The organism is Aeromonas sp. 102P, assembly GCF_051920345.1.
Lineage (GTDB): Bacteria > Pseudomonadota > Gammaproteobacteria > Enterobacterales > Aeromonadaceae > Aeromonas > Aeromonas veronii.
The window spans coordinates 1,075,001-1,188,419 of record NZ_JBQBCZ010000001.1 but is presented as its reverse complement, the minus strand read 5'-3'; the positions used below and the strand labels follow the sequence as shown (position 1 = coordinate 1,188,419).

Below are 113,419 nucleotides of genomic sequence, written 5' to 3'. Positions count from 1 at the left end.
GTGGAGAGGGAATGGACAATATCGTGGCCAGAATGAAAAGGCTTTCTGCCAGTGGCCACGCTTTGCTGACAAGATGAACAGAAAATGAAGAATCGCCTCAGAACTACTTCAGATTGAGCTTGGCATGATGGCTCCATACTTGAATGGCACGGCTCATTCGCTGATTCAAGTAGCACCCATGTGACGCTTCCAATCTGTCTTTTTCCCCGCGCCTCCTCTGAGGCGCTTTTTTTGTGCCGACACAACAGGCCACCACCCAAGCTGAATGGCCTGAACGCCACAAAATCTGCACCCGCCCAAAAACCAAGAGGCGAAGGATCATCCTTCGCCTCTGACGTAACAGCTGGCTACTCGCTCTGGGGCAGGAACTGCAGTTCAGGCGCCGAGGAGGTCAGCACATCGGCGCAATAATCCCAGGTCGAGATGCGATAGTGCTGCAGATCTTCATCCAGATGCAGGCCGTCCGACTCCTGATGGAACCAGCTGGCAAAACGGGATGGGGTGATGAGCTGGATCTGCTCTTCGATGGCGTGACTATCCTTCCCCTCGGCCAGATCGCAATCTTCGATAACCCGCAGGGCGTAGATATGGCGAAAATAGACCCGGCAGAGGATTTGCGGGGGTAGATCGATGCTGCGTGCCCGCCCCAGCATGATGGTCAGAGAGTCGCTCCAGAGATCCTGATGCAGCTCGGCAACGACCAGCCCGGGTGGGAGCTGGCGGGACGGAGCCCAAGGTACGGCAACCTGCCGAATGGCATTTTTCTGTTCCATATTCACCTCACGACGACTCGCTCCCTGTCTTGAGTCTATCTGAACCACATAGTCCCGGCGAAGGCAATCGATGGACAATAAAAACGGCAATAAAAAAGCCGACGTATCAAACGTCGGCGAATAAAAAGTGCTTACAACAGAGGATTCACATATTCAGACCCGTGGGTCGAAAGATTGGTTCCCTCTTTTTGTAATTAATTTTCGGCGCGTTTAAACATCAGGGTATTGGCGTCCGACTCTTCCGGTACGAAGTAGTAGCCCTCGGCGTTGAAACCGGTCAGCTGCTCCACCTCGGTCAGACGGTGCTTGATGATGTGGCGAGCCATCATGCCGCGCGCCTTCTTGGCGTAGAAGCTGATGATCTTGAACTGGCCGTTCTTCTCATCCTTGAACACCGGTGTGACAATCCGCCCTTTCAGGCTCTTGGGTCGTACCGACTTGAAATACTCGTCGGAGGCCAGATTGATCAACACCTCATCCCCCTGCGCTGCCAGCGCGTCGTTGAGATGGTGAGTGATCACCTCCCCCCAGAACTGGTAGAGATCCTTGCCGCGACTATTGTCGAGCCTGGTCCCCATCTCCAGTCGATAGGGCATCATCAGGTCGAGGGGACGCAACACGCCATAGAGGCCTGAGAGCATCCGCAGGTGTGCCTGAGCGAAGTCAAAATCGGCCTCGCTAAAATCCTCTACCGCCAAACCGGTGTAGACATCCCCCTTGAAAGCCAGCAGTGCCTGACGGGCATTGGCAGGAGTAAAGTCTGGCTGCCACTCGGCAAAACGGGCGGCATTGAGACCGGCCAGCTTGTCGCTGATCTTCATCAGAGTGGCGATCTGGTCCGGGCTCAGTTGGCGGGCCCGGCTAATCAGTTCGGCGGAGTGATCCAGCAGCTCGGGTTGAGTGAAACGGGGTGTCACCAGCGGTGACTCGTAATCCAGCGTCTTGGCCGGGGAAACCACAATCAGCATAACGTTCCTTTATGGCGAGGGGCCGAACGGCAGAGCGGCCCCATGATTCATTCATCCAGCGTCACATTGTCCAGCGTACCGGTGCCGAGCCGTTCGCGACCGGAGAGCTTGATCAGCAGTCGCAGGTCGTTGGCCGAGTCGGCGTGGGCGAGTGCCTCACTGTAGCCAATCTGGCCAGCGCAGAACAGGCTGAAGAGCGCCTGATCGAAGGTCTGCATACCCAGCTCGGTGGATTTGGTCATCACCTCCTTGAGGCGATGCATCTCTCCCTTGCGGATGATGTCGGTGATGAGCGGGGTATTGAGCAGGATCTCGAACGCGGCGCAGCGCCGCTTGCCATCCATACTCGGCACCAACTGCTGGGCGACGATGGCCTTGAGGTTGAAAGAGAGATCGAACAGGAACTGGCGGTGTTTGTCTTGCGGCACCAGATGGAGGATGCGATCCAGCGCCTGGTTGGCATTGTTGGCATGCAAAGTGGCGAGACAAAGGTGTCCCGTCTCGGCGAACTGCAGGGCAAACTCCATGGTCTCCTGACTGCGGATCTCGCCGATCAGGATCACGTCCGGCGCCTGACGCAGCGAACTTTTCAGCGCCACATCGAACGACTCGGTATCGATCCCCACCTCCCGCTGGGTGATCAGGCTGCGGCCATGCTGATGGACAAACTCCACCGGGTCTTCCACCGTCAGAATATGGCCGTCGGCATGCTGGTTGCGATAGCCGATCATCGCCGCCTGGGTAGTCGATTTGCCCGCCCCGGTGGCGCCGACAAACAGCACCAGTCCCCGCTTGGCCATCGCCACCTCTTGCAGGATCTTGGGTAGCTGCAGATCTTCAAAGGTGGGAATGCGGGTCTCGATACGCCGCACCACCATGCCGGGCAGCTCCTGCTGCCAGAAGGCGCTGACCCGAAAACGACCAAGAGCCTCGCGATAGATCGCGTAGTTGGCCTCCTTGGTGCGGATATAGCGCTCGAAGTGATCGCTACTGAGGGTATCCCTGACCAGCGTCAGCGCCCCCTTCTTGTCGAGCGCCTCACCCCCCAGCGACACCAGATGGCCATTCACCTTGAGGGTGGGCTGCGAGCCCACCGTCACAAACAGATCCGATCCCTTTCGCTCAACCAGCTCGCTCAGCAGATCATCCAGATTCATCATCTATCCCTCCCTGGGTGCGAGTCGCTTAAATGCTGTTGGGATCAACGGCCTTGGCCTTGGCATCGAGGGATGCCACTACGCCGCGACTCACCAGCTGCTTGAGACTCTGATCCATGGTCTGCATGCCGTGGGTCATCCCGGTCTGGATCACCGAGTAGAGCTGGGCAATCTTGTCCTCCCGGATCAGGTTACGCACCGCCGGAATGCCCATCATGATCTCGTGGGCCGCCACCCGACCGCCACCAATGCGCTTGAGCAGGGTCTGGGAGATGACCGCCCGCAGGGATTCGGAGAGCATAGAACGCACCATGTCCTTCTCCGCGCCGGGGAAGACGTCAATGATACGGTCGATGGTCTTGGCCGCCGACGAGGTGTGCAGGGTGCCAAACACCAGGTGCCCGGTTTCGGCGGCGGTCATGGCAAGACGAATGGTCTCAAGGTCGCGCATCTCGCCCACCAGAATGATGTCCGGGTCTTCCCGCAGTGCCGAGCGCAGGGCGTTGCTAAAGCTCTTGGTATCCCGGTGCACTTCCCGCTGGTTCACCAGACAGCGCTTGTTCTCGTGGACGAATTCGATGGGATCTTCGATGGTGAGAATGTGGTGATGGAAGTTCTCGTTGATGTAGTTGACCATGGCCGCCAAGGTGGTCGACTTACCGGAACCGGTCGGGCCGGTCACCAGCACCAGACCCCGCGGGAACTCGGCGATCTTGCGGAAGATCTCCGGCGCATCGAGATCCTCGAGGCTCAGCACAGTGCTGGGGATGGTACGAAATACCGCGCCCGAGCCGCGCGCCTGCTGGAAGGCGTTAACCCGGAAACGGGCCAGATTGGGAACCTCGAACGAGAAGTCGACCTCGAAGTTCTCCTCCAGCTCCTTGCGCTGGTGATCGTTCATGATGTCGTAAATGAGGGCATGCACTTCCCGGTGTTCCAGGGCGGGCAAATTGATCTTGCGAACCTCACCATCAACCCTGATCATCGGGGGAACCCCGGCGGACAGGTGTAGATCCGAGGCTTTATGCTTTACACTGAAAGCCAATAACTCTGTGATATCCATAGACTTGTCATTCTCCCATCACAAGATCACTAACGAAATATGAACCAGATTGCCCAGCACCTGTTTCAGGTAAAGGAACGTATTGCCCAGGCCGCCGAACGGGCGAGCCGCAACCTGCAGCAGATCCGCCTGCTGGCCGTGAGCAAGACCAAACCTGTCGAGGCCATCATGGCCGCCCATGCCGCAGGTCAGCGCTGCTTTGGCGAATCCTACGCTCAGGAAGCAGCGGCCAAGATCGATACCTTGCGCCAGCAGCCGGAATATAGCGACATAGAGTGGCACTTTATCGGCCCTTTGCAATCGAACAAATCCAAACTGGTCGCCGAACGGTTTGACTGGGTGCAGAGCGTGGATCGGGACAAGCTGATCGACCGCCTCAACAACCAGCGCCCAACTACAATGGCACCGCTAAATGTTTGTCTGCAAATCAATATTAGCGGAGAGAGCAGCAAATCCGGAACGTCGGAACAAGAGATTTTCCGCCTTGCCGAGCTGGTCTCTCAAAGTGAGCGACTGGTGCTGCGGGGGCTGATGGCCATTCCCGAGCACACCAATGACGAGAGCGTACTGGCCGCCCAAATGACCCGTATGCAGACTCTGTTCACCGAGCTTGCGCGACAATACCCCACGGTGGATACCCTCTCGATGGGGATGACCGAGGATCTCGAACTGGCGATCGCCCACGGCAGCACCATGGTGCGGGTCGGCACCGCCATCTTCGGCGCCCGTGAGTACTCATAGGCAAGGCCAGCGGATAACCCATACGTCCGCCTCTTGCCGCGACTTCATCAACAGGAGCGTTTGATGGAACACCGAATTCTGGCGTCAGGTGGTGCAGGCAGCGCCAACCCCGCCGCGACCCCATGTGCTACAGGAGCATCTGATGCAGCATAGAACGCTGGCCTTTATCGGCGCGGGCAACATGAGCCGCAGCATCATCGCCGGACTTGTCAAGGCGGGTTATCCCGCCGGGCAGATCACTGCTGCCAACCCCAGTCTGCCCAAGCTGGAGGCGCTGGCCAGGGAACATGGCATTCGCATCACCCAGAGTAATGCCGAGGCGGCCCGCGACGCCGAGGTGATCGTGCTGGCGGTCAAACCGCAGCTGATGGCCAGCATGCTGGCAGCACTGGTTGAAGAGCTGGGATCCCTTGAGGGCAAGCTGCTCATCTCCATCGCGGCTGGCATCAAGGTGGCGCGCCTTGGCGAGATGGCCGGTGGCCATGACCGCATCATACGCACCATGCCCAATACCCCTGCCCTGCTGGGTCTGGGCATGACCGGTCTCTACGCGCCCGTACATATTGGAGCCAGTGATCGCGACTTTGCCGAGCAGATGATGCAGGCGGTCGGCAAGACCCTCTGGGTGGAGCAGGAGTCTGGCATCAACGGCGTCATCGCCGCAGCGGGCAGTGCTCCGGCCTACTTCTTCCTCTTTATGCAGGCGATCGCCGAAGAGGCGGAGGCGATGGGTTTCTCGCCCGAGCAAGCACGCCTACTGGTGCAGCAGACCGCGCTGGGCGCAGCCGCCATGGTGGAGCAAAACCCGGAGCTGGCGCTGCAGACCCTGCGTGAGCAGGTGACCAGCAAGGGCGGCACCACAGCCGAAGCCATCAAGACATTCCAGCAGCAGGGGCTGATGCCGCTGACTGCGCAAGCCATGCAGGCGGCCGTTGCTCGCGCCACCGAAATGGAAACCCTCTTCTAACAGGAGCCCAGATGAACACAGCTTACTTTCTGATTAACACCGTTTTCGATCTCTACCTGATGGTGATCCTGCTGCGCGTCTGGCTGCAGTGGGCCCGTGCCGACTTCTACAACCCGATGAGCCAGATGGTGGTCAAGCTGACCAATCCGCTGGTGATCCCGCTGCGCCGCGTTATCCCGGGCTTGGGCGGCATCGATCTCGCCTCCGTGGTGCTGGCGCTGGCTGTCGCCTTCCTCAAGCTGGCCCTGCTCAAGAGCATGAACGTACTGCTGGCGGACTGGCTCAGCATCAGCCTGTTTGCCGCGCTGACCGTGCTGAAGAAAGCGGGCTCGATGATCTTCTGGGTACTGCTGATCCGCGCCATCCTGAGCTGGGTCAGCCAGGGCCGCAACCCCATCGAATACGTGATGCATCAGCTGACCGAGCCGTTCCTCGCTCCTATCCGCCGCGTACTGCCGGCACTGGGCGGGCTGGATCTCTCGGTGCTGGTCGCCTTTATCGGCCTGCAAGCCATCAACTACCTGCTGGGTGACCTGTTCGGCCAGCTGTGGTGGATGATTTGATGCCAGCCGTCCTGCAACAAGGGGATGAACTGGTACTGCATCTGGTGATCCAGCCCAAGGCGAGTCGGGATCAGATCATCGGATTGCATGGTGAAGAGCTGAAAGTGGCCATCACGGCGCCGCCCGTCGATGGCCAGGCCAACAGCCATCTGATCAAGTTTCTGGCCAAGCAGTTCAAGGTGGCCAAGGGCCAGGTAACCATAGTGCGGGGCGAGCTGGGGCGACACAAAACCGTCGCCATCGACAGCCCCAAACAGTTGCCGCAAGAAGTGAGTACACTGCTGAATGACACGCAAGGCTGAATGAATCGGCCTGCGCCAACCGTAGATATGAGAGGGATGACAGATGAAAACAGCCTGGATGAGTGGCCTGCTGGCACTGCTGATGACCCTGCCGCTCAAGGCAGAACAGATGAAGGAGCTAGGGCCATGGCTGGTGCACTACAACGCCTTCAACTCCAGCTTCCTCACCCCCGAGGTCGCCAAGGCGTATGGACTGGAGCGCAGCCGCTACAACGCCATCATCAATATCGCGGTACAGGACAAGCAGAAAGTGGCGCAAGCCGTGGGGATCACCGGTGAGGCCAAGAACCTGACCGGCACCATCCGCACCCTGAACTTTCAGGAGGTAAAAGAGGGCGATGCCATCTACTATCTGGCGACCCTACCCTACCGCAACGAAGATACCTATCAGTTCACCCTGAAGATCATGGGCGGTGGGCAGCAACAGAACCTCAGCTTCCAGCAGACCTTCTACGTCGACTAAGTACCAAAATGAAGCCACGACCAAGGCCGGTGCTTCATTTTATCCATATGACAAGGGCGCCATCAGGGCGCCCTTGTTACATCTATTCCGTACCGCGACTGTTACAGGGCGAGGAACAGACCGGCCAGACAGGCGCTCATCAGGTTCGCCAGCACGCCGGAGAGAATGGCGCGCATGCCGTAACGGGCGATGAAGGATTTGCGCTCCGGCACCATGGAGCCCAGACCGCCGATCAGGATCGCCATGGAGGAGATGTTGGCAAAACCACACAGGGCGAAGGTCACGATGGCCTTGCTCGACTCGCTCAGGGTCTGATCCTGCACCAGACCGATAAAGGCGACGAACTCGTTGACCACGATCTTGGTACCGATCAGGGCTCCAGCGGCTTGCGCCTGATCCCAGGGCACACCGATCAGCCAGGAGACGGGGGCAAACAGCCAGCCCAGAATGATCTGGAAGCTCAGATCCAGCCCCACCAGACCACCAGCCCAGCCGAGCAGGCCATTGAGCATGGCGATCACGCCAACGAAAGCCAGCAGGGTGGCACCGACCGCCACCGCGATATTGAGGCCGGACATGGCGCCATCGGCCGCCGCTTCAATCACGTTAGTGGCGCGGGGGATCTCAACATCCTGATGGTGATCGACCTCTTCAGCTCCCGGCGGCACCAAGATTTTGGCCATCGCCAGACCGGCAGGGGCCGACATGAAGGCGGCAGCGATCAGGTATTTCAGCTCAACCCCGAGGCTGGCATAACCCACCAGAGTGCCACCGGCGACGGAGGCGAGACCACAGCTCATCACGGCGAAGAACTGGGAATCAGACATCTTGGAAAGGTAGGGTTTGACCACCAGCGGCGCTTCTACCATGCCGACGAAGATGTTGGCGGTCGCGGAGAGGCTCTCGGCACGGCCGGTGCCCAGCAGCTTCTGCAAGCCACCCCCCAGCAGGGCGATCACCCGCGGCATGATACCGATGTGGTAGAGGATGGCGATCACCGCGGAGAAGAAGATGATGACCGGCAACACGTTGAAGGCAAAGATGAAGCCCAGCTTGAACTTGGCCAGATCGCCGAACAGGAAGGCGATCCCCTCCTGACCATAACCGATCACGCTGCTTACGCTCTCGCTGACCCCGTTCAGCACGTGCTGACCGGCAGGCAGCCAAAGCACCAGACCGGCAAACATGACTTGCAGACAGAGGGCAAGGCCAACTGTTCGCAACGGGATACGACGACGATTATCAGAGCAGATGACGGCAAGCGCCAGGATACTCAGGATGCCGAGCAGGGCAATCATAGGGACTCCATCAGGTGGGGCAAAAGATGGGCGCGGATTCTGCGCCTCTCCCCACGTCACTGCAAGTCCGCTTGGTTACAACCCTGTTAGAAAAAACGTTTGCACGATATCGGTTGCGCCAACTGGCTGATTTGGTTCGGTTTTAGTATCAGGAGAAATCGAGAGTTCTTAAATGGAAACAATCATTCCTCACCGCCGGACAATTTACCCCCGAGCCAGGGGGCCAGTCGCTGCTCCCAATAGGGGTCGGGGCCAAAGCGGGCCTTGAGGAAATCGATGAAGAGACGGATCTTGGGATCCAGATGTTCGCGCCGGGCATAAACGGCGTGTACCGCCATCTGCTGGTTCGGTCGCCACCCTGGCAACACCGGGATCAGCTTGCCGCTCTGTAACTCCTTGTCCAGCAAGTAGTTGGCGATATAGGCGATGCCGAGCCCGGCCAGTGCCGCATCCCGCACCGCCTCCGCCATATCCACCCGATAGTTGCCCGCCACCTGCACCGTCTGGCGCTCCTTGCCCTGGCGAAACGACCACTGGTGATAGCGCCGCTCCCGACTCTGGTAAGTGATGCAGTTGTGCTGGGCCAGATCCTTGGGATGAAGCGGCGTGCCGTGGCTCAGCAGGTAATCCGGCGAAGCCGCCACCACGAAGCCAATGTCGGCCAGCCGCTGTCCCACCAGCCCTTCCGGCTTGTCCTCATAGGTGGTGAGCCAGAGATCCAGCCCCTCATCCACCAGATTGGTTCTGTGGTCGAACAGCGAGACTTCCAGCTCCAGCTCGGGATAGCGATCCTGAAACGCCTTGAGATGAGGAATGACGTGCAAGCGGCCGAAGGATTGGCCCACACCGAGATGGAGCACGCCGCTCACCTTGCCGCGCCGCTCGGCGATCATGGAGTCCGCCTCCTGCGCCACCGCCACCAGCGCATGGCAGTGACGGGCATACTCCTGACCCAGCTCGGTCAGGACGAAACGGCGGGTGGTGCGCTGCACCAGCTGGGCACCGAGGGTGGTCTCCAGCAGCGCCAGCTGCTTGCTGATATGAGATTTGGAGACCCCGAGACGACGGGCGGCGGCAGAGATCCCCTGCTCGCGCACCAGCGCATCGAAGATCACCATTTGAGGAAGACGTTGCAGCACAGGATAACCGGATTGAGTGGCGGGAGCCCATTATTCCAGAGCCGCCCGCCAAGGGGTAGGGTCAGAGCCCCAGCGCCCGGGTGATCTGCAGTTTGAGGGGGTCGTCAGCCGGATTCTGGTTGGCACCGTAGCTGGCGATCAACTTGCCATCGCGCCCCACCAGATACTTGTGGAAGTTCCAGTTCGGCTCATCCCCATCAGCGGCCGCCGCCAGCCCCTTGAACAGTGGCACTGCATCGGAGCCCCGCACCGCTACCCGATTGAACATCGGGAAGGTGACGCCATAGTCGCGGCGGCATACCTCGGCGGTCTTGGTCTCGTTGCCCGCCTCCTGCCAGAAATCGTTGGAGGGGAAACCCAGAATAATCAGCCCCTTATCCTTGTAGCTTTGGTAGAGCTGCTCCAGATCGCGGAACTGGCCGCTGTAGCCGCAGTAGGAGGCGGTATTGACCACCAGCACCACCTTGCCCTCGGTCAGCTGACAGAGGTTGTGGCGCTGGGCATTGTTGAGTTCCCGCATCTCCACATTGAAATAATCTGGGCACGCCGCAGAGGCCGCGCCGGCTCCCAATAACAGCAACAGAGTGAACCATTTCATCGCCAAGACTCCTTTTTTGTTTTGTCCATCATACGCGGTTACCAGAGCCGCAGTTCACTCTCAATGCAATGGAATGCCGGTCAGCCAGCCGTGGCCCCAGAACACCAGCAGCGCAGTGGCAGCCAGGCCCGCCCCGACGCTGATGCCGGTGCCAGTCCAGTTGGCCTCGGGGCGCGGATATTTCTGCCAGTCCCGCACCGAAATCCAGACCATGCTCACCAGCGCCCACAGCCCAATGCCGCCAAACAGCACCAAAGATCGCGCCTCGCTGTTGACCAGCAGATGGGCCACCGCCCAGAGCAGGGTACCGAGCAGTTGGGGATGCACCAGCCAGCGGCGCAGATGGTTGGACCCCTGGCCGGAGAAGAACAGGATCAGCGCAAAGGGCATCATCACCGTCATGGTCATCGGCCCCCACTCCGGCAGGAAGTAGAGCGGCAGCGAGCTGGCCGAGCGCCAACCGGCAATAATGCAGGCGATGGCGACAAACACCAGCAATGAGAAGAGTCCCTTGTAGCGATTCTCACCCAGCCGCTCGCGCAGTCGCGCCCGATTGGCAACTGCAAAACAGGGGTAGAGATGGATCAGGGTAAACAGCGCAACCCCCAGGGTCAGCAGGAACATGAGTCTCTCCTTGTACTTGGTACGACCACTATGCCGTAAAGGGAGATGTGCGCCTATCAAAACCGCGCTGCCTCATGGAGTCAAAAGTGTGGCAAGACAAAGGAGCAGAAAGAAAAGAGCCGATCACGATGGATCGGCAAATAAGTGCCAGGGCAGTCAGACATCTCGCGGGATGGGAGATGCCCCAAACGGGGATATTGAGTGGCCGATAGCGCCCATCGGCCGAACCGGATCAGCCCTTGAGCTGATAGAGCGCCGCTACGTTGCGCGCGGTGAGTTGAATGTTGGTGCTCGCGCTCTCCAGCGCCTCCGGCAGAGACATGGCGCGGTTGACCACGGCGAATACCGCGTCCAGCCCGTGATCATGTACCACACCGCAATCGTCGGTCAGGCAACCGGAGATACCGATCACCGGCTTGCCGAACCGCTTGGCGCAACGTGCGACACCGATTGGCGTCTTGCCATGGATGGTCTGGCTGTCGATGCGCCCTTCGCCGGTGATGACCAGATCCGCATCGGCCACTTCCTCGGCCAGTTTCAGCGCTTCGATGACGATCTGGATACCGGGCTTGAGCTCGGCACCGAGCAGACCGACCAGTGCGGCCCCCATGCCACCGGCGGCACCCGCCCCCGGAATATCCTTCACCTGCTTGCCAAGGGCCTGCTCGATGCAGTCGGCATAACGGGAGAGGTTGGCATCGAGTTGCACCACCATCTCGGGGGTCGCCCCCTTTTGCGGGCCAAACACCGCGGAGGCGCCTTTCGGGCCGCAGAGCGGGTTGTTCACATCGCACGCTACCTCGATAACCAGATCGCTCAGACGCGGATCCAGACCGCTCAGATCGATGGTTGCGAGCTCACAGAGACCCGCGCCACCCAGCTCGATGGCAGAGCCATCGGCTTTGAGCAACTTGCCACCGAGCGCCTGGATCATACCGGCACCGCCGTCATTGGTGGCGCTGCCACCGATACCGAGGATCAGGTGCTTCACCCCCATCTCCAGCGCGGCCAGGATCAGCTCGCCGGTGCCGAAGCTGGAGGTGAGCAGCGGATTGCGCTGCTCGGGCGCCACCAGATGGATGCCGGAGGCGGCGGCCATCTCGATGACGGCGCGCTCGCCATCACCCAGCAGGCCGACGAAGCCCTGCACCTTGTTGCCAAGAGGCGCGGTCACTTCGACTGGGAGGATGCGGCCACCGGTGGCATCCACCAGCGATTGCACCGTGCCTTCGCCGCCATCGGCCATCGGCAATTTGACGTAGGTGGCGTTCGGCAGCACCTGCTTGAAACCGGCCTCGATGGCATCAGCCACCGCCATGGCGCTCAGACTCTCCTTGAATGAATCGGGGGCAATAACAATTTTCATATCAATTCCTTAGGCGAGGCCAAACACGCCAAACATCAGGGTGGAGACAGTGGCAATGGTCAGACCGACTGCAGTTTCGTAAGGGATAAGTTTCAGGCGCTCACCCACCCCCATGTGGACGCTGCCACCGGTGGCATGGAAGAAAGAGCCGTGGGGCATGTGGTCAAACACGGTGGCACCGGCATGGATCATCGCCGCTCCGGCCAAACTGCTGATCCCCAGTTCAATCAGGGTGGAGCTGAATACGTTGGAGGCCACCACGGTACCGGCGGTGGTCGAGGCGGTCGCCAGCGACATCAAAGCACCGGAGATAGGCGCCAGCAGGTAAGAAGGCAGACCGGAGGCGGTCAGGCCGCTGATCAGCACATCTTTCAGGCCGGAGTTGGCGATGATGCCTGCAAGGGTACCGGTACCCAGCAGCATGATGGCGACCGGCGCCATGCGGGCGAGGCCGGAGACTGCAAACTGGTTCACCTTGCTGAATTTACCCATCATCAGGGCTCCGACCAGACCACCGAGGGGCAGTGCAATCAGCGGATCCACCACGATACCGGCGACCGGCCGCAGGGCCAGCAGCAGGATGGCGACCAGTGGTGCACTGATGGCGGCGGCAAAGCCCGGCAACTTGGCACCGGCAAAGCTCACCACTTCATCAGCAGCAACCTTGCTGCCCTTGTTGTTCAACCTCTTGGCCAGCCAGTAGGCCATCACCAGACCGAATAGACCCGGGATGATGCCCGCCGCCATCACAGAGGTGAGGGGCAGATGGAAGGCATCAGCCGCGGCAATGGCGTTAGGGTTGGGGGACATGACGTTACCCGCCTTGCCGCCACCGATCATCGCCAGCAGGATGGCCGCCTTGGAGAGGTCGGCACGGCGGGCGATGGCCAGCGCAATGGGCGCCACCGTGATGACGGCCACATCCACGAATACGCCAACCGCAGTCAGGATCAGAGTCGCCAGCGCCAGCGCCAGCAGGGCGCGGGTTTCACCGAGCTTTTTGACGATGGTCTCGGCGATAGTGGTGGCTGCACCCGATTCGATCAGTACGCCCGCCAGTACACCGGCCGCCAGGATCCGCATCACCGCAGTGGTGATCCCCTGGGCACCGCCGATCATCAGAGCGACGGTCTGGGTCAGATCGGCACCGCCAATCAGGCCACCGGCCAAAGCCCCCACGATCATGCCGTAAGCGGGCGGCACCTTCTTCAAAATGAGGATGATGGCGATGGAGAGCGCCGCGATGGCGCCAAGGGCTGTAACCGGGATCATGACGGACACCTTCAATGGGAGTGAATGGCCGTCATTATGGAGATCTGCAATCAGAATGCTTTGGCTTAATAGCCAAAAATTGCGTCATGGAAAAGTGTTTTTTTTGTCTAAATTTACAATCACAAGTCGAGGTTAAGGCCGAGATAGAGCAAAAATTTGTCGTCTAACTTGTTGAAATTCAACCCAGTTATCTGCTCTATTCGCCCCAGCCGATAGCGCAGGGTATTGGGGTGAATGAACAGGGCTTCGGCACAGCGATGCAGATCACAATCCTGCAAGAAATAGTGGCGCAGGGTCTTCTGCAGCGCCCCCTTGCCATCTTCCCGGGCCAGTTTCTGCAGCGGTGTGCGCAGCTGATCCGCCTGCCAAGAGTCCGCCAGACTGCCCAGCAGCACCGGCAAACGGTAGTCCTCAAAGAAGTAGACCTGCTTGCGCGGTGCCTGCCGCATGCCACGGCGCAGGGTATCTCGCGCCGTCTGGTAAGAGCGCGCCAGCCCGTCGATCCCGGCGAAGTAATCGCCCACCGCGATATGCACCTTGAAGTGGGGAATACGCGCCAGCAACTGCTTGATCCGGCTGCGCTCCTGCGCCGATTGCCAGACCCCCTCACTCAACTGCGCCGGTTTGAGCACCACTATCTCGTCGAGCCCGTTGATGGCAACCAGATTGTCCCGCTCCGGATTTTCCAGCTGATGGACCAGCTCCCGCAGACGCGCTGGATCGGCCTCCTCCAGCGCCAGCACGGCCACCACCCGAGGCTGGGCCAACTCCAGCCCGAGAAAACGGGCCGCCTGCTGCAATTGATCGACTCGTCCCTCACCACGAATGAGCTGTAACACCAGCTCCTCCTTGTGGCGCTTGTCCCACTGCAACTGCTCGGTGAGCGCCGCCTGCTCCAGGATCAGTTCGGCGGTCATTCGCACCAGCTCGGCGTAAGCACGCACTTCCTCCGGATCGCCGGAGATACCGATCACCCCGATCAGCTCCCCCTGATAGGAGATGGGCAGATTGATGCCGGGGCGCACCCCTTTGAGCTGCAGGGCAGTCGCTTCGCTTATCTCCACCACCCGGTTTTCGGTCAGCGCCAGCACGGCCCCTTCGTGGCGCTGATGGATCCGTTCCGGATTGCCGGACGCAATGATGAGACCATGTTCGTCCATCACGTTGACCGAGAACGACAGGATCTTCATCGCCCGTGCGACGATCTGGCGGGCAAGGTTATCGTTTAGCTGCATAACATCTCCGGACAAGGGGCTGATCTGGCGGCGCCACCATGGGGCGATTCAGAGCACATGGGCGCAAAGATGCCACATCATCAAGACAAGCGAGAGGGGGATCGCTAGAATAGGCCACTTTACCCGATGTGCGCCCCGCCATGGAGCAGGAATTGCGTGCTTGCACCCGCCTGCCCGTGATGGCCCATCCCTCCGATCTGGACTGTGCTATGGATTATGAATTTCGCCGCGACCCGTTTGGTGGCTATCGCGCCCGGTTCTCCATGGGCCATGAAGCCATCGGTCAGTGGCTGATCGACGAGGTTGGCAAGGATGAAGAGAAGCTCGACGAGCTCTTCTCCATCATTGATCAGCTCTCCAACCGCACCCGAGTCGAATACCGGCTCAACGGCGGTGACTACTCCCTGCTGCTGACCCATGAAGAGGCGGAGGTGAAAGCCAACGCCCTCAATATCGAGCTGGGTGAGGATCTTGACGATCTCGCCTACTACGATGATGAACAGCTAGCCATGTGCGGGCTGGAAGATTTTGCCCAGGTGCTCACCTCCTGGCGCGCCTTTATCCGTAACGAGGATATGGGCTGATTGACCCAATGTCGGGCAAACGTGCCCTTTTGCCTAACTCAACAGGATTGACTATGTCTATTTACGATTTTGATGACGAACTGCCGGAAGATGAAGAACAGGAATCCACCAAGAAAGCGGCTGCACCTGCCAAGAAGAAAGGCAAGCAGGTGATGAACACTCAGGTCAACCTGAGCCCGCGCGATGCCAGCCGTCTGAACGGCATGCACGTTGAAGCGATCGCCACGCTGGACGACGTCAGCCTGCCGAAGAACGTCATCTTCAAGGCTGGCCTGATCGCCCTGGGCGAACTGGAAGCTGGCAAGCGCGCCGATATCATCGCCCGCGTGATTGCCGAATCAGGCCGCTAAGCGTCCCTGAAGGCAAATAGAAAGCCGGAGCCACTGCTCCGGCTTTTTGTTTTCCGCCTAGGCACTCTCAACGGCAATCGATCCCCTTTCCGGCTCGGGAGATCAGTTGGTCATAGCGACCATCGGCACGGGCGGCAGCCAGGGCATGATTGAAGCGCTCAAGCAGGCTGGCGGCCTCCGGGTACTGCCGTGAAATGATCAGGTAAAAGGTGTCGCTCTGACGAAAGTGGGGCAATGCCTGCAGATGGCAGGGGTCGCCAAACAGCTGACGGCTGGCATCCCGGGTCACCGTCTCGTTCATCGGCAGCAGATCGATCCGTTTGCGATCCAGCAATTGCAGACACTGTGCCAGGGTCTTGGGGCGCTGCAGATCCAGCCCGAAACGCTTGATCACCCCGTCGGCATGGCTGGTACTCCACCCCAGCGGAATACAGACACGCAACCCTTGCCAGCGGCCAGCCTGAATAGCCTCGCTCCCCCTATAGGTGAACCAGGAGAGGCGATCTATATGAATGGGAGCGCTGTAGTGGAAGAGCTTGGCCCGCTCGGCAGTCCAGGCGTAGGGGAAGGTGGCCGCGACCAACCCATTGCGGGTCAACTGATAGCCGCGGGGCCAAGGCAGGTAGTCGACCTGGAGCTCTCGATACCCGGCCTCTTGCAGCAGGGTCGTCACCAGCCGGGTGCTCTCGCCGCCTTCAGGCAGTGCCTTGCCGGTATAAGGGGTGAACTCACCGGTCACCAGCAGCAAGGGTGCGGCCTGCAGCCAGACACACCAACAACACAACAACCACAGACAGTGCTTCATCAGCTGCTCTCCCTTTACCCTGTTGATGAGTATAGAGAAGGGATCCGACCACCTCCTGCGCGGTTGTCCTGCTGACGCCCTCTTGTTAAGGTTGCCGCCTGCCTCGATCAAGGAGATCCAATGTTACCCCTTCCCGACTCATTTATCTGGGGCGCGCTGGCGCTGGCCGTGCTGCTTGCCCTCTTCCGCCAACGTCTTCCCGCCTTTGCCCTGCTGGGACTCTCCCTGCTGCTGGCACAGTGGCTTGACCGAATGACGCTACCCGCCCTGCTGGTCTCGGTCGCAGGATTACTGCTTGCGTGGCGTACGCCAACCCTCCCCGCCCGCTGGGCGATGGCGGCCAGAGTGGTGCTGATCCTCTGGGCGATTGCGCTGACCCTGCACCTGATCCCCGGCTTCAACAATCTCAAGGTGCTGGATCAGGCACTGGCAGGCCCCGCCAGCGTGCCGTTCAACATGTATCTGAACCTCGACAAACCGCTGCTGCTCTTTGGCTTGCTGCTGGCCTGCCCGATGCTACTGGGCAAGGGGGGCACAATCCGCTGGCGCCCGCTGGCCCTGTTACTGCTGCCGCTGGGAGCCCTGCTGGTCATCGCCTGGCAGTTGGGAGCACTGAAACCGGAAGTGGGTCTGCCCCACTGGTGGTGGCTGTTTGCACTCAACAATCTGCTGTTCACCTGCGTGGCGGAAGAGGCGCTGTTTCGCGGCGCGATCCAGCAGGGGCTGACCGAGCGTTACCGCCCCTGGATTGGCATCGTCGTGGCCGCGCTACTGTTCGGAGCCATCCACCTGCCCGGTGGCCCACTGCTGGCGCTGTTTGCGACCCTGGCAGGCTGCTGCTATGGCCTGGCATTCCAGCTCAGCGGGCGACTCTCCATGGCCATCCTGATCCACTTCGCCTTCAACTTCGCCCATCTGGCGCTCTTCACCTACCCGCTGGCCCACCGCTAACTCCTGAAGGCGCCTGACACGGGCGCCTTCCCTCGCTCTTCCCTCTCTCTTTAAGCGTGCTGCCTCGCTCGCTTTACACCTCCACAAAGCTCCAAACAAAACCAATTTATTTACTTGTAACCAAAATGTAAACAAACTGACCTCTGCATTCGCCATAACAGTCACTTTCCATTGCCCTGCAACCAAAAGGATCCTGTGATGCAGAAAACCCTCAGTTATGCCGCCCTGCTGCTGGTCAGCCAGTTCCCGCAACTGGCACTGGCCGATACCGATGTCTACCTCACCAACAACAGTCCTGAACCGCTCCAGATCGACATCCGCCAAAGCGGCAGCGGCCAGCTGCAACCCGGCAGTCAGTGGAGCCAGCACCGCACCGAGCTGGGCCCATGGGAGAGTGCCATGGTGCTCAGCTTCAATCGCTATGAGGGGGTCAAGGCGGGCAAGAGCTATCTGTTCGAAACCCGCGTGACCACAGCGGGTGGCGACGTCTATCGGCTCAACCAGCTGATGGAGGGAACCTGGTGGAACACCACCTTGCAGCACGGTGGCGAAACGCCAACCGGCGTATCCGGTTGGCAAAACGATCGGGCGATCCATCGCGTTGCAGGGCCACAAGAGCTGGCATTTGCCGCCAAGTTCACCGGCCGCTACGACGATCTGCACTATATGATCACGCCCCCCCAAAAACGGGAGCAGCCGGAACCGGCAGAACACAGGCTCAAGGTGGCCAGCTACAACGTCTGGGCGCTGCCTGTGATCGCCTCCAGCATCGGCGAGCGGTTGACCTTGCTGCCTGATTATCTCAAGGGTTATGACGCCCTGCTGCTACAAGAGGTATTCGATGGCCGCCGCGAGGGCTTTTTACAGGCGCTGGCGAAAGAGTACCCCTACCAGACCAAAGTACTCGACAAGCCCGGGGTCAACATTCATGACGGCGGCGTGGTGATCGTCAGCCGCTATCCCATAGTGCGGGAGGCCCAGCTGGTCTATCCCCAATGCACCGGCACCGACTGCTTCGCCGACAAGGGGGTGATGTACGCCGAGGTGATCAAGGGGGGCAAGGCGTGGCACCTGTTCGCCACCCACACCGCCAGCTTCGACACCGATGAGGCGCGCAAGCTGCGCCAGATCCAGTTCGGTCAGATCCGCTCTCTGGCAGCCAGCCTCAAGATCCCTGCCACGGACACCGTCATCTACGGCGGCGACTTCAACGTCAACAAACGCAAGTTTGCCGATGACTACGCCAATATGCTGGCCAATCTGAACGCCCATGAACCCGCCTATGGCGGCTATACCGAAGCCACCTTCGATCCCAGGATCAACCCCTATGCCGGTGGCCCGCTCTCCGGTGGCGCCAACGTCGAGTATCTGGACTACCTGGTAGTGAGCTGGGAATACGGCAGCGCCAGCCACAACCTCAACACGGTCTGGATCCCGCGCAGCAGCGATGGCCGCCTCTGGCCCGCCAGCAACCTCTCAGACCACTTCCCGGTCAAGGGAGAGATCAGCCGATGACTCGCCGTTACGGGATACTGGCGCTGGCTATCCTGACCCTTTTGCTGGTGAATCTGGGCTGGCAGGAAGAGCAGTCCCCGATATCGCCAGGACGGTCGGCGACGCCCTCTCTGGCCAATCCACAGTTGCCAGCAGAACCGGGGAGCCCGCCTCCCCACATGCCAAACGCTGAGGGGATGGATGGCAAAAGCAAAGAAGTGCCCAGCAGCTGGCAGGCGATGCCGGATGAACTGATCACCCAGCTTGCCAGCGAGATCAGCGACAGCGAGTTGCCGCTGGCGCAGCGCGTGAGCAATCTGGAGGCAACAGAGGCCGGGTGGCTGAGCGAGGGGGAGAGCCTGATCCGGCTACAGGGGCGCTATGTCCTGGCGCTGGATCAGTTGGCGCAAGAGAGCGAGCAGTTGCCGCTGGCCGAGCGGCTGGACGCCCTCAGCCGCTTGCAGGACCGGTGGGCAGCGGATCATCCAGATCTGGCAGGCGAGCTGTTCAACCCGGATGCCCGCCTGCAGCAAGCTCGTCAGCTTTGGGGAGATGAGGAGCTGGCCACCTTGGCCCGCCACTTCCTGCCCGCAGAGAAAGTCGAAGCCACGCTGGCGTTTGCCGGGGCACGTCAGCAGCAGCTCGATCAACGCAGCCGCTACCAGCGAGAGCTGGCCGAGCTGGAGCAGCAACTGGCGATCAGCCAACAGCAGATGGATCCTGCGCTGTGGCAACAGCACAAGGAGGAGGTATTGAGCCAGTGGCGTCGTGACTTCTTCGCGCGGGAACAAGGTAAACCCTGAGGTCAGCGCTTGCCCTTGAACTGCTTGACGCTGCGTTTGGCCTGAGTGCGGCGATTGGCCTGCTTGTCACGAGGGGGGCGCTTGCCCTCCCCGCTGGCAGGCTGGTCGGTGACCGGGAATCCCGCCAGATCGCCCAACGGCAGATCGCGGCAGGTCAGGGTGCGAATGGCTTGCAGCATGTCACTCTCGCCATGGCAGACCAGCGAAATGGCCAACCCTTCGCGGCCAGCCCGGGCGGTACGACCGATGCGGTGTACGTAAACAGGGGCGCTGGCGGGCAAGTCCAGATTGATCACCACCGGCAGCGCCTCCACATGGATGCCACGCGCCATCAGGTCGGTGGCCACCAGCACCCGAATTTTGCCCTCTTTGAAATCGCTGAGCGCCTGCTCGCGCACCGCCTGTTCTTTTTCGCCATGGAGGGCAGCCACAGCGATACCTGCCTTGGCCAGCTTTCTGGCCACACCGTCGGCATCATCCCGCGCACTGATAAAGACCAGCACCTGCGGCCACGCCTGCTCCTTTAGCAAGCTGATAAGCGCCGGGACCTTGCTGCTCTTGTTGACCAAATAGAGCCGCTCTTCGATCTCGTTCACCACGCTGTTAAGGGGGTTTGCCTCGATACGGTTAGGCTCGCGCAGCAGGCCGTTGGCCAGCGCCTCCAGCTCGGCAGGCAAGGTGGCGGAGAAGAGCAGGGTTTGGCGATCCGCCGGAATAAAGCCGAGCAGCGCCTTGATGTCGGGAGCAAAGCCCATCTCCAGCAAGCGATCCGCTTCATCCAGCACCAGCAGTTGCAAACCATCCAGCCCCAGCAGTTGCTGGGTCAGCAGATCCCGCAGCCGCCCCGGCGTGGCGACCAGCAGCTGTGGCCCCTGCACCAGTTCGGCCTGTTGCCGCTCCTGCGCAACGCCCCCACACAACGTCACGATGCGCAGCCCCAGCGCCTCGGCACCCTCTTTTATCGCGGCAGTGACCTGAATCGCCAGCTCGCGGGTCGGCACCAGCACCAGACCCTGCACCTGGCTGGAGGCCGGCTCCAACCGTTGCAGCAGCGGCAAGCCAAACGCCAGCGTCTTGCCGCTGCCGGTCTGGGCCAGCGCCAGCAGATCCTGCCCCGCCAGCGCCGCCGGAATGGCCAGCTGCTGGATGCGGGTCGGCGTCTGCAAGGTGGCGGGCAAAGAGGCAAGCAGAGCGGGATGAAGGGCAAGTTCGCTAAAGGTCATGGCGCTACGTCAACAAAGAAGTGGGAGGCGAAGTCTAGTGAGCGGGGGCCGAGAAGTAAAACCCTATCCATGATGGCCTGGCCGAGGGGGCTGGCGACCGGCTGACTACACTTTAGCTGACCCATCACCAAGAGAGACTCGCCATGACCAGACACATCTCCCTTCTGCTGCTCGTGGTCACCCTGCTCGGCAGCGCCACCCTCGGCCTGTCGCAGAATCCGGAAAACGACGCCACCCCCGAGCCGCCGAAACCGGGGCGCATCCTCAATGCCCACCTTGGCGAGCTACCGGGGCTGGTCAATGCCGACAAGACAGGCCCCTTTGTCGACCTGGTACACGCCATCGATGACCTCTACCCCGATGTGACCATCAAGATCACCATCTACCCCATCGCCCGTGCCATGGCTGGGGTGATCTCCGGCAAGGCTGACCTGGGGCTGCCCGCCATCCGCAACCTCAAGGATATCGATATGCTGGCTTATCGCTTCAGTACCCGCAGCTTTGGCAAGGTAGCCCATGTGATTTACAGCAATACCGCCTATCCGGTCACCACGGATATGGCCTACGGCATAGTGCCCACCAAACGGGATCTGCTGATCGAGGCCGTATCGACGCCTTTGTCTGGGCGCAAGAGGAGGCCGACCTGATGCTCAAGCAGCTGGGGCTGACCAATATCAGGCGAGAATTTTTCGGAGATTTCGAGGATGTCTTCATCATCCAGAAAGGGGCTGCAGGTGATGAGATGGACGAATTTCTCCGGCAAGCCATCGATCAGCTGGCCGCCACCGGCAAACTGGCCGAGATTTACGAGAAGATCCACCGCCTCTATGTGGAGTGGCAACCCTCCCCACCCGCCAAGGCTGAACCGGCAACCACCCTGCCCGCTACGCCCTGAACGGACAATTCCCGCATAAAAAAATCCCGCCGAAGCGGGATTTTTTTATGGCTTGCAGCCTTACAGCACGGCCAGCGCCGCAGCGTAGTTCGGCTCGTCGGCCACTTCGGCGACCAGCTCGCTGTGCAGCACCTTGTTGTTACCATCCAGCACCACGATGGCGCGAGCGGTCAGACCGACCAGCGGGCCGGAAGAGAAGGCAACGCCATAATCTTCCATAAAGGCCGCACCGCGCAGGGTAGAGAGGGTTACTACCTTGTCCAGACCTTCAGCGCCGCAGAAGCGGGACTGGGCGAACGGCAGATCGGCGGAGATGCACAGCACGACAGTGTTCTCCAGCGCGCTGGCCTGCTCGTTGAACTTGCGCACAGAGGTCGCGCAGGTCGGGGTATCGACGCTCGGGAAGATGTTCAGGATTTTGCGCTGACCGGCAAAGCTTGCCAGGGTCACGTCGGAGAGATCCTTGGCCACCAGAGAGAAGGGCTTGGCTTGCTCACCGGCGACCGGGAAGTGACCAGCGACGGAAACCGGGTTGCCTTGCAGAGTGACTGAGTTGCTCATGTGTTATGTCCTTTATTGGTGTAGTAAAAATCCGGGTGATCAGTATAGGGGCGGCGGGACCAGACAAACACCCGCGAAGACAAGGGATATAAAGGGGTTGACCTTGGACTTAACACCAAGGTTTAGACTCCTTCTCGGTAATCAGGGATCTCGCAGGGGCGGGATCCATCAAGAGGGACTCATCATGAGCAAATCCTGCTGCAATCATCAGCACGCCGCCCCCATCAAGGCCGTCAGCAAGGCGGCCTCCGGCCAGAGTGAACATCACCACGATAGCCACTGCTGCGACAACACCACGCCCGTCAGTTGCTGTTCAACCCAGACGCCTCATGAGCACGCATCCCGTGACGGCAATGAATCCCCCGGGGATGAAGAGCCTCCCCGAGGAAGTTGCCACGATAAAGCGTGCTGCAGCGCCCCCTTATCGCCAGCTCACGATCATAAGCATGAGCATGAGCACGATATGCCCCCTGCCGACCCTCTGGTTGCGCCGGAGCAAGGTAACAGTCGCCACAGCTGGCAGGTGTTGGGGATGGATTGCCCCAGCTGCGCCCGCAAGATCGAGACCGCCGTCAGCCGGGTGAGCGGCGTGCAACAGGCGCGCGTGTTGTTTGCCACCGAGAAGCTGGTAGTGGATCTGGCCCCCGGCCTCTCCCCCGATCCCGTCACCGCCGCCGTGCTGGCCGCCGGTTTCCAGCTCAAAGGGGAAAGCGCTGAAAAGCAGGCAGCTGGCCGCAAGCAAGCTTCACAACAGCCCCTGCAAGGCAATCTATTCGGTAACTTTTTGGGCAAATATTGGCAGCCCCTGTCACTGGCCGGCCTGATGTTGGTCGCCGCCCTGCTGCCGAAAGAGCTCGGTCAGCCACTCTTTACCCTGGCGACCCTCTGGGGTCTGTGGCCCATCTCCCGCAAGGCGTGGGCGCTGACCAAAAGCGGCTCCCCCTTCGCCATCGAAACCCTGATGACGGTGGCAGCGCTGGGCGCCCTGTTCCTCGGTGAAACCGCCGAAGCGGCCATGGTGCTGCTGCTCTTTATGCTGGGGGAACATCTGGAGGCCTACGCCGCCGGACGCGCCCGAGCCGGGGTGACCGCTCTGATGGCGCTGGTACCCGACAAGGCGCTGCGGATCCGTACCACTGCCGAGGGAGAGGTGCGGGAAGAAGTCGGTGCCGATGAGCTGCGTCCCGGCGATATCATCGAAATCGCCCCGGGTGCCCGTCTACCTGCCGACGCCCGCCTGCTCGATGAACTCGGTGCGTTTGACGAAAGCGCCCTGACCGGTGAATCCATTCCAGTGGAACGTCGTCAGGGTGACAAGGTGCCTGCCGGCAGTCTGGCGGCGGATCGGGTGCTGCGTCTTGAAGTCGTCTCCGAGCCCGGCAACAACGCCATCGACCGCATCCTGCACCTCATTGAAGAGGCCGAGAGCCAGCGCGCACCCATCGAGCGCTTTATCGACCGCTTCAGCCGCTGGTACACCCCGGCCATGATGCTGATCGCCCTGCTGGTCGTCATTATTCCACCGCTCGCCTTTGGCCAGAGCTGGGATGAGTGGATCTATCGTGGCCTAGCACTGCTGCTCATTGGTTGCCCCTGCGCGCTGGTCATCTCCACCCCGGCAGCGGTTACCTCGGCACTGGCCGCCGCCACCCGTCAGGGGGCGCTGATCAAAGGGGGGGCCGCGCTGGAACGATTGGCCCATATCGATACCGTGGCGTTTGACAAGACCGGCACCCTGACGCTGGGCAAGCCGCAACTGACCGAGCTGGTGAGCCTCAATGGCCAACCGGAGACCGAGTTGCTGGCACTGGCGGCTGCCATCGAGCAGGGCTCCCACCACCCGCTGGCCCGCGCCGTGGTCGCCAACGCGACCGAACAGGGGATGACGCTGGCGGAGGCTCGCGACCTGCGAGCCCTGCCGGGCATGGGCGTTGAGGGGCGCATCAACGGCGAACTGTGGCAACTGCTGGCACCGAGCCGGGTGGCGACCCTGAATGTGGCACAGCAGACCCGGATTGCTTCGCTGGAGCGGCAGGGCAAGACCGTCGTGGTGCTCTGCCAGAGCAGCGGCGACCAGGCGCTGCCGGTCGCCCTGCTGGCGCTGCGGGATCAGATCCGGCCTGAAGCCGCCACCGCGCTGCAAGAGCTCAACCGACTCGGGCTCAACAGCATCATGTTAACCGGGGATAACCCCCGTGCCGCCGAGGCGATCGCCACCGAGCTGGGCATGGGCTGGCGTGCTGGTCTGCTGCCGGAGAACAAGGTAGAAGAGATCGCCAAGCTGGCCAGCACCCGGAAGGTTGCCATGATCGGCGATGGCATCAACGATGCCCCGGCCATGAAGCGGGCCAGTATCGGCATCGCCATGGGTGGCGGCACCGATGTGGCGCTGGAGACCGCCGATGCGGCGCTGACCCACAACCAGCTCAGCGGTATTGCCGCGATGATCCGGCTGTCGCGGGCGGCACTGGCCAATATTCACCAGAATATCGCGCTGGCGCTGGGGCTGAAGGCCATCTTTCTGGTCACCAGTCTGCTCGGCATCACCGGCCTGTGGATTGCGGTGCTGGCCGATACCGGCGCCACCGCGCTGGTGACCGCCAACGCCCTGCGCCTGCTGCGCAAGCGTTAAGCCAGCCAATGGCATCCCAGCCAAAAGCCGTCCCCCAACCGGGACGGCTTTTCTTTTTCCTCTCACGGCACCCCGTAAAAGAAAAAGCGCGCCTGCCGGTCGGCAGTCGCGCTTTGCTTACTCTCTCGGAGTTATCCCACCCTTGGCGAGGTGGAATCAACCCAGGGGCGCCGAGCCATCCCCAGACTCAATGAATATCAGTTCCCATTTCCAGCGCACAATTCTAATCAGCGGTAATCGATTCAAATGTGAGCGGAATGGCAAAAAACCATCCAGCTTCAACAAGATAACGTTTTCATACTGAAACTTCGATCAGGCTCACAGACCTCGCGGCCATTTGGCCTCATATCAGGAAAACGGCAGTCACGGGGTCAGAAAAGCAATGTCTGATCAAGTGGATAGACAAGGAGTAAACAATGAAACGGATTGAAGAGCAGGCAAGACGACTCGATCAGGAGTATCAGGCGATCGGGCAGCTATTCGACCAGTTTTGCCAGCAGGCTGGCACCCTGGCCGAGCAGTATCACTTCTTCAACTGGCCCGATTATGAAGACTCGCCCCCTCTGAGCCGCGCCTTCACCCTGCTGGGGGAGCCCCGCGAACTGCGGCTGCGCTGTCAGCCCGGTGAGCGCTCCGCCCTCAATGGCCTGATCCAGGTGGTCTCGGAGGATGGCACCATAGATGCCAGCCTCGGATTTCGCGCCGATGGCCAGCTGCTGCTGGAGTCCGGCAAGCTGCTGGACAACCCGCCCGGACTGCTGCTCAAGCTGCTGCTCGGCGCTGTGTGGCAACACAAGCCCCAGGATGAGATCACCGGGCAGCCGCACTGAACCATCAGTGATGTAGAGATAGTCCTTTTCAATTCATCTGCGATATCCGTCAGGCGGCGTGGCTGTGGCCCAGCTTGCTGTCCAGTTCGGCCAGCTTGGCCTCCATCCGGGCGCGGCAGGTGTCGGAGAGATCGCGAATGCCGCTGGCACCATGCTCCTTGCTGCAGACCGGCGCCATCACTTCCACCAGCACTTCGCCGTTGTCCCAGCGATTGAGGTCGACCTGACCGAAGTAGCTGGAGCAGACGATGGGCACCACGGGCACTTCAGCCTGTACCGCAGTGTGGAAAGCGCCCGCCTTGAACGGCAGCAGGCCACGTCCCTGGGAGCGGGTCCCTTCCGGGAACATCCAGATGGAGGTGCCACGGTTCTTGATGCGATCCACCACCTGACCTATGGTGCCGATGGCACGGGAGCGGTTGGAGCGGTCGATCAGCACGTTGCCGGAGAGCCAGAAGATAAGGCCGAACAACGGCAGCCAGAGCAGGCTCTTTTTGCCCACGGCCACCACGCCAGGCTGCACCGCACCGGTCACGGTGAAGATGTCGAAGTTGCTCTGGTGGTTGCAGACATAGACCGCCGGGCCGACCGATTTGACCTCGTCGGCCACCGTCACCTTGACTCGCAGCCCGATCAGCGGGCAGACCGCGTGATACATGCGGGCGAAGACATAGACGTTGTTGGGATGGCGCGGACGAACCAGACAGAGCAGCAGGCCGAACAGGAACCAGAAAATGAGCAGCAGACCAAGCAGCAGCACACGGGCAATTTTGAGCATCGAACACCTCGAGTTTTAACTCGGCGCAGTATACTGATCCCCCTTTTAGCGAACAAGCGTTCGCCAAACAGAACCGACCACCCTCCCCATCGCGCCACCCACAGTGCTGCTCATCAATACGCCGCCGACTTGCCCCACCCGCCATTGGTCGTTAGGATGGCCCCATCTTGATGGACGGGGCGAACATGATGTTGCAACAACGGGTAGCGAAACATCTCCTGCTGCTGGTCTGCCTGCTGGTGCTCAATTGTGCGGCCCAGCCGCTGGCCCGGCTTGCCCTGCTCGATCACGCCCTCAGCTGTCAGGCACTGCCTGTTCCAGGCTCGGCAACGGCTCAAGAGGATGCCAAACCGGCCAGCCCGCAGCCCACCAGCTGCCAGCTCAACGGCAAGTGGCTGAGCGCCGCCACCCTGCTCTGCGTCGAACAGCTCTTCTTTGCCGTGGCCGAACTGATCGCCCTGCTGGCCCCCCTTTGGCGCTACACACCGCCACTGCCCCCTCCCAGAGTCATCTCGCCGCCCGAGCGGCGTTTGCACCTCACCCTCTGCGTCTGGCGGGAATGAGTTCGGCAGCGTTCTTTCGTTAGCTGTCACTCAATTTTTGCGAGACCAAAAAGATGTCGAATCTCTTCAAGGCGGCCCTGCTACTGGGCGGTCTGCTGTGGCAATCCATGGGATTGGCCAGCGACACGGGCTGGCTCACCAGCCCACAGAATGATCACGCCCGGGTACGGCTGCAGGCCGACCGCAGCACGGCAGATCAGACCCGCATCCTGCTCGATGTGGAGCTGGAGTCGGGCTGGAAGACCTACTGGCACAGTCCGGGAGAAGGGGGGATTGCTCCCCAGATCCTGTGGGACGAACCGGTCGGTGACTTTCAGTGGCGCTGGCCGGTGCCACGCCACTTCGAGGTAGCCGGGCTCAGCACCCAGGGTTATCAGGGAGATGTGACCTTCCCCCTCAGCCTCAACTATCCCGCAGGGCAACCGCTCAAGGGAACTCTACGCCTCTCCACCTGCAGCAATGTCTGCATCCTGACCGACTTTCCCTTCACCCTGGCGGTGGATGGGCGAGCGCCAGCCGGTTTCGACTTCGGCTGGGCCAAGGCCATCAGCAACCTGCCCCAACCGCTGCCTGCCGAAGCCCGGGTCGAGCTCGGTTATCAGCACAACCAGCTGCAACTGCGCGCCGAGCGGGCAGAGGGCTGGCAATCACCAGCGCTCTTCATCGACGCTCTGGAGGGGGCCGAGTTTGGCAAACCGGCGCTTGAGGTCGAGGGCAACACCCTGATCGCCCGGGTGCCGGTGAGCGATGGCTGGCAGGGGGATGCGCCGGATCTGCGCGGCCAATCCCTCGGCCTGCTGCTTACCAGTGGCGAACAGGCGTGGCAGGGCAAGGGGACGATCGGCGCGCCGCTCGCGCTGCCCAACCAGAGCCATCCGCTGTTCTGGCTGCTGGGGGCAGCGCTGCTCGGCGGCCTGATCCTCAACCTGATGCCCTGCGTGCTGCCGGTGCTGGCGCTCAAGCTGGGCTCTGTGTTGCAACATCAGGAGCGTGAACAGGGAGCGGTGCGCAAGCAGTTCCTCGCCGCCAGCGCCGGGATCATCGCCTCCTTCTGGGTACTGGCGGCCATGAGCAGCCTGCTACGCGCCACGCAAGGGGCCGTCGGCTGGGGCATCCAGTTCCAGAGCGCCGGTTTTATCGGCTTGATGGTGCTGGTCACCCTGCTGTTTTGCGCCAACCTGCTGGGGCTGTTCGAGATCCGCCTACCCAGCGCCCTCAGCACCCGCCTCGCCACCAGCGGCGGCAACGGCCTCGGCGGTCACTTCCTGCAGGGGAGTTTTGCCACTCTGCTGGCGACCCCCTGCTCGGCCCCCTTCCTCGGTACCGCGGTGGCCTTTGCGCTGGCGGCGCCGCTCGGCCAGCTGTGGCTCATCTTCACGGCATTGGGGATTGGCATGAGCCTGCCCTGGCTACTGGTGGCGGCCCTGCCAAAACTCGCCATCTGGCTGCCGAAACCGGGGCGCTGGATGAACCATCTGCGCATCCTGCTCGGCCTGATGATGCTGGGCTCCAGCCTCTGGCTCACCAGCCTGCTCGACAACCATCTCGGCAGCTATGCCACCGGCTGGCTGATGGTTGCCATGCTGCTGGCACTGCTGGCTGGCATCATCTGGCGTTACGGCATCCGCGGCTTCACGCTGGCGATCGCCCTTACCGCCCTGATTGGCAGCCCCCTGCTGCTGAGCGGTGCCTTTAGCGTGCAGGGCTCGGCCAGCGTTGACAAGGTGGTCTGGCAGCCGCTCTCTGAACGCGCCATCACAGATGCGCTGGCCCAGAACAAGCGGGTCTTTATCGATGTCACCGCCGACTGGTGCGTTACCTGCAAGGCCAATAAATACAACGTGTTGCTGCGCGATGAGGTACAACAGGCCCTCTCGGCCCCCGATGTGGTGGCCCTGCGCGGCGACTGGAGCAAACCAAGCGACGCCATCGCCGCCTTCCTGCGTAAGCGGGGTGCGGCGGCCGTCCCCTTCAACCAGATTTACGGCCCGGAGTTGCCGCAGGGGGTCACACTGTCACCCCTGCTCGACAAGGACGATCTGCTGACCACATTGCACAAGGCTGGCCTGCTTCAGGCTGGCACCACCCGATTTTAAGGAGCAACCATGAAACCGACTCTGAGCGCCCTGACCCTGCTGGCCTCCCTTTCCGCAACCCTGCTGGCTCCGACCCTGCACGCCGCCCCCTTCACCCCGGAGCAGGAGGCCCGCATCAAGGAGCTGATCCGCGAGACCCTGATCGCCAACCCCAAGATCCTCGACGAGGCCGCCGAATCCTGGGAGAAACAGAATGCGGCAGCCCAGGAGGCGCAGCTTGGCAACTTCATCAAGGGCAACAAGGATGTGCTGTTCAACAGCGCCACCAGCCCGCGCCTCGGCGCCAAGAATCCCAAGCTGACGCTGGTGCTGTTCACCGACTACAACTGCCCCTACTGCAAGCAGTTCGATCCCCGGCTGACCAAGCTGCTCAAGGCCTATCCGGACGATCTGGGACTGGTGATCAAACTGCTGCCGTTCAAGGGGCAGACCTCCGCCAAGGCGGCCCAATACAGCCTGACCCTGTGGCAGCAAGATCCCGCCCGCTTCCTCACCCTGCACGACAAGCTGATGAGCAAGCAGGGGATGCTGACCGAGGCGGACATCAACAAGGCGCTGGCCGCCACCGGCAACACCGCGCTCAAACCGGCCGCCAAGGCGACCGAGGAGCTGCGCAACAGCTTGCGCATCGGCACCATTCTGGGGGTGCAGGGCACACCGGCAACCCTGATTGGCAACCAGCTGGTGCCGGGCGCCATCCCCTATGAGGAGCTGGAGCAGCTGGTGAAGGCCGAACTGGCCAAGCAGGGGTAAGGGATGACTACCAATCCTCAACCCCGCTGGCGCCGCTGGGGCAAGGAGGCGCTCTGGCTGCTGCTGATGGCGCTGGTCATCTCGACCCTGCTGGATCTGTGGCGCAGCCCGACCCTGCCAGAGGGGGCGATGAGCGCCCCCGTCACCCTGCAGGATGGCAGCAGCACGGATCTCGCTACCTTAAGCCAGGGCAAGCCGCTGCTGGTCTACTACTGGGCCAGCTGGTGCGGGGTGTGTCGTTTCACCACCCCGGCCGTGCAACAGCTCTGGCAGGAGGGGGAAAACGTGCTGACGGTGGCGCTGCGCTCCGGCAATTCCGAGCAGCTTGGCAAGGGGATGAGCAAGAAGGGGCTCACCTTCCCGACCCACAACGACGAGTCGGGAGCGTTGGCTGCCCAGTGGCAGGTAGGGGTCACACCCACTTTCCTCGTCATCAAGGATGGGACGCTTGTGAGCAGCACCACCGGCTGGAGCTCGAAGTGGGGCTTGCAGCTGCGGCTCTGGTGGGCGTCGCTCTAGCCACGCAACTTCGTTGCCTGCAACAGGGCCATCCCACCGGATGGCCCTTTTTTATGCCGACATTTTTATCCCGACATCAGACGGGGAGCTGCATCCCGCGCACCTGCTCAAGTAGAGCGGTCACCGCCGCCGAGCGCAACGCATCGGGGGCGTAGCAGAGCCCCACCCGCCGCTTGAAGGAAGAGGCCGCCAGCTCGGCGACTGTACAGCCGGGCGGACAAAGCGAACGGGGAAGCCAGGCGATCCCCGCCCCGGCAGCCACCATAGTCGCCGCCAGTCGCAGCGACCCCGCCCGCCGTGGATAGAGCGGCGCCTGATTACCGAGGATGGCGATCAGCCGCAGGTGGGAGTCGTGGCGCGAGCAAGTGACCCAGGGCTCGTCCGCCAGCTCAGCCGGCGTTAGCGCCCCCTTGCCCGCTAGCGGATGATCCGGCGGCAGCACCAGCACAAACTCCTCCTCCAGCAGAGGGATAAAGAGCTCGTCGCCACAGCGCAGGGATTCGCACCCCAGCCGCACATCGCCACAACAGCCCTCCTCCAGAGTCAGCAGGATCTCCTCGTGGGCGAGCGCCCCTTGCACCAGCGCCCCCACCACGCCATCACCCAGATCCGCCTCAATTCCCACCGTCAGCTCGAGGCAGGGGGAGGTTTCACGAAACTCGCGGGCGAGGGAGTCGGTATCGGCGATCAGCCGCTTGGCGCGGGGATAGAGCCGGTGCGCCGCTTCAGTCCCCTCCACCCCGCGCGCCTGCCGCACAAACAGGGTCACCCCCAGCTCATCCTCCAGCGTCTTGATGGTGGTGGAGAGGGTGGGTTGGGTAATGAAGAGGCGGGTGGCCGCCGCCGTGATGTTGCGCTCCTCGAAGACAGCCACAAACGCACGCAGGGTTCGCACATCCATAGAATTCACCTATACCAGACAGTCATAAAAGCCATTTTTCACGGCGACACTGGGCAAATATAGTGGCTTACCTGCCACAAGGCATCCCAATTTTCTATATCAGCGTCTATCAACACCGTCAGGAGCCATCATGCGCCATCTCTCTGTCATCGGCCTCGGAGCCATGGGCTCCGCCCTCGCCACCACCCTGATCAAGGCGGGCCATCCGGTCACCGTCTGGAATCGCAGCGCCGCCAAGGCGGCCCCGCTGCAGGCGCTGGGGGCGACACTCGCCCCCTCGGTTGGCGCAGCCATCGCCGCAAGCGATATCACCCTTGTCTGCGTCGATAACTACGCCGTCAGCCAGCAGTTGCTGGACGAGGCGAGCGATGCGGTGGCGGGCAAGCTGCTGGTGCAGCTCTCTACCGGCAGCCCGCAGGGGGCCAGAGCGCTGGAGATCTGGAGCCACACCCACGGCGCCCGTTATCTCGATGGCGCCATCCTCTGCTTCCCGGATCAGATCGGCACCAGCGATGCCAGCATCATCTGCTCGGGGGCCAGCGCTGCCTTTAGCGACGCCGAGCCGGTGCTGCGCCTGCTCGCCCCCACCCTCGACCATGTGGCCGAGGCGGTGGGCGCCGCCGCGGCGCAAGATTGTGCCGTCGCCGCCTACTTTGCCGGTGGTCTGCTCGGAGCCCTGCACGGCGCGCTGATCTGCGAGGCGGAAGGGCTACCGGTGGCCAAGGTGTGCGCCCAGTTCAGCGAGCTCTCCCCCATTCTCGGTGGCGATGTGGCCCACCTTGGCAAGACGCTGGCGAGCGGCGATTTCGATCACCCCTACGCCAGCCTGAAAACCTGGAGCGCCGCCATCAGCCGCCTCGCCGGTCATGCCACCGATGCCGGGATCGACAGCCGCTTCCCGCGTTTTGCCGCCGATCTGTTTGAGGAAGGGGTGGCGCAAGGGTTTGGTCAGCAGGAGGTGTCAGCCCTCATCAAGGTGCTGCGGGCACGCAATGGAGCGGCACTATGAACGGTAAACAAATCGCACTGGTCACCGGCGCCGCTGGTGGGATTGGCCGCCAGCTCTGCATCGGGCTGGCCGAGGCGGGTTATCGGGTGATCGCCACCGATCTGGCTCCTCACGCTTTCGACCATCCCGAGATCCACTTTCATCCGCTCGATCTGCGGGATGAGCAGGCCATCGAACGCCTCTTTGCCGAGGTTCGCGCACAACATGGCGGCATCCATCTGCTGATCAACAACGGCGCCATCAGCAAGTTCCACACCCGCTTCGAGGATCTGAGCGCAGCCCAGTTCGATCAGGTGATGACGGTCAATGTGCGCGGCGCCATGCTCTGCGCCCGTGCCTTTGTGCAGGCCAACCGCGGGTTGCCCTATGGCCGCATCATCAATATTGCCTCCACCCGCTGGCAGCAGAACGAACCGGGTTGGGATGCCTATGGCGCCTCCAAGGGGGCGCTGGTCGCCCTCACCCAGTCCCTCGCCAACTCGCTGGCCGACCATCCCATCACGGTCAATGCCATCAGTCCGGGCTGGATCCAGGCGGAGGATTACCACACCCTGACCGAGGCGGATCACCGCCAGCACCCGAGCGGCCGGGTCGGTCGCCCCGACGACATCACCCGCGCCTGCCTCTTTCTGGCGGATCCTCGCAACGACTTTATCAACGGCGCCAATCTGGTGGTCGATGGCGGGATGAGCAAGAAGATGATCTACCACACCTCCGCCTCCTTCTGGGAGGAGTAACCCCTGCGGCGGCAGCCTTACCCCGGCCTGCCGCCCGCCCCTTTCCTGCCCGTTTTTTCATCGCTTTTGCCCCGCCGCCCTTGCACTGGCCAGACCGACTGGCAACAATAGACGCTCAACTGACACCTCTTCATCTCGCCCGTTAATTGATCGCCCAACTCATCGCGTTGGCGGGCTGTTTCCGTTAAAATGACGGGTTTTTGCCGTGCCTGGTTTGCCAATCCCCACCATCAGGCACTCGCAGCGTGAATCCTATGATGCCAGTGATGCAGGATCTGCCATGAACAACTACTTTCGGGTGCTGGGCGTCAAGTCCAACGCCAGCGAAAACGACATCAAGAAAGCCTATCGTCGGCTGTCGAACCAGTACCACCCCGACAAGCTGCACGGGGCCAGTGAAGAAGAGAAAGAGCAGGCAGCCATCAAGCTGCACCAGGTAAAGCAGGCCTATGAAGTGCTGTCCGATCCGAAGCAGCGGGCCGCCTTTATCAAGGATTTCAACAACGTCATCGTGACCGACCCCGCCTCCGCCATGCAGGAGATGTGGGATCAGTTCTACCCCTGAAACAGCAGGCAGAAAGAGCAACTATGCAAAAGAGATGGGACCAGGCGCGGCTCAAGTCGCTGCAAAGCGATGCCAGCGAAAACATCGAATCCTACCGGGATCAGGACGACCCCAAGGGGCTGGAACAGTTCACCGACCAGATGAAGAGCCTGCTGCTGGCCGATATGAGCATGCTGGAGTTTATGCCCGAGTATCTGCCGCTGGCCCTCTATGGCCGAGTGCAGTTCCCGGCCAAGGCCAAGTCGCAGTGGAACAAGTGGCTCGCCAGCGGCGAGCAGCCGAGCTGGGACGAGTTCAAGGTGAGCGTCGGCTTCAACAACGCCGCCCTGCCGCTGGTCAAGGCGGTGCGTGCCCAGAGCGAAGATCAGCTGATGGAAGCCTGCGCCGTGCTGTTTCTGCTCGACAACCCGCTGCCGCGCGGCAGCCACCGCGGCGATGACGACTATGAGCTGCGCGACGAAGAAGATGAAGACGGGGAAGATGCCGACGCCGACTATCATGGCGGCAGTGACCGCTATGGTGATGACGACGGCGATCAGGATATGTACGACGAAGTCCGTTTCTAATTGGGGCAAGGCATGAGCAACAGTCTGATAGAAATTACCGCCATCGAGATCAAAGAGCTGGCCGTTATCGAGCCGAAGCAGGCCAGCGAGAAGTTCGAGCTGATCGCCAAGACCATGTCTGACGACCAGCTGGCAGAAGTGATTGAAAACATTGATATCGTTACCCTGACCCAGATTAACGGCCAGCACGATATCTCCTTTCCCTCCATCATCTCCGAGCTGATGACCCCGGAGCGGATCCGCGACATCGTCTGCCAGCAGCCGCTCTACTGGGAAGAGGCGATCAAGAACAACGCCGACGAGCTGCAACAGCACACCTTCGACTTCCTCAACTACCTGATCCGTACCCAGGATAGCGAAGCCAAGCAGCGCGAGATCCTCGAGTGCGTGGCCGAAGATCCGGCCGGTCTCTTCTACCTCGCCATCCCCTTTATCGAGTTCTATCGCGGCGATCGCTATGAAGAGGACGAAGGCTATCGCGACGTGCTGCACGCCGAAGAGGAAGATCTCGAAGAGTCCCTGCGCTACAGCGAGCGCCAGCAGAGCGAGGATGTCCACGACTACGCGCTGGATGACCCGCGCAGCCTCTTGATGCTCATTCGCGAGCTGGCCCCCGAGGTGGAGAAAGCCATCAAGGCGCTGCTGCGCAACGAGCACTCCAGCTGGGATGGCATCATCAACAAGTTTGCCGCCGAGCTGGTGATGCAGGCCAAAGAGAAGAACAAGGTCGAGGAAGACGAGTACGGCGACGTCGACGACATGTTCAGCTTTCTGGATTAAGGAGCCCATTCATGCAGTTAGTCATTCGCGATGCCAACCAGGGCCCCTTTCTGACCCAGGTGCTGCGCTTTGGCCGCGACAATGAACGTTTGAGCGAACAACAGCTGGCCGCCATCAAGGGCAAGGCGGTGCTGATGAGCCTCAAATTCGCCGACAAATACTACAACAAGTACAAGATGCACCTGCTGGAGCAGGCGGCCCACGACGTCATCGGCGTGGTGAGCCTCGGCCTGCAGGAGCTCTCGGCGCGGGATCCTGCCAAAGCGCTGGCGCTGCTGCAGGCGCCGGAAGGCCCCATCAAGCCGTTCCAGAAGGGCTGGTCAATGCTCATCACCGTCAGCCCCAAGCAGGCTGGCAACAGCCTCTACGGTGATGTGGATGCCCGCCTGCTGGACAAGATCTCGAGCCCGCCCGATGTGGAGGAGTGGCAAGGGTGGCAGGAGTACGAGAAGGCGCTGACCGAGCACAACAAGAGCCGCCTGATGGAGCTCATCGACCAGCACTTTTTCGCCTGCGAAAGCGACCACCCCACTATGGAGGACAAGCTGGCCGAAGCACTGCTCTACCGCATCCTCTGCGGCAAGGGCAATGGCGCCGCCCCGCTCAAGGTGAAGCAGGATCTCAAGCGCAAACTGGCGCGGGAGATTGAGCTCGACGAGAGCTGGTATGACACCGACTACCTCGCCGCCCAGCTCGCCCTGATGCTGAATGCGCTGCCCGCCGACATGGCCGCCGCCTTGCGGCAGGAGCTGAGCCCGGGCTTTGTGCCCAACCTGCTCCACACCCTCGGCTTTGTGCGCCAGTACCAGCTGCTGCAAAAAGAGAACGCCTCGCCGGAGAAGCTCGACAACGTCGAGATGCGCGCCGGTCTCAAGCACCCGCTGCTCGGCTGGCCGCTCTACCACGACTTCTAAGGCCGCTTTCACCGCCCATCAGTCGCACCACAACGCCCGGCCCGCCGGGCGTTGTTATATCCTCCCCTCACCCTCTCGACAGCAAAGAGAGAACACGCGCAAGTCCCCCTGAGGCTACCCCTTCTCTTACCGATATTTATTCACTCAATGCCCAAGGATGAATAAACAACCTGCAATACAACAACTTGGCGCCAGCTGCGTTTCGGGACAACAAAGCGGGACACAGATCCCGTTACAGCGCCATAATCGGCACCAAATAGCCGACTGGATCACATCAACTGTGCCGCAATCGCGTGGTAAGCCGAGCTACAACCACGGCTCAATCACGCATAAAAAGGCGGAATAGATCAATAAAAAGCAATTAATCGCGCCGGATTAAATTTCAGGTATGGCTATTTGCACCGCTTGGCCGCTAAATGACAGACCGGCCTTCAGACCAGCATGGAAGCGCACAAGGCTAGCCGGCAGCAGACCGGTACGCTCTCAGGACGAGTAATGACTTTCTTCTCTCACAGGAGACAGACCGTGAGCGCTTCGAATCAACACCCCACCATTCCCCCCGGCTCCGGGGCGCTGTTCTTTATCCAGACCTTCTCGACCCTGGGGTTTGCCGTGCTCTACTCCACGCTGGTGCTCTACGCCACCAAGCGACTCGGCTTCAGTGAATCCCAGGCCAACGCCATGATGGGGGTCTTCGGGGCCTTCAACTATGGCCTGCACCTGTTTGGCGGTTATCTCGGCGGGCGCTACCTCAGCAACCGCAACCTGTTCGTGATGGGGATGGTGCTGCAGGTGATCGGCTGCTACTTCATCGCCGAGATGGGGATCACCGGCCTCTACTGGGGGCTCGCCATGTTCCTTACCGGCAGCGGCCTCAACGTCACCTGCCTCAACATGATGCTGACCCAGCGCTTCGCCCCGGACGATCACCGCCGCGAGAGCGCCTTCCTGTGGAACTACGCCGGGATGAATCTGGGCTTCTTTATCGGCTTCACGGTGGCGGGCTACTTCCAGCTCACCGAGGATTACCGCACCCTGTTCCTGTTTGCGACGCTGGGCAACATCATCGCCATCATCGCTACCTTCGCCTGCTGGCCGATTCTGGCGGATATCAGCACCCCGCTGCGCCATATCAAGGGGAGCGGTTTCTACCGCCGCATGCTGGCCGGCCTCGCCATTCTGGCCATGCTGGTGCCGGCGCTGCGGCTGCTGCTGACCCACGCCAGTTTCAGCGGCAGCTTCGTGCTGATCCTGGGGGCCGTGGTGCTGCTACTGCTCTGTGTGATGACCGCCCGCCACCCGGACGCCGCCGAGCGCAGCCGCATGGTGGCCTACCTGATCCTCGCCCTCGGCTCCCTCATCTTCTGGTCGCTCTACCAGCTGGCGCCCATGGGGCTGATGCTCTTCTCCGAGCACAACATCAACCTCAATGTGTTCGGGCTGCGGGTCGCCCCCCAGTGGATCCAGAACATCAACACCCTCGTCATCGTCATCGGTGGCCCCCTGATGGCGCTGCTGTTCAAGCGGCTGCGCGAACAGGGCTGGAATATCGACATCCCCTCCCAGTTTGCCGCCTCCCTGTTCTGCATGGGGCTCGGCATGCTGGTGCTGCCGATCGGCATCCATCTGGCGGGTGCCAACGGACTGGTCGCTTTCAAGTGGATCGCCATCAGCTATGTGCTGCAGAGTTTTGGCGAGCTGCTGATCTCCCCCATCGGTTACGCCATGATTGGCAAGCTGGCCCCCGCCAGCCTGCAAGGCTTGATGATGGGCTGCTGGATGATGGTGACCGGCGTTGCCTCGGTGCTGGCGGGCTATGTCTCCGGCGCCATGCCGCAAAATATCGGCAGCACCCCGGTCGCCACCAACCCGGGTTACAGCTCGGTATTCAATATGCTCGGCTGGGGCTCACTGGCGGGCGGCGTGGTGTTGCTGCTGCTGGTGCCCCGCCTGCGCCAGCTGATCGCCTCCAAGATCACCCCGCCTCCGGCGGCCACTGCCATTCCTGTCTAATCGGGTTCGGGCCAACCATTTCAGTGGCACCTGCCAGCGCGAACGATTGAATCAGAGGCACTGCTGTTAATGTAAAGGGCCCCGCCATCATGGATGGCGGGGCCCTCGCTTTTGGCGGGATAGGTGGATCTTTTGCAGGCTGGCAACCTGGCGCCCATTGTGATGTTTGCCCCTATCGTCAGCTTTCCCTCACCCTAACCCTCTCCCAAGGGGAGAGGGGATCAGCACCTGCCACTCTGTAGCCGAAGCTGTCAGGCTTAGCTATCACGCCATACCACGGTCACTATCAATGACTGCGATCTCTGCTCCCTTCTCCCGCTCTTTGCCATAGATAAGGGGAGAAAGGTCGGTGAGGAGAGAGAGCAAACCACCGACAAGCAGCAGAGCGTTAAATCAAGCAGGAACGCGTAGGGTCGATTAGCGAAGCGTAATCGTCCGCACCGCAATCTCGGTGGCGATGGACATAGAGAAGAGATCAGCTGGAACACCGGCAAAATTGTGGCAACTCGTTTTCGCGAACGTCTGATTACGCTTCGCTAATCAGACCTACAGCTCTGAATTAACATACAAAGCATTTTCTATAAAAAACAAATCGTATATAATGTATACTCTCAAAAATATGCAACGGACGCTGTGATGGATATTCAAGCTTTACACGATTCATATATAAACATCAATCCTAAAGCGAATAGGCTTCGCGATGCATTAGTATCAGAATTAGGTCATCTTCTCATTCAAAGTGGTATTACCCTAGGTGTACCAATAGAAGCTAGAGTTAAAGAGTGGCCGTCTATTTCAGAAAAAATAACTCGAAAATCATTATCTCTAAAAAACATTATTGAACTTGATGATTTGGTAGGCATTAGATTAATTTTGCTATTTCGACAAGATCTTGAAAAAATTGATGCATTGCTTAAGGAAAGCCTATCAATTCAAAGTGCGGAAGATACATCCCATCGTCTAGCCGAAGCCCAATTTGGATATCAATCACGTCATTACATCGTTCAGATCCCTGATACTTGGAAAAAAATACCCAGCTTCATGGATCTCGGCGAGATCCGTGTAGAATTACAAGTCAGAACGCTTGCACAGCATATTTGGGCCGCAGTATCTCATAAACTACAGTATAAACATGAAGCAAGTGTACCACTTCCCCTTAGGCGCTCTATATATAGAGCTTCGGCATTACTTGAAACAGTAGACCTTGAATTTGACCGACTTCTCCAAGACCGTACAACATACGTAAAAGAACAACTTAAAAATGAATCTCCTGATACGTTATTAAACGTGGAAATTATTGGTGCGGCACTATCAGAATTCTTGCCAAATCAATATAGACATGCTGAAGAGTATTATGATGAACTGCTCGAAGACCTCAATAACTTTGGTATTTCAACAAAAGGAAAACTGAAGGATCTATTGACATCACACTGGAGTGAAATATTTAAATCCGATGCAGAACAATGTGAAAAACACCAAACTCAACAATATTTCTCAGATGTTGGGCTAGTTAGAGAGGGACTAAGAGCTGCATTTGGCAATGAAGCAGTAGATAGTTTCTTAATAGATAGAGCAACGCGAAAAAGCAATTAGACACTTAGTTACATATACGTATTCTTGATCAGATGATAAATATAAAAGGGCGCTTTCGCGCCCTTCTTTATTAATTACCCTTCCTGATTTTCCGCGGCTACCGGTTCGGTTCCAGTGGCGGGTTCAATCTCGATACGATCGACCCGCTGCAAACCGCGGGGCAGCTTGGCGCCGCGACGGCCGCGCTCGCCGCGATAGTAGTCGAGATCAGAGGGTTTGAGGGTCAGCTTGCGCTTGCCGGCAAACAGGGTGACCGACTGACCCTGCGGGATCACGGCGGCCATTACCACAAACTCCTCACGCGCCTTGACGCGAGCCGACGGAATGCTGATCAGCTTGTTGCCCTTGCCCTTGCCGAGCACCGGCAGGGTGTTGAGCGGGAACAGCAGCATGCGCCCTTCGTTGGAGATGGCCATGCAGAGATCGGTCTCCGGCGAGCCGATCTTCTGGGGTGCCATCACCTGCCCCCCTTCCGGCACGGTGAGCAGCGCCTTGCCGTTCTTGTTCTTACCGATCAGGTCGTCATAGGTGCAGACAAAGCCGTAACCGGCGTCGCTGGCGATCAGATACGGCTCGCCCTCGTTGCCCATCACCAGATGGCGCACCTCTTCCCCAGCCCCCAGCGCAAAGCGGCCGGTGAGCGGTTCGCCCTGACTGCGCGCCGATGGCAGGGTGTGGGATTCGAGGGCGTAGGTGCGGCCCAGCGTGGAGAGGAACACCGCCTGCTGGTTGCTGCGGCCACAGGCGTGGGCCAGATAGCTGTCCCCTGCCTTATAGGAGAGCCCTTCCACATCGACATCGTGACCCTTGGCGGCGCGCACCCACCCCTTGTCGGAGAGGATGACGGTGACCGGTTCGCTCGGCACCAGCTCCTTCTCGGTCAGCGCCACGGCGGTAGCACGCTCCACCAGCGGGGTGCGGCGATCGTCGCCGTACTTCTCGGCATCGGCCAGCAGCTCTTTCTTGAGCAGGGTGTTGAGACGGCGCTCGGAGCCCAGGATCAGCTCCAGCTTGTCACGCTCTTCGGCCAGTTCGTTCTGTTCGGCGCGCAGCTTGAACTCTTCGAGCTTGGCCAAATGGCGCAGTTTCAGCTCGAGGATCGCTTCGGCCTGGGTCTCGGTAATGTTGAAGCGCTCCACCATCACCTTGCCCGGCTCATCCTCGGTACGGATGATCTCGATCACCTCGTCGATGTTGAGATAGGCGATCAGCAAGCCTTCGAGGATGTGCAGGCGAGCCAGCACCTTGTCGAGGCGGAATTGCAGGCGGCGACGCACCGTCTCGCGACGGAACTGGATCCACTCGCTGAGGATGGTCTTGAGGCACTTCACCTGCGGCCGGTTGTCGAGGCCGAGGATGTTGAGGTTGACCCGGTAGTTCTTCTCCAGATCCGTGGTGGCGAACAGGTGGGCCATCAGCCCCTCTACATCCACCCGGTTGGAGCGCGGCACGATCACCAGACGGGTCGGGTTCTCGTGGTCAGATTCATCGCGCAGGTCGGTGACCATCGGCAGCTTTTTCGCCACCATCTGGGCGGCGATCTGCTCCATGATCTTGGCGCCGGAGGCCTGATGAGGCAGCGCTGTGATGACGATGTCGCCATCCTCCTCGCTCCAGACCGCCCGCTGCTTGATGGAGCCCTTGCCGGTCTCGTAGATTTTGCGGATATCGTCGCGCGGGGTGATGATCTCGGCGTTGGTCGGGTAGTCCGGCCCCTGAATGTGCTGCATCAATGCATCCAGCCCCGCATTGGGGTTGTCGAGCAGCTCGGCACAGGCGTAGGCCACTTCCCGCGCGTTGTGGGGCGGGATATCGGTCGCCATCCCCACCGCGATACCGGTCACCCCGTTGAGCAGGATGTGCGGCAGACGGGCGGGCAGCACCACCGGCTCCTTCATGGTGCCGTCGAAGTTCGGCGTCCACTCCACCGTGCCTTGGCCGAGCTCTGAGAGCAGCAGCTCGGAGAAGCGCGACAAGCGCGCTTCGGTATATCGCATGGCCGCGAAGGATTTGGGATCGTCCGGCGCACCCCAGTTACCCTGACCGTCCACCAGCGGGTAGCGGTAGGAGAAGGGCTGGGCCATCAGCACCATGGCTTCATAACAGGCGATGTCGCCATGGGGGTGATATTTACCCAGCACGTCACCCACGGTACGGGCGGACTTCTTGTGCTTGGAGAGGGCAGACAGACCCAGCTCGCTCATGGCGTAGATGATGCGCCGCTGCACCGGTTTGAGGCCATCGCCGATATGCGGCAGGGCCCGATCCATGATGACGTACATGGAGTAGTTCAAGTAAGCCTGTTCGGTAAAGGTGCGCATTGGCTGGCGCTCTACCCCGTCCAGACTGAGCTCGATAGCATCACTCATGTGATTTTCTCTTTCGGTTCGGGAGCCGCCACAGGGCGACTCCGGCTAAATGCTTGCTGGCCCTGTGCGGGCCAGCCGACGGCTTAAATGATGGCGAGGTTGCCCTTCTCTTCCAGCCATTCGCGGCGATCGCTCGCCCGCTTCTTGGCCAGCAGCATGTCCATCAGCTGCAGGGTCTCGTCAGCTGCATCCCCTTCACTCTCCCCTGCCGGATCCATGGTGAGCTGCACCAGACGGCGGGTGTTGGGATCCATGGTGGTTTCCCGCAGCTGTTTCGGGTTCATCTCACCCAGACCCTTGAATCGGGTCACCATCACCTTGCCCTTCTTCTTCTCGGCCTCAACCCGCTGCAGCACGCCGTTCTTCTCGTCCTCGTCGAGGGCGTAGTAGACCTCTTTACCGATATCGATCCGGTAGAGGGGCGGCATGGCCACATAGACGTGCCCCTTCTCCACCAGCGTGCGGAAGTGCTTCACAAACAGGGCGCAGAGCAGGGTGGCGATATGCAGACCGTCCGAGTCCGCATCCGCGAGGATGCACACCTTGCCGTAGCGCAGGCCGCTGAGATCCTCGGAGTCGGGGTCGAGCCCGATAGCGACCGAGATATCATGAACTTCTTGCGAGGCGAGCACCTGACCGGCCTCCACCTCCCAGGTGTTCAGGATCTTGCCGCGCAGCGGCATGATGGCCTGAAACTCGCGATCCCGCGCCTGCTTGGCACTGCCGCCCGCGGAGTCACCCTCCACCAGGAACAGCTCCCCCTGCATGGGGTCGGCGCAGTTACAGTCGGTCAACTTGCCGGGCAGCGCCGGGCCCTGGGTAATCTTCTTTCGCACCACCGTCTTGGCGGCGCGCATCCGGCGCTGGGCGCTGCTGATACAGATCTCGGCGATCTGCTCTGCCAGCTCGGTGTTGCTGTTCAGGTAGAGGCTGAAGGCATCCTTCACCACGCCAGAGACGAACGCCGAGCTCTGGCGGGAGGAGAGGCGCTCCTTGGTCTGACCGGCGAACTGCGGATCCTGCATCTTGATGGAGAGGATGTAGGCGCAGCGATCCCAGATATCTTCCGGAGTCAGCTTGACCCCGCGCGGTAGCAGGTTGCGGAACTCGCAGAACTCGCGCATGGCGTCGAGCAGGCCCTGACGCAGACCGTTGACGTGGGTGCCGCCCTGCGCGGTGGGAATGAGGTTCACATAGGATTCGGCGAGGCATTCGCCCCCTTCCGGCAACCAGCAGAGCGCCCAGTCCACCGCCGATTGTTCGGAGCTGAACGAGCCGATAAAAGGCTGCTCCGGCAGGCAGGTGAACTGCTTGACCGCGTCGACCAGATAATCCTTGAGGCCATCTTCGTAGCACCACTCCAGCTTGATGCCGGTGTTCTTGTCGAGGAACTTGATGGTGAGGCCGGGGCAGAGTACGGCCTTGGCTTTGAGCAGGTGTTCCAGCTTGGTGACCGAGAATTTGGGCGAATCAAAGTAGCTCGCCTGCGGCCAGAAGCGCACCCGGGTGCCGGTGTTGCGACGACCGCAGGTGCCGGTGATGGTCAGCTCCTGCACCTTCTCGCCACGCTCGAAGGCGATGTCGTAGACCTGACCGTCGCGACGCACCGTCACCTCGACCCGATCGGAGAGGGCGTTTACGACCGAAATACCCACCCCGTGCAGACCGCCGGAGAACTGGTAGTTCTTGTTGGAGAATTTGCCGCCCGCGTGCAGCTTGCAGAGGATCAGCTCCACCCCGCTGACCCCCTCTTCCGGGTGGATATCGACCGGCATGCCGCGGCCGTCGTCGATCACTTCGAGGGACTGGTCTTCATGCAGGATCACCTCCAGACTGCGGGCGTGACCTGCCAGCGCTTCATCGACGCTGTTGTCGATGACCTCCTGGCCGAGGTGGTTGGGCCGGGTGGTGTCGGTATACATGCCGGGGCGGCGACGCACCGGCTCAAGGCCATTGAGGACCTCAATGGCATCCGCATTGTATTGAGTAGACATGGAGGGCCTTGCGAATTGACGTTTGGAGGGAATCTTAACTGCTAGGCGGGGGTAGAACAAACTCCCCGCACCGAAAGCTTGATCTGGAGAAGAACAAGCAGGGCGAGACCGCCCTTATTGACTCAAACCTGACTATAACCCGAGGAAACGGATGATCTGGGCGGGGTAGCGCTCGAACGCCACAAAGGCGTGGTTGCCGCCGCACTCCAGCGAGAGGCGGGCAAAGCGGTATTCATCCAGCGCCTTGCGATAGTCGAGCACCTCATCCCCCTGCTGTTGCAGGATCCAGAGTCGCTCCGGCACCGTCACCGGTACCGCCAGTGCCCGCAGCTCATCCATATGTTCAGGCCGCAGTTCGTACTGCTCACCCGTATAGGGATTGGTCTGGGGGCCGAGGTAGTCACAGAGCAGCTCGTGCGGGCGCACCGCCGGATTGATCAGCGCAGCGCGGCAGCCGTACCGCTCGCTCACCCGGGTCGCCATAAAGCCGCCGAGGGAACTACCCACGGCGCCAAGCTTGAATTCACTACCATAACGACCCTGCAGATCGGCAATGGTCTGCTCGATGGCCGCCCAGGCCGCCGCTGGCGTATTGGGCTGGGCCGGAATGATCACTTCGATGTCGGGCCGGTTGGCGGCCACCCAAGCAGCCATCTGCTGCGCCTTGGCGGAGCCCGGTGAGGAGTTGAAACCGTGCAGATAAAGGAGAACCGACTTCATGGAATGCTCTCCTCAATAACCGGTGGCGTTGGGGTCGGGCACAAACTGTCCCACCGGCAGGCGCCACACCTCGCTGGCCACCCGCCCATCAGGATAGAGGGTGAGATAGCGCCAGCCCGGGCCGGATTCATCCAGCGCGAAGCCGTCGGATAGCGGTTTGAACTGAATGCAGGTGGAGGGGCTGGCAATCAGCCGCACCCCGCGGTGCACCTCGTCAAACTCCTGATGGACGTGACCGAACAGGATGGTCTTCTGCTGTGGATGACGGGCCAGCACGGCGAACAGGTCATCGGCATTCTTGAGATTGTGCTGATCCAGCCAGGCGCAGCCCACCGGCACCGCCTGATGGTGCAGGGTGATAAGGGCGTGGCGATCAGGATATTGACGCAGGGCACGGTCGAGGGCGGCCAGCTGGTGATCGCCAATCATGCCGTGGGGTTTGCCGCGCACCTGGGTGTCGAGCAGGATCACCTGCCAGTGGTCGCCCACCAGCTGTTTGGATTCGCTGATCCCGGCGGCATGGAGATATTCGGTCATCAGCGGGCTGTCATCGTGATTGCCCGGCAGCCAGTAGATGGGGCGGCCAAGGGGCGCCATCATGGAGGCGAAACGCTGATAGGATTCCGGACTGTGATCCTGCGACAGATCGCCGGTCGCCAGAATCACCTCGTAGGGGTGTTCATTGGCCTGCACCTGTTCCAGCACGGCGGCCAGACTCTCTGCGGTGCGCACAGCCAACAGCCGCCCTTCGGCACTCGCGAAGAGGTGGGTGTCGGTAATTTGCAACAGGCGCACACTGCCGTCCTGCGCCTGGGGGAGCTCTGTTTCCAAAATCACGCTTCTTTTTATTTGTTCAACTGGAGATATTGATCGGGCTGGTACCATGTCTGAGACAAAATTTTAGCCATTCGGCCAGAAACAGATTTACCTGCTCCTTTTCGTCCCGCTGGTGCATCTTTTTATTGGGATAATCATAACGTGGTTGCAAACGGGAAATCTGTTGCGCTGCACACACTTCCGCCATCCGCACATCATGATACAAACGAATCTCTATCTGAGCTTGTAAATATTCGGGCAATTCGGGGTTGTGCTGGCTCAGGATCACCTGATTGGTGAAGCGACTCTCGCCAATGATGGTGAGTTGGAACTGCAGATCGTTGCCGACCCGATAGCGGCGCTCGGCGCCGACTCCCCCATCAGGCGGCAGCAGCTTCATCAATGCCATATAGTTGACCTCGCAGGTACGCTGCAAGGACATCAGGTCAGGCACATAGCGCCTGCTCTGTTGCAGGGTCAGCGCCACCTCAGCGATCCGCCAGCCAGCGGGCGCGCAGCTCGCCATGGTTGAGGGCCAGCCACTGCAGGGCTATGACCGAGGCGGCGTTGTCGATACGTCCCTCTTTAAGCCAGGCGTAGGCCTGTTCGCGGCTCACCACGTGCACCCGGATATCCTCGCCCTCATCAGCCAGACCGTGCAGCCCCTCGGCCTTGCTGGCATCCACCTCGCCCACAAAGACCTCGATCCGCTCGGTGCTGCCACCCGGGCTCACCAGATAGCTGATGGCATGCTCGCAGCGGGCCACCTCGATCCCGGCTTCTTCCACCGCTTCGCGACGCACCACTGCCTCGGCTGTCTCCCCTTCGTCAATGATGCCGGCCACCAGCTCCAGCAGCCAGGGGGTCGGACTGGTCTCCATGGCGCCGATGCGGAACTGCTCCACCAGCACGATCTGGTCGCGTACCGGATCATAGGGCAGCAGCGCGGCAGCATGGCCCCGCTCGAACAGCTCGCGCACGATGGGCTGGTTCCAGCCGCCCGCAAATAACCGATGCTGCAGACGATAGACATTCACCTTGAAGAAGCCGTTATATCCAGCTGATTTTTCAATGATTTTCACATCATCGGCGGCGTAATGCCGATCTTGCGGCAAGGGTTGCTGCGACATCCGGGGCTCCCGTCAGCTTGACTTGTATCAGTTTGACCATAAAATCCGAGGAACATGAATGAACGTTCATTCACTCGGTGTGCCATGGTAATGAGGGGTGGATTTTAGCAGCCACAGACCATTTGGCTAGGCGCGCGGGGAGAAAACTGCGTCCGGTTCTTGACGTTCCCGTCACCGGACCTGAGACTCTTAGCATTAAATTTTGCTTATAGTAGAGTGATTAAGCTGCAATCAAGCTTGGTCGGTGACAATATTTGCCTCTCCAGCAACCAGTTTGGGTTACTACATAAGGTTAAAACGATCTATGAAAAGAACACTTTTGTCAGTCATGGTGTTGCTGGGCGTCAGTGCCGGTGCCCATGCCGAAAACCTGCTCGACATCTACCAGCAAGCCCAGATCAAAGACCCGCAGTTGCTGCAGTCCAAAGCCGTTCGCGACCAGGCCTTCGAGAAGATCAACGAATCCCGTGCCCCTCTGCTGCCCCAGATCGATCTGGGTGCCGGGCTCAATTATCTGCAAAACAAGAACGATACCCAGAGCAATACCAACGCCAAGGGTGAAGTGACGCTGTCGCAATCCCTCTATCGTCGCAGTAACTGGGTCAATCTGGATATCAGCGAGAAGCAGGCCACCCAGTCAGATGTTGCCTACAACCTCGAGATCCAGAACCTGATGGTGCGCACCGCCAAAGCCTACTTTGATGTGCTCAAGGCGATGGATACCCTGGAGTTCGTCCGTGCCAACAAGGTTGCGGTAGAGCGTCAGCTGGAGCAAACCCAGCAGCGTTTCGAAGTGGGCCTGACCGCCATCACCGACGTCCATGAAGCAGAAGCCTCCCGTGACCAGGCGCTGGCTGACGAGATCAATGCCGAAAACTCTCTGGACAACAGCTACGAGACCCTGCGCGAGCTGACCGGTATCGATCACCGCAATCTGGACGTGCTGAACACCGATCGTTTCAGCCCGCAGAAGACCGCCTTCGGTTCCGACAAGTGGCTGGAGCTGGCGCTGGACAAGAACCTGCAACTGCACAGTGCCCGCATCAGCAAGGACATTGCCAAGGAACAGATCGATCTGGCCAAGACCGGCCATGAGCCGACGCTGGATCTGGGTGCCGGACTGCAAACCAGCAATACCGATTACAAGCTGGATAGTATTCAGAGCGGCGGCAATGACAATCAGGCCAATATCGGTCTGACCTTCAAGCTGCCCATCTACAGCGGTGGCGCCACCAGTTCCAAGGTGAAGCAGGCTCAGTACAACTACGTGGCGGCCAGCGAACTGCTGGAGAAGAACTTCCGCTCGGTACAGAGCACAGTGCGCTCCTCCTACAACAACGTGAACGCCAGCATCGGCTCGGTTCGCGCCTACAGCCAGTCTGTGGTCTCCGCCGACAGCGCCCTGAAGGCGACCGAGGCCGGTTACGAAGTGGGTACCCGTACCATCGTCGACGTGCTGGACTCTACTCGCAAGCTATATGAAGCCAAGCAGAAACTCTCCGAAGCCCGTTACAACTACATCCTCAATATCCTGAGCCTGAAACAGGCTGCCGGTATTCTGGAAGCGCAGGACCTGGTGGAAGTGAACCAGGGTCTGATGCCTGCCACGGCAAAAGCCAAAGGCTGATAGCCGTTATCGGACATGAAAAAGGCGACCGCAAGGTCGCCTTTTTGTTATCCGTATTTCTGCCGGCTTGCAGCCGCCGATAGCGAGCCCCGCCAGATTGCGGGGCCAGCAGAACGTTAGCCGCGCTCGCGGATCGTCTTGATAATGTCGGTGGTGGAGCAGCCATCCTCGAAGTTGAGAACGCGCACCTCGCCGCCATTGGCGGTCACCTCGGCGTAACCGGCGATATCTTCCGGCTTGTAGTCGCCGCCCTTGACCAACAGATCCGGCAGGATCTCGGCGATCAGGCGCTGCGGGGTATCTTCACCAAATGGCACAACCCAATCCACCGCGCCCAGCGCAGCCAGCACCGCCATGCGGCGCTCGGTCGGGTTGACCGGACGACCCGGCCCTTTCAGACGGCGAACCGACTCGTCAGTGTTGACCGCCACGATCAGGCGATCCCCCAGCTTGCCGGCGTTGGCCAGATAGGAGACATGGCCGGCGTGCAGGATGTCGAAGCAGCCGTTGGTCATCACCACCTTCTCGCCGCGCAGACGGGCGGCACGAACCGCCACTTTCAGCTGGGCTTCAGACATGACGCCAAAGCCGGTCTCCTGCTCGGTGTAGAGGGCGTTGGCCAACTCGACCGGACTGACGGTAGAGGTACCCAGCTTGCCGACCACGATACCGGCGGCGGTATTGGCCAGCGCACAGGCTTCGTCCAGGCTCTTGCCTGCGGCCAGCGAGGTGGCCAGGGTAGAGATCACGGTATCACCGGCACCGGTCACATCATAAACCTCGTGAGCCTGAGCCGGCAGATGCAGCTCCGGCTGACCTTCGCGGATCAGGGTCATGCCGTTCTCGGAACGGGTGACCAGCAGGGCATCCAGCTCGAAGCGTTTGACCAGATCCAGCCCCTTGGCGACCAGCTCCTCTTCGCTCTTCACCTTGCCCACCACGGCCTCGAATTCGGACATGTTGGGGGTCAGCAGAGTGGCACCGCGATACTTCTCGAAGTCGGTCCCCTTGGGGTCGACCAGCACCGGAATACCGGCGGCTCGGGCGCGCTGGATCATGCCTGGCACGTCGTTGAGAGCACCCTTGCCATAGTCGGAGAGGATCATCACGTCGCTATTAGGCAGCGCCTGCTCGACCTTGCTCATCAGCAGGGTGGCATCGACGGAGTGGAAGGGCTCTTCAAAGTCCAGACGCAGCAGCTGCTGGTTGCGGGACAGCACCCGCAGCTTGGTAATAGTCGGGAAGTCGGCCAGACGAACGAAATCACAGGCCACCTTGACGCCAGCCATCTGACTGGCCAGCGCATCGGCCGCTTCATCCTGACCGGTCAGGCCAAGCAGCACGGCGTGGGCGCCCAGCGCAGCGGAGTTGAGAGCCACGTTGGCCGCGCCACCGGGACGCTCCTCAATGTGTTCAACCTTGACCACGGGCACCGGTGCCTCGGGGGAGATCCGACCGGTAGGGCCATGCCAGTAACGGTCCAACATGACATCGCCAACGACCAGAACGCGGGCTTTTTCAAAATCGGGCAGGGTGATCTTCATCTGTATCGACTCTCAAAACCTGAAAAATCAGCGGGCGATTTTATCACACTCTTTTATCCGGTGTAGAAAAAGCCGACCGCAGTTGCCGCCGCTGTCACGCTAACCGGACGCAGGCTACCCCTCTGACCAGCACACAGCCATTCGCCCCCGCCCCCCCTTTTCGGCTAGAATCCCCCGATTGTGTTTGCGAACAAGAGATTAGCCATGGCCCATGACAACGCTCCCCGCCTGGAGCCCCGCCTGTTTCATCCCCGTTACTGGGCCAGCTGGTTCGGCCTCGGCCTGCTCTGGCTGCTGACCTTGCTGCCGTGGCGTAGCCAGATGTGGCTGGGCCGTCAGCTCGGTCGTCTCGCCGCCAGGATATTGAAGTCCCGGGTCAAGATTGCCCGTCGCAATCTGGAGCTGGCGATGCCCGAGCTGACCCGGGATGAGCGGGAGAAACTGCTTAAGGCAAACTTCGAGAGCGTGGGCTGCGCCGTGTTCGAGGTGGGGATCGCCTGGTTCTGGCCAGACTGGCGGATGCGCAACCTGATGAAGGTGGAAGGGGAAGAGCACGTCATCGCCGCCATGGAAAAAGGTCAGGGCATGCTGCTGCTCTCCTGCCATTTCCTGACGCTGGAACTCAACGCCCGCTGTTTCGGGCTGGTGCGCCCCGGGGTCGGGGTCTATCGCCCCAACACCAACCCGGTGCTGGAGTATGCCCAGTACCACGGGCGCTGCGCCTCCAACAAATATCTGGTGGACCGGATGGATGTGAAGGGGATGATCAAGGCGCTGCGCAACGGTGACGCCCTCTGGTATGCACCGGATCACGACTACGGCTCCCACGCCAGCGTGTTCGTGCCTTACTTCGCGGTAGAGCAGGCCGCCACCATCACCGGCACCGCCACCCTGGCGCGGGTGAAGAACACCGTCACTCTGCCCTGCTACAACATCCGCACCAGCGAGGGTTACACCCTGCATATCGGCGCGCCGCTCGCCGACTACCCGAGCGGGGATGACATGGTCGATGCGGCTCGCGCCAACCGAGAGATTGAAGCAGCCGTGCGCAAGGCGCCAGAGCAGTACATGTGGCTCCATCGCCGCTTCAAGACCCGCCCCTCCCCCGAGGATGCCGGCTTCTACTAAACCGCAGCCCCCGACAGGGGATAGCTCGTAAAAACCGACAAACCGCCTGCTGGCGGTTTGTTTTTATCTGCAATCTGGCCTGCGTGGAAAACAAGCGCCCCGAACACTGCCGCTCGATAGCATCCTGCATGTTGGCGCCCATTCCCATCAATCAGCCGCAAAAGAGCCCTCATCACCAACCGTAAAAACTGAAAGCGGGTTACAAATTTATTGATTCATTGATAATCAATGGAGTGTTGCGATAGATCCATCGTCAATACCCGCTGATGAGTAATTGAGTGATTTGTCCCATTCGAATACAAAAACTGAATTTGTGATGCTAGTCACCTTTGCGCGAAGGAGCGGCAAAGCTGAACTAGTGATATAAATCACAAAAAATGGTCATTCAAAACAGAAAAGATCGAAATGTAGTCGAATTACAGCTCTCGAACGTGATCAGGATCACTGGTTTGGGAGGGGGTATCGCTGGGTATCTGAGAGCTGGATCACAAGACACCCCGTTTTCAGCCTAATTTGATATCAAGCTGGTAGATTGAAGTTGCTTAGACGACCGGGATGGAGGTTCGGCAAAACCAGCCATCCCGACTACCACTTTTAATCAAACAGGCTTAAAACGGGGTCCCGACATGTTATCACCGGATACCAAAGTCAAGATACAGAATTTTGGACGCTTCCTGTCCAATATGGTCATGCCCAACATAGGCGCCTTTATCGCCTGGGGCTTTATTACCGCCCTCTTTATCCCCACCGGCTGGCTGCCCAATGAAACCTTGGCCAAGCTGGTCGGCCCCATGATCACCTACTTGCTGCCGCTGCTGATTGGCTACACCGGCGGCAAGCTGATGGGCGGTGATCGTGGCGGCGTGGTCGGTGCCATCACCACCATGGGCGTCATCGTGGGGACCGACATCCCGATGTTCATGGGCGCCATGATGGTCGGCCCGCTCGGTGGCTGGGCCATCAAGCGCTTCGACAAGGCGATGGACGGTCGCGTCAAGAGCGGCTTCGAGATGCTGGTCAACAACTTCTCCGCCGGCCTTATCGGCATGCTGCTGGCAATCCTCGCCTTCTTCGTGATCGGCCCCTTCGTCAAGGTGCTCTCCGGCGTGCTGGCCGGTGGCGTCGGCTTCCTGGTGGATAACCACATGCTGCCGCTCACCTCCATCTTTGTCGAACCGGCCAAGATCCTGTTCCTCAACAACGCCATCAACCACGGCATCTTCTCGCCGCTGGGGATCCAGCAGGCGACCGAGCACGGCAGCTCTATATTCTTCCTGATTGAAGCAAACCCGGGCCCGGGCATGGGCGTACTGCTGGCCTACATGGTGTTCGGTCGTGGCGCCGCCAAGCAGTCCGCTGCAGGTGCCTCCATCATTCACTTCTTCGGCGGCATCCACGAGATCTACTTCCCGTACGTGCTGATGAACCCGCGTCTCATTCTGGCGGTGATCGCCGGCGGCATGACCGGGGTCTTTACCCTGACCCTGTTCAACGCAGGTCTGGTCTCCCCTGCCTCACCGGGCTCCATCTTCGCCGTGCTGCTGATGACGCCGAAGGCCTCCCTGATCGGGGTGCTGCTCTCCATCACAGCCGCCACTCTGGTCTCCTTCCTGGTCGCTGCCGTGTTCGTCCGCGCCCAGCAGCCGGAAGCCGACGAGGCCGATGCCCTCGGTGAAGCCACCCGCAAGATGAAAGCCATGAAGGGCGGCAAGCCCGAAACCGCAGCGGCCAAGAAGCCGGGCGGCGAACTGATGGCGGTGCGCAATATTGTGGTCGCCTGCGATGCGGGCATGGGTTCCAGCGCCATGGGTGCCGGCCTGCTGCGCAAGCGGGTGCAGGCCGCCGGCCTCGATATCAGCGTCACCAACCGCGCCATCGATCAGCTCGACGATCAGGTGGACTGGGTCATCACTCACAAGGATCTGACCGAGCGGGCCCGTCGCCATGCGCCGAATGCTCACCATATCTCGCTCACCAACTTCCTCGACAACGGTCTCTATCAGGAGCTGGTACAGAGCCTGACTCAGGCCGCCAACGATGACGTCGCCAGCCCGCAGCTGCTGGTGGCGGCCAACGACGACAGCTACGAGCCGCAGGCAGCCGAAGTCTTTACCCTGAGCCGTCATGACGTGCATCTGGGACTGAAAGCGGACAACAAGGAGGCCGCCATCCTGACCGCTGGCCGACTTCTGGCAGAGCGCGGCTACGTGGCGCCCGACTACGTCAACGCCATGCTGGAGCGGGAACAGCTGGTCTCCACCTACCTCGGCGAATCCATCGCCGTGCCGCACGGCACCATCGCCGCCAAGGAGTTTGTGAAGCGTACCGGCATCGTCATCTGCCAGTACCCGGCCGGGGTCGCCTTTGGCGAGGCTGCCGATGAGGTAGCGCGGCTGGTGATCGGCATCGCCGCCCGCAACGACGAACACATGCAGGTGATAACCCGCCTGACCAATGCACTGGATGAACCCGGTCTCATCGACCGGCTGGCCAGCACCACGGATCCCCAGGCCTTCCTGGATCTGCTGGGTGCCGAACAGGCTGCGTAATCATCTTTCATCGTCTTTGGTTCAAGAGGTTAATATCATGAAAACATTGCATTTTGGTGCTGGTAACATCGGTCGCGGCTTTATCGGCAAAGTGCTGGCGGATGCCAGCCATCAGGTCACTTTCGCCGACGTCAACGACACCCTGATCGACCAGCTCAACCACCGTCAGGAGTACAAGGTCCATGTGGTGGGTGCGGATCAGAAGCTGGACGTGGTGCGCAACGTGGCAGCGGTCAGTTCCGCCGGTCACGAGGTGATCGCCCGCATCATCACCGCCGATCTGGTCACCACGGCAGTGGGCCCCAACATTCTGGACAAGATTGCCAGCACTCTGGCCAAGGGGCTGCAAGCCCGCTTCGATGCCGGCAACCTGACTCCGCTGAACGTCATCGCCTGTGAAAACATGGTGCGCGGCACCAGCCACCTCAAGCGGGAGGTACTCAAGTACCTGCCGGTCGCGTATCATGCCACGCTCGAATCCTGTATCGGCTTCGTCGACTCGGCGGTGGATCGCATCGTGCCGCCCGCCGCGGCTGCCAACGATGATCCGCTGGAAGTGACGGTAGAGAGCTTCAGCGAGTGGATCGTCGACCAGACCCAGTTCAAGGGGGAGCTGCCACAGGTGGCGGGCATGGAACCCACCGACAACCTGATGGCCTTCGTCGAGCGCAAGCTGTTCACCCTCAACACCGGCCACATCGTCACCGCCTACCTCGGCAAACTGCGGGGCTACCACACAGTGCGCGAGGCGATCGAAGATCCGGTGATCCGCAGCAAGGTGCGCCGCGCCATGGAGGAGAGCGGTGCCGTGCTGGTAAAACGCTACGGCTTCGACCCGCGCCTGCACGCCGCCTACATCGAGAAGATCCTGGCCCGCTTCGCCAACCCCTATCTGGTGGACGAGATTGACCGGGTCGGTCGTCAGCCGCTGCGCAAGCTGGCGGCGGGGGATCGGCTGGTGAAGCCGCTGCTGGGCACCCTGGAGTACGGCCTGCCCAACGAGCAGTTGCAGGAGGGGATCGCCGCGGCGCTGCACTATCGCAATGCCGATGATCCACAGGCGGTCGAGCTGCAACAGCTGCTGGCGGAGCTTGGCCCGGCCAAAGCGTTGGCCCGCGTCACCGGACTGGATGCTGAGAGCGAAATCGTCCGCACCATAGTGGCTCGTTACGAGACCTTGTAATACCCTGCTTGCGGCGCATTCAGCCACCACTGATAGCGCGCCAAGCGCTTGAATGGCAAGGGAATGTGCCCCATATGATAAAAACCGGGAGAGAGGCCCACTCTCTCCCTGTCAGCTGGACCCAATGCACCTATGACCACACACCAGGAAGATGAAGTACTGGAACGACTGAACGAGCAGGATGGCCCCCGCGGCTTCTTTCTCGAAGCCGTGACCATCCTGGAAGAGGCGGTCGACTCCCTGATGCGACGCGCGTTCCGTCAGGAGGAGTATGCCGTCAAATACGCCATCGAACCCCTGCTCAACCAGAGCGGCCCCCTCGGCCAGCTGGAGGTGCGCCTCAAGCTCATCTTCGCCCTCGGCCTCATCTCACTCGAGCGCTATCAGGATATCGAAGCCTATATCAAGATCCGCGACTTTCTGGTGCGCGACCCCAAGGATTACCGCTTCAGCGACAAGCCGATCCGCGATCTGCTCGACCGCCTGCACGGGGTCAATCAGGGCGGCATGATGAAGCTGGAGCCCCCCGCCAGCGAAGAGGATTGGGCCTTCTACCAGATGCAGCTCAACCGGCTCGATCAGATGGTGCGCTCCGCACTGGTACTGGCGCTGGCCGACTGTGTCGGCGAGCTCCGCAAGGAGAGCCCCATCTAATCCGGCCACATGAAATGACATGACCGCCTGCTGGCGGTCTTTTTCTGCGCCGCCCTTGCCACCGCGTCTTGCCCCGCCCTCTGGCAGATGTCACTCTGGCTCATCGCCCCCTCGCCTGTACGGTGGTCCCAGCTGTCACCACAGATCTCATCCGGAGGAATCGCACCCCATGAGCGACCAGAACGCCAACCCGCTGATCGCCCCTCTGCTGGTGCTATTGCAACAGGCGGCGGGCAGCTACAAGGTGCATGAACTGATGGCGGCTCTGCGCCAGCAGGGAGCGATCCCCCGGCTGGCCGATGACGAGCAGCTGCAGCTGTTTCGGGTCAACTTCCTGATCATGAACGCCCTCTACCAGCTGCAGGCCGAGCTTTATGAAGAGGGTTGGTGGCTGGTGATCAGCACCCTGGATATCCGGCTCGAACCACTGGTCGGGAGCTCGGAGGCTAGCCACGGCTTTGCCCTTGGCGAAAATCTGCGTAGCTACTATCTCGACTGGCGGGTGTTCTGGCAGACCGATCGTGCCGAAGTTGAGGCCCTGCTCAACCGCTTCTGGCGCGCTTATGACGGGAAGGGACACAAAGCCGAGGCGCTAGCCCTGTTCGAGTTGAATGAAGGGGCGAGTCAGGAGGCGATCCGCCGCCGCTGGCGGGAGCTGGCACTGCAGCACCATCCGGATCGGGGCGGCAATGCCGAGACCTTTGTCCGCATCCGCTGGGCATGGGAGGTCCTGCGGGGATGATCCCGTTGCCGCATATAAAGGGCAGGCATAGACTGGAGCTGGATATTCCCCACAGGAGAGCATCATGACAGTCAGTGAACTTCGTAAGCTCTATCAGCAACAGATCCTGCAAGAGGCCGAAATACTCCACGACGTGGCCATTCCCGGCTGGCTCATCGAATTCAGAGGCAAGGATGGCGCCCTCTACGAGCTGACCGACACCCTCGGCTGCCCGGTCAGTTTCGGCACGGTCGAGCAGGCCCGCGAACATCTGCATCAGGTGGCCGACTGCCCGGTTCAGGTGGAGCACCTCTACCGATTCTTCGAACGCTAGCGCCACCCACCGCACAGTAAAAAGGCTCCCGAGGGAGCCTTTTGTTATTCCGGTTGCTTTCTACTCCGGTTGCAGCGGTTCCACCACCTTGCCCTCCAGCTTTCTGACCGGCTTTTGCAGGATCAGGTTGGCCGGATAGGTGACCAGATCGCCGTTGTCATCACGCACCCGCACGTAGAAGAGGCCGATCTCGGTGATGACGCCGGTGACCGAATCATCCTTGTCGAGGATGCGGATCCGGTCGCCAATCTTGTAGGGGAAGGCGAAGAAGATGGTGATGCTGGCGGTGATGTTGGAGAGGATCGACCACTGGGCCACCATGGCGACCCCCAATACCGCAAAGAAGGAGGACGCGAGCACCACCAATCGGGAGAAGTCGAGCCCCCACACCCCGGCCAGCACCAGCAAGGTGGCGCAGCCGAGCAGGAAGTGGAACACATGGGCCACGTAGAGCACCCGGTTCTCGCTCACCTGCCTGCTCTGACCGAGCGCCAGCAGACTCTTGTGAATAAGCCGCCGGATCAGGGTATGCCCAAGCAACAGCAGCAGGGTCAGGCCAATTGATTGCCACATGGGTTATGCCTCCTTACCACCAGCGCCGATGTTTGAGCCAGATAGCCAGCCCGCTGGCCAGCGCCACCAGCGAACCGCAGAAGACCCAGAAAGCGGTCGGATTCTCGGCACCGGGGATACCGCCGAGGTTGATGCCAAACAGACCGGTCAGGAAGCTGGCGGGCAAAAAGAGCAGCGCCATCACCGACATCTGGTAGGCGCGGCGGTTGGTCGCCTCCGCCATCAGATTGTTGATCTCGTCTGCCAGCACAGCGGTGCGCGCCACCCCGGCATCGAGGTCATCGAGCCAGCGCCGCAGCCGGTCGGCGATATCGAGCAGACGACGGCGGTCATCCTCATCCAGCCAGCTGATCTTCTCGTTGGCCAGCCGCGCCACCAGATCCCGCTGGGGGGAGAGGTAGCGGCGGATCATGATGAGCTGCTTGCGGATCAGCGCCAAGCGGCCATTGGCGGGCATGTCGCGCATCAGCACCATCTCCTCCAGATCGAGGATCTTGTCGTGCAGCTCCTCGACAAACTCCCCCGCCCGGTCGGTCAGGGCATCACAGATCTCTACCAGCCAGTCGGCCGGGGTATCGGCGCCGCCCCCCAGCTTGAGCTGGTTGAAGACATCCTGTTCTGAGAGCAGCGGACGACGACGGCTGCTGATAATGAGATCCGGGGTAATGAAGATGCGCAGCGCCACCATCTCTTCGGGCCTGTGATCCTTGTTGTGGTTGATGCCGCGCAGGATCAGCAGCACCGTCTCCCCCATCCGCACCAGCTTGGGACGATTGCTCTGGCCGAGCAGCGACTCCCTGGCCGCCTCGCTGAGCAAGGGAGTCTGCAACAGCCAGCGCGCCGAATCGGGATTGCCGTAATCCAGATGCAGCCAGCCGGGATGTGCCGCCGGGACTTCGCTTCCCGCCGTCAGCGGCGCCATGCCACCCTTGCCATCCAGGGTCAGGGCATAAATCACTTCACCGGGCACCCGATCCATCTCGTCTCCTTCTCGTTTCATGTGCTGGCCCCAGCTTACACCAAAGGCAGGGCCGACTCAGCCCCGCGCCGGGAAGGGGAGGCCTGTGTTAACATGGCCGCTCTCGTTTTCCATCCGCTTTCACTACAGGAAACCATGCCATGCCCATCTGGGTTGATGCCGATGCCTGCCCCATTCCGGTCAAGGAGATCCTCTACCGCGCCGCCCACCGCGCCCAGGTCGTCACCACTCTGGTGGCCAATCAGGGGTTGCGGGTGCCCCCCTCGCCCTTCATCAAAACCCAGCAGGTGGAGAAGGGATTCGATGTGGCAGATCATGTCATCGCCCAGCAGGTTCAGCCCGGCGATCTGGTGATCACCGGCGACATCCCCCTCGCCTCCTGGGTGATCGATGCCGGTGGCGAGGCGCTCAATCCCCGCGGCGAGATCTACACCCGCGAGACCATCAAGGCACGGCTCGGCATGCGCAACTTTATGGAAGAGCTGCGCTCGGCTGGCGTGCAGACCGGCGGCCCGGCCCCCTTCAATGCCGCCGACAAACAGCGCTTCGCCAACGCCCTCGACAAGTGGCTGGTCAAAGGCAAGCTGTAAAGAGACCCTAAAGGCGCCCTGCTTGGGCGCTTTTTCGCCGTAACATCCTGATTTTTAAAATAAGAGCTGACCACAACCGTCAGGCTGGTAAGATGCGCCGCCATCTTGTCCACGCCGTAATCATCATGACCGCCCAAGGGCACCTGCTCTTCTCCGTTACCTGCACCCTGATCGCCCATAAACTGCAGCTCACTCCGGCACTGGCCGATGCCAGCCTGTGGCAGACCATCCCTGCCGCGCTGGCCAGCGCCCTGTTGCCCGACCTCGACCACCCCAAATCGGTGCTGGGGCAGCGCCTGCCGTGGATCTCGAAACCTCTGTCGCGACTGTTCGGCCATCGCGGCTTCACCCACAGTCTGCTGGCGGTCGCCGCCGCTGTCTGGGGGCTGAACCAGAGCCTGCCGCCGGGCACCCTGCCCATGGGGGTCAAGGATGCGCTTATCGTCGGCTACCTCAGCCATCTGCTGGGGGACTGGCTCACCCCGGCGGGCATTCCGCTCTTCTGGCCCATCAAACGCCGTTACCGCCTGCCGGGCTGGCCGCTGCGCAGCGGCGGCGCCATCGAAACCGGCTTTTGCACTCTCACCTTGCTGGTCGCTGGCTGGTGGTGCGGCTGGCGGCTGTAAGCCAGAAACAAAAAGCCCCTGACGAGGTCAGGGGCCCAAACCGTGGCGGGTGCCGCCAGGGGATCAGATCATGAAACCGGCTTTTGCACTCTCACCTTGCTGGTCGCTGGCTGGTGGTGCGGCTGGCGGCTGTAAGCCAGAAACAAAAAGCCCCTGACGAGGTCAGGGGCCCAAACCGTGGCGGGTGCCGCCAGGGGATCAGATCATGATGCCTGCGATAACAGCAGAGAGCAGGCTGACCAGGGTGGAACCGTAGACCAGCTTCAGACCGAAGCGGGAAACCATGTTGCCCTTCTCTTCGTTCAGCGCTTTTACCGCACCGGCGATGATGCCGATGGAACTGAAGTTGGCGAAGGAGACCATGAAGATGGAGAGGATGCCGACGGTGCGCGGAGAGAGCTCGGCAGCCACCTTGCCCAGATCCATCATCGCCACGAACTCGTTGGTCACCAGCTTGGTCGCCATAATGGAGCCGGCTTGCAGCGCTTCACCACTCGGGATACCCAGGATCCAGGCGATCGGGTAGAAGAGGTAGCCCATGACGAACTGGAAGTTCACGCCAAATGCCATCTCGAACAGGTAGTTGATGAGGGCGATCAGGGCGATGAAGCCCACCAGCATGGCACCCACGATAACGGCAACGGTGAAACCGGCCATGATGTACTCACCCAGCATCTCGAAGAAGTTCTCTTTCTTCGGGGTGTGGTGCTCGTCACCTTCGGCAATGGCCTTGATGTCGGTCACGGAGTTATCCGGCTCGTAGGGGTTGATCAGCGACAGCACGACGAAGGTACTGAACATGTTGAGCACCAGCGCGGCAACCACGTAGCGCGGCTCGATCAGCTGCATGTAGGCACCGACGATGGACATGGAGACGGTAGACATGGCCGTCGCCGCCAGGGTGTACATCTGCTTCTCGTTCAGGTGCGGCAGGATGTTCTTGAGGGCGATGAAGTTCTCGGACTGGCCGACGATCATGGAGCTGATGGCGTTGAAAGACTCCAGCTTGCCCATGCCGTTGATCTTGGCCAGCACGGTACCGATACCGCGGATCACCAGCGGCAGCAGACGGATGTACTGCAGAATACCGATCAGCACGGAGATGAAGACGATGGGCATCAGCACCATCAGGAAGAAGGAGAAAGCCCCTTCGTTGACCAGGCCACCGAACACGAAGTCGGTACCCTGTTTGGCAAACTCCATCAGCTTGGTGAAGCCGGCCGCGAAGCCCCCCACCACCGCCAGACCCACTTCGGAGTTCAGCATGAACCAGGCCAGCGCCAGTTCGACCACCAGCAGTTGGCCGATATAACGCAGCTTGATCTGTTTCCAGTTGTGGCGGTTAGCCAGCAGAGAGAGAGCGAGGACCATCACCAGTCCGAGCACAAAGTGAACGTATTCCATACCTGTAGCACCTGAGTAAATTGTAATTTTTGACCGGCGCCATCATAGACATTTGCACATTTAAAAATCAGATAGCCATCACAATCCCGCGCAATATTATGGAGGCAAGATAATACAAACGTTTTTAAATTAATTGTGCAATGAACTGATATTAATCGCGCAACATGGAAATATAAATCCCTTTAAAAACATCGCACTGGGTAAGGTTGGTGCCGTTTTCATGTTCTTTGAAAATATTTAATCAGCATTTTAGTAACATTCCCTGTGGCGCAGTAACCGTTCGTGAAATATTTCCAAATCATTATATTAAAACACTGAAAATAGAAAACGTTTATCCGCGATAAATAATTAGATGAGTGTTTGAAAAATGGTCCTTATCGCATTGTCGGTGCTCGTCCGCGATCGGTTTGGCAACAAATGAACCTTTCATGGCCCCTCGTGGCCAGCCGTTCAAAAATCCGCCACATCCGGTGCCACATTCTGGTATGATGCGCGGCCTTAGCGCTCGCGCATCCCCGTTTTCTCCGAAATAGAGTCCTTTTGTGAACAACAGCGAATTTAGCAGCCTCAATCTCTCCCCCGCCCTGCAAGAGAACCTCACCAGCCTGGGTTACCTGCAGATGACCCCGATCCAGGCCCAGAGCCTGCCCCTGGTGCTCGATGGCAAAGACCTGATCGCCAAGGCAAAAACCGGCAGCGGCAAAACCGCCGCCTTCGGCCTCGGCCTGCTGGCCAAGCTCAACGTCAACCGCCTCGAAGTGCAGGCGCTGGTACTCTGCCCGACCCGCGAACTGGCGGATCAGGTGGCCACCGAGATCCGTCGTCTGGCGCGTGCCCTGCCCAACGTCAAGCTGGTCACCCTGTGCGGCGGCACCCCGACCGCACCTCAGTCCGCCACCCTGAGCTTTGGTGCCCACATCGCCGTCGGCACCCCGGGTCGTATTCTCAAGCATCTGGAGCAAGGCACGCTGGAGCTCTCCGGCCTCAAGACGCTGGTGCTGGATGAAGCGGATCGCATGCTGGACATGGGCTTTGGCGAAGATATCAACCGGGTCATCAGCTATGCCCCCCAGCAGCGTCAGACCCTGCTCTTCTCCGCGACCTATCCGGAAGGGATCGCCCAGATGAGCCGCGGCGTGCAGCGCAATCCGGTCGAGGTGAGCGTGGAGTCCCTGCACGAGGGGAGCGCCATCGAACAGAAGCTCTACGAAGTGCCTGCCGGTCAGCGCCTCGACGCCCTCACCTGGCTGCTGAGCCACTACCAGCCCAGCTCCTGCGTGGTGTTCTGCAACACCAAGCGCGCCTGCAACGACGTGGCCGACCATCTGGCCGCCAAGGGCTTCTCGGCGCTGGCGCTGAACGGCGATCTGGAACAGCGCGAGCGGGATCAGGTGCTGGTGCGCTTTGCCAACGGCAGCGCCACCATTCTGGTGGCCACCGATGTGGCGGCCCGCGGCCTCGACATCAAAGAGTTGGGCGCCGTCATCAACTACGAGCTGACCTATGATCCCGAAGTGCACGTGCATCGCATCGGTCGTACCGGTCGTGCCGGCCAGCAGGGTCTGGCCCTGAGCCTCTATCAGCCGAACGAGGCCCAGCGCGTCAACTTTATCGAAGAGTACCAGCAGGCTCCGATGCCGCTGGGTGATCTCGACAGCATCGGCCGCGACATCAAGCCGATCGCCCCGCAGATGGTGACCCTCTCCATCGATGCAGGCCGCAAGACCAAGGTGCGGGCCGGTGACATTCTGGGTGCCCTGACCGGTGAAGGCGGCATTGCCGGCGCCGACGTCGGCAAGATCCAGATCTCCGAGCAGTACTCCTACGTCGCGGTGAAGCGCAGCGTGGCGAGCGCCGCCCTCAAGCGGTTGCAGGAAGGCAAGATCAAGGGTCGCAGCTACCGCGCCCGCAAACTGGGCTAAGGTTTTTTGCAAGCCGTTAGCCAGACCACAGGCGCCTGACAGGCGCCTGTTTCATATCTCCGATGCCGCCATGCGGCAAGACAGGCACCATGACCCAAGCAATCCAAACCGATGTGAGTTGCCAGAACTGCGAAGCCTGCTGCTGCCGCCTCGAAGTGATGCTCTTTACCGATACCGGCGTGCCGGACCGTTATGTACTGGAACGGGATGGCGAGATACCGGTCATGCGCCGGCTGGACGACGGCTGGTGCGCCGCCCTCGACCGCAACACCATGATGTGCCGTATCTACGAGGTGCGGCCGCTGATCTGCCGTGAATTCGAAATGGGTGAACCCGACTGCGTTGACGAGCGGGACAAGTGGTTTATCAAGCTGGATTAACCAGGCTCCTCGAATACACTCACCACGATGATGTGCCCCATCCATGTACGAGGTGCGGCCGTTGATCTGCCGCGAATTCGAAATGGGTGAACCCGACTGTGTTGACGAGCGGGACAAGTGGTTTATCAAGCTGGAGTAAACCCGAGCCAACCAGAATGCGGGGTCGTCAAGCGCTCGCAGGTTCACAGGGAGCTGTGTTGAGCTGCTCCCCCAGCCACTGGATGGCCGCTGCCTCCTGCTCGAAGTAACGCACCGCCCGAAACTGCAGATCCTTGAAGATGTTATCCGCCAGATAGCGCTTGAAGCCCCCCACGAAGACCACCGCCAGAAACTGACAGCCGCTCTCGGCACACCAGCCAAACTGGCGACGAAAACGGGCCAGCACCTCGGGCCCGGCCGCTTCAAACTCGGTCGCGACCTCGACAATCCCCCAGGGGCCATCCATCAATCCGGCCAGTTCGTGACGAAAGCGCGCCTCATAGGCCATGGCACCAGCCAGATTGAAGGGGCCACTCGGGCGGCAGATCAGCATCTGGCCCCTGCGCTCCATGTCGAATTGCCCATGTGGCTGCATGACTGCACCCATTCCGTTACCACCACCATCGCCTGCAAATTGTTACCACAAGGTAATAATTTATAAGGAAAAGTCCAGCAGCAAACAGGCTTTCCCCAAAGCGTGATCATCCTATCCTGCAAACCGTCTACACCTCATGTTACCGACATCCCGCACTGAATCGATATCAAGATGTGCGATTGCAGTTAACGAAACGTTACTGCTATTATCCGCGCCGCCACAAACATTCCACCAACCGAAAGGTTTAGCGCCCCAACAAGGATGTGCAATGAAAAACAGGGACTCGAGTCATTACCAACGGATCTGGCGCTGGCACTTCTACGCCGGTCTCTTTGTCGCCCCTTTCCTGATCCTGCTGTCACTGACCGGGATCGTCTATCTGTTCAAACCCCTGCTCGACAACCTGATGTACCCCGAGCTGATGAAGGTCGCTACCGCCAGCCAGACCCTGAGTGCCGACCAGCTGCTGGCCAAGGCGATGATGACCATGCCCGATGCCAGCCTGCGTAAATACCTGCCGCCTGCCGCACCCGACCAGAGCGCCCAGTTCATCGTCAATCAGGGGGATCGCGAGCTGACCCTGTTTATGGACCCCGCCAGCGGCGCCCTGCTCGGCACCATGGACAACAAGTGGAATCTGCAAGCGGTAGCCCGCGCCCTGCACGCCGACCTGCTGCTCGGCACCACGGGGGATCGGCTGATCGAACTGGCTGCAGGCTGGGGGCTGGTACTGCTGCTGAGCGGCCTCTACCTCTGGTGGCCACGCAAGGGGCCTGGGGTGGGCGGCATCCTCTGGCCCAGGGTGAGCCAGCGCGGCCGTCTCTGGTGGCGGGATCTGCACGCCGTGGTCGGCTTCTGGGGCGCTGGTTTCCTGCTGCTGTTGCTGTTGAGCGGCATGACCTGGACCGGTTTCTGGGGCGATCAGTTTGCCGCGGTCTGGAACCGCTTCCCGGCCGCCATGTGGAATGAGGTGCCCAAATCGGCGCCACTGGCCCGCACCCTCAATCAGGCTCACGAGCAGACCGTCCCCTGGGCGGTGGAGAATACCCCCATGCCCAGCTCGCAGCCGATCGATGAAGCGCACGATCACGGCGCCATGAACCACGGCGAGCACGAGGGAGTGGTGATGGCCAGCCAGCGGATCCCGCTGCAACAGGTGGTCGAGATCGCCCATGAGCGGGGAGTCCAACCGGGTTACAGCATCACCCCGCCGGTCGGCGCCACCGGCGTCTACACCATCGCCCTGTTTGCCGACGATCCGCGCAACGACGCCACCCTGCATATCGATCAATACAGCGGCAATGTGCTGGCCGATGTGCGCTGGCAGGATTACGGCACGGTCGCCAAGACGGTGGAGAGCGGCGTCATGCTGCACATGGGCAAGCTCTACGGCTGGCCCCATCAGCTCGCCATGCTGCTTATCTGCCTGATGGTGCTGGCCAGCGCCGTGAGTGGTCTGTGGATCTGGTGGTGCCGTCGTCCGCAGGGCCGTCTCGCCGCGCCGCCATTGCCCGCCAAATTGCCGCCGATGCGTGGAGCCATCGCCCTGCTTATCCTGCTGGGGATCGCCTTCCCGCTGGTGGGCGCCTCCATGGTCACCATCTGGCTGCTGGATACCCTGATTTTCTCCCGTCACCCGCTCAGGGCGGCGCGCGCCAGCTAAACCGGCCAAAACCAAAAAGGGCTCCCATCTCGGGAGCCCTTTTCATTATTCGCCTTGGCGAGCTGCGACCAGCTGTCAGGAGAGCGCCAACCCGATGGAGAGCAGCAGACTGAACAGAAAGGCGCTGATGGCGGTCTTCTTGAGGGCACCGGTCAGCACCTCGCCATCGTAGCTTTCGCGAAGGGTCTTGGCCGCATCGCTGAGAGGCTTCATGGCGGGCAGGAAGATCCACGGCCAGAAACTGGCGGGCTGGATCAGGATAAAGGCGATGGTTGCCAGCAACGCCGCCCCCAACAGTACCCAGTGATAGGCGATGGCGCGGTTGCGGCCAAGGCGCACCGCCAGGGTGATCTTGCCGCTGGCGGCGTCGGTCTCGATGTCGCGCACATTGTTGATATTGAGCACGGCGGTTGCCAGCAGACCACAGGCTGTCGCAGGGAGCAGCAGATCCCACTCCAGCGTCTTGGTGAAGAGGTAGTAGGAGCCGAGCACCCCGAGCAGACCGAAGAAGAGGAACACCGAGATATCGCCAAACCCGCGATAGCCGTAGGGAGTCTTGCCGACGGTGTAGGTCACCGCCGCGACAATGGCCGCGCCACCCAGCACCACAAATGCCAAAATCTGCAGCCACTGGCCGCCAAAGGCACAGCCCAGCAACAGCAGGCCACTGGCCACCGCCGCCAGCGCAGTCAGCCCCATCGCCACGCACATCTGCTTTTTGGTGATAAGGCCGGAGACCACCGCCCGCTGCGGGCCGATCCGCTCGCCGTTATCGGCGCCGGAGACCGCATCGCCGTAATCGTTGGCCAGATTGGAGAGGATCTGCAGCAGGATGGCGGTCAGCAGCGAGAGCGCCATGATGGAGCCATCGAAGGCACCACGACTGGCAGCCAGCCCCGAGCCCAGCAGGATGGAAGAGCAGGCGAGCGGCAATGTTCGCAAACGCGCCGCCAGCAACCAAACAGAGAAGGTATTTGTCATTTTGTGATGGCCAAACAATCGGATATTGATCGTGTTAAGGGTTATCGAACCGGATTTGGGTATACTTGGCCCCGGAGAGTGAAGCTCCCGCGGGCGATTTACATGGACGAATGGGCAGATAATATATAGGAAATCATCGCCCTTTGGCATAAACCTACGGCATCCAGCTACCGGATCGCTCGTTACTACCCGGCTCAGAAAAGAATCCATGTTGGCTCAGACCCATATCAAGCAACAACTGGACGCCCTGCGTCACAGCAACGTCAGCGGCTTCGTACGGTTGCGAGTGGCGATCGAAATCCGCTCCTTTCTGGGCTGGCTCGCGGCGCAAACCCTCTATCCCCGCATCTACTGGCAGGCCCGTGGAGAAGCTCGTCCCGAGTATGTCGCGCTGGGCGCCATCCATGAACTGACCGAGCCGCACGCCATCAAGCAGGTGTGCACTAACACTGCCAACCAGCATCATGACGACAGCCCTCGCTACTATGGCGGACTGGCGTTTGATCCGGCCCAATCAGGCTGGCAAGGGTTTGGCCCCTGCCGTTTCGTGCTGCCCCGCATCGAGCTGGTGCGCCGTGGCGAGTGCGTCAGCCTCTGCCTCAACCTCTGGCTGGATGAAAACAATCTCGAGGCCGAACTGCAGGCGGCCGACGCCGCCCTCGATGCCCTGCGCCCGGAAGCCCCGCTGCCCGCCCTGCAAAAGCAGCCCTGGCAGCGACAGGATTGCCCCGGCCCCGCCCAGTGGCAGACGCTGGTGGAGCGCGTCACCGCCCCCGATTTTCAGGCCCACACTCCCAAGGTGGTGCTGTCGCGGGAGAGCGTGCTGACCAGTCCGAACCATGATGCAGACATCAATCCCTGGGCCATGCTCGACCAGTGGGCCCGCCACGCCCAGGACTGTTTCCACTTCGGTTTTCAATTCTCCCCCGAGCAGGCCTTTATCGCCTGCTCCCCCGAGCGGCTCTATCGCCGGGAAGATCGCCACCTCTTTACCGAGGCGCTGGCGGGCACCATTCGCCGCTCCGGCGATGAAGAGGTCGATGCCCAACTGGCCGCCGAGCTGCTGGCCGACAGCAAGAACCGGCTGGAGAACCGGCTGGTACACGCCGACATCCTGAGCCGTCTGGCACCACTGACCCACGATGCCACCCTGACCGAGCCGCGCATTCTCAAACTGCGGCTGCTGCAACATCTCAAGTGCGATATCGAAGCCGAGCTCAAGCCCGGGGTCTGCGACTGGCAGTTGCTCGACGCCCTCCACCCGACGCCGGCGGTGGGCGGCGCTCCGCGCGAGGCTGCACTCGCCTTTATCCGCGAGTTCGAGCCCTACGATCGGGGCTGGTACGCCGGTGCTTGCGGCATGCTGAGCCGGGAGACCTCCGAGTTCTCGGTCGCTATTCGCAGCGCCCGCATTCAGCCGAGCAGCGTAACCCTGTTTGCCGGTGCCGGCATTGTCGCCGGTTCCGAGCCTGTCGCCGAGTGGGCCGAACTCGACAACAAGATCGCCAATGTGCTCTCCCTGCTGGGATAGTCATTCACCCTTTTCACGCTACGAGAGCCCCTATGCCCACCCGTAAAGAGCCTGCCAGCGAAGAGTTTGCCTGCACACCGTTTTCGAGCCAGCACGCCACCTTCAACCACGTCTGGTCCTCCCTCTTGCTGGAGGAGCTCTTTCGCCTCGGGGTACGCGACATCGCGCTGGCCCCCGGCTCCCGCTCTGCGCCGCTGACCATGGCCGCCGCGGCACATCAGGGCTTTCGTCGTCACCTGCACTTTGACGAGCGCGGTCTCGGCTTTATGGCGCTGGGGCTGGCCAAGGGGAGCAACCGGCCGGTGGCGGTGATCATGACCTCGGGCACCGCAGTGGCCAACCTCTGGCCCGCCGTGGCAGAAGCCCAGCTCACCGGCGTGCCGCTGATTATTCTATCCGCCGATCGCCCCCACGAGCTTATCGACAACGGCGCCAATCAGGCGATCGACCAGCAAGGGATCTTCGGCCGCTACCCCGTCTATCAGCAGAACCTGCCAAGCCCCACCCCGACCATTCCGGCGGCGTTTGTGCTGAGTTCGGTGGACCAAGCCTTGGCCAAGCAGGTGCTCACCCCCGGAGTGGTGCACTTCAACTGCATGTACCCCGAGCCCCTCTACCCGGGCGAGCACTATCAGGATTTCTCCGACTATCTGGCCCCCCTCGGTGACTGGCTCGGCTCGCAGAGGCCATGGAGCCCGTGGCAACAGGGCGAGGCGACCTGCCAGCCGCAACCCGAGTGGCGCGAGTGGCAGCACAAGCGCGGGGTGATTGTGGCCGGACGGATCACCGAGCCTAAGCAGGCACAGACGGTCGCCGCGCTGGCGGAGCAACTTGGCTGGCCGCTGCTGGCGGATCTGCAGAGCCAGATCCGCTTCGATAGCCGCAACCTCATCCACATGGATCTGGCGCTCAACGACCCTGAATTCGTCGCCGAGCTGGGCCGCGCCGAGGTGCTGCTGCAATTTGGCGCGCGGCTTGTCTCCAAGCGGCTTGGCCAGTTCATCAAGCACCATTCATGGCAGGATTACTGGCTGGTGGATCCGCAACCGGCGCGGCTCGATCCCGACTACCGGCTGCGCAACCGGCTGCTCTGCAGTGCCAGCGCCTTTGCTGCGGCCCATCCGGTCACCACACAAGCCCCTTGGCACACATTGGCCGAGCTGCAACACAACGCCAGCCAGCAGATCGCCGCTGCCTGTGAGCACTTCTCCGAGCTTGGGGTCTGCCATCGCCTCAACCGCCTGATCGAAGGCCAACTGTTTGTCGGCAACAGCATGCCAGCCCGACTGATGGATATGCTCGGCGAAACGGGCAAGGGGCCGAGCCGGGTGATGACCAACCGTGGCGCCTCCGGCATCGATGGTCTGATCGCCACCGCCTACGGGTTTGCCCAATCGGCCCGGCCGGGCAGTGATGAGCCCACCACCCTGCTGCTTGGGGATCTCAGCGCCCTGCACGATCTCAACAGCCTCGCCCTGCTCAGCAAGGCGAGCCGACCGCTGGTGGTGATCCTGCTCAACAACGATGGCGGCAGCATCTTTCGTATGTTGCCGGTGCCCACCGAAGGGGAGCTGCTGGAGAGCTACTACCGGCTGCCCCACGGTCTCAGCTTTGAACATGCCGCCGCCATGTTTGGCCTCGCCTATCGGGCTCCGACCACCCTGCCCGAGTTCGAGCACGATTACCGCGCCGCCCTCCAACATGGCGTTACCTTGATCGAGATCCGGGTACCGAGCGAGCAGGTAGCCGATGATCTCAAGGCGCTGGGGGCCGCCATCCGTGGCAAATAAAGATGCCAATGTACCGCTGGTGCTGCTGCACGGCCTGCTGGGGGATAGCGGCGACTGGCAACCGGTGATCGACCGGCTGCCCGCCATCCGCTGCATCGCCCTCGACCTGCCGGGTCACGGCCAGCATAGTGCTCTCACCGTCAGCGACTTTGAACAGAGCCACCAGTGGCTGGTTGCCGAGCTGGCCAGCCGCAATATTGAACGCTATCTGCTGGCGGGTTACTCGCTTGGTGGGCGACTGGCCCTCTATCACGCCAGCCGCGAGCCCGCCGGGCTGCGGGGGCTGCTGCTGGAGAACTGCAACCCGGGGCTACCAGACAATGAGCGGGCCGCCCGTATCCAGCACGATGAACAGTGGGCGCAGCGCTTTGAGCGTGAGCCCCTGGCTGACGTGCTGGCAGACTGGTACCGGCAAGGGGTGTTTGCCGATCTTGACGATGCGGCCCGGGCCCGCCAGATCGCCCACCGCCTTGGCAACGACGGCCTGGGCATCGCCACCATGCTGCGCGCCACTTCGCTCGGCAAGCAGCCGGATCTCGCCCCCTGGCTCATGGCGAGCCAGCTGCCGGTTACTTATGTGAGTGGCAAGCGGGATCACAAATTCCATCAGCTGGCTTGCCAGCTGGCGAACCAAAATCGCAGAATCAACCACTTGGTGCTGGATGGCGGCCATAATCTGCACGCCCATCAGCCTGATAACTTCGCCCGACTCCTCGCGGAGTGGGTCAACCAACAAGAAGAGACGAGTCATGATTGAAGCAATGACGGAAGCTGAACTGTATGCACCTGTTCAACATGCCGGGATTGCTCAACTCAGAGTTCAACTCGGTGCTCAACTGCACTCTCCCAGATCAGAAGGAAAAAACCATGATTGAAGCAATGACGGAAGCGGAACTGTACGCTCCGGTTGAGTGGCAGGATTGCTCCGCCGGTTACGAGGACATCCTCTATCACAAGTCCAACGATGGCATTGCCAAGATCACCATCAACCGTCCCCAGGTGCGCAACGCCTTCCGCCCCCGCACCGTCAAAGAGATGCTGCAGGCGCTGGCCGATGCCCGTTATGACGATCAGATCGGCACCATCATCCTGACCGGTTTTGGCGAGAAAGCCTTCTGCGCCGGCGGCGACCAGAAGATCCGTGGCGACTACGGTGGATACCGGGATGACGAGGGGACTCACCACCTCAATGTGCTCGACTTCCAGCGCGACATCCGCACCTGCCCGAAACCTGTGGTTGCCATGGTGGCCGGTTACGCAGTCGGTGGCGGCCACGTGCTGCACATGATGTGTGACCTGACCATCGCCGCCGACAACGCCCAGTTTGGCCAGACCGGCCCGAAAGTCGGCTCCTTCGATGGCGGTTGGGGTGCTTCCTACATGGCTCGTATCGTCGGCCAGAAGAAGGCCCGCGAAATCTGGTTCCTCTGCCGCATGTACGATGCCCAGCAAGCCCTCGACATGGGTCTGGTCAACACTGTTGTGCCGCTGGCGGAACTGGAGCGCGAAACCGTGCGCTGGTGCCGTGAAATGCTGCAAAACAGCCCGATGGCGCTGCGTTGCCTGAAAGCCGCCCTCAACGCTGACTGTGATGGTCAGGCGGGCTTGCAGGAGCTGGCGGGCAATGCCACCATGCTGTTCTACATGACCGAAGAGGGTCAGGAAGGCCGCAACGCCTTCAACGAAAAGCGTCGCCCCGACTTCTCCAAATACAAGCGGAACCCCTGATGACACTAGCCCTGTATCGCTATCAACTGCCTTTTACCCAGCCCCTGACCTTTCACGGCAAGGTGGAGGTGGCGCGAGAGGGGCTGTTGGTGCGCATCAACGACGGCTGGGGGGAAATCGCCCCCCTGCCCGGCTTCTCGAAAGAGAGCCTGCAACAGGCAGAGGCAGAAGCCCTTGCCACGCTGGCAGCCCTGGCCGCTGGCGACACCCCGAACCCCGTGCTGCCGTCGGTGCAATTTGGCCTCGACTGCGCGCGCCGGACATGGCCCGAGCAGCGCAACCCGCTGCCGGAGCCCTATCCCCTCATTCAAGGCTCCCCCAGGAGCTGCTGCGCAACTGGAAAGAGTGGCTGCACCGCACGCCCGGCAAGGCCAAGCTGAAGGTGGCACGCTACCCGATGCGTGACGAGCTGGCGCTGATCCGCCTGCTGTGCGACCGCCTTCCCTCCATCAAGCTGGTGCTGGATGCAAACCAAGGCTGGACTCGCGAGGAGGCCTGGACCTTCTGCGGCCACCTCGACCCGAATCGCATCGAGTATCTGGAAGACCCCTGCGCCGACTTTGCCGACATCGCCTTTGTCGCCAACCGCACCGGCATGCCGGTGGCGCTGGACGAACTGCTGGCACAAGGCAAGCCGTGGGAGCCGATCCCGCAACTGCGCGCGCTGGTGCTCAAGCCTACCCTGCTCGGTTCACTCGCCAACTGCGAAGCGCTGATCGCCCGCGCCCGCGAACTGCGGCTCAAGGTGATCATCTCCTCCTGCTTCGAATCGGATCTGGGCCTGAACCAGCTGTTTCATCTGGCTGGCGAATGGGCTCCCGAACAGGCGCCGGGTCTGGATACCCGCCGCTGGATGGCAGGCAACCTGCTGGGGAAAGATGGCAAACCGGATCTGAGTCGACTGGAGCAACTGTATTACCGTGATTGACCCCTCCCGTTCACCCGAACAGACACCTTGCCCGGTACGCCACCGGGCAATCTCAGCCCCGAACCGCATTGCCATCCACACCGCCTCGCCTCTCAGTTACCGCAAACTCGATGCCCGCCTCAACAGCCTGTGCCAACAGCTGGAAAAAGCCGGAGTGCGTCGTGGCGATCATCTGACAGCAGTGGTGCGCGGTGCGCTGGAAGATGTGCTGCTGGCGTGGGCCTGCGTGCGCAGCGGCGTGGTGTTCTGCCCGCTCAATCCCGCCTTTCCTCTCGAAAAGCAGCGTGAGCTGGCGGTGCAACTCGATGCCGATGCCTTCTGGTCGGCAGGGGAGATCCCGGCAGGCAACTGGCAGCCCTTGCAGCTCGACTTCACACGCGAACTGCCGGCAAGAGAGGAAGCGTGGCCGCTGGAATCGACCCAACTCAACAATATGATCCTCACCTCCGGCTCCAGCGGTACGCCGAAAGCTGTGGTGCACCGGCTCTGCAACCACCTTGCCTCGGCGCGCGGCTCTGCCACCCTCATTCCCCTCGATGATGCCTGCGGCTGGCTGCTCTCCCTGCCGCTGTTCCATGTCGGCGGCTACGCCATCCTGTTTCGGGTCTTTCTGGCGGGCGCCACGCTGGTGCTGGACGATCGCAGTCAGCCGCTCAAGGCGCGGCTTGAACAGCAACCCATTACCCATCTCTCGCTGGTGCCGACCCAGCTCTGGCGCCTGCTGGCAGAGGGTTTTGATCCCGCCCGTACCCGCCTGCGCGAATTGCTGCTCGGTGGCGCCGCCATCCCGCAGCCGCTGGTAAGTCGCCTCTGCGCCATGGGGCTCGAACCCAAGGTGAGTTATGGTCTCTCCGAGATGGGCAGTCAGGTCTGCACCGCTATCCCCGGCGATGCTGGCGTAGTTGGCAAACCGCTACCGGGACGGGAGGTGTGCATCCGGGAGCAGGAGATCTGCGTGCGCGGCACCACCCTATTCGCCGGTTACTACCGAGATGGCGAGCTGGAACGACCCCTCGATGACGAGGGCTGGTTTCATACCCGCGACAAGGGAAGGTTCACTACGGCAGGGGAACTGCTGGTAGAGGGACGGCTCGATAACCTCTTTATCTCGGGTGGCGAAAACATCCAGCCCGAAACCATCGAGCAGCGACTGGTAGATCATCCCTCTGTCGCCCAGGCGCTGGTGGTGCCGGTACCGAGCGACGAGTGGGGGCAACGCCCCGCCGCCTTTATCGACTGGCACGGCGAGCCGGTTCCCGACTCCGAACTGGCAGCCTGGATCCGTAGCGCCCTGCCCGGCTTTATGGTGCCCGACCACTGGCTCCCCTGGCCCGACCTTGGCGGCAATCTCAAACCCTCCCGCCAACTGCTGGGCAAGGTAGCCCGACAACAAACCACTCGGGCACGACAAGCTGAATGAGATCGGACTCACAATTTACCGATCTTCTTTGAAAACAAAAAAGAAACATGTGAGTCCTTACTGCGGCACCAACCCACGATAATTCGATCAGACTCAAAAAGTCACCATCTTATTGATTTATCTGATTTTTAATTGGCAATTGATATCCCTTTGGAACTGTTTAAATTGCCTTGCGATTACTCGCAAGACAATACACAAACAAGAACAAAGGGATAAAAATGAACCGTTCAGGTACCGGGTGGCTGCTGCTGGCAGGCCCCCTGCTTTTGGCTACATCCTCGGCGCAAGCCAACTACTCCCCCAATGACTGGCGACAGTATCAGCTGACTGGCGAATCGAGCCGGCAACTGGCCGCTCGCATCACCGAGATCACTTACGAGCTCAAGGCGCGCAGCAGCAACGCCCCCTATCAGCAGCTCAGGGTCTACCGTCGCTTCGACTGGCAGAGCAGCGATCTCGCTGCACTGGCCGAACAGCAGTGTGGCGAGCCGCAGCTCAAGGTAGATGCGGGCTGGCAGATCCGCTTCGTGCGCTGTGAAGATCGGATTCCGGCGGGCAAGCTCATTCCCGCCAGCAGTTATGACTTTGGTTATGGCCTCAAGCAGGGTCGCTGGGAGCAGCTGGCGGGCACGCCGACCGCCCAGCGGCAGGATCGTCTGCCACTGCCACAAGCCATCATCCTGGGTCAGAGCGAAAGGGAGCTGGATCGCTGCGAACTCAACGCACAAGGCCGCTGCGCAGAGTCGGAGTGGCACTATCAGCCGCAGGATTGGCAGCAGTTGCAGGTACTTGAAGAGACCCCGAGTGAGCGGGATGGCCGGTTGGAGCAGATCTTCTTCCGCCTGCAGCCGGTGGCAGGCAGTCAGGCTGCCGCTCAGGTCAGCGAGATCCATGTCTGGCGCCGCTATCAGTGGCAGCTGGATCAGCTCACGCCTCAGCAGGAGTGTGATGAGCCGCAGGAGCGCAAGGAGGGGAGCAACACCATCCGCTATCGCATCTGCCGTCAGGTGATCCCCGCTGGCAGCGAGGTTCAGGTGACGCTGCAGGATAACGGCTACCAATACCCGGTCGCTGGCGGCGAGTGGCAACCCCTGCCAGAGAGCAAAGAGTGGCAGGAGAGCCGGGTGCTCAATCGCCCCATCGTGCTGGCCAGCAAGGAGGAGCAGCTGGAGTGCCGCCGCGCCAACGGTCGTCTCTGCTCCGAGCCCGAGCAGCCCGATGTGGATCTGCTCGACAGCGATGCCGCCAAACTGGTAGCCGACGTGAGCGGCCAGAACAGTCCTGCCTGGCAGGCGGATTACGGCCACGATGACGCCAAGCTGATGGCGGTGGTGCGCGGCATGCGTGCTCTGCTGGCGGCCAACCAGCCAACCCATCCGGCAATGGACAAGCTGCTCTACTATGTGCGCGCCCACAACTACCACGGCGGCGTTGGTAAAGAGAGTGATCAGGCCGCCCGGGCACTGGCCGGGGTGATGATTGATCTGCTCAACCACCCATTGCTGCTGGGAGCTGAACCACAGGATCAGGCTGGCACAGTGCTGGAAGCCTGGAGCGTGGCGGCGCAGGGACAACTTGGGCAAGCCGCCTTCCGCCAGAGTGCCGCCCCCATGCTGGCCCAGCTCAACCAGGCGCTCGGCTATGCGGTGCAACATGCGGCGCAGATCAATGGCCACAAACCCTGGGCCGATGGCCTGTTCGAGCTGCTCAATCTGGTCGATCAGAGCGCCTCTTACGGTCAGCAGGCCGACTTCAGCGCAGCTGTGCTGCAACAGGAAGCGGCATTGCGCCAGAGCCTGCTGCAACTGGGCCTGAGCGAGCTGGCCCTCTGGAAACAGCGCGATGGCTCACGGGATCTGTTTATCTTCAACAACATCCTCGATGCCCACAGCCGCCTCTACCAGATGATGCGCTACCTCCATCACACCAGTCCGGATAAGGCGATTGCCTATCGCCAACAGCTGGATCGCGATGTCATCGCCATCATGCGCCAGCAGGGGCTGATCCCGGGTGGCCAGCATCCGGCAGCCATGCTGGAAGAGGTCTCCCTGACCCTCTCCAGCTACTACCTCACCTACACGGATCGCACCAGCGAAGCCTGTATCAGCGGCGAGTTCGCCGGGCTTTGTACTCCGATCCGCATGGAAGATATTCTGCCGTTCGAGCACACCTGCTCGCCCACTCTGCGTCTGCGCGCCCAGGATCTGACTCAGGCTCAGGCCGAAGGGATCTGCCGCGAGCTGGGTGATGAAGAGCAGCGCTTCCACCAGCAGATGGAGACAGGCTGGCAACCGGTGGCCGATGATCACAACGAGGCGCTGGAGCTGGTGATCTTCAACTCCTCCGCCGACTGGGGCCGCTACGGCAGCGCGCTGTTTGGCGTCTCCACCGACAATGGCGGCATCTATATCGAGGGGGATCCGGCTCGCCCCGGCAATCAGGCCCGCTTCTTCGCCTATGAGGCAGAGTGGAAACGCCCCGCCTTCCAGGTGTGGAACCTGCGCCACGAGTACGTTCACTATCTGGATGGCCGCTTCAACCAGTACGGCAGCTTCGGCCACTATCCGCTCAACCGCACTACCTGGTGGGCCGAGGGAATTGCAGAGTACATCGCCCACGGCCAGTGCTTTGCCCGGGGTCTGGATAACGTGGCAAACCGCCCCGCCAACCAGCGCCCGACACTGGCGGCGATCCTCCACCTTGACTACGACCAGGGTGGCGAGATGGTCTACTCCTGGTCCTATACCGTGCACCGCTTTCTCAACGATACCGGTCGCGGCGCCAGCTGGCTGGCGCTGGCACAGGCGCTGCGCAATCCGGATCGGCAGCAGGCGATGAGCGACTTCGAAGGGGAGCTGGACCGGCTGATCGCCAACGATAGCGACGCCTATCAGGCATGGCTCGCCCGGGATCTGCTGCCCTGGTGGCAAGCCAACAAGGAGTCAGACGCCTGCAAGGGTAACGACTCCGCCCACTGATAAACCTTCGCCGACCAGAGGGGCTGCCACCGCAGCCCCTCTCTTTTTCCCCCGCACTCCCTCTTCTGCTGCGACAACCTCTGCCCGAATGAGGAGCCCGCCCGTTATCAAGCCTGACGCCAGCGGCCGAGTTGTAATAGAATGCCGATAGCCACTCCCAACTTCAGACCCTGACCGCACCGCGCATGAAGAAGTTTGCCAAGATCCTCCTCGCCTGCCTCGTTTTGCTGCTGGCCCTAATTGCCATGCTGCTGGGCTACAGCGAATGGATCGTCTCGGATGCCCGTCACTACACCTACGATCAGGTGGACAAGGTGCCCTACAACCGGGTTGCGGTGGTGCTGGGGACCTCCAAATATCTCTCCGGTGGCGGCCCCAACCACTACTTCAAATACCGCATCAAGGCGGCGGCCGAGCTCTACAACAATGCCAAGGTGGACTTCATCATCGTCTCCGGTGACAACGCCACCGTGCAGTACAACGAGCCACGCCAGATGCGCCGCGCCCTGATCAAGGCGGGCATCCCCGCCTCCGCCATCTATATGGATTTCGCCGGATTCCGCACCCTCGACTCAGTGGTTCGCGCCAAAGAGGTGTTCGGCCAGGAGCGCTTTACCGTGGTATCCCAGGGCTTTCATAACGAGCGGGCCATTTTCATCGCCCGCCATTTCGGTATCGATGCGGTCGGCTTCAATGCCGAGGATCCCAGCGCCTATCAGGGGATCCGCACCCGGGTGCGGGAAGTCTTTGCCCGCCTGATGGGGCTGCTCGACCTCTATGTGCTGGACAAGGGGCCCAAGTTCCTCGGCGCTCCTGTGCCCATCGGTCTGCCTGTGCCTTGCCAATCACTAAGTACCATCGGCAGTCTGCAACCCTGCCTCAAACAGCCCAAACCGGCGGTGGATGAGGTCAAGCCAGCGGCAGTCTCTGCCGCGGTTGCCACCGAGTCGGCAACTTCATCTGCCTCGGCCACGACTGAACAAGTCACGCTAGCTTTATCCGCAGCGGCCACGACTGAGCCGGTCACTCCCGCCAAATCCGCGGCAGAAACCGCCGCCGAGACGCCCAGCGCGGCCTTGCCCACATTGCCGGTGGCCCCTTCAGCCGCCAGCACTAGTACAGCCGCACCATAAACAGACGACCCGCCAACTGGCAGGTCTTGTTATTACAGCGCAGGTTGTGGCGGCGATTCTGCACACCCATACCCGGCGACAGGTCAGCCTCGCGCCGCCTGATAGCGGCGGGCCGCTTCGGCCCAATCCACAACCTGATAGAAGGCTGCGATATAGTCAGGACGCTTGTTCTGGTACTTGAGATAGTAGGCGTGCTCCCACACATCCAGCCCCAGGATCGGGGTATGGCCATGCATCAGGGGACTATCCTGATTGGCACTGCTCTCCACCTGCAATCTGCCTGCCTTGTCCACCACCAGCCAGGCCCAGCCACTGCCAAAACGACTCAAAGCCGCCTGAGTGAAAGCCTGTTTGAAGGCATCGAATCCCCCCAATTCCCGCTCGATAGCCAGAGCCAGTTCACCGCCCGGCTCACCGCCCCCCTGCGGGCTCATCACCAGCCAGAACAGGGAGTGGTTGGCATGGCCGCCGCCATGGTTGCGTACCGCCCCCTGCAAGGTGGCAGGCAGGGTATCGAAGCGGCGCAGCAGCTCCTCTACCGGCAGTGCGGCCAGCTCGGGCGCTCCTTCCAGTGCGGCGTTGAGGTTGTTGATATAGGTCTGGTGATGACGGCTATGGTGGATCTCCATGGTCAGGGCATCGATATGGGGTTCCAGTGCGTCGTAGGCATAATTCAGGGCTGGCAGGGTATGGCTCATGATGACCTCTGTTCGGATTAATGAAGCCGGGATGAGGGCTCGCTCTGACACAGGCAGTGACCGAGCGAACGCATGATCCCGGCGTGGCTGCCGTGGCGCTGTACGAACGTCAGCAACTCGGCACGGGTTGTGCGGGTATGGCGCAACGCGGCTTCTCGCAGGCGAGAGGAGCAAGCGGGGGAATGACAGGTCGCCAGCAGGCAGTCGTGCACATAGCAGAGCAGGTCGGCGGCGCGATCGGGCAGAGTCATGGCCACCAGCAGATCCGCCAGATTGTGGTGAGCCACCACCAGCGCAGCCACCGCCTCATCGGCGTCATGCCACTGCACCAATTGCTGACGAGCCAGCCAGAGCGCCTGCTGATAATGAGCCAGCGCCTGATGATACTCGCCGCAATCAAACAGCCGGTTACCCTCTCGGGTCTGCTGTTTCCAGTGACTCATGCTGCTGCCACCTTCGGTCGACTCGACCCACCCCTTCACCCAGGTTGCTGTCATATGCTTCACACCAACAAATGATAATAATTATCATTACATAAATCATATCCGGGAGACAAGGGGCGTCGGGATCGCAGCAAACCGCCAAAACAGCGCGGCCACTTCTTGGCAAGGAGTGGCCGCTTGAGGCAACCGGTCAGTGAATTCGACCGGCCAATTGGAAGTTAATGGCAGGTCAGATGTTGTTGGCGGGCGAGGGCGGGGCAATTCCAAGCAGCATGTGATCCATCATCCCCACCATGCGCCCTATCTCGGGCTTGGTGATGGTATCGTTGGCCCCCAGTTGTAGCGCTTTCTGGCGGTTGTCATCGCTCATCAGGGAGGAGAACATCACGATGGGCATCTCCTTGTAGGAGGGGGTATCCCGCAGTCGCTTGAGCAGGTGCATGCCATCCATGCGCGGCATCTCCACATCGGTGATCACCGCGTTGACAAAGCCGGTCACCGGCATTCTCTCCTCCTGGGCCAGACGATCGAAATCCGTCATCATCTCAAGCCCCTCTCCCCCGTCCTTGGCCGTGATCACGTTGTAGCCAGCGGTGCGCAGGGTGGTCTCGATCATCTTGCGGATAAAGGCCGAGTCGTCCACCACCAGAATGGTTTTGCCCTGGCGCAGCGCCATCATGCGATCGTCGATGAGCACCTTGCGGTCCTGGGTGACGTCGTACTTCTCCATGCTGAGCTCGGGGTTGATATCGGCGATGATCTTCTCGAAGTCGAGGATCATGATGAGGTTGCCATCGCGCCTGACCACGGCCACCACGCAGTCGTTCTCCCCCGCCTCCAGAAACTGGCTGGGTGACTCCACATCCTCCCAGGAGACCCGGTGGATCCTGCTGACGCTATCGATCAGAAAACCGTTGGCCATCTTGTTGAAGTCGGTGACGATCACCACCTTGTGGCTGGGGTCAGGGTTGGTCTTGATGCCGAGCCAGCCCGCCAGATCCACCAGCGGGATGAGGCGATCCCGCAGGGAGAAGACCCCCACCATATGGCGCTGGGCATTGGGGTAATCTGTGGTCTCAGGCACCCGGATCACCTCGCGTACCTTGGCGACGTTGATCCCGTAATAAGCGGTTTTTTCACGACCGTCCGGTAGCTGCTTCTTAAGGTGAAACTCGATGATCTCAAGCTCGTTGGTGCCACTTTCGGTCAGGATAGATTTACGCTCTTCCCCATCTTTGGACATCATGGTGACTCTCATTCTGGTTGCGCGGGCAGCAGACCGCTGCGGTTTTCCCTCAGTATAGGAATGGAATTCACCCAACGGCTCGGATCTCGGCAAGATTGCAGCGTTAACCGCTTGATCCCGCAGGCTGGCGGGATCGTATCTGCCAATCAGGACAACATTGGCGGATGATGAAATCCATCATGTACTCACAAGGAGCCTGAGATGAGTGAAGGCATAGTCGTGATTGGCGCTTCTGGCGGTATCGGGGCGGCTCTGGTGACACACTGGTTGGCGGCGGGTGTCGGGCCAGTGATTGCCATCAGCCGTCAGCCCGCACCAGCAGGCGCCTCTTCGCCAGCCCTGCACTGGCTATGTTGCGATTACAGCGATGAGCAAATGACAGAAGTGGTGGCCCGCATCGCGGAGTTGGCACCGATACCGCACAGGGTGGTGATCTGCAACGGCATCCTGCATCAGGGGGAGATCCAGCCAGAGAAGCGGCTCGAAGCAATCAATCTGGATGCCATGACCCGTCTCTACCAGACCAACGCCCTGCTGCCGCTGCGCTGGATCAGCCAGCTGTTACCGCTGTTTGGCCGCGAGCCTTGCACTCTGGCCGTTCTCAGCGCCCGGGTCGGCAGCATTGGCGACAACCGAGCGGGCGGCTGGTATGGCTATCGCGCATCCAAGGCCGCCCTCAACATGCTGCTCAAGTGTGCCGCCATCGAGCTGGCCCGGCGGGCCCCCGGCGTCAAATTGCTGGCCTTCCATCCCGGCACAGTGGATACCCAACTCTCTCGCCCGTTTCACGCCAATGTACCGCCAGGAAATGTGCAGAGTCCCGAGCTGGTAGCCGACCATCTGATTAACCTGATGAACCGGCTGCAACCGGATGGCGAGCTGAGCTTTCTCGACTGGCAGGGCAAACCTATCGAGTGGTAGGGGAGATCAGGAGACGCGCCAGCAGCACCCGCAAACTCTTGATCACGGCGGGCTTGCCCGCCAGTTGCACCCTCACAGCCAGTCTTCCCCAGTCGGCATATTGCCAGATGGCTGCGATCAGCAGATAACGCTCATCCGGGGTGATCTCGGCCAACCGGACCAGATTGCCCGCCAGCCACAACTGCAAGCTCGACTGGCTCAGTTCGAACGGCTTGTGATGCAGGGCAAAGCACTCAACCTCATCGCGCTCGAACTCGCCAAGCTCCGCTGCGGTGATGGTACTGCCTTGCAGGCATTGCCATACCAACTCGGGATCCAACGCGCTCAACTCACCCGCCAGCAGGGTCGGCAACTGGCGAATGAAACGCTGCTGCCACTGATCCAGCTCGGGCTCATGTTCGGGTTTCAGCGCCTTTAGCAGCAGGGCTGCGTGGCAGCCGCTGGCGGCATCCCGCTGCAGGCCGATGCGCAGCACCTCCAGCCCGGCCTTGCGCCAGAAAGGGAGCAGGTCGGCGCTAGCCGAAAAGGCAGAACCGAGGTAATCGATCCCCGCCTGACGATAATGTTCTTCAAGTCTGCCAAGCAGTAGCGACCCCAACCTGTGGCGGTGCAGCTCGGGATGGATGGCGATGCGCATCACCCGGGCGTAGCTGCGCGCCCCCGCGGTTTTGAAACCGGCGTGGGCCAGCAGCGACTGGGGCAGCAGATGGCCGCGCGGACGGCGACGCCCGGCCCAGATCGCCTCGGCCAGCTCGGGCTCTATCTCCCCTTCCCGCGCAACCAAGGCCACACCCAGCAGGCTCGCATCCTGCTCCAGCAGATGGATGTCGAGATCCGGGCTCTCCAGCAGGGACCTGAGATCGCTCGGCGTGGTCTGGTAGTGAGCCAGTACCAGCAAGCCGAACAGCTGGTTGAGCAACGTCTCATCGCTCGCCAGCGCCTCTTGACTGACCAGACGCCAGCTCGGGCTGGTCGGCGACATAGGCGCCGCCACTTCTGCATCAAGCCCCAGCAGGCGGAAAATCAGCGGCTCCAGCGGATCACGCTCACTCCAGCGAATGGGCTCAGAGAGGCGGATCTCCTGCCACTCCGGGGTCTGGCTATCGAGCACCCGCTTGAAGCGCAGGTGAAAACCGCGCCCTGTTCCTTCGTAACCGTGCTCGGTGGTGGCAAACACGATGCGGCTGTGGCGGGCCAGCATAGCCTCAAGCAGCGGGGTCGGAATGGCAGCCGCTTCATCCACCAGCAGCAGATCGGGATTCATCGCCTCGTGCACCAGCCGATCCGGCGAGCAGTAGCTCAGTCCGGTCAGCTGTTCAGGCGTGGTATCTAGCCCGCGAGCTGCGTGGGCAAACAGGGTCGCTACCGTTGCCTGCGAGGGGGCCGTCACCACTATGTTCAGCGCGGGTTGCTGGCGCAGCAGCTCGGCGGCAGCCAGCCCCAGCAGCGCACTCTTGCCACGACCGCGGTCGGCACTTAGCACCAGCGGCCGACGACGATGGCCGTGCAACACCTTGTGTATAGCGGGCAGTGCCCGTGTCTGATCGCTGCTCAGCCTGCGCTCCGGCCCAATCGGTTGCCACGGCTGCGAACAAACCGGCGGCTCCAGAGAGAGGGCAGGATCACCTTCCAGCAACCGCACCAGTCGGGCGATAAAGCCGTGACCGGCCCGACCCGCCTCTTCCGGCTGGGCCACCAGCCGGATCCGGTCGGGATCCGGCCATGCGGGCCACTGCGCTCTGGGCGGCGTCAGCAGCAACAGCAAGCCACCGGCGCATAGAGTGCCCGCCAGCGCCCCGAAGGCGTCGGGATGAAAGCCGCTGAAAGCGTTGAACACCAGCGTGTCGCACTCCTGACCGAGCCGCTGTAGCGCCTTGGCGGCGGGTTGCGGGGCATAACTCTCGGGCCCGGCCCCCAGCCAGAAGACGGTCTCGCCGAGCAGGGATTGGGCGCGGGCAATGCACTCGGCCTCCTCCCCCTCCAGCCAGATCAGGCGCCGCTCACCGGCGCGGGCCAGCGCCTCGCGCAGCAGAGTGACCTCTTGCAGTGTCATGAAGCTTGGCTGTCAGCCGGTTTGCGGGGCTCGAACATGCGATCTCCCATCTGATCGATAAAGGTGTGGGCCTTCTGCACCATGAAACGCTCGGCATCGGCCGGATTGGCAAACAGATCGGAGCGGATAAAGCGGTGAGTCTGCAGCACCCCATCCAGCTCTTTGGTGATGCGGCCAGCCAACCGATACTGGCCACCTTCGGCCATGGGTTCCGGATAGATGAGATAGCCGGCATATTCGGTGGGAGTGACTTCCCGCGCCTTGGTCGGCTCGCCCCCGAACAGGGCGCTGAACAGTTTCTTGAGCATGGTGATCTCCTCTGGTTGCCAGCATTGTCCCCAAGGGGTTGCACAGTGGCAAGCAGGGGATCTTATTACCAATGGTTATTTGCACTACGAACCATTCTCATTTAGATTTCATCTCATTCCACAAGAGGTGATCATCATGTACGTCTGTTTGTGCCGCGGCATCACAGATACCCAGATCCGCAAAGCGGTGCAGTCAGGTAAAAGCGAATTCCGCCAGCTCAAGCAGTCGCTCGAGGTGGGCGCCCAATGTGGCAAATGCGTGCGCATGACCATGGAGATCATTGCCGCCGAACTCGACAAGATGGAGCAGGAGCAACCCGTGCTCTACTACGAAGTGGCCTGATCCGGACACCTCTTTTCTGATGCGACCCGCCAACAGGGTCACCCCTTTTCTCAGGCGAGCTGGCTCGCCAGACCTCTTGTTGTCACTTTTCTGGACTAAGCTCTAACGATCGAAGCCTCAGGCACGAACCAAGGAGCACTGTCGATGAAAGGAGATCCCAAGATCATTGCCCACCTCAACAAGGTGCTGGCCAATGAGCTGATTGCCATCAACCAATACTTCCTGCACGCCCGCATCTACGATGACTGGGGCCTCAAGGCGCTCGGGCACAAGGAGTATCACGAGTCCATCGATGAGATGAAACACGCAGACGAGCTGGTCAAGCGGGTGCTGTTTCTCGAAGGGCTGCCCAATTTGCAGGATCTGGGCAAGCTGCGTATCGGTGAAACGGTGGAAGAGATGCTGCGCTGCGACCTCTCACTGGAGATGGATGCCATCCCCGACCTCAAGGTAGCCATCGCCTACGCAGAGTCGGTGCAGGACTACATCAGCCGCGACCTGTTCCAGGAGATCCTGGAGGATGAGGAGGAGCACGTGGACTGGCTGGAGACCCAGCTCGATCTTATCGATCGCATCGGGCTGGAGAACTACCAGCAGTCGCAACTGCATCACGGCTCCTGAGCCAGCAGGCCTGCAAGCAAAGAGACCCGCCAGCGCGGGTCTCTTCATTTGAGCAGCCATGACCCGAAAACTTTTCGACAGGATCACAGTTAATACGCCCGACACAGCATCTGTCATGGCTTTCGATTAGGATACGACTCTCTTCCAATAACAATGCTACGGACGATTTCCATGGAACAGATTGCACGCGAGATGGCGCCCCACAAACGGGTGGCACTGGTGGCTCACGACAACATGAAGACCCCTCTGCTGAACTGGGTGATGCGGCGCAAGGAGGAGCTCAAGCTCCACCATCTTTACGCCACCGGCACCACCGGCACCATGCTCGGCAAGAAGGCACAGCTGCCCATCACCTGCCTCTTCTCCGGCCCCATGGGTGGCGACCAGCAGCTCGGCGCCCTGATCGCCGAAGGGAAGATCAACGTACTGATCTTCTTCTGGGATCCCCTCAATGCGGTACCCCACGATCCGGACGTTAAGGCGCTGCTCCGCCTCGCGGCAGTCTGGAACATCCCGGTCGCCACCAACGAAGCGACCGCCGACTTCATCATGGACAGCCCCCATATGCGGCAAGCGTTCAGCGTACAGATCCCGGATTACGCCGGTTATCTCAAGGCACGCACCGAGTGATCGGCTAACCCGTCATGCAAGAGGGCCGCAACAAGCGGCCCTCTTTAATTGGGAAAATGAATCAGCCAGGGAAACAAACCGACACCGGCTTATAACGCGCGGGCGAGAATGCGCGCCACCCGATCCGGGTCGATATCCTGCTGCTCACCGAGCGCGGTGCGCCCCACCCGCTTGAGGTTGGAGCAGACCGCCGGAATGCAGCTTTCGCTGAGGCCATAGTCAGCCAGCCTGGTACCCAATCCCATCTTCTGGAAGAACTGCTCGGTGCGGATGATCGCCTCTTCGATGCGCAGGGCCTTGTCCTCGCGGGTCGAATGCCACACCCGTTCGGCAAACTGGGCCAGCTTGTCCTGCTTCTGGCTCGCCCGCTCACGCAGCAGTGAGGGGAGCACCACCGCCAAGCTCTGGCCGTGATCCAGCCCGTAGAGCGCCGTCAGCTGATGACCGATGGCGTGAGAGGCCCAATCCTGCGGCACCCCGCAACCGATAAGGCCGTTGAGCGCTAGACTGGCCGCCCACATCAAATTGGCCCGCACCTGATAGTTGGTCGGCTCCGCCAGCGCCCTGGGGCCGTTCTCCACCAGCACCTGCAGCAAACCTTCCGCCAGCCGATCTTGCACCTCACCGCCGACCGGGAAGGTGAGGTACTGCTCGGCAATATGGACGAAGGCATCCACCACTCCATTGCCGGTCTGGCGAGGTGGCAGACTGTAGGTGGTCGCCGGATCGAGCACCGCAAATTGCGGCTGCACCAGCGGGCTTCTGAAGGAGATCTTCACATCCCCCCGGCTCACCACCGAGGTGGGATTGCTCTCGGAGCCGGTGGCCGGCAGGGTCAGCACACAGCCCATCGGCAGCGCCTTGTGCACGCTCGCCTGTTTACTGCAGATATCCCAGGGATCATCCCCCTCATAGCAGGCGGCCGCCGCGACAAACTTGGTGCCATCGACTACCGAGCCGCCACCGACCGCCAGCAGGAAGTCGATGCGCTCGCGCTTCACCTGCACCACCGCCTCCATCAACAGCTCGTATCTGGGGTTGGCGCCGATGCCGGAGAACTCCTGCCACGTCACGCCCTCCAGCGCCCGGGTCAACTGCTCATAGACGCCGTTTTGCTTGATGCTGCCACCGCCGTAGAGCACCAACAGCCGGCTGCCGGGCGGGATCAGTTCGGGCAGGCTGGCGATCTGCCCCTCGCCGAAACAGATGCGGGTCGGATTGGCATATTGGAAGTTGTACACGGCGGACTCCTCGACTGGCTCAATGCGCGGACATTGTGCGCCTGTGGGGAGGTGAGGTCAAAAGAGGTGGCAGAAGCTTGCCCATCGGCGGTCGACACTGGCCCATCGGTGCCGACCGGGTAGATCTCAGAACAGCGGCAGGATCAGGCGGTTTTGGCCTCATCTGTGGATGAGCTCTTCTTGCCGGTCAGGCGATCCATTGCCTCTTTCAGCATCGCCTCTCGCTGTTCGTTGAGCGGCTTGCTCTGCTCCGCCCGCTCTTCCGGCGTCAGCTTCTTGTTATCGGCGATGGTCTTGAGCTTCTCTTCGATCTCGTTGAACTTCTTGCGATCGAAACCAAGCGCCTTGTCCACCAGCTGCTGCACCACGCCCCCCTTGTCGGAGCTCATATCCAGCGCCGGTGGCAACTTGTTGTTCTTGGCCAGATGTTCGTAGGTCAGCACCTGCTGGGCCTGGCCGGTCATGCGCTGGGTGGAGAGGCTGACCATCTCCTCCCAGCCACCGCCCTGACCGCCGCTACTGGCACTGTTGAGGGTAGCGAGTGCACGGTTGTTAGATGCGCTCTGGGCAAGCTGCTGGCTGTAGGGTTTGATATCCATGGGGGCTCCAATTCGGTGCGCATCTGCGGCAATGGGCACAGGCTGACCCGGTCACATGGGGCGTCAGGCCCCACCATTATCAATTAAACCAGCAAGTTACAGGCCAACTTGTCAGATAGTGCGAGATCCAGAGAGATGGCGGCTCTCACCACGTCCCCCACGCAAACTGGCGTCAGAATCATGACTCATCTGCTGCCAGTTCACACTGTTTTGGCACATTTTGCCGTCCACGCACCACGACGCCAGAGAAAAGTCAGGAACCGCAGCTCGATCACAAAATAAACAACCACTCAGGAATACAATTTTGGCGCACATCACAACCAGCCAGCCGTGTCATGGATGATCTGTTCGTCAAACCAATAACAGGCAGACCAATCTGCCGTGCTCACTCCGCTGCCAGTTCGGAGTTGCAGCCTCCCTACACCTCATCCCCTCGCCTGACTCTCACTCACCGCAACCCTTCGGGTACACCTATGAAAAAACACACCTTGAGCCTTCTCTCCGTCACCCTGCTCACCCTGCTTGGCACCAGTGCCGACGCCTGTACCGGCCTCATCGTCGGCAAGGGGGCCAGTGCCGATGGCAGCGTGATGATCGCCAGAAACGAGGATTTTGGCGTCAACAACTGGAACAAGTACCTCGCCTTCCGGCCCGCGCAGCAAAATGAGGGCAAGGTCTGGAAGCTGGGCAACGGGCTGGAAGTGCCGATGCCAAAGGCGTTTTTCGCCTACTCAGCCATTCGTGACTGGGATGCTACGTCCAGCGACCCGGCAGGCAAATATTACGAGGAGCGCGGCATCAACGAGTTCAACGTCGCCATCTCGGCCACCACCAGTGCCGAGGTCAACGACAAGGCCCAAAAAGCCGATCCGCTGATCGAGAAGGGAGTGATTGAAGCCATCATCCCCACCCTGATCCTGCCGCAGGCCAAGACGGCCAAAGAGGGGGTCGCGCTGCTTGGCCGCTATGTGGAGCAATATGGCGCCGGTGAGGGCAACAGCCTCTATGTGGCGGATGTGAACGAGGCCTGGCTGATGGAGATTGGCTCCGGCCACCACTGGATCGCGGTGCGGGTGCCGGACGACAGCTACGCCATGGTGGCCAACGGCCTGCGCATCCACGGCGTCAATCTCGACAGCGCCGATGTGCAGCACTCGCCCAAGCTGCTGGAATTTGTACGCGCACACAAACTGCTGGATAACGCTGACCCGAAAGATTTCAACTTCGCCAAGGCGTTCGGAGTGATTGCCGACCCCTACAACGTGGATCGGGAGTGGCTCGGCCAAAAAATGCTGACCGCCTCCCACAAACAGGCGACCCGGCAGGCGCAATATCCACTGTTTATGAAGCCGGATGCCCCCATCGCCATGCCGGACGTGGCCAGGGTGCTGAGCGCCACCTATGACGGTACGCCGCTCGCGGGCAAGGCGGAGCGGCCGATCCGCGTCGATCGCCAGCTGGAATCCCACGTCATCCAGCTGCGCAAGGAGATGCCCAAAGAGCTGCAGGGGCTCATCTGGCAGAGCTACGGCGTGCTGGCCGAATCAGTGATGGTGCCGCTCTACAACACCCTGGAATCCTATCCCCTGCCCTATCGCACCGGCAGCGACAGCTACTCCGATGACTCTGCCTACTGGCAGTTCCGCAGCCTGACCGCGCTGGCCAGCGCCGATCCGGACAAGTACCTGCCGCTGCTGCGCGGCGTCTGGAGCAAGGAGAGCACCAAGCTCTACAAGGAGGTCGCCGTCCTCGACAAGAGCCTCAAGCAGGCCTATGCCAGCGACAAGGCTACCGCCATCGGGCTGGCCGCCGACTACTCCTATGGCCAGTTGGAGCAGACCTATCAGATGGCCAAAGATCTGCGCTACAAGCTGATGACGGATCTCACCAAGCGCACCGAGAAGAAGTATTCGCCGGAGGAGTTCAAAAAGATCATGAGCCTGTAATCGGCTCGCCAACGCAAAGAGGCTCCCACGGGAGCCTCTTTCATTTCAGCCAATGCAGCGATCAGCGACGGCTGATATTGAGCGGGCCGAAGGTCTGGGCCACCGGCATGATCTCGATGCTGTTGATGTTGACGTGGGCCGGTTGCTGGCTCACCCAGAGCACGGTATTGGCGATATCTTCCGGCTGGATCGCTTCCACCCCCTGATAGACGGAGGCCGCCTTGGCATCGTCACCGTGGAAGCGCACGTTGGAGAACTCGGTGCCGCCGCACAGGCCCGGCTCCACGTTGGTGACGCGGATGGCGGTGCCCGCCAGATCGGCGCGCAGGTTGAGGCTGAACTGCTTCACGAACGCCTTGGTGGCGCCGTAGACGTTGCCGCCCGGATAGGGGTAAGTGCCGGCGATGGAGCCGATGTTGATGACGTGGCCGCGATTGCGCGCCACCATGCCCGGCAGCAGCAGGCGGGTGAGCAGGGTCAGACCGCTGATGTTGGTGGCAATCATCTGCTCCCAATCTTCCAGATCCGCCTTATGGGCCGGCTCCAGCCCCAGCGCCAGACCGGCATTGTTGACCAGCAGATCCACCTCGCTCCACTCGGCTGGCAGAGCAGCGATGGCGGCGCAGGTAGCCGCCTTGTCCTGCACGTCGAATGCCAGCGGCAGAAACTGCTCGCCCAGCTCGTCAGCCAGCGCAGCGAGCCGCTCTGCACGGCGACCGGTACCGATCACCTTGTAGCCCGCCTGCACCAGCTGACGGCTGATGGACTCACCAAACCCGGACGAGGCGCCCGTTACCATTGCAATCATCTGAACCTCCATTATCTCAACCGATATTGTTATTTATGTTGTTGAAACCAATCTGATTTATTCATCGCTCAATTCACGTCCGGTCGCCTTGCGCCAGACAAATACCACCAGATGGAGCAGCAACAGGCCCGAGCCACCCAGCGCAAACAGCAGGCCGGTGAGGGCGTTGACCGAGGTGTCGGCGCCGCACCACCACCAGACCAGCCAGCCAATCAGGCCGATGACGAAGGCCTGGCCAGCGCAGACCGGACAGCGCCCCAGCTTGGCCCTGATGGCGGTGGCAAGACAGTTGTCGCAGCTCATCATGCTCCTCGATTCTGCTCGTTCAACATGATCAGTTGGCCCGTGAAGAGGGCTTGCGAGCCTGAGTGCGAGCCACTCTGCGCCGCTCACGCTCCTCGTCGCTCACCAGCGGCAGCACCAGCCGGTGGGCGTGCTGGTCGCGGCCATAGTAGTCCGCCAGCCGCTGCTGGGGACGAAATCCCAATCCCTGATAAAGCGCCAGCGCCTCTTCGTTGGCATCCCCCACTTCGAGGCGAATCGCCCCCCAGCCAGCGGCCTTGCCCTCGCAGATCACCTGCTCCAGCAGACGGCGGGCCCAGCCCAGACGGCGCACCGTCCAGCGGATGGCCAGCGCCTGAATGACCAGCCGATCCCAGCCTCTGTGCTCCAGCAGGCAGAGATAGCCCATCAACTGATGTTTCTCGTCCAGCAGCAACAGGGTGCGCCCCTTGGCGTGGGCCAGCAGATAGTGCCAGCGGCTGCGGCCAAAGGCGACTTCGGGAGGAAAACAGTAGCGTTCCAGATTAACGATGGCACCCAGATCATCGGTTCGGGCCGCACGTACGGTCAACACGGGGAGTCCTTGTTCGGTTATTTATCCTCAGCACCAAAAATGCGACTTGTATCACAAGTTACCAAGGCGTCATATTAGGCACTGTAACCTCTTGTTTCCCCTCGCGCCATTGTCGTGCTTGTCGGTGCATCGAAGCCCACTGGGGATCCTGCCTGTTCAGGCAGTCTGATCTGTGGAGCCGAAAATATGAGTACCTATGTCATCGTCGAAGAGCTGGGCGACTGGCCTTGCCATGCCGATTATCTGCTGACCGCCCGCACCTATCTGCAACATGGCGTGCCGACCACCGGCGGGAGGCCCCGCATCATCAACCTCTGCCGCAATCTGGAGCACCTGAGCGCAGGCTACTACTGCTCGCTGCTGGCCCAGGCCCGCGGCCACCACTGCCTGCCTGGTCTGCAAGCCATCAGCCGACTGCAACCCCAGCAGCCACCGGCCAAGCTGTGGCGCAAGGCACAGGGGTGGCTGGCCCAGCAGAGTGAGGACAGGATCCGGGTACGCGCCATCTTCGGCCAGTGTGAACAGAGCGAGCTGGCGGGGCTGGCGCGCTATTACTATGGCCTCAGCCAGTTGCCGCTGCAGGAGCTGACCCTCAAGCGCGGTCGCCACGGCTGGTCGGTGCGCCAGCAGCAGAGCCTGTCACCACTGGCGCTGAGCCCAAGCGAGAAAGAGTTGATGCTGCACCACGCCCAGGCGCTGGTGGGGGCCGGTGACGAGGAGCAGGCGGCGCCGCTCTACCAGCTCGCCATTCTGGTGGATCCCGATGATGGCCGTGCCAGCAGTGACGGGCTGGCGCTGGAGCGCTTTATCCGTGCTGCTGCAGCCCAAGGCATCCGGGCCGAGATCCTGCCACCGTCGGCCATCGAGCGGCTACCGGAGTTCGACACCCTCTGGCTACGGGCCGAAACCGCGGTCGGCCACTACACCTTCGAATTTGCCCACCGTGCCGAGCAGCTCAAGATGCCGGTGATCGACAGCTCCCGCGCCATCCTAGCCTGCAGCAACAAGCTCTACCTCTACGAGCTGATGGTGCGCAGCGGCGTACCCATGCCGCCCACCATGGTGGTGACCCGCCGCGGCCGCCACCATGTGGATGAGCTGGTGCAGCGGCTCGGCCTGCCGCTGATGGTGAAGGTGCCCGACGGGGCGCAGGGGCGCGATCTCGCCATGGCCAGCGACGAGCAGCAGCTGGCCCGCCTGCTGGACGAGGGGCTGGGCCGCTCCGCCCTGCTGCTGGTGCAGAGCCGGATCCCCGCCGAGTTTGACTGGCGCATCGGCTTTCTCGACGGCTCGCCGCTGTTTGCCTGCCGCCGCTATCGGCCCGAACCCGGCAACCGCATTCGCCGCCGCAAGCACCCCCTCGACATGAGCCGCATCGAGGCGTTGCCACTCAACGAGGTGCCGGAGCGGGTGCTGCAGACCGCTCGCCGCGCCGTGCATCAGCTCGGTAATGGCCTCTACGGGCTCGACTTGCGCCAGCAAGGGCGTGACTGCGTGCTGCTGGAGATCGTCGACAACCCCTGGATCCGCGGCGATATCGAAGACAAGGAGGCGCAGGATCTCTACGAGCGACTGGCCCGCGCCTTCCGCCAACGGCTGGAAAACCGGGGCCAGACCACCGCATAACCCGCCATGACCTTGTCACCCACAATGACAGAGAGGGCCCCGCGAAGGGGCCCTCTCTCATATCAAAGCGTGCTGTGGCTGACTTATTGCAGACGCAGGAAACGCCCGCTCAAGGGTGGTATCTCCACCGTTACGCTGCTGCCGCCGATAGCCAGACTCTCGCCACTTTGCAGATCCACCAGCGCGCTGCCGCTGCGCAGTTTGCCCGTCGGCAGGTTGTAGCTGAGCGCCGTGGTGGAGAGGTTGAGCAGGTAGACTATCTGCTCCCCCGCCGTCTGTTTGATGTCACCATAGAGACTGCCCTCGGCCACCAGTTTGACTCGCTCTCCCTGATAGAGAGCGGAGTGGGCGGCACGCATCGCCAGCAGCTGGGCCAGCCACTCTTTCAGCTCGGCTTGTTCGCTACTTGGCACAAAGCCGGTGACAGCGGGCACCTTGCCGTCGCTGCGGGCCACATGGTCGTCGCACAAGCCCTGCGCCGCACAGTCACCGCCGACCTTGGCAGCAAAGCCCGGCACCTCGTCGCCAAACTCCTCGCCATAGTAGAAGGTGATGGGGCCGGAGCGGGCCGCCATAAAGCTGAAGGCTGCCTTGTGGCGCTGCCAGTACTCGGTCGACTTGAAGTTGCCCCGCTCCAGCAGATCGCCAAAACGCACCAGATCATGGTTGCCCAGCATCAGGTTCGGCATGGCGTGATTCGGGTAGTTCTCCACCTTGTTCCAGCTGGCATCGAGCACGCTGGCCCCCTGCCCGCCCTTGCCGGACTCCTCCACCGCCAGCGCCTGCACGATGCCGTAGCGCAACGGGAAGTCAAAGGCCGAGGAGAGCGCCGGATTGTCGCTGCTGCCATAAGCCTGAGCGCGAATATCGTCAGCCCCCTTCCACACCTCGCCCACCATATAGCCGAGGGTGCCCCACTGCTGCCCTGCCGCTTTGCGCGCTGCGCTGGCCTGCTCCACCTCGCTGCGAATGGCGCGCCAATCATCCAGCCCAAGCTGATAGGCCTGATCGAGGCGCCAGCCGTCGATACCGTACTGCTCGACCCAATAGCGGGCCACCTCCTTGAAGTAGGCGAGGCTCTCCGGCTTGCTGTAATCCACCAGCTGGCCGGGATAACCCGCACCGCCGCTGGTGAGGGCTGGCAGACGCCCCTCTGGCGAGGGCTTGCTCACCCCCGCCTTGTTGACGTGGCCAAACACCCCGTCGAGGAAGACATAGAGGCCGCGCTGGTGCGCCCCGTCCACCAGCTGTTTGAGCTTGGCATTGCTGCCAAAGTTGGGATCCACGGTAAAAAAGTCGCAGGCGAAGTAGCCGGTGGCATCGAGCTTGTTATCGCCGCCTTGCCCCGCGCAGGAGTCGAACACCGGGGTGAGCCAGATGGCGTTGACGTTGAGACTCTTGATGTGGTCGAGACTGTCGATGATCCCCTGCAGATCGCCGTTGTGCTGGGAGGGGCCATAGCCGACGCCGTAGTTGGCACTGCCGTCACCATCGGCAAACGACTCCACCATTACCTGATAGATGCGCAGGTTGCAGGCGGGTTGATCGTCGCCATAGCAGGCACGACTGGCCGTGGCGACCGGAGGGTGGGTGACCGGCGGATTGACGACGGGGGGAGAACTCTCCCCACCTGAACTACCGCTGCCGCCGCAAGCCGCAAGTAACAGGGCGGCCCCGAGCAGGCCGCCATAGCGTAACGTTCCCTGTTTCATTGTTATGTTCCCGCTGTGAGAGCAGGCGTCTGATACGCCTGTTTTTCACCATGATAGCGATGCTCACACAGCGGTGTCTGTGACTGAAAACGTTATCTGACTCAACTGGTTAGAGCACCCCTGCCGAGGCAAAACGGTAGTTGAGCGATAGCCAGTAGGAGCGACCCGGCTCGGGGATGCGGCCGCTCTGCTCGTAGCCCAGCCCGGCCTGACTGCTGTGCACCGACTTGGAAAGGTGCTCGTAGTAGAAGGTGTCGAACAGGTTGTCTACCCCGGCCGAGAGCTGCCACCCCTTGGCAAACTGCCAGGCGCCGCTCAGGTTCATGGTGAAGAAGCCAGGGGTCTCCCCCTGATCCTGACCCGCAACGGTGCCAGACCAGAGATCTACCCGATCCTGCGCCGCCACGGCGCGTCCCAGCAGGGTGAAGTTCAGCACCTCATTTGGCTGCCAACCAAGGGCCAGCTTGCCATCGAGCGGTGGCATCTGCGCCAGCGGTTTGTTGTCGCTCTGATTTTCGCCATAGACCACCGCCAGACCACCATCGAGACGCCACTGCTCGGCAAACTGCCAGCGCCCCTCCAGCTCGCCACCCCGGGTCTGGGCATCGATATTGCGCACCTTGTTCGACTTGCTGTTGTAGAGCAGGTAGTCCTTGATGTCGGCGCTAAAGAGGGAGAGGGTCAGGTCCAGCTCGCGGCTGCGCAAAGCCAGCCCCGCATCCCACTGACGGCTGCGCTCCGGGTTGAGGGTGAACGGAGTGCTGTCCTTGCTGCGCTCCCAGTAATCCGGCGCACGCTCTGCCTGCCCCCAGGCCAGATAGCTGGACCAGCGTGGTGACCACTGGTACTCGTAGCGGCCAAACCCGCTGTTCAGGGTCAGGGTATCGCTGTAGAGGGTCTGTTCACCGGCGCCATAACGGGTGGTCTCTACCCTATCCTGACGGTAACCGCCCTTGTAGCTGTGGGCCCCCTGCTGACGGCCCAGCTCGGCAAAGCCGCCCTGCTGCTCGAAGCGCAGGGTGCGCTGGCGATCCTTGGTGGCATAGTCGACCCCACTCCGACTGCGGTGCTGATCCCGGTTGCTGTCGAGCCCGGCGGTCAGCAACCAGTCTGCTGGCAAGGCGATGTCGTTGGCCCAGCGACCGCCGGTGTTGCGGCGATCCGGGTTGGAGAGCATCTTCATGCCGCTGTTTTGCCGCAGGCTGAAGTTGTCCATGATGTGGTCTATGTAGTTGTCCCACAGGGTCAGCTCGCTGCGCTGCCAGTGAGTGGTGATCTGCTCCTGCTTGAGCTTCAGCCCGAAGGATTCGCGATCAAACATGGGGCCATCCATGGTGCGGTCCGCATAGGCGGCGCGGGCGTTGCTGCGCTCGGCGGTGAGTTCCAGCCAGGTGTGCTCCCCCGGTGTCCAGCCCAACTGTGCGGTGCCGTTCTCGCGGCGATAGAAAGATCGCACCTTGTTACCGTGACCATCGCGGTAATCGTCGCTGTCGGAGTGGGTGAACTGGCCGCGCAGATAGCCATCAGTCGAACCCGCCGTCATATCCACCATCTGATCATCGCGGCCGAAGCTGCTAAAGAGGGCCGAGGCATCGGCCTTGAGGCCCGGTGCGGTGAACTCGGGCCTGTCCCGCTCGAACAGCACGGTTCCCGCCAGGGTGGCACCCTGCTCGAGGGATTGCGGCCCCTTCAGCACCCGGATCCGGTCAAAGGATTGGGGAAACACATAGGCGGTGGGCGGGTCCATCCGGCCGCCACAACCACCGGCCAGCATGCCGCCATCCATCTGCACGTTGAGACGGGACATCCCCATCCCCCGCAGCACAGGGTCGCCACCGAGCCCCCCTTTGCGCACCATGCTCATGCCGGTGACATTCTTCAGATAACCGGCGCCGTCGGCAGCGGGCATGGGGGAACCGGGCTTCTTGGGATCCAGTGTCACTTCAAGTGTGCTGGCGGGGCGGGTTGCCACCACCACCATGGGATCCAGCTGTTGCACCGATTCCTGACCGGCAGCGCCGTGACAGGCGAGCCCGCCCACCAGCAGGGCAAGGGGTGTGCGCATATGACAAGCCATACATTTTCCTTATGTATTTGTTTGTTTTGTTATTTTCATTCAACCAATCAAACCTTTCAGCAAGGGAAAGGTTTGCCGTCAGGCCGCAAAAAAGGCCTGCGGCGCGAAAGCGGCAAGCCTCTGTCAGGTGAAGCGAAGGCAAGTTGGCAAAATGTTGCGCAGGTTTTACCCAAGTTGGCTCAGAAAGGCAAACGGGCAAACATTCCAGTAACAGGAATCTGGCGTTGGCTCACAAAAAAAGGGGATTAGCTAAAGGCTTCCCGCTCATCGATGGGAGAGATGAGGTGATAGACCTCATGAGCGGATAGCGTGCAGCCAACAGGCCACTCCAGCTGGTGGTGACGGTTGATGAAGACCCGGGCGCAATGACGCTCGCTCTCCAGCTTTGCAAACAGCGGCTGGGTTCGCCAGGGGGTCAGATCCAGCACCCCCGTGGTGCCATCCGATAACACCAGAAACAGGCGCCATCCCCGCACATACTCGACATCGATAAAGACCGGCATCCCTTCGGCTCCGATTGAGATAATTCGCGGCAATTATAAATACCAGCGCTCCATCCATACACGCTGTGGCTCACATTTTACCCAGCAGATTATGCTGTGCTCATTAGTGGCGCGACATCACATTTTTAGATGATAAATGTGTTAATGCCGACTTTTAACAAACTTGAATGCAACCTTAACCAATTCGATCTGTCATAACCTCACAACAACTAAAAAAACGTCTGTGGACAGACGTTTAGAGTCTCATTCAGGAACAAACATGACAGATCTAAAACAGCGACTCGGCCCGTTCTGGCCCTTCGCCGTCTTCTGCGCGCTCGCGCTTTTCTCTCTCTCTTTCAGCCGAATCGCCCTCGGTATATGGCAACTGGAACGAGTGGATGCCGTGGCCGGTTGGCAGGAGATGCTGCTGCAAGGGATCCGGGTCGACTTTGCGACCCTCTGCTGGGTCTGGGGTGTCCCCGCCATGCTCACTCTGCTGCTGGCAGGCCCCCATGCCATCGGCCGAGGCTGTCTGCAACTGATGCGCGTCTGGCTGACCGTCGGACTCTGGCTGATACTGTTCCTCGAGATCTCCACCCCCTCGTTTGTCACCGAGTATGGCGTGCGCCCCAACCGCCTCTATGTGGAGTACCTCATCTATCCGAAAGAGGTGTTCGCTATGCTGTGGGCGGGCCGCAAAGCCGAGCTGCTGCTGGCGTTACTCTTCAGTGGCGCCGCGCTGACCAGCGGTTGGTGGCTGAGCGGCCGTCTGGTGCGTGGCCTCAGCTTCCCCCGCTGGTATCTGCGTCCGGCCTTCGCCCTGCTCATTCTGGCCATAGGTTTTCTCGGTGCCCGCTCCAGTCTCGGCCACCGCGCCCTGAACCCGGCCATGGTCGCCTTTGCCGAGGATCCGCTGGTCAACTCGCTCACCGTCAACTCCGCCTACTCCCTCTTCTTTGCCATCAAACAGATGGGCGCCGAGGAGGATGCCGGCCAGTTTTACGGTGAGATGACCCCTCAGAAGGTGCTCGAGGTCATGCGCAAGGAGAGTGGCCGTCCGGCCAGTGATTTCAACTCCGATCTGCTGCCCAGCCAGACCTTCAACGAGGCAAGCTTCCGGGGTAAACCGAAGAATCTGGTGATCCTGCTGCAGGAGAGTCTGGGCGCCCAGTTTGTCGGCTCCCTCGGCGGCCTGCCGCTCACCCCCAACATCGATGCCCTGTCGCAGCAGGGCTGGGCCTTCGAGCAGCTCTACGCCACCGGCACCCGCTCGGTGCGCGGCATCGAGGCGGTACTGACCGGCTTCACGCCGACCCCGGCACAGGCGGTGGTCAAACTAGGCAAGAGCCAGACCAACTTCTTTACCATCGCGGATCTGCTCAAACAGCGGGGTTATGACACCAGCTTTATTTATGGCGGCGAGAGTCACTTCGACAACATGCGCAGCTTCTTCCTCGGCAACGGCTTCACCACCATCGTCGAGCAGAAGGATTTCGACAATCCGGTGTTCAAGGGCTCCTGGGGAGCTTCCGACGAGGATCTGATGGCCAAGGCCGACGAGACCTTCAAGGCGCTGCACAAGGAGGGCAAACCCTTCTTCAGTCTGGTGTTCAGCTCCAGCAATCATGATCCGTTTGAATTCCCGGACAACCGTATCGAACTGTTCGAGCAACCCAAGCAGACCCGCAACAACGCGGCCAAGTATGCGGATTACGCCATCGGCGAGTTCTTCAAGAGGGCGAAACAGTCCGAATACTGGAAGGATACCCTGTTCCTGGTCATCGCCGACCACGACAGCCGGGTCGGTGGCGCCAGTCTGGTGCCCATCCCCCGCTTCCATATTCCGGGGGTTATCGTGGGCGACGGCATAGTGCCGAGAAAGGATCCGCGCATCGTCAGCCAGATCGATATGGCGCCGACTCTGCTCTCCCTGATGGGGATCAGTGCCGACTACCCCATGCTCGGCAAGGATCTGACCCGCATGCCCGCCGACTGGCCGGGGCGCGCCATCATGCAGTACGACAAGAACTTCGCCCTGATGCGCGGCAAGGATGTGGTGATCCTGCAACCGGAACGGGCGGCAGAGGGCTATGTCTACGACAATGCCAGCGAGAAGCTGACCCTGGCGGCGCAGCCGGACGCCTTGAAGGAGGATGCCCTTGGTCTGGCCCTGTGGGGCAGCATGGCCTATCAGAAGAGCCTCTATCAGACGGCCAAGGATGAACGCACCGCAGCCAATTGAGCCGCCCGTGCTGCTTCAACCCATAGCAGAATAGAAAAAACCGCCAGCTGGCGGTTTTTTCTATCTATTCATACTGTCGGCCCACTGGCCGTTATGGCTGGGGAAAGCAGGGCAGGGAGCGGCTGAACTTGTGCTCGAATACCAGCGAGGTTTCGAGGTGCACCACCTCCTCGCGGGAGGTGAAGTGATCAAAGACAAAGTTGCGCAGGTGCTCGGTGTCGGAGACACAGAGGTGCACCAGAAAATCATCCTTGCCCCCCATGTGGAACAGACTGATCACTTCGGGCAGCGCCAGAATGGCATCGCGGAAAGCATCGATGATCTGGCGGCTGTGGCGGGCCAGCTGCAGGGAGACCATGGCCTGAATGTGACCACCGAGGGCCTGATAATCCACTTCGCAGTGCGCTCCCTTGAGCACACCATCCTGCTGCAGCTTGCGCACCCGCTCCAGACAGGTGGAGGGGGCAACGCCCACCAGCGCGGCCAGATCCTTGTTGGTCATGCCCGCATCCCGAAACAGATGGGCCAGGATATCCAAATCCAGTTGATCCAGGTTTCTCATCTTAACTCCTTGAACCGCTCAATTTTTTAGACTCTGCCCGTAAACCGGGGCAAACACAACGGCCATTGACATCCCCCCTGCCCCGCCTATCCTTGGCGCCATTCACCGGCCGCAGCCCTGTGGCCACCACGCGAGGATCCGCCATGCACCCGTATCACCCTTTCTGGAGCCTTGAGGTTCCCCGTGTCGATGGTCAGCTGCTGCTGACCCCCTGCCCCGGCACCCAGCAGGTGCCACTGACCCTGGCGCTCGATCAACTGCGGTTGGCCGGTGCCCACGGGGTGGTGACCCTGATGACAAGCGCCGAGTTGATCCGACTCGAACTGGCGCAGCTCGGCCAGCAGGTCGAACACGAAGGGATGCGCTGGTTCCATCTGCCCATCGAGGATGATCTGGCCCCCGATGCCGACTTCGAGGCTGCCTGGCAACAGGCGCTGCCACAGCTGCGCGAGCTGCTGGGGGATGGCAAACATCTGGTCATCCACTGCAAAGGGGGCAACGGTCGTACCGGTCTGGTCGCCGCCGCGCTGCTGATGACCCTCGGCCAGCCACAGCAAGAGGCGATGGCCGCCATCAAGGCCCACAGACCCAAGGCGTTTACCCTGGCCTGCCACCGCCAATGGCTCGACCAGCTGGCCGAGCGGCTGGCGCAGGGCGACTGACTACTTGCCTCCCTGGTCGTAGGTAAAGACCTTGCCGATATCTTCCACCCGATAGCTGGTGAGCTGATAAACGTAGTAGTTGAGCCAGTTGGCAAACAGCAGATGACCGTGGCTGCGCCAGCTGGCGCGCGGGGTCTTGCCCGGATCGTTATTCGGGTAGTAGTTGACCGGAATGGCCGGTTCGATCCCTGCCGCCAGATCCCGCTGATACTCCCCGTCCAGCGTCAGGGCATCGTACTCCGGGTGCCCGGTGACAAACACCTGACGACAATCCTTGGTCGCCGCCAGATAGACTCCCGCCTCATCTGACTCGGCAAAAATCTGCAAGTCGGTCTGGGCACGGATCAGATCGCCATCAAACGCCGCGTAACGGGAGTGCGGGGCGACGAACTCATCATCGAAACCGCGCAGCAACGGCTCGTGCTCATCGAGGCGATGGTGGCGGTAAACCCCGGAGAGCTTCTCGCCGTGGGTCTGTTTCTCCATGCCATACAAGGCTTTCAGCGCCGCCTGCACCGCCCAGCAGAGGAACAGGGTGGAGGTGACATGCTGATGGGACCACTCGATGATCTCGACGATGCGCGGCCAGTAGACCACCTCCTCGAACTCCACCAGCCCGAGCGGCGCCCCGGTGATGATCATGCCGTCGTAGTTGTTGCCACGCACCTGCTCGAAGTCGTGATAGAAGTTCTCCAGATGGGCCTGGGGCGTGTTCTTCGACTCCCGATCATCGATGCGCAGCAGATCCACATCCACCTGCAGCGGCGAGTTGGAAAGCATCCGCATCAGCTGGATCTCGGTCTCAATCTTCTTTGGCATCAGGTTGAGGATGAGCACCCGCAGCGGGCGGATGTTCTGGGTGACGGCCCGGGATTCCGTCATCACGAAGATGTTCTCCTGCCCCAGCACTTCGGCGGCGGGTAACTGATCCGGGATCTTGATCGGCATGCTTACTCCCTGTACTGCATCGGTAAATATGTCTGGACATCCAGAAGCCTATAATAAAGCTCCAGCCCTGTCATCAGATACCTTTTGTATTCACCCCCGCCTTTGACTAGCATACGGCTCAGTGTGTCTCCTGCTTCCAAGATAATGACCGGTATCAAGATTTCCGTAGATCGACTGCAAGTCGGCAACTATGTATCCCTGCCACTGGGGTGGCGCGAACACCCGTTCCTGTTTTCCAGCTTCAAGATCAAAAGTGAAGAAGAGATCGAGCTGATCCGCCGTCTCGGCCTGAAACTGGTCACCATCATTCCCGACAAGAGCGACGTTCCGCCCAAGCCTCTCAATCAGGTACAGCCTCAGCAACAAGAGAGCGCAGACGCCGCCCAGCGTCAGGCCCAGATGCAGCAGGAGAAGGATCGCCGCATCGAGCAGTTGCAACTCTATCGCCGCAACCTGCAGCAGTGCGAGAAGCAGTTCCAGCAGTCGCTGGCGCAGGTGCGCAGCGTGATGAGCAAGATCCAGTCACGCCCCCTCAATGCCATCGGCGAGGCGCAGGAGCTGGTCAACGCCATGACAGAACAGCTGCTCTCGGTGGACGAGATGGTGCTCCATCTGGTCTCCGACAGCGAGGATGGCAACAACCTCTACTTCCACTCCCTCAATGTGAGTGTGCTCAGCATGCTGCTGGCCAAGGAGTGCTGCATGACGGCCGACGAGATCCGTCAGGTCGGCATGGGGGCGCTGTTCCACGATATCGGCAAGTTGAAGATCCCGAGCCAGATCCTGCGCAAGACCGAGCCGCTGACCAAGCCGGAGCAGAACCTGATAGCCCAGCACCCGCGCTACGGGCTGGATCTGCTCAATCTGGCCAAGGATTTCCCGGCCGAGGCGAAGGGGATCGTGCTCCATCACCACGAATATCTCGATGGCAGCGGGCCGGAAGGGCTCAAGGGTGGCCAGCTCGATCCGCTGACCCAGATGGTGTCGCTGATCAACGAGTACGATAACCTCTGCCACATGCAGGCCAAGGTGCCCTACTCGGCCCTGAGCGGCCTCTACAAGCAGCGCAAGGCGCAGTTCAATCCGGAGTACCTCAGCATGCTGATCCGGTTGATGGGGATCTATCCCCCCGGTAGCGTGGTGCAACTCTCCAATGGTCAGGTGGGTCTGGTGATGTCGGTCAATGCTTCCCGCCTGCTCTACCCCTCGGTGCTGGTCTACGATCCGCGCATTCCCCGTCAGGAAGCGGCCATCATCGACCTGCAGCAAGCCGAACTGTCGATCGCCAAGGTGATCCACCCCAAACGGCTGCCGCCCGCCGTGTTCGAGTACCTCAATCCGCGTACCCGGATCAGCTACTACTTCGAACACAACAAAGCCTGATTGTGTTGGCTCGAGGCCAACCGTTACCACCCGTTTAATCCAAGGAGCCTGCCATGCGTATCGAGATCATCAGTACCGGAGACGAGATAGTGACGGGTCTGGTGGTGGATACCAACGCGGCCTGGCTCAGCGCTCTGCTGCTGGAACAGGGGTGGCAGGTGCGCCGTCGCCTGACGGTGGGGGACAACCTCGCTGACCTGAAAACGGTGCTGCAAGAGAGTGCCAGCCGCGCCGATGTGGTGCTGGTGTGTGGCGGGCTCGGGCCCACTGCCGACGACCTGACCGCTCAGGCGGCCGCTGAAGCCTTTGACCAGCCGCTCACCCTCTTCCCCGACTGGCTCGCTACCATCGAAGCGCGCTACGCCAGCCGTGGCCGCCCCATGGCACAAAGCAATGCCAAACAGGCATGGCTGCCACAGGGGAGCGAGATCCTCGACAACCCGGTCGGCACCGCCTGCGGCTTTGTGGTGCGAAGTGGCCAGAGTCAGCTCTTCTTCACCCCGGGTGTGCCGTTCGAGTTCAAACAGATGGTGCGTGAGCAAATTCTGCCGCGCCTCAAACAGCTGGCCGGTGCACAGATCGATACCGAGCTGCGTCGCTTTTACACCTTCGGCGTCTCAGAGTCGGCGCTCAGCGATATGCTGGATGCCGAACCCTGGCCAGCTGGTATTGAACTGGGTTACCGCTCCTCCATGCCCCTTATCGAGCTGAAACTGATCGGCCACGGCGCCAGTGCCGCTGACATGGAGAGTGCCGAGCGCCGGCTGCTGGATACGGTCCGCCCCTGGCTGGTTGGCGGCGGAGATACGGAACCGGCGCAGCAGATCCTGGCGCTGCTGCAAGGCAAACCGCTGGCTCTGCTGGAGGGAGAGAGTGGCGGCGCGCTGCTGGCGCTTTGTCACGGCCATCCCCGGCTGGAAGCACGCTTCAACGCGCAACTGGCCGATGAGCTGGCGCAACTGCCGACAACCGATGCGGGCCTGCAACTGACCATAGGGCGAGAGGGCGCAGAGGGGGTGCCACTGCTGCTCAGCGCCGATGGAAAACACGTCGGTCAGACGGTCAAGGTCAGCCATCCCGACCCGAAGAGCCGCCGCAAGATCCTCGCCTTTGCCGCCCTCGACATGCTGCGCCGCCATCTGCTGGGATTGCCGGTGCTCGGCGATTACCTCACCCTGGCCAGAACAGCCCAGCGCAGCTGATAAGAACCGCCATTCCCCTGCCAGCGACCCTATGTCGCTGGCGCTGCGATCCGTCTTTTCACTCCGTTTCCAAACAGCGCCCACATTTATCTGGCCGCCATCACCGATTTGACTTCAATTCATTGACCATTCAGAGGAAATATCTGAATACTGCCCACTCTCAGGGTTGGCGACTCGCTTTATTAATCATTGAGAGATTAAATGACAGTAGAGGAGCGAGCCGATCGCTCCGTTCTCATCCAGCAAGGAGATGCGGTGTTAAGCAAAGAGTGGTTGCTGCTATCAAGCGATATGGAACTGGTCTGCCTGCGGATTGCCGCCGGTCTCACCAAACCTGTCACGGAACAGGATGTGCAGGCTCTGCTGCTCGCTTCCAACTGTCGCCGCTATCAGCCGCTGCCCGAGGGGATCAAACAGGCCATCAGCCTGCTTAATACCCTGCTCACCAACCCTGCCGCCCCCGTCCCCGCCAACCCCATCCCTGTCGGCAAGCGTCAGGATGCCCGACTCGCCGTAATCGTGGAGAAAGATCGCATGAGCGCCATCGCCCAGATCACTGCCGACTGGGGTGGCAAGTATGTGACGCTGGAACAGCTGAAAGAGGCGATCGCCATCAGCGAAATCAAACAGGGGGTGAGTGAGCAACTGCTCACCGCTGCCATCCAGTCAGCCAAGGAGGCCGCCCCCGGCAGTCAGCTCAAGCTGGTGATTGCCAACGGCCAGCCTGCCGTCAATGGTCAGGACACTCGCTATGAGCGGCTGGTGGAGACCCCGGCCGAACGGATCCTCAAACCGCAGGAGCTGGGTCATGGCAAGGTCGACCTGCGGGATCTCGGCTCCATCGTCACCGTCAAGGCAGGCGCTCCGCTGATGCGCCGTCATCCGGCCACCGTCGGGGTACCCGGTTTTACCGTGACCGGTCAGGACCTGCCCGCCAAGGATGGCAAAGACAGTCCGATGAGTGCTGGTGAGGGCACCTTCATCTCCCCCGACGATCCCGACCTGCTGATTGCCGGTCGGGCGGGCCTGCCCTGTCAGGAGAAAGCGGGCATGAAGGTGGACGAGGTGCTCAGCGTCAAACAGGTGGATGCCCGCCACGGTCACATTGATTTTGAAGGGGGCTTAATCGTCAGCGGCGACGTCAACCCGGGCATGAAGATCCGGGTCAGCGGTGACATCGTCATCGGCGGCTTTATCGAAGGGGGCTGGATCGAGGCGGGGGGCAGCATTACGGTACGCCACGGCATCATTGGCCGCCGCAACGAGCAGGGAGAGTACCTTTGCCAGCTCAATGCACAAGGGGAGATCCACGCCAGCTACGCCCAGTATGCCCAGCTGGAAGCGGGGGGGATATCCAGATCCAGAGCCAGCTCAGCCACTGCTACTCCCGCAGCGGACAAGATATCAAGGTAGGCGATAGCAACATGCGCAAAGGCACTCTGCTGGGGGGTACCAGCATTGCCAATCGCCTGATCATGGCTCCCAGCCTGGGGGCCGAGGCCGCCAACCATACCCGGCTGCAGATCCTTGGCGGCTACTTCACCCACAAGGAGCAGGAACACCAGCTCAAGCTGCGCCAGCAGGCGTGTCAGGCCCAGCTGGAGAAAATCAAGGAGCTGGTCATGAAGTTGCTGCAACTGCCCGGCGACAAGCGCAATCCGGATACCCTGCGCAAGCTCAAACCGATCCGGGACCATCAGCTGGCCGAACTGGCCCAGCTCGATGAGCAGCTCACCGCCAACCAGGAGGAGCTGCGAAACTTGATGGCTCAGATGGAGGTCATTGCCACCCAGCACCTCTACTCCGGCATCGAGGTCGAGATGGCCAGCTTAAAACGCAAGGTTACCATCACCCGAGGCCCTACCCGTCTGACCATCCATGATGAAACCCTCGAGATGACCCCTTACGAGGGGCACAAATAGATCAACCGGCACGGCCGCATCGCTGAACCGGCCGTGATCCCGCCGCCGATTTTCGCTACACTCGCCACTTCCTTGGCCCCACCGGGCGGGCCACCCAGACTCAGGTAGTGAGAGATGTACAAGCTGATCGCATTGGATATGGATGGCACCCTGCTCAACCCGCAGGGCCAGATTACTCCCCGCACCCACGCCGCCATCAGCGCCGCGCGCGCCAAAGGGGTCACCGTTGTGCTGGCCTCCGGCCGCCCGCTGGAAGGGATGAGCCGCTATCTGGAAGAGCTCGGCCTCACCACAGAGCATGACTACGTCATCTGCTACAACGGCGCTCTGGTGCAACAGGTGGCTGATCAGCGCATCATCCGCAGCCAGCTGCTGACCGGCAGTGACGCCAGCGCCGTCGCCAAACTGGCTGATGATCTGGAAGTGAACGTCCATGGTTTCTCGGTCACCCGTGGCCTGATCAGTCCCCGTGTCAGCACCTACACCGAGCACGAATCCCGCCTGATCGGCATGCCGATCAATCTGATCGACTTCGCCACCCTGCCTGCCGACGAGCAGATCATGAAGGTGATGATGATCGACGAGCCGCCCCAGCTCTCCCGCGCCATCGAGCGACTGCCTGCAGAGCTCTATGAGCGCTATACCGTGGTACAGAGCGCCCCCTTCTTCCTCGAGTTCATGAACAAGCAGAGCAACAAGGGAACAGGCGTGGCAGCGCTGGCCGAGCACCTTGGCCTGACCGCCGATCAGGTGATCTGCGTCGGGGATGCGGGCAACGATCGCCACATGATCGAATACGCAGGCCTCGGTGTGGCGATGGGCAATGCCACCGACGAGATCAAGGCGCTCGCCCAGCACACCACTGCCCGCAACGATGAAGATGGTGTGGCTCAGGTGATCGAGCAGTTCGTACTGAACGCCTGATCGCAATCGAGCGTCGCTGCGTCCGATAAGGAAATAAAAGCGGGGAGGCTGTCAGCCTCCCCGTTTTTTCTGGTTAGTTATCTGCGTGATGAGCGGTAATTCGTGCGCATCACTGGTTCGCCAGACACTGGGTATGGGAACCCGGTTGCAGGTAAGGCGTCAGCAGGGGTGCCATCCCCTTGAGCACCTGCACCGGCAGCGCCGAGGTGAAACGGAACTTGTCAGACTGGCTACCCGGTACATAGGCGGTCAGGGTACCGAAGTGATCCTCACCCAGATAGAAGACGAAGGTCGCGGTGCGGTTGCGCGCCAGTGAGCTGGTCACGTTGCCATAACGACCCACAGTTTCAATCCGGTTATCCCCGGTTCCGGTCTTGCCCCCCATCTGCAGCACAGTGCCATCCGGCAGGGTAAAGGCTCCGGCGATACGTCTTGCCGTGCCCCCTTCAACGACTTTGGAGAGCGCACTGCGCAGGGCGGCCGCCACCTCTGCCGGCATCACCCGAGTGCCCTCGGTGTGCTGCGGCTCAAACTCGGTCTCGAAGGGCGTTCCCTTGGCAAACGAGAGGTGCTCGATACGCAAAGTTGGCGAGCGGACACCGCCATTCTGGATAATCCCCATCAGCTCGGCCAGTGCAGCCGGACGATCGCCGGAGCTGCCCAAGGCGGTCGCCAGCGAAGGCACCAGATGGTCGAACGGATAACCGAGCTTGGCCCAGCGCTGATGGATATCGAGGAAGGCTTCCACCTCCAGCATGGTGCGGATCCGGCTGTCACGGGCACTGCGATGGCGAGTCTTGAACAGCCAGCTGTAGACCTCCTGCCGCTCGTCACGACTGGCCGCCACCGCGTCGGCAAAGGTCGCCTTGTCGAACTCCTTGAGATAGGCCAGCAGCCACAGCTCCAGCGGGTGAACCCGGGCGATGTAGCCCTGATCCGGCAGTGAATACTTGCCCGGACCATAGCTGACGTAGAGCTGATTAACCCGCTTGGCACTCAGCTTCTCTCTCGGCAACCGCTCCGCCAGGAAGGCAGCAAATGCGGCTTCGCTGGCTTCCGGCATCAGGTAGCGGTGAACCGCCGCCAGACGTACCGCACTCGGCTTGAGACCGTCGAGGAAGGTATCGAGCTGCTCCTCGGGAGTCTTGCCGCGATATTTGCGCCAGAAGCGCAGCAGATAGGTCTGCCCCTCTTTGTCGGCAAATTTGGCCAGATACTCCTGACGGCGGGGATCCTTGTCATCCTTCAGCAACTGGGCACGGTTGCCCTCCTTGTAGAGGCTGTAGCGCACGATATCGCGCATCAGCCGCACAAAGGGCAAGTTAATCGACTCACGCAGAGAGTCACGCAACGTCGGGATACGATTGTTATCCTCGCGGCGGAAGTTGTTGAAGGTGTGCATGCCGCCACCGGTAAAGAACCCTTCGTTGGGGCTGGCGGAGTATTTGCGATCCAGCGCCGCTTCCAGCATCACAGGCAGGCTCTTGTCCTGAGCCGTCATCAGATAGGAGATGGCCCAACGGCTGAGGTTGTCCTGAGAGACGGCAGCCAGCTTGCGCAGATTCTCGACCGGCATCCCGGCATAGTTGTCGTGCAGTTCGGCCACAATCTCCAGATAGGTAGTCAGCACCCGCAACTTGGCGGTTGAGCCCAACTCCAGCTTGGAGCCTTCATTGATATCAAACGGCTGATCGGTGTTATCGGTCTGTACCCGCACCTTGAACCCTTCCGGCGACTTCTCGAACAGGGTGAAGCTGTAGCGCACATCGCCGGTCTTCTCCGGCGAGAGCAGGCGCTCACCAAACAGCCCTACCTGAGCGGCAAACGTCGGGTCGGCCAGCTGTTGCAGATAACGGGAGATTTCGTTCTGCAACGGCATATTGAGGCTGGTATCGGCGGTCAGGTCCATCCGGTCGAGGTCATAGAGCTGTACTCCGAGCTGACGGCTCAGGCGAGTACGGGCAACCTGCAACCCCTTGTTGTTGTTCACCCGGGTGATAGCCGGGGACTGCAGGAAATCACGAAACGTAATCTTGGCCTTGAGCGCCGCCTCCATCAGTGGTGGCGTGATCATTCCCTCCTGCACAAACAGGCGCAGGTAGCTGTCGGTCAGGGTAGCCAATGCCTCTCGCCCCTGAGCCAGATAGTAAGAGGGACGGCGGTGCGCAATCATCAGCGAGACCACCTGACGCAGGGCAAGCCCCTGTTCGGCCAGCGGTGCGTTCTGGTTGCGGGCGGGGTTCAGCAGACGGTTCACGTCATCGACATTGGCACCAAACCAGACCCAGAGACCATCTCCCAGACCATGCACTTCACCATATCCCGGCGCAGCCGAGAGCGGTACCGAGTTGAGGTAGGCCCAGGCGACCAGTTTGCGCGCTTCGAGGGTTTCCGGCCCGAGACGATAAGCCCGCACGCTGGCAGAGGCCATCTGACGGATCTTCTCGGTCGGCGACAGGGTCAGGCCATCCGGCGAGTGGCGATACTTCTCCACCTGGGTCGCCAGGGTACTGCCACCGGCAGATTGATCCTGCATATCGAGCGCCTTGCCCACTTGAGAGAGCGCGGCCTTGGCAAAACGGGGCCAGTCGACCGCCGGATTGGCCAACGGCTCTTCGTTGCTCAGCAAGTCGCGGTTCTCGATAAACAGCAGCGACTGGATGACGAGCGGCGGAATGGAGTCAAAATCCGGATAGTGATGGGTCGGATACTTGAATTGATAGAAGGGCTCGGCGCGGCAATCGTGCAGCGTCAAACCGGCCTGCACCTTCTCGGTATAGGGCACGAAGAAACCACGACTGGCGTAGTCATAGAGCGCGTCGGAGAAATGCACCTGCTTGCTGACTTCATAACCCCGCTGCAGCAGGCGCTCCTGCATCATCGGCAGCTGCACATAGCCGAGCCGCTTGTCGAACGGGCCATCCTCAGGGAAGGCGATCTGCTTGCTCTGGCCAGGCTCGACCTGATAGGTGAGCTTGGCGGCATAGCGGGAGATCTCCTGAGATTGCAGCTTCGAGGTTTTCATCTCATAGCCAACCAGAGCGATCACCGCCCCCAGGCACAATAAAAAGAGAAAACAGAACAGCCAACGCCACCAGGGACGGCGCATGCGCTTTGGGTTCCCGTCCGAGGTCTGGACAGATGAATCTTGAGATGCCACTTGTGTCAAATCCGTCTGTTCTGATGCGCCCATATCAGCCCCACCATGGTTGCGCAATTTATTGTGTTTCACTCAAGCTTAGTCTTTTCAAGTCAATGGCTTGAAACTATTGACCGCTTAGTGGTGATGGTAACAGGGCAATTCTAAAAAGGGGAGCCGATTGTTGCAGGAGTGGCAGAGATCCGAGCTGATAACAAAACACCGGCCAGTGGCCGGTGTCTCTTAAGCGAAAGCTGAACGCTTATTTGTGAGAGCTCATGCCCTTCAGCTTGGTGCTCAGCTCTTTACGCTCTTTGGAGAGCTCGGCGTTCTTGATGATGTGGTCATCCACGCGCTCTTCATAGTCGGCACGCATGTTGGCGATGATCGCCTGTACATCATCAATGCTCATGCCCGGCTTGATGTAGTCGCTCAGGTTGTCGAGCAGCAGTACGCGCTTCTGGTTGTCACGGATCTTCTTTTCGTTATCCGCAATTTCACGCTTGAGTTTGTTCTGGCGACGGGACATACGCACATATTCCAGTACATCGCTGAAGGTGGACTTGTTTACTTGTTCCATATCGATACCACTGACTTAAGGTTGATAAAAACTGGCCAAGTTACACCTGGAACCCGGCAAACCCAGCGCGGGACAGGCAAACTCAAGATGTCCTTACTCTACCGAGTTATAAGCGAGATACAACCCTAATCGCGCGCCATGAACAGAGTTTGGCCAAAAGTAAACCAGTTAAAATGGCCAGTAATCCATCAGATAAGGGGTTGATATAGATAGCAAATGGTGGAGGTGACAGGGTTTTAGTTCTCTTCCTGTAGATAAATGCTAACACTTGTAGTGGTCAACTAAATCCGGACACTTGGTTAGGCCGTTCTTCGGCTTGTGCTGGCGGTATCCCGTCATTGTGTTGATGTGGACGCCGCCAGTTGTAGTAATCCATCAGGTAGTAACTGATATCCCGCTTCGCCTCTCGCAAGCTCATATATCCCATAGCCGGGAGCCACTCTGACTTCAGGCTTCTGAACAACCGTTCCATCGGGGCGTTATCCCAGCAGTTTCCACGCCGACTCATACTCTGGGTCATGCGATAGCGCCACAGTCGTTACCGAAATGCCCGACTGCCATATTGGCTGCCCTGGTCGGAGTGAAATAGCACACCGGATGGGCAACCCCGCTGCTGATAGGCCATCTCCAGTGCTTTGATTGCCAATTCTGCATCAGGCTTATCAGACATCGCCCAGCCCACGACCCGCCGGGTGTGCAGGTCAAGCACCGCTGCCAGGTAATGCCAACGACCACCGGCCCAGACGTAGGTGATATCGCCACACCACACCTGATTGGGTTGCTGGACATCAAATTCTCGGGCCAGCAGATTGTGAATATCCGGTCGTTCTGACCGTGCCACCTTATAACGGTGTGCGCCCGGCTGTTTGGATGCCAGTCCGGCCTCCTTCATCAGGTTACGTACTTTGAATCGACCAATCTGATACCCCAACTCCCGCATCATCGACATCAAGGCACGGCTGCCCGCTGAGCTCCGGCTTTCTTTGAATAACCGGCGCAACTCGCTGCGCTGCTGCATACGCTCACGGTTAATCGCCCGCCTGCGAGCCAGATAATCGTAAAAACAGGAAGTGGGCACATCGAAAGCGCAGCAGACCAGGGTGATGGGGGCTTGCTCCCTTAATCGGTCTATCAGCGCATACGTGTGAACTCGTCCGCCATCAAGAGAGCAGTTGCCTTTTTTAGAATGTCCTTTTCACGTTCGAGCCGGTTGATACGGGCTTCCAGCTCCTGAATTTTCTGCTGCTCCGGAGTCAGTGCTTTGCCGATTGGGGTTGTGCCAGTTCGTTCGGATTGCAGTTGCTGAACCCAGCGACGGAGCACGGTTTCACCGACATCCAGTGAACGGCTGGCTTCAGGGACAGAATATCCCTGGTCGAGCACCAGGGATGCGGCTTCGAGTTTGAATTCGGCAGTAAATGAGCGACGTAATCTTGTCATTGAACACCTCAGGTCATGGTGGCGACAGTACCACCTAAAATGGTGTCCGGGATGATTAGACCACTACAACTGGCTGTTTAAGGCGCTAAAAATACAAAAGCCCGGTTATGAAACCGGGCTTTGTGTTGGTTCTTGCGTACAAATCTGTGGGACTTATGGACAAAAACGCCCATAGCAAAAAGGCCTTCCCAATCGGGAAGGCCTTAAAATTAGTGGCGGAGCGGACGGGACTCGAACCCGCGACCCCCGGCGTGACAGGCCGGTATTCTAACCGACTGAACTACCGCTCCGCATTCGGTTAGCTTTCGCTAAATCTTCTGCTGCATTTTCTGAGGTGTCATCCTCGCAGCCAGTGACGTGATTCTTCACATCGCTGTTTAATTGAGTGCCTAGCAGTGTCCTACTCTCGCATGGCGAATGCCACACTACCATCGGCGCTACCGCGTTTCACTTCTGAGTTCGGCATGGGATCAGGTGGTTCCACGGCGCTATGGCCGCCAGGCAAATTCTTAATCTAGAAAGCTGACGTGAATAACGACTAGGTCATTATCACTGAATTAGTAGTTCGCTTGGTATCTGTTACAAGCCTTAGAACACTTCTTGGGTGTTGTATGGTTAAGCCTCACGGGTAATTAGTATGGGTTAGCTCAACACGTCGCCGCGCTTACACACCCCACCTATCAACGTTGTGGTCTCCAACGGCCCTTTAGGACCCTCAAGGGGTCAGGGATGACTCATCTCAGGGCTCGCTTCCCGCTTAGATGCTTTCAGCGGTTATCGATTCCGAACTTAGCTACCGGGCAGTGCCACTGGCGTGACAACCCGAACACCAGAGGTTCGTTCACTCCGGTCCTCTCGTACTAGGAGCAACTCCCTTCAATCATCCAACGCCCACGGCAGATAGGGACCGAACTGTCTCACGACGTTCTGAACCCAGCTCGCGTACCACTTTAAATGGCGAACAGCCATACCCTTGGGACCGACTTCAGCCCCAGGATGTGATGAGCCGACATCGAGGTGCCAAACACCGCCGTCGATATGAACTCTTGGGCGGTATCAGCCTGTTATCCCCGGAGTACCTTTTATCCGTTGAGCGATGGCCCTTCCATTCAGAACCACCGGATCACTATGACCTACTTTCGTACCTGCTCGACCTGTCCGTCTCGCAGTTAAGCTGGCTTATGCCATTGCACTAACCTCCTGATGTCCGACCAGGATTAGCCAACCTTCGTGCTCCTCCGTTACTCTTTGGGAGGAGACCGCCCCAGTCAAACTACCCACCAGGCACTGTCCGCGAGCCCGATTCAGGGCCCTGCGTTAGAACATCAAACATACAAGGGTGGTATTTCAAGGACGGCTCCAGCGCAACTGGCGTCACGCCTTCAAAGCCTCCCACCTATCCTACACATGTAGGTTCAATGTTCAGTGCCAAGCTGTAGTAAAGGTTCACGGGGTCTTTCCGTCTAGCCGCGGGTACACCGCATCTTCACGGCGAATTCGATTTCACTGAGTCTCGGGTGGAGACAGCATGGCCATGGTTACACCATTCGTGCAGGTCGGAACTTACCCGACAAGGAATTTCGCTACCTTAGGACCGTTATAGTTACGGCCGCCGTTTACCGGGGCTTCGATCAAGAGCTTCGCTTGCGCTAACCCCATCAATTAACCTTCCGGCACCGGGCAGGTGTCACACCCTATACGTCCACTTTCGTGTTTGCAGAGTGCTGTGTTTTTGATAAACAGTCCCAGCCATCTGGTCACTGCGACTCCCAACTGCTCCATCCGCAAGGGACTTCACTGTCAAGAGCGAACCTTCTCCCGAAGTTACGGTTCTATTTTGCCTAGTTCCTTCACCCGAGTTCTCTCAAGCGCCTTGGTATTCTCTACCCGACCACCTGTGTCGGTTTGGGGTACGATGACTTGTAATCTGAAGCTTAGAGGCTTTTCCTGGAAGCAGGGCATCAATGGCTTCCACACCGTAGTGTGTTCGTCTCGTGTCTCAGTGTTGTATCAGCGGATTTGCCTACCGATACCACCTACGCACTTTCACCAGGACAACCGTCGCCTGGCCCACCTAGCCTTCTCCGTCCCCCCATCGCAATTACAAGTCGTGCAGGAATATTAACCTGCTTCCCATCGATTACGCCTTTCGGCCTCACCTTAGGGGTCGACTCACCCTGCCCCGATTAACGTTGGACAGGAACCCTTGGTCTTCCGGCGAGGAGGCTTTTCACCCCCTTTATCGTTACTTACGTCAGCATTCGCACTTCTGATATCTCCAGCATACCTCTCGATACACCTTCGCAGACTTACAGAACGCTCCCCTACCACTCACACATAAGTGTGAATCCGCGGCTTCGGTGCCTGGTTTGAGCCCCGTTACATCTTC

Annotated in this window: 101 protein-coding genes, 1 tRNA gene, 2 rRNA genes and 5 pseudogenes (1 of these 109 only partly in view); 60 read left to right on the top strand and 49 right to left on the bottom strand. The window is 60.7% G+C overall.

Going from position 1 to position 113,419, the window contains the following annotated elements:
• Positions 1-347 precede the first annotated feature (347 nt).
• From ACTG1K_RS05690 to tapT, 4 genes are all read right to left on the bottom strand, one after another.
• Positions 348-773, bottom strand: a complete 426-nt coding sequence (locus ACTG1K_RS05690; RefSeq protein ID WP_005340360.1) for a hypothetical protein — start codon at positions 771-773, stop codon at positions 348-350.
• Positions 774-967: 194 nt separating this feature from the next.
• A complete protein-coding gene (yaaA, locus tag ACTG1K_RS05685; RefSeq protein ID WP_064338818.1) occupies positions 968-1,741 on the bottom strand; it encodes a peroxide stress protein YaaA in 774 nt (257 codons plus the stop codon).
• A 47-nt stretch (positions 1,742-1,788) separates the two neighbouring features.
• Entirely contained in the window at positions 1,789-2,898 is a 1,110-nt protein-coding gene (gene tapU / locus ACTG1K_RS05680) for a type IVa pilus ATPase TapU (protein WP_440006801.1), read from the bottom strand.
• A gap of 28 nt (positions 2,899-2,926) precedes the next feature.
• On the bottom strand, positions 2,927-3,961 hold the full coding sequence (tapT, locus tag ACTG1K_RS05675) for a type IVa pilus ATPase TapT (RefSeq protein ID WP_005340354.1): 1,035 nt from the start codon (positions 3,959-3,961) through the stop codon (positions 2,927-2,929).
• Between the two features lie 39 nt (positions 3,962-4,000).
• Between tapT and ACTG1K_RS05670 the strand changes: the two genes are divergently transcribed.
• From ACTG1K_RS05670 to ACTG1K_RS05650, 5 genes are all read left to right on the top strand, one after another.
• Entirely contained in the window at positions 4,001-4,702 is a 702-nt protein-coding gene (locus tag ACTG1K_RS05670) for a YggS family pyridoxal phosphate-dependent enzyme (RefSeq protein ID WP_440004934.1), read from the top strand.
• 142 nt (positions 4,703-4,844) lie between these two features.
• Positions 4,845-5,669, top strand: a complete 825-nt coding sequence (gene proC, locus ACTG1K_RS05665) for a pyrroline-5-carboxylate reductase (protein WP_440004933.1) — start codon at positions 4,845-4,847, stop codon at positions 5,667-5,669.
• Positions 5,670-5,680: 11 nt separating this feature from the next.
• Positions 5,681-6,232, top strand: coding sequence for a YggT family protein (locus ACTG1K_RS05660; protein WP_115521283.1), 552 nt, complete (start codon positions 5,681-5,683; stop codon positions 6,230-6,232).
• On the top strand, positions 6,232-6,534 hold the full coding sequence (gene yggU / locus ACTG1K_RS05655) for a DUF167 family protein YggU (protein ID WP_201958626.1): 303 nt from the start codon (positions 6,232-6,234) through the stop codon (positions 6,532-6,534). The genes ACTG1K_RS05660 and yggU overlap by 1 nt, the downstream gene beginning before the upstream one ends.
• A 43-nt stretch (positions 6,535-6,577) precedes the next feature.
• Complete coding sequence (locus ACTG1K_RS05650) at positions 6,578-6,997, top strand: DUF4426 domain-containing protein (protein WP_005340339.1); 420 nt, start codon at positions 6,578-6,580, stop codon at positions 6,995-6,997.
• 101 nt (positions 6,998-7,098) lie between these two features.
• Here the strand turns inward: ACTG1K_RS05650 and ACTG1K_RS05645 are convergent, their stop codons facing one another.
• From ACTG1K_RS05645 to ACTG1K_RS05615, 7 genes are all read right to left on the bottom strand, one after another.
• Positions 7,099-8,295 carry a NupC/NupG family nucleoside CNT transporter gene (locus ACTG1K_RS05645; protein ID WP_005357935.1) on the bottom strand — a complete coding sequence of 399 codons (1,197 nt, stop codon included), beginning with the start codon at positions 8,293-8,295 and terminating at the stop codon, positions 7,099-7,101.
• A 182-nt stretch (positions 8,296-8,477) separates the two neighbouring features.
• Entirely contained in the window at positions 8,478-9,413 is a 936-nt protein-coding gene (locus ACTG1K_RS05640) for a LysR family transcriptional regulator (protein ID WP_162517440.1), read from the bottom strand.
• 82 nt (positions 9,414-9,495) lie between these two features.
• The gene (locus ACTG1K_RS05635) at positions 9,496-10,032 is read right to left on the bottom strand and encodes a glutathione peroxidase (RefSeq protein WP_124930252.1); all 537 of its coding nucleotides are present in this window, start codon (positions 10,030-10,032) and stop codon (positions 9,496-9,498) included.
• A gap of 60 nt (positions 10,033-10,092) precedes the next feature.
• Positions 10,093-10,656, bottom strand: a complete 564-nt coding sequence (locus tag ACTG1K_RS05630) for an NnrU family protein (protein WP_440004932.1) — start codon at positions 10,654-10,656, stop codon at positions 10,093-10,095.
• Positions 10,657-10,888: 232 nt separating this feature from the next.
• Positions 10,889-12,022, bottom strand: a complete 1,134-nt coding sequence (locus tag ACTG1K_RS05625) for a glycerate kinase (RefSeq protein WP_440004931.1) — start codon at positions 12,020-12,022, stop codon at positions 10,889-10,891.
• A 9-nt stretch (positions 12,023-12,031) separates the two neighbouring features.
• A complete protein-coding gene (locus tag ACTG1K_RS05620) occupies positions 12,032-13,294 on the bottom strand; it encodes a GntP family permease (RefSeq protein WP_005340326.1) in 1,263 nt (420 codons plus the stop codon).
• Positions 13,295-13,413: 119 nt separating this feature from the next.
• On the bottom strand, positions 13,414-14,529 hold the full coding sequence (locus tag ACTG1K_RS05615; RefSeq protein ID WP_139442973.1) for a sugar diacid recognition domain-containing protein: 1,116 nt from the start codon (positions 14,527-14,529) through the stop codon (positions 13,414-13,416).
• Between the two features lie 209 nt (positions 14,530-14,738).
• Here ACTG1K_RS05615 and ACTG1K_RS05610 point away from each other — a divergent pair, with 209 nt between their 5' ends.
• Both ACTG1K_RS05610 and ACTG1K_RS05605 read left to right on the top strand, forming a co-directional pair.
• Positions 14,739-15,113: a YacL family protein gene (locus ACTG1K_RS05610; RefSeq protein WP_026034971.1), complete on the top strand. Its 375-nt coding sequence runs from the start codon at positions 14,739-14,741 to the stop codon at positions 15,111-15,113.
• 53 nt (positions 15,114-15,166) lie between these two features.
• On the top strand, positions 15,167-15,463 hold the full coding sequence (locus ACTG1K_RS05605; protein ID WP_005348860.1) for a hypothetical protein: 297 nt from the start codon (positions 15,167-15,169) through the stop codon (positions 15,461-15,463).
• Between the two features lie 67 nt (positions 15,464-15,530).
• Here the strand turns inward: ACTG1K_RS05605 and ACTG1K_RS05600 are convergent, their stop codons facing one another.
• Entirely contained in the window at positions 15,531-16,268 is a 738-nt protein-coding gene (locus ACTG1K_RS05600) for a substrate-binding periplasmic protein (protein WP_128834935.1), read from the bottom strand.
• A gap of 120 nt (positions 16,269-16,388) precedes the next feature.
• Between ACTG1K_RS05600 and ACTG1K_RS05595 the strand changes: the two genes are divergently transcribed.
• The 3 genes from ACTG1K_RS05595 (at position 16,389) to ACTG1K_RS05585 (ending at position 19,516) form a co-directional block, all read left to right on the top strand.
• Positions 16,389-17,219: a lysostaphin resistance A-like protein gene (locus ACTG1K_RS05595; RefSeq protein ID WP_440004930.1), complete on the top strand. Its 831-nt coding sequence runs from the start codon at positions 16,389-16,391 to the stop codon at positions 17,217-17,219.
• 198 nt (positions 17,220-17,417) lie between these two features.
• Entirely contained in the window at positions 17,418-18,734 is a 1,317-nt protein-coding gene (locus ACTG1K_RS05590) for a sphingomyelin phosphodiesterase (protein WP_440004929.1), read from the top strand.
• Positions 18,731-19,516, top strand: a complete 786-nt coding sequence (locus ACTG1K_RS05585; RefSeq protein ID WP_440004928.1) for a hypothetical protein — start codon at positions 18,731-18,733, stop codon at positions 19,514-19,516. Before ACTG1K_RS05590 ends, ACTG1K_RS05585 begins: the two co-directional genes overlap by 4 nt.
• Positions 19,517-19,518: 2 nt before the next feature.
• On the opposite strand, the gene ACTG1K_RS05580 is transcribed toward ACTG1K_RS05585, so the two are convergent.
• The gene (locus ACTG1K_RS05580; protein WP_121463551.1) at positions 19,519-20,739 is read right to left on the bottom strand and encodes a DEAD/DEAH box helicase; all 1,221 of its coding nucleotides are present in this window, start codon (positions 20,737-20,739) and stop codon (positions 19,519-19,521) included.
• Positions 20,740-20,882: 143 nt separating this feature from the next.
• Here ACTG1K_RS05580 and ACTG1K_RS05575 point away from each other — a divergent pair.
• Positions 20,883-21,634 (top strand): annotated as a pseudogene (locus ACTG1K_RS05575) (ABC transporter substrate-binding protein).
• Between the two features lie 60 nt (positions 21,635-21,694).
• Here ACTG1K_RS05575 and tpx read toward each other — a convergent pair.
• Positions 21,695-22,195: a thiol peroxidase gene (gene tpx, locus ACTG1K_RS05570; protein WP_440004927.1), complete on the bottom strand. Its 501-nt coding sequence runs from the start codon at positions 22,193-22,195 to the stop codon at positions 21,695-21,697.
• 184 nt (positions 22,196-22,379) lie between these two features.
• On the opposite strand from tpx, the gene ACTG1K_RS05565 reads away from it, so the two are divergent.
• Both ACTG1K_RS05565 and ACTG1K_RS05560 read left to right on the top strand, forming a co-directional pair.
• Positions 22,380-24,827 (top strand): zinc/cadmium/mercury/lead-transporting ATPase, encoded by a 2,448-nt coding sequence (locus ACTG1K_RS05565; protein ID WP_440004926.1) that lies wholly within the window; start codon positions 22,380-22,382, stop codon positions 24,825-24,827.
• A 416-nt stretch (positions 24,828-25,243) separates the two neighbouring features.
• Positions 25,244-25,657, top strand: coding sequence for a hypothetical protein (locus ACTG1K_RS05560; protein ID WP_005348835.1), 414 nt, complete (start codon positions 25,244-25,246; stop codon positions 25,655-25,657).
• A gap of 49 nt (positions 25,658-25,706) precedes the next feature.
• Here the strand turns inward: ACTG1K_RS05560 and ACTG1K_RS05555 are convergent, their stop codons facing one another.
• Positions 25,707-26,435 carry a 1-acylglycerol-3-phosphate O-acyltransferase gene (locus ACTG1K_RS05555; protein ID WP_019446682.1) on the bottom strand — a complete coding sequence of 243 codons (729 nt, stop codon included), beginning with the start codon at positions 26,433-26,435 and terminating at the stop codon, positions 25,707-25,709.
• A gap of 185 nt (positions 26,436-26,620) precedes the next feature.
• On the opposite strand from ACTG1K_RS05555, the gene ACTG1K_RS05550 reads away from it, so the two are divergent.
• The 4 genes from ACTG1K_RS05550 to ACTG1K_RS05535 are packed head-to-tail and all read left to right on the top strand — an operon-like array spanning position 26,621 to position 30,366.
• Entirely contained in the window at positions 26,621-26,998 is a 378-nt protein-coding gene (locus ACTG1K_RS05550) for a hypothetical protein (protein WP_440004925.1), read from the top strand.
• A gap of 53 nt (positions 26,999-27,051) precedes the next feature.
• On the top strand, positions 27,052-29,094 hold the full coding sequence (locus ACTG1K_RS05545; protein WP_440004924.1) for a protein-disulfide reductase DsbD family protein: 2,043 nt from the start codon (positions 27,052-27,054) through the stop codon (positions 29,092-29,094).
• 9 nt (positions 29,095-29,103) lie between these two features.
• Positions 29,104-29,847, top strand: a complete 744-nt coding sequence (locus ACTG1K_RS05540; protein WP_440004923.1) for a DsbA family protein — start codon at positions 29,104-29,106, stop codon at positions 29,845-29,847.
• Between the two features lie 3 nt (positions 29,848-29,850).
• Positions 29,851-30,366, top strand: coding sequence for a protein disulfide oxidoreductase (locus ACTG1K_RS05535; protein ID WP_440004922.1), 516 nt, complete (start codon positions 29,851-29,853; stop codon positions 30,364-30,366).
• Between the two features lie 76 nt (positions 30,367-30,442).
• Here ACTG1K_RS05535 and ACTG1K_RS05530 read toward each other — a convergent pair whose 3' ends face one another.
• On the bottom strand, positions 30,443-31,267 hold the full coding sequence (locus ACTG1K_RS05530; protein WP_421273699.1) for a LysR family transcriptional regulator: 825 nt from the start codon (positions 31,265-31,267) through the stop codon (positions 30,443-30,445).
• 130 nt (positions 31,268-31,397) lie between these two features.
• Here ACTG1K_RS05530 and ACTG1K_RS05525 point away from each other — a divergent pair, with 130 nt between their 5' ends.
• From ACTG1K_RS05525 to ACTG1K_RS05490, 8 genes are all read left to right on the top strand, one after another.
• Positions 31,398-32,276: an NAD(P)-dependent oxidoreductase gene (locus ACTG1K_RS05525; RefSeq protein WP_425855397.1), complete on the top strand. Its 879-nt coding sequence runs from the start codon at positions 31,398-31,400 to the stop codon at positions 32,274-32,276.
• Entirely contained in the window at positions 32,273-33,013 is a 741-nt protein-coding gene (locus ACTG1K_RS05520) for an SDR family NAD(P)-dependent oxidoreductase (RefSeq protein ID WP_064339361.1), read from the top strand. Before ACTG1K_RS05525 ends, ACTG1K_RS05520 begins: the two co-directional genes overlap by 4 nt.
• Before the next feature lie 280 nt (positions 33,014-33,293).
• The gene (gene atcJ, locus ACTG1K_RS05515) at positions 33,294-33,578 is read left to right on the top strand and encodes a cold adaptation protein ActJcold adaptation protein ActJ (protein WP_005343121.1); all 285 of its coding nucleotides are present in this window, start codon (positions 33,294-33,296) and stop codon (positions 33,576-33,578) included.
• Between the two features lie 23 nt (positions 33,579-33,601).
• Complete coding sequence (atcA, locus tag ACTG1K_RS05510) at positions 33,602-34,144, top strand: cold adaptation protein AtcA (RefSeq protein ID WP_042032639.1); 543 nt, start codon at positions 33,602-33,604, stop codon at positions 34,142-34,144.
• Between the two features lie 12 nt (positions 34,145-34,156).
• On the top strand, positions 34,157-34,924 hold the full coding sequence (atcB, locus tag ACTG1K_RS05505) for a cold adaptation protein AtcB (RefSeq protein WP_005343119.1): 768 nt from the start codon (positions 34,157-34,159) through the stop codon (positions 34,922-34,924).
• An 11-nt stretch (positions 34,925-34,935) separates the two neighbouring features.
• Positions 34,936-35,838, top strand: coding sequence for a cold adaptation protein AtcC (gene atcC, locus ACTG1K_RS05500; RefSeq protein ID WP_440004921.1), 903 nt, complete (start codon positions 34,936-34,938; stop codon positions 35,836-35,838).
• Between the two features lie 525 nt (positions 35,839-36,363).
• Entirely contained in the window at positions 36,364-37,851 is a 1,488-nt protein-coding gene (locus ACTG1K_RS05495) for a peptide MFS transporter (RefSeq protein ID WP_440004920.1), read from the top strand.
• Between the two features lie 636 nt (positions 37,852-38,487).
• Positions 38,488-39,444: a GTP pyrophosphokinase gene (locus tag ACTG1K_RS05490; RefSeq protein ID WP_440004919.1), complete on the top strand. Its 957-nt coding sequence runs from the start codon at positions 38,488-38,490 to the stop codon at positions 39,442-39,444.
• Between the two features lie 74 nt (positions 39,445-39,518).
• Here the strand turns inward: ACTG1K_RS05490 and parC are convergent, their stop codons facing one another.
• The 6 genes from parC to nudF form a co-directional block, all read right to left on the bottom strand.
• A complete protein-coding gene (gene parC, locus ACTG1K_RS05485) occupies positions 39,519-41,813 on the bottom strand; it encodes a DNA topoisomerase IV subunit A (RefSeq protein WP_440004918.1) in 2,295 nt (764 codons plus the stop codon).
• An 83-nt stretch (positions 41,814-41,896) separates the two neighbouring features.
• Entirely contained in the window at positions 41,897-43,807 is a 1,911-nt protein-coding gene (gene parE, locus ACTG1K_RS05480; protein ID WP_421266918.1) for a DNA topoisomerase IV subunit B, read from the bottom strand.
• 132 nt (positions 43,808-43,939) lie between these two features.
• The gene (locus tag ACTG1K_RS05475; RefSeq protein ID WP_440004917.1) at positions 43,940-44,527 is read right to left on the bottom strand and encodes a YqiA/YcfP family alpha/beta fold hydrolase; all 588 of its coding nucleotides are present in this window, start codon (positions 44,525-44,527) and stop codon (positions 43,940-43,942) included.
• A 12-nt stretch (positions 44,528-44,539) separates the two neighbouring features.
• Positions 44,540-45,358 carry a 3',5'-cyclic-AMP phosphodiesterase gene (gene cpdA / locus ACTG1K_RS05470; protein ID WP_041202814.1) on the bottom strand — a complete coding sequence of 273 codons (819 nt, stop codon included), beginning with the start codon at positions 45,356-45,358 and terminating at the stop codon, positions 44,540-44,542.
• 22 nt (positions 45,359-45,380) lie between these two features.
• Positions 45,381-45,869 carry a DUF1249 domain-containing protein gene (locus ACTG1K_RS05465; protein WP_234922991.1) on the bottom strand — a complete coding sequence of 163 codons (489 nt, stop codon included), beginning with the start codon at positions 45,867-45,869 and terminating at the stop codon, positions 45,381-45,383.
• Entirely contained in the window at positions 45,832-46,473 is a 642-nt protein-coding gene (gene nudF / locus ACTG1K_RS05460; RefSeq protein ID WP_005335901.1) for an ADP-ribose diphosphatase, read from the bottom strand. The genes ACTG1K_RS05465 and nudF overlap by 38 nt, the downstream gene beginning before the upstream one ends.
• 304 nt (positions 46,474-46,777) lie before the next feature.
• Between nudF and tolC the strand changes: the two genes are divergently transcribed.
• Entirely contained in the window at positions 46,778-48,100 is a 1,323-nt protein-coding gene (gene tolC / locus ACTG1K_RS05455) for an outer membrane channel protein TolC (RefSeq protein ID WP_058057939.1), read from the top strand.
• Positions 48,101-48,216: 116 nt separating this feature from the next.
• Here the strand turns inward: tolC and hldE are convergent, their stop codons facing one another.
• Positions 48,217-49,644: a bifunctional D-glycero-beta-D-manno-heptose-7-phosphate kinase/D-glycero-beta-D-manno-heptose 1-phosphate adenylyltransferase HldE gene (hldE, locus tag ACTG1K_RS05450; protein ID WP_440004916.1), complete on the bottom strand. Its 1,428-nt coding sequence runs from the start codon at positions 49,642-49,644 to the stop codon at positions 48,217-48,219.
• A 204-nt stretch (positions 49,645-49,848) separates the two neighbouring features.
• On the opposite strand from hldE, the gene lpxL reads away from it, so the two are divergent.
• From lpxL to ACTG1K_RS05420, 6 genes are all read left to right on the top strand, one after another.
• Positions 49,849-50,772, top strand: a complete 924-nt coding sequence (lpxL, locus tag ACTG1K_RS05445; protein WP_021231687.1) for an LpxL/LpxP family Kdo(2)-lipid IV(A) lauroyl/palmitoleoyl acyltransferase — start codon at positions 49,849-49,851, stop codon at positions 50,770-50,772.
• 626 nt (positions 50,773-51,398) lie between these two features.
• Positions 51,399-53,321, top strand: coding sequence for a PTS mannitol transporter subunit IICBA (locus ACTG1K_RS05440; RefSeq protein ID WP_440004915.1), 1,923 nt, complete (start codon positions 51,399-51,401; stop codon positions 53,319-53,321).
• 37 nt (positions 53,322-53,358) lie between these two features.
• On the top strand, positions 53,359-54,504 hold the full coding sequence (locus tag ACTG1K_RS05435) for a mannitol-1-phosphate 5-dehydrogenase (RefSeq protein WP_421244414.1): 1,146 nt from the start codon (positions 53,359-53,361) through the stop codon (positions 54,502-54,504).
• A gap of 132 nt (positions 54,505-54,636) precedes the next feature.
• Entirely contained in the window at positions 54,637-55,158 is a 522-nt protein-coding gene (locus ACTG1K_RS05430) for an MltR family transcriptional regulator (protein ID WP_425855381.1), read from the top strand.
• 169 nt (positions 55,159-55,327) lie between these two features.
• Complete coding sequence (locus ACTG1K_RS05425; RefSeq protein WP_440004914.1) at positions 55,328-55,900, top strand: DNA-J related domain-containing protein; 573 nt, start codon at positions 55,328-55,330, stop codon at positions 55,898-55,900.
• Between the two features lie 64 nt (positions 55,901-55,964).
• Positions 55,965-56,213, top strand: coding sequence for a hypothetical protein (locus ACTG1K_RS05420; RefSeq protein ID WP_005363113.1), 249 nt, complete (start codon positions 55,965-55,967; stop codon positions 56,211-56,213).
• Positions 56,214-56,273: 60 nt separating this feature from the next.
• On the opposite strand, the gene ACTG1K_RS05415 is transcribed toward ACTG1K_RS05420, so the two are convergent.
• Both ACTG1K_RS05415 and zntB read right to left on the bottom strand, forming a co-directional pair.
• On the bottom strand, positions 56,274-56,786 hold the full coding sequence (locus ACTG1K_RS05415; protein WP_005335914.1) for a mechanosensitive ion channel domain-containing protein: 513 nt from the start codon (positions 56,784-56,786) through the stop codon (positions 56,274-56,276).
• 13 nt (positions 56,787-56,799) lie between these two features.
• Entirely contained in the window at positions 56,800-57,765 is a 966-nt protein-coding gene (zntB, locus tag ACTG1K_RS05410) for a zinc transporter ZntB (protein ID WP_005341467.1), read from the bottom strand.
• A 140-nt stretch (positions 57,766-57,905) separates the two neighbouring features.
• Here zntB and ACTG1K_RS05405 point away from each other — a divergent pair, with 140 nt between their 5' ends.
• Both ACTG1K_RS05405 and ACTG1K_RS05400 read left to right on the top strand, forming a co-directional pair.
• On the top strand, positions 57,906-58,355 hold the full coding sequence (locus tag ACTG1K_RS05405) for a YaiI/YqxD family protein (RefSeq protein WP_005335916.1): 450 nt from the start codon (positions 57,906-57,908) through the stop codon (positions 58,353-58,355).
• Positions 58,356-58,480: 125 nt separating this feature from the next.
• The gene (locus ACTG1K_RS05400; protein WP_031227918.1) at positions 58,481-58,981 is read left to right on the top strand and encodes a metal-dependent hydrolase; all 501 of its coding nucleotides are present in this window, start codon (positions 58,481-58,483) and stop codon (positions 58,979-58,981) included.
• A gap of 198 nt (positions 58,982-59,179) precedes the next feature.
• Here the strand turns inward: ACTG1K_RS05400 and ACTG1K_RS05395 are convergent, their stop codons facing one another.
• A complete protein-coding gene (locus ACTG1K_RS05395) occupies positions 59,180-60,385 on the bottom strand; it encodes a NupC/NupG family nucleoside CNT transporter (RefSeq protein ID WP_005363118.1) in 1,206 nt (401 codons plus the stop codon).
• A 542-nt stretch (positions 60,386-60,927) separates the two neighbouring features.
• On the opposite strand from ACTG1K_RS05395, the gene dbpA reads away from it, so the two are divergent.
• The 3 genes and pseudogenes from dbpA to ACTG1K_RS05380 form a co-directional block, all read left to right on the top strand.
• Positions 60,928-62,307: an ATP-dependent RNA helicase DbpA gene (dbpA, locus tag ACTG1K_RS05390; RefSeq protein ID WP_042053613.1), complete on the top strand. Its 1,380-nt coding sequence runs from the start codon at positions 60,928-60,930 to the stop codon at positions 62,305-62,307.
• Between the two features lie 89 nt (positions 62,308-62,396).
• Positions 62,397-62,687 (top strand): YkgJ family cysteine cluster protein, encoded by a 291-nt coding sequence (locus tag ACTG1K_RS05385; protein WP_005341481.1) that lies wholly within the window; start codon positions 62,397-62,399, stop codon positions 62,685-62,687.
• Between the two features lie 43 nt (positions 62,688-62,730).
• A pseudogene (locus tag ACTG1K_RS05380) lies at positions 62,731-62,826 on the top strand (YkgJ family cysteine cluster protein); the annotation flags it as partial.
• A 27-nt stretch (positions 62,827-62,853) separates the two neighbouring features.
• On the opposite strand, the gene ACTG1K_RS05375 reads toward ACTG1K_RS05380, so the two are convergent.
• Positions 62,854-63,261 (bottom strand): hypothetical protein, encoded by a 408-nt coding sequence (locus ACTG1K_RS05375; protein WP_201908173.1) that lies wholly within the window; start codon positions 63,259-63,261, stop codon positions 62,854-62,856.
• A gap of 268 nt (positions 63,262-63,529) precedes the next feature.
• Here ACTG1K_RS05375 and ACTG1K_RS05370 point away from each other — a divergent pair, with 268 nt between their 5' ends.
• A complete protein-coding gene (locus tag ACTG1K_RS05370; RefSeq protein ID WP_440004913.1) occupies positions 63,530-64,924 on the top strand; it encodes a PepSY-associated TM helix domain-containing protein in 1,395 nt (464 codons plus the stop codon).
• 75 nt (positions 64,925-64,999) lie between these two features.
• Here ACTG1K_RS05370 and ACTG1K_RS05365 read toward each other — a convergent pair whose 3' ends face one another.
• Positions 65,000-65,905, bottom strand: a complete 906-nt coding sequence (locus tag ACTG1K_RS05365; protein ID WP_440004912.1) for a 1,4-dihydroxy-2-naphthoate polyprenyltransferase — start codon at positions 65,903-65,905, stop codon at positions 65,000-65,002.
• Between the two features lie 208 nt (positions 65,906-66,113).
• Here ACTG1K_RS05365 and ACTG1K_RS05360 point away from each other — a divergent pair, with 208 nt between their 5' ends.
• The 9 genes and pseudogenes from ACTG1K_RS05360 to ACTG1K_RS05320 all read left to right on the top strand — a co-directional run bounded on the left by ACTG1K_RS05360 (position 66,114) and on the right by ACTG1K_RS05320 (position 77,413).
• Positions 66,114-67,436: an isochorismate synthase gene (locus tag ACTG1K_RS05360; protein ID WP_440004911.1), complete on the top strand. Its 1,323-nt coding sequence runs from the start codon at positions 66,114-66,116 to the stop codon at positions 67,434-67,436.
• A gap of 32 nt (positions 67,437-67,468) precedes the next feature.
• Positions 67,469-69,226 (top strand): 2-succinyl-5-enolpyruvyl-6-hydroxy-3-cyclohexene-1-carboxylic-acid synthase, encoded by a 1,758-nt coding sequence (menD, locus tag ACTG1K_RS05355; RefSeq protein WP_440004910.1) that lies wholly within the window; start codon positions 67,469-67,471, stop codon positions 69,224-69,226.
• Positions 69,186-69,983 (top strand): 2-succinyl-6-hydroxy-2,4-cyclohexadiene-1-carboxylate synthase, encoded by a 798-nt coding sequence (gene menH / locus ACTG1K_RS05350; protein WP_440004909.1) that lies wholly within the window; start codon positions 69,186-69,188, stop codon positions 69,981-69,983. The genes menD and menH overlap by 41 nt, the downstream gene beginning before the upstream one ends.
• A complete protein-coding gene (locus tag ACTG1K_RS05345; protein ID WP_265114016.1) occupies positions 69,976-70,101 on the top strand; it encodes a hypothetical protein in 126 nt (41 codons plus the stop codon). The genes menH and ACTG1K_RS05345 overlap by 8 nt, the downstream gene beginning before the upstream one ends.
• The gene (gene menB / locus ACTG1K_RS05340; protein WP_005354934.1) at positions 70,094-70,954 is read left to right on the top strand and encodes a 1,4-dihydroxy-2-naphthoyl-CoA synthase; all 861 of its coding nucleotides are present in this window, start codon (positions 70,094-70,096) and stop codon (positions 70,952-70,954) included. Before ACTG1K_RS05345 ends, menB begins: the two co-directional genes overlap by 8 nt.
• Positions 70,954-71,882, top strand: a pseudogene (gene menC, locus ACTG1K_RS05335) (o-succinylbenzoate synthase). Before menB ends, menC begins: the two are co-directional and overlap by 1 nt.
• Positions 71,875-73,302 carry an o-succinylbenzoate--CoA ligase gene (menE, locus tag ACTG1K_RS05330; RefSeq protein ID WP_274161343.1) on the top strand — a complete coding sequence of 476 codons (1,428 nt, stop codon included), beginning with the start codon at positions 71,875-71,877 and terminating at the stop codon, positions 73,300-73,302. Before menC ends, menE begins: the two are co-directional and overlap by 8 nt.
• A 218-nt stretch (positions 73,303-73,520) precedes the next feature.
• Positions 73,521-76,280, top strand: a complete 2,760-nt coding sequence (locus tag ACTG1K_RS05325) for a collagenase (RefSeq protein WP_440004908.1) — start codon at positions 73,521-73,523, stop codon at positions 76,278-76,280.
• Between the two features lie 185 nt (positions 76,281-76,465).
• Positions 76,466-77,413, top strand: coding sequence for a SanA/YdcF family protein (locus ACTG1K_RS05320; protein WP_440004907.1), 948 nt, complete (start codon positions 76,466-76,468; stop codon positions 77,411-77,413).
• 83 nt (positions 77,414-77,496) lie between these two features.
• Here ACTG1K_RS05320 and ACTG1K_RS05315 read toward each other — a convergent pair whose 3' ends face one another.
• From ACTG1K_RS05315 to ACTG1K_RS05305, 3 genes are all read right to left on the bottom strand, one after another.
• Complete coding sequence (locus ACTG1K_RS05315) at positions 77,497-78,111, bottom strand: superoxide dismutase (RefSeq protein ID WP_440004906.1); 615 nt, start codon at positions 78,109-78,111, stop codon at positions 77,497-77,499.
• Between the two features lie 17 nt (positions 78,112-78,128).
• Complete coding sequence (locus tag ACTG1K_RS05310; RefSeq protein ID WP_005354955.1) at positions 78,129-78,608, bottom strand: hypothetical protein; 480 nt, start codon at positions 78,606-78,608, stop codon at positions 78,129-78,131.
• A gap of 175 nt (positions 78,609-78,783) precedes the next feature.
• Positions 78,784-79,800, bottom strand: coding sequence for a chemotaxis protein (locus ACTG1K_RS05305; RefSeq protein WP_005335957.1), 1,017 nt, complete (start codon positions 79,798-79,800; stop codon positions 78,784-78,786).
• Between the two features lie 201 nt (positions 79,801-80,001).
• Between ACTG1K_RS05305 and ACTG1K_RS05300 the strand changes: the two genes are divergently transcribed.
• Positions 80,002-80,721, top strand: a complete 720-nt coding sequence (locus ACTG1K_RS05300) for an SDR family NAD(P)-dependent oxidoreductase (RefSeq protein ID WP_440004905.1) — start codon at positions 80,002-80,004, stop codon at positions 80,719-80,721.
• Here the strand turns inward: ACTG1K_RS05300 and ACTG1K_RS05295 are convergent.
• Both ACTG1K_RS05295 and ACTG1K_RS05290 read right to left on the bottom strand, forming a co-directional pair.
• Positions 80,708-82,774 carry a tRNA(Met) cytidine acetyltransferase TmcA gene (locus ACTG1K_RS05295; RefSeq protein ID WP_440004904.1) on the bottom strand — a complete coding sequence of 689 codons (2,067 nt, stop codon included), beginning with the start codon at positions 82,772-82,774 and terminating at the stop codon, positions 80,708-80,710. The two genes, ACTG1K_RS05300 and ACTG1K_RS05295, sit on opposite strands and share 14 nt — an antisense overlap.
• Positions 82,771-83,082, bottom strand: coding sequence for an HlyU family transcriptional regulator (locus tag ACTG1K_RS05290; protein ID WP_179903090.1), 312 nt, complete (start codon positions 83,080-83,082; stop codon positions 82,771-82,773). Before ACTG1K_RS05290 ends, ACTG1K_RS05295 begins: the two co-directional genes overlap by 4 nt.
• A gap of 136 nt (positions 83,083-83,218) precedes the next feature.
• On the opposite strand from ACTG1K_RS05290, the gene ACTG1K_RS05285 reads away from it, so the two are divergent.
• From ACTG1K_RS05285 to ACTG1K_RS05275, 3 genes are all read left to right on the top strand, one after another.
• Positions 83,219-83,425: a bacterioferritin-associated ferredoxin gene (locus ACTG1K_RS05285; protein ID WP_005335965.1), complete on the top strand. Its 207-nt coding sequence runs from the start codon at positions 83,219-83,221 to the stop codon at positions 83,423-83,425.
• Between the two features lie 144 nt (positions 83,426-83,569).
• Positions 83,570-84,046 (top strand): bacterioferritin, encoded by a 477-nt coding sequence (gene bfr / locus ACTG1K_RS05280; RefSeq protein WP_005354959.1) that lies wholly within the window; start codon positions 83,570-83,572, stop codon positions 84,044-84,046.
• A gap of 171 nt (positions 84,047-84,217) precedes the next feature.
• Positions 84,218-84,676, top strand: coding sequence for a methylglyoxal synthase (locus tag ACTG1K_RS05275; RefSeq protein WP_440004903.1), 459 nt, complete (start codon positions 84,218-84,220; stop codon positions 84,674-84,676).
• 89 nt (positions 84,677-84,765) lie between these two features.
• On the opposite strand, the gene ACTG1K_RS05270 is transcribed toward ACTG1K_RS05275, so the two are convergent.
• Both ACTG1K_RS05270 and ACTG1K_RS05265 read right to left on the bottom strand, forming a co-directional pair.
• Positions 84,766-85,917 (bottom strand): iron-containing alcohol dehydrogenase, encoded by a 1,152-nt coding sequence (locus ACTG1K_RS05270; protein ID WP_440004902.1) that lies wholly within the window; start codon positions 85,915-85,917, stop codon positions 84,766-84,768.
• Positions 85,918-86,060: 143 nt separating this feature from the next.
• Positions 86,061-86,516, bottom strand: coding sequence for a hypothetical protein (locus tag ACTG1K_RS05265; protein WP_005341510.1), 456 nt, complete (start codon positions 86,514-86,516; stop codon positions 86,061-86,063).
• Positions 86,517-86,989: 473 nt separating this feature from the next.
• Between ACTG1K_RS05265 and ACTG1K_RS05260 the strand changes: the two genes are divergently transcribed.
• Positions 86,990-88,462: a C69 family dipeptidase gene (locus tag ACTG1K_RS05260; protein ID WP_274161351.1), complete on the top strand. Its 1,473-nt coding sequence runs from the start codon at positions 86,990-86,992 to the stop codon at positions 88,460-88,462.
• A gap of 61 nt (positions 88,463-88,523) precedes the next feature.
• Here the strand turns inward: ACTG1K_RS05260 and ACTG1K_RS05255 are convergent, their stop codons facing one another.
• From ACTG1K_RS05255 to ACTG1K_RS05245, 3 genes are read right to left on the bottom strand one after another with little or no spacing between them, the layout of a single operon-like run.
• The gene (locus ACTG1K_RS05255) at positions 88,524-89,270 is read right to left on the bottom strand and encodes an SDR family oxidoreductase (protein WP_058057914.1); all 747 of its coding nucleotides are present in this window, start codon (positions 89,268-89,270) and stop codon (positions 88,524-88,526) included.
• 57 nt (positions 89,271-89,327) lie between these two features.
• A complete protein-coding gene (locus tag ACTG1K_RS05250) occupies positions 89,328-89,573 on the bottom strand; it encodes a DUF3624 domain-containing protein (RefSeq protein ID WP_005354965.1) in 246 nt (81 codons plus the stop codon).
• 31 nt (positions 89,574-89,604) lie between these two features.
• Positions 89,605-90,126, bottom strand: coding sequence for a GNAT family N-acetyltransferase (locus ACTG1K_RS05245; RefSeq protein WP_159144415.1), 522 nt, complete (start codon positions 90,124-90,126; stop codon positions 89,605-89,607).
• A 186-nt stretch (positions 90,127-90,312) separates the two neighbouring features.
• On the opposite strand from ACTG1K_RS05245, the gene ACTG1K_RS05240 reads away from it, so the two are divergent.
• Complete coding sequence (locus ACTG1K_RS05240) at positions 90,313-91,752, top strand: RimK family protein (protein ID WP_043826000.1); 1,440 nt, start codon at positions 90,313-90,315, stop codon at positions 91,750-91,752.
• An 83-nt stretch (positions 91,753-91,835) separates the two neighbouring features.
• On the opposite strand, the gene ACTG1K_RS05235 is transcribed toward ACTG1K_RS05240, so the two are convergent.
• The gene (locus ACTG1K_RS05235; RefSeq protein WP_440004901.1) at positions 91,836-93,464 is read right to left on the bottom strand and encodes an alpha-amylase family glycosyl hydrolase; all 1,629 of its coding nucleotides are present in this window, start codon (positions 93,462-93,464) and stop codon (positions 91,836-91,838) included.
• A 109-nt stretch (positions 93,465-93,573) separates the two neighbouring features.
• Complete coding sequence (locus tag ACTG1K_RS05230) at positions 93,574-95,541, bottom strand: TonB-dependent copper receptor (protein ID WP_440004900.1); 1,968 nt, start codon at positions 95,539-95,541, stop codon at positions 93,574-93,576.
• On the opposite strand from ACTG1K_RS05230, the gene ACTG1K_RS05225 reads away from it, so the two are divergent.
• Entirely contained in the window at positions 95,530-95,790 is a 261-nt protein-coding gene (locus tag ACTG1K_RS05225; protein WP_279490170.1) for a hypothetical protein, read from the top strand. The genes ACTG1K_RS05230 and ACTG1K_RS05225 overlap by 12 nt on opposite strands.
• On the opposite strand, the gene ACTG1K_RS05220 is transcribed toward ACTG1K_RS05225, so the two are convergent.
• Positions 95,787-96,044, bottom strand: coding sequence for a DUF2442 domain-containing protein (locus ACTG1K_RS05220; protein WP_005335997.1), 258 nt, complete (start codon positions 96,042-96,044; stop codon positions 95,787-95,789). The genes ACTG1K_RS05225 and ACTG1K_RS05220 overlap by 4 nt on opposite strands.
• 259 nt (positions 96,045-96,303) lie before the next feature.
• On the opposite strand from ACTG1K_RS05220, the gene ACTG1K_RS05215 reads away from it, so the two are divergent.
• On the top strand, positions 96,304-98,268 hold the full coding sequence (locus ACTG1K_RS05215) for an LTA synthase family protein (protein WP_279490169.1): 1,965 nt from the start codon (positions 96,304-96,306) through the stop codon (positions 98,266-98,268).
• 91 nt (positions 98,269-98,359) lie between these two features.
• Here ACTG1K_RS05215 and ACTG1K_RS05210 read toward each other — a convergent pair whose 3' ends face one another.
• A complete protein-coding gene (locus ACTG1K_RS05210) occupies positions 98,360-98,830 on the bottom strand; it encodes an Lrp/AsnC family transcriptional regulator (protein ID WP_005336001.1) in 471 nt (156 codons plus the stop codon).
• Between the two features lie 143 nt (positions 98,831-98,973).
• Here ACTG1K_RS05210 and ACTG1K_RS05205 point away from each other — a divergent pair, with 143 nt between their 5' ends.
• Positions 98,974-99,492 carry a cyclin-dependent kinase inhibitor 3 family protein gene (locus ACTG1K_RS05205; RefSeq protein ID WP_440004899.1) on the top strand — a complete coding sequence of 173 codons (519 nt, stop codon included), beginning with the start codon at positions 98,974-98,976 and terminating at the stop codon, positions 99,490-99,492.
• Here the strand turns inward: ACTG1K_RS05205 and metA are convergent, their stop codons facing one another.
• Positions 99,493-100,440, bottom strand: a complete 948-nt coding sequence (gene metA, locus ACTG1K_RS05200) for a homoserine O-succinyltransferase MetA (protein WP_440004898.1) — start codon at positions 100,438-100,440, stop codon at positions 99,493-99,495.
• Between the two features lie 144 nt (positions 100,441-100,584).
• Between metA and ACTG1K_RS05195 the strand changes: the two genes are divergently transcribed.
• The 4 genes and pseudogenes from ACTG1K_RS05195 to yidA all read left to right on the top strand — a co-directional run bounded on the left by ACTG1K_RS05195 (position 100,585) and on the right by yidA (position 105,871).
• Entirely contained in the window at positions 100,585-101,823 is a 1,239-nt protein-coding gene (locus ACTG1K_RS05195; protein ID WP_440004897.1) for an HD-GYP domain-containing protein, read from the top strand.
• A gap of 53 nt (positions 101,824-101,876) precedes the next feature.
• Positions 101,877-103,025 carry a competence/damage-inducible protein A gene (locus ACTG1K_RS05190; RefSeq protein WP_440004896.1) on the top strand — a complete coding sequence of 383 codons (1,149 nt, stop codon included), beginning with the start codon at positions 101,877-101,879 and terminating at the stop codon, positions 103,023-103,025.
• Positions 103,026-103,280: 255 nt separating this feature from the next.
• Positions 103,281-104,947: pseudogene (locus ACTG1K_RS05185) on the top strand (FapA family protein).
• Positions 104,948-105,061: 114 nt separating this feature from the next.
• Positions 105,062-105,871, top strand: a complete 810-nt coding sequence (yidA, locus tag ACTG1K_RS05180) for a sugar-phosphatase (protein ID WP_103251456.1) — start codon at positions 105,062-105,064, stop codon at positions 105,869-105,871.
• 109 nt (positions 105,872-105,980) lie between these two features.
• On the opposite strand, the gene ACTG1K_RS05175 is transcribed toward yidA, so the two are convergent.
• The 6 genes and pseudogenes from ACTG1K_RS05175 to ACTG1K_RS05150 all read right to left on the bottom strand — a co-directional run.
• Entirely contained in the window at positions 105,981-109,064 is a 3,084-nt protein-coding gene (locus tag ACTG1K_RS05175) for a transglycosylase domain-containing protein (RefSeq protein WP_425855346.1), read from the bottom strand.
• A gap of 208 nt (positions 109,065-109,272) precedes the next feature.
• Positions 109,273-109,590: a PTS system regulator TmaR gene (tmaR, locus tag ACTG1K_RS05170; RefSeq protein ID WP_005336024.1), complete on the bottom strand. Its 318-nt coding sequence runs from the start codon at positions 109,588-109,590 to the stop codon at positions 109,273-109,275.
• A gap of 277 nt (positions 109,591-109,867) precedes the next feature.
• Positions 109,868-111,030 (bottom strand): annotated as a pseudogene (locus tag ACTG1K_RS05165) (IS3 family transposase).
• Between the two features lie 213 nt (positions 111,031-111,243).
• Positions 111,244-111,320 (bottom strand) — tRNA-Asp (locus ACTG1K_RS05160).
• A 97-nt stretch (positions 111,321-111,417) separates the two neighbouring features.
• Positions 111,418-111,532 (bottom strand): 5S ribosomal RNA (gene rrf, locus ACTG1K_RS05155).
• A 109-nt stretch (positions 111,533-111,641) separates the two neighbouring features.
• Positions 111,642-113,419 (bottom strand): 23S ribosomal RNA (locus ACTG1K_RS05150); it runs 1,112 nt beyond the window's last position.

Coding starts and splice junctions, on each gene's coding strand:
- menD (WP_440004910.1), top strand. CDS start 67,469: ATGCCCACCCGTAAAGAGCCTGCCAGCGAAGAGTTTGCCTGCACACCG.
- tapT (WP_005340354.1), bottom strand. CDS start 3,961: ATGGATATCACAGAGTTATTGGCTTTCAGTGTAAAGCATAAAGCCTCG.
- ACTG1K_RS05405 (WP_005335916.1), top strand. CDS start 57,906: ATGCCCATCTGGGTTGATGCCGATGCCTGCCCCATTCCGGTCAAGGAG.
- ACTG1K_RS05645 (WP_005357935.1), bottom strand. CDS start 8,295: ATGATTGCCCTGCTCGGCATCCTGAGTATCCTGGCGCTTGCCGTCATC.
- ACTG1K_RS05435 (WP_421244414.1), top strand. CDS start 53,359: ATGAAAACATTGCATTTTGGTGCTGGTAACATCGGTCGCGGCTTTATC.
- ACTG1K_RS05240 (WP_043826000.1), top strand. CDS start 90,313: ATGAGTACCTATGTCATCGTCGAAGAGCTGGGCGACTGGCCTTGCCAT.
- ACTG1K_RS05225 (WP_279490170.1), top strand. CDS start 95,530: ATGACAAGCCATACATTTTCCTTATGTATTTGTTTGTTTTGTTATTTT.
- ACTG1K_RS05425 (WP_440004914.1), top strand. CDS start 55,328: ATGAGCGACCAGAACGCCAACCCGCTGATCGCCCCTCTGCTGGTGCTA.
- ACTG1K_RS05545 (WP_440004924.1), top strand. CDS start 27,052: ATGTCGAATCTCTTCAAGGCGGCCCTGCTACTGGGCGGTCTGCTGTGG.
- lpxL (WP_021231687.1), top strand. CDS start 49,849: ATGGCCCATGACAACGCTCCCCGCCTGGAGCCCCGCCTGTTTCATCCC.
- ACTG1K_RS05305 (WP_005335957.1), bottom strand. CDS start 79,800: ATGATGTCCAAAGATGGGGAAGAGCGTAAATCTATCCTGACCGAAAGT.
- ACTG1K_RS05205 (WP_440004899.1), top strand. CDS start 98,974: ATGCACCCGTATCACCCTTTCTGGAGCCTTGAGGTTCCCCGTGTCGAT.
- ACTG1K_RS05600 (WP_128834935.1), bottom strand. CDS start 16,268: ATGAAGCACTGTCTGTGGTTGTTGTGTTGTTGGTGTGTCTGGCTGCAG.
- ACTG1K_RS05650 (WP_005340339.1), top strand. CDS start 6,578: ATGAAAACAGCCTGGATGAGTGGCCTGCTGGCACTGCTGATGACCCTG.
- ACTG1K_RS05620 (WP_005340326.1), bottom strand. CDS start 13,294: ATGATCCCGGTTACAGCCCTTGGCGCCATCGCGGCGCTCTCCATCGCC.
- ACTG1K_RS05370 (WP_440004913.1), top strand. CDS start 63,530: ATGAAAAACAGGGACTCGAGTCATTACCAACGGATCTGGCGCTGGCAC.
- ACTG1K_RS05550 (WP_440004925.1), top strand. CDS start 26,621: ATGATGTTGCAACAACGGGTAGCGAAACATCTCCTGCTGCTGGTCTGC.
- ACTG1K_RS05275 (WP_440004903.1), top strand. CDS start 84,218: ATGGAACAGATTGCACGCGAGATGGCGCCCCACAAACGGGTGGCACTG.
- ACTG1K_RS05490 (WP_440004919.1), top strand. CDS start 38,488: ATGGATATTCAAGCTTTACACGATTCATATATAAACATCAATCCTAAA.
- ACTG1K_RS05400 (WP_031227918.1), top strand. CDS start 58,481: ATGACCGCCCAAGGGCACCTGCTCTTCTCCGTTACCTGCACCCTGATC.
- ACTG1K_RS05220 (WP_005335997.1), bottom strand. CDS start 96,044: ATGCCGGTCTTTATCGATGTCGAGTATGTGCGGGGATGGCGCCTGTTT.
- menH (WP_440004909.1), top strand. CDS start 69,186: ATGATCTCAAGGCGCTGGGGGCCGCCATCCGTGGCAAATAAAGATGCC.
- ACTG1K_RS05260 (WP_274161351.1), top strand. CDS start 86,990: ATGAAAAAACACACCTTGAGCCTTCTCTCCGTCACCCTGCTCACCCTG.
- ACTG1K_RS05625 (WP_440004931.1), bottom strand. CDS start 12,022: ATGAAAATTGTTATTGCCCCCGATTCATTCAAGGAGAGTCTGAGCGCC.
- ACTG1K_RS05520 (WP_064339361.1), top strand. CDS start 32,273: ATGAACGGTAAACAAATCGCACTGGTCACCGGCGCCGCTGGTGGGATT.
- ACTG1K_RS05640 (WP_162517440.1), bottom strand. CDS start 9,413: ATGGTGATCTTCGATGCGCTGGTGCGCGAGCAGGGGATCTCTGCCGCC.
- ACTG1K_RS05230 (WP_440004900.1), bottom strand. CDS start 95,541: ATGGCTTGTCATATGCGCACACCCCTTGCCCTGCTGGTGGGCGGGCTC.
- tolC (WP_058057939.1), top strand. CDS start 46,778: ATGAAAAGAACACTTTTGTCAGTCATGGTGTTGCTGGGCGTCAGTGCC.
- ACTG1K_RS05635 (WP_124930252.1), bottom strand. CDS start 10,032: ATGAAATGGTTCACTCTGTTGCTGTTATTGGGAGCCGGCGCGGCCTCT.
- parC (WP_440004918.1), bottom strand. CDS start 41,813: ATGAGTGATGCTATCGAGCTCAGTCTGGACGGGGTAGAGCGCCAGCCA.
- ACTG1K_RS05375 (WP_201908173.1), bottom strand. CDS start 63,261: ATGCAGCCACATGGGCAATTCGACATGGAGCGCAGGGGCCAGATGCTG.
- ACTG1K_RS05690 (WP_005340360.1), bottom strand. CDS start 773: ATGGAACAGAAAAATGCCATTCGGCAGGTTGCCGTACCTTGGGCTCCG.
- ACTG1K_RS05385 (WP_005341481.1), top strand. CDS start 62,397: ATGACCCAAGCAATCCAAACCGATGTGAGTTGCCAGAACTGCGAAGCC.
- menB (WP_005354934.1), top strand. CDS start 70,094: ATGATTGAAGCAATGACGGAAGCGGAACTGTACGCTCCGGTTGAGTGG.
- ACTG1K_RS05250 (WP_005354965.1), bottom strand. CDS start 89,573: ATGAGCTGCGACAACTGTCTTGCCACCGCCATCAGGGCCAAGCTGGGG.
- ACTG1K_RS05475 (WP_440004917.1), bottom strand. CDS start 44,527: ATGAAGTCGGTTCTCCTTTATCTGCACGGTTTCAACTCCTCACCGGGC.
- ACTG1K_RS05310 (WP_005354955.1), bottom strand. CDS start 78,608: ATGACAGCAACCTGGGTGAAGGGGTGGGTCGAGTCGACCGAAGGTGGC.
- ACTG1K_RS05605 (WP_005348860.1), top strand. CDS start 15,167: ATGTCTATTTACGATTTTGATGACGAACTGCCGGAAGATGAAGAACAG.
- ACTG1K_RS05190 (WP_440004896.1), top strand. CDS start 101,877: ATGCGTATCGAGATCATCAGTACCGGAGACGAGATAGTGACGGGTCTG.
- atcA (WP_042032639.1), top strand. CDS start 33,602: ATGCAAAAGAGATGGGACCAGGCGCGGCTCAAGTCGCTGCAAAGCGAT.
- ACTG1K_RS05290 (WP_179903090.1), bottom strand. CDS start 83,082: ATGCTCAAGAAACTGTTCAGCGCCCTGTTCGGGGGCGAGCCGACCAAG.
- yggU (WP_201958626.1), top strand. CDS start 6,232: ATGCCAGCCGTCCTGCAACAAGGGGATGAACTGGTACTGCATCTGGTG.
- yidA (WP_103251456.1), top strand. CDS start 105,062: ATGTACAAGCTGATCGCATTGGATATGGATGGCACCCTGCTCAACCCG.
- tpx (WP_440004927.1), bottom strand. CDS start 22,195: ATGAGCAACTCAGTCACTCTGCAAGGCAACCCGGTTTCCGTCGCTGGT.
- ACTG1K_RS05315 (WP_440004906.1), bottom strand. CDS start 78,111: ATGAGCCATACCCTGCCAGCCCTGAATTATGCCTACGACGCACTGGAA.
- ACTG1K_RS05590 (WP_440004929.1), top strand. CDS start 17,418: ATGCAGAAAACCCTCAGTTATGCCGCCCTGCTGCTGGTCAGCCAGTTC.
- ACTG1K_RS05440 (WP_440004915.1), top strand. CDS start 51,399: ATGTTATCACCGGATACCAAAGTCAAGATACAGAATTTTGGACGCTTC.
- ACTG1K_RS05595 (WP_440004930.1), top strand. CDS start 16,389: ATGTTACCCCTTCCCGACTCATTTATCTGGGGCGCGCTGGCGCTGGCC.
- ACTG1K_RS05360 (WP_440004911.1), top strand. CDS start 66,114: ATGTTGGCTCAGACCCATATCAAGCAACAACTGGACGCCCTGCGTCAC.
- ACTG1K_RS05395 (WP_005363118.1), bottom strand. CDS start 60,385: ATGGAATACGTTCACTTTGTGCTCGGACTGGTGATGGTCCTCGCTCTC.
- ACTG1K_RS05320 (WP_440004907.1), top strand. CDS start 76,466: ATGAAGAAGTTTGCCAAGATCCTCCTCGCCTGCCTCGTTTTGCTGCTG.
- ACTG1K_RS05365 (WP_440004912.1), bottom strand. CDS start 65,905: ATGACAAATACCTTCTCTGTTTGGTTGCTGGCGGCGCGTTTGCGAACA.
- metA (WP_440004898.1), bottom strand. CDS start 100,440: ATGCCGATCAAGATCCCGGATCAGTTACCCGCCGCCGAAGTGCTGGGG.
- ACTG1K_RS05265 (WP_005341510.1), bottom strand. CDS start 86,516: ATGGATATCAAACCCTACAGCCAGCAGCTTGCCCAGAGCGCATCTAAC.
- ACTG1K_RS05630 (WP_440004932.1), bottom strand. CDS start 10,656: ATGTTCCTGCTGACCCTGGGGGTTGCGCTGTTTACCCTGATCCATCTC.
- ACTG1K_RS05670 (WP_440004934.1), top strand. CDS start 4,001: ATGAACCAGATTGCCCAGCACCTGTTTCAGGTAAAGGAACGTATTGCC.
- ACTG1K_RS05535 (WP_440004922.1), top strand. CDS start 29,851: ATGACTACCAATCCTCAACCCCGCTGGCGCCGCTGGGGCAAGGAGGCG.
- ACTG1K_RS05255 (WP_058057914.1), bottom strand. CDS start 89,270: ATGATTGCAATGGTAACGGGCGCCTCGTCCGGGTTTGGTGAGTCCATC.
- ACTG1K_RS05285 (WP_005335965.1), top strand. CDS start 83,219: ATGTACGTCTGTTTGTGCCGCGGCATCACAGATACCCAGATCCGCAAA.
- ACTG1K_RS05525 (WP_425855397.1), top strand. CDS start 31,398: ATGCGCCATCTCTCTGTCATCGGCCTCGGAGCCATGGGCTCCGCCCTC.
- ACTG1K_RS05420 (WP_005363113.1), top strand. CDS start 55,965: ATGACAGTCAGTGAACTTCGTAAGCTCTATCAGCAACAGATCCTGCAA.
- atcB (WP_005343119.1), top strand. CDS start 34,157: ATGAGCAACAGTCTGATAGAAATTACCGCCATCGAGATCAAAGAGCTG.
- ACTG1K_RS05210 (WP_005336001.1), bottom strand. CDS start 98,830: ATGAGAAACCTGGATCAACTGGATTTGGATATCCTGGCCCATCTGTTT.
- tapU (WP_440006801.1), bottom strand. CDS start 2,898: ATGAATCTGGATGATCTGCTGAGCGAGCTGGTTGAGCGAAAGGGATCG.
- yaaA (WP_064338818.1), bottom strand. CDS start 1,741: ATGCTGATTGTGGTTTCCCCGGCCAAGACGCTGGATTACGAGTCACCG.
- ACTG1K_RS05560 (WP_005348835.1), top strand. CDS start 25,244: ATGAAACGGATTGAAGAGCAGGCAAGACGACTCGATCAGGAGTATCAG.
- parE (WP_421266918.1), bottom strand. CDS start 43,807: ATGTCTACTCAATACAATGCGGATGCCATTGAGGTCCTCAATGGCCTT.
- ACTG1K_RS05610 (WP_026034971.1), top strand. CDS start 14,739: ATGGATTATGAATTTCGCCGCGACCCGTTTGGTGGCTATCGCGCCCGG.
- nudF (WP_005335901.1), bottom strand. CDS start 46,473: ATGTCGCAGCAACCCTTGCCGCAAGATCGGCATTACGCCGCCGATGAT.
- ACTG1K_RS05295 (WP_440004904.1), bottom strand. CDS start 82,774: ATGACACTGCAAGAGGTCACTCTGCTGCGCGAGGCGCTGGCCCGCGCC.
- ACTG1K_RS05660 (WP_115521283.1), top strand. CDS start 5,681: ATGAACACAGCTTACTTTCTGATTAACACCGTTTTCGATCTCTACCTG.
- ACTG1K_RS05345 (WP_265114016.1), top strand. CDS start 69,976: ATGATTGAAGCAATGACGGAAGCTGAACTGTATGCACCTGTTCAACAT.
- atcJ (WP_005343121.1), top strand. CDS start 33,294: ATGAACAACTACTTTCGGGTGCTGGGCGTCAAGTCCAACGCCAGCGAA.
- ACTG1K_RS05235 (WP_440004901.1), bottom strand. CDS start 93,464: ATGAAACAGGGAACGTTACGCTATGGCGGCCTGCTCGGGGCCGCCCTG.
- ACTG1K_RS05300 (WP_440004905.1), top strand. CDS start 80,002: ATGAGTGAAGGCATAGTCGTGATTGGCGCTTCTGGCGGTATCGGGGCG.
- ACTG1K_RS05555 (WP_019446682.1), bottom strand. CDS start 26,435: ATGCTCAAAATTGCCCGTGTGCTGCTGCTTGGTCTGCTGCTCATTTTC.
- ACTG1K_RS05430 (WP_425855381.1), top strand. CDS start 54,637: ATGACCACACACCAGGAAGATGAAGTACTGGAACGACTGAACGAGCAG.
- ACTG1K_RS05175 (WP_425855346.1), bottom strand. CDS start 109,064: ATGGGCGCATCAGAACAGACGGATTTGACACAAGTGGCATCTCAAGAT.
- ACTG1K_RS05580 (WP_121463551.1), bottom strand. CDS start 20,739: ATGACCTTTAGCGAACTTGCCCTTCATCCCGCTCTGCTTGCCTCTTTG.
- ACTG1K_RS05195 (WP_440004897.1), top strand. CDS start 100,585: ATGACCGGTATCAAGATTTCCGTAGATCGACTGCAAGTCGGCAACTAT.
- bfr (WP_005354959.1), top strand. CDS start 83,570: ATGAAAGGAGATCCCAAGATCATTGCCCACCTCAACAAGGTGCTGGCC.
- ACTG1K_RS05465 (WP_234922991.1), bottom strand. CDS start 45,869: ATGGCGAGCTGCGCGCCCGCTGGCTGGCGGATCGCTGAGGTGGCGCTG.
- ACTG1K_RS05585 (WP_440004928.1), top strand. CDS start 18,731: ATGACTCGCCGTTACGGGATACTGGCGCTGGCTATCCTGACCCTTTTG.
- ACTG1K_RS05540 (WP_440004923.1), top strand. CDS start 29,104: ATGAAACCGACTCTGAGCGCCCTGACCCTGCTGGCCTCCCTTTCCGCA.
- ACTG1K_RS05215 (WP_279490169.1), top strand. CDS start 96,304: ATGACAGATCTAAAACAGCGACTCGGCCCGTTCTGGCCCTTCGCCGTC.
- ACTG1K_RS05530 (WP_421273699.1), bottom strand. CDS start 31,267: ATGGATGTGCGAACCCTGCGTGCGTTTGTGGCTGTCTTCGAGGAGCGC.
- ACTG1K_RS05415 (WP_005335914.1), bottom strand. CDS start 56,786: ATGTGGCAATCAATTGGCCTGACCCTGCTGCTGTTGCTTGGGCATACC.
- ACTG1K_RS05565 (WP_440004926.1), top strand. CDS start 22,380: ATGAGCAAATCCTGCTGCAATCATCAGCACGCCGCCCCCATCAAGGCC.
- hldE (WP_440004916.1), bottom strand. CDS start 49,644: ATGAAGATCACCCTGCCCGATTTTGAAAAAGCCCGCGTTCTGGTCGTT.
- atcC (WP_440004921.1), top strand. CDS start 34,936: ATGCAGTTAGTCATTCGCGATGCCAACCAGGGCCCCTTTCTGACCCAG.
- tmaR (WP_005336024.1), bottom strand. CDS start 109,590: ATGGAACAAGTAAACAAGTCCACCTTCAGCGATGTACTGGAATATGTG.
- proC (WP_440004933.1), top strand. CDS start 4,845: ATGCAGCATAGAACGCTGGCCTTTATCGGCGCGGGCAACATGAGCCGC.
- zntB (WP_005341467.1), bottom strand. CDS start 57,765: ATGGATCGGGTGCCCGGTGAAGTGATTTATGCCCTGACCCTGGATGGC.
- ACTG1K_RS05615 (WP_139442973.1), bottom strand. CDS start 14,529: ATGCAGCTAAACGATAACCTTGCCCGCCAGATCGTCGCACGGGCGATG.
- ACTG1K_RS05325 (WP_440004908.1), top strand. CDS start 73,521: ATGAACCGTTCAGGTACCGGGTGGCTGCTGCTGGCAGGCCCCCTGCTT.